99 protein-coding genes, 1 tRNA gene, 3 pseudogenes and 1 other annotated feature (1 of these 104 cut by a window edge) are annotated in these 112,303 nt (G+C 48.1%); of the genes and pseudogenes, 22 read left to right on the top strand and 81 right to left on the bottom strand.

The window, feature by feature from the left end; translation table 11 throughout:
- From QQZ12_RS03610 to hemA, 16 genes are all read right to left on the bottom strand, one after another.
- Nucleotides 1-232 (bottom strand): transposase (locus QQZ12_RS03610; RefSeq protein WP_284723989.1); only part of this gene is annotated, 232 nt, incomplete at its 3' end.
- Nucleotides 233-348: 116 nt separating this feature from the next.
- Complete coding sequence (locus tag QQZ12_RS03605) at nucleotides 349-1,002, bottom strand: SCO family protein (RefSeq protein ID WP_223248058.1); 654 nt, start codon at nucleotides 1,000-1,002, stop codon at nucleotides 349-351.
- A 181-nt stretch (nucleotides 1,003-1,183) separates the two neighbouring features.
- Entirely contained in the window at nucleotides 1,184-2,572 is a 1,389-nt protein-coding gene (gene murC, locus QQZ12_RS03600; protein WP_102993798.1) for a UDP-N-acetylmuramate--L-alanine ligase, read from the bottom strand.
- A 20-nt stretch (nucleotides 2,573-2,592) separates the two neighbouring features.
- A complete protein-coding gene (locus QQZ12_RS03595; RefSeq protein ID WP_284723988.1) occupies nucleotides 2,593-3,930 on the bottom strand; it encodes a bifunctional folylpolyglutamate synthase/dihydrofolate synthase in 1,338 nt (445 codons plus the stop codon).
- A 123-nt stretch (nucleotides 3,931-4,053) separates the two neighbouring features.
- Nucleotides 4,054-6,711, bottom strand: coding sequence for a valine--tRNA ligase (locus QQZ12_RS03590; RefSeq protein WP_102992036.1), 2,658 nt, complete (start codon nucleotides 6,709-6,711; stop codon nucleotides 4,054-4,056).
- A 48-nt stretch (nucleotides 6,712-6,759) separates the two neighbouring features.
- Nucleotides 6,760-6,998: a binding site (T-box leader), on the bottom strand.
- A gap of 125 nt (nucleotides 6,999-7,123) precedes the next feature.
- Nucleotides 7,124-7,282, bottom strand: coding sequence for a hypothetical protein (locus QQZ12_RS03585; RefSeq protein WP_154986126.1), 159 nt, complete (start codon nucleotides 7,280-7,282; stop codon nucleotides 7,124-7,126).
- A gap of 342 nt (nucleotides 7,283-7,624) precedes the next feature.
- Nucleotides 7,625-8,692 (bottom strand): phosphotransferase, encoded by a 1,068-nt coding sequence (locus QQZ12_RS03580; protein ID WP_284723987.1) that lies wholly within the window; start codon nucleotides 8,690-8,692, stop codon nucleotides 7,625-7,627.
- A 24-nt stretch (nucleotides 8,693-8,716) separates the two neighbouring features.
- Nucleotides 8,717-9,808 carry a LysM peptidoglycan-binding domain-containing protein gene (locus tag QQZ12_RS03575; RefSeq protein WP_102992034.1) on the bottom strand — a complete coding sequence of 364 codons (1,092 nt, stop codon included), beginning with the start codon at nucleotides 9,806-9,808 and terminating at the stop codon, nucleotides 8,717-8,719.
- A 241-nt stretch (nucleotides 9,809-10,049) separates the two neighbouring features.
- Nucleotides 10,050-11,342: a glutamate-1-semialdehyde 2,1-aminomutase gene (hemL, locus tag QQZ12_RS03570; protein WP_102992033.1), complete on the bottom strand. Its 1,293-nt coding sequence runs from the start codon at nucleotides 11,340-11,342 to the stop codon at nucleotides 10,050-10,052.
- A 183-nt stretch (nucleotides 11,343-11,525) separates the two neighbouring features.
- Nucleotides 11,526-12,755, bottom strand: a complete 1,230-nt coding sequence (locus QQZ12_RS03565) for a pyridoxal phosphate-dependent aminotransferase (protein WP_106341933.1) — start codon at nucleotides 12,753-12,755, stop codon at nucleotides 11,526-11,528.
- Nucleotides 12,756-13,058: 303 nt separating this feature from the next.
- Nucleotides 13,059-14,033, bottom strand: coding sequence for a porphobilinogen synthase (hemB, locus tag QQZ12_RS03560; RefSeq protein WP_106341934.1), 975 nt, complete (start codon nucleotides 14,031-14,033; stop codon nucleotides 13,059-13,061).
- A 57-nt stretch (nucleotides 14,034-14,090) separates the two neighbouring features.
- Complete coding sequence (gene cobA / locus QQZ12_RS03555) at nucleotides 14,091-15,605, bottom strand: uroporphyrinogen-III C-methyltransferase (RefSeq protein WP_102992030.1); 1,515 nt, start codon at nucleotides 15,603-15,605, stop codon at nucleotides 14,091-14,093.
- Entirely contained in the window at nucleotides 15,602-16,528 is a 927-nt protein-coding gene (gene hemC / locus QQZ12_RS03550; protein ID WP_102992029.1) for a hydroxymethylbilane synthase, read from the bottom strand. Before hemC ends, cobA begins: the two co-directional genes overlap by 4 nt.
- Before the next feature lie 16 nt (nucleotides 16,529-16,544).
- Nucleotides 16,545-17,192 carry a precorrin-2 dehydrogenase/sirohydrochlorin ferrochelatase family protein gene (locus QQZ12_RS03545; RefSeq protein ID WP_102992028.1) on the bottom strand — a complete coding sequence of 216 codons (648 nt, stop codon included), beginning with the start codon at nucleotides 17,190-17,192 and terminating at the stop codon, nucleotides 16,545-16,547.
- Between the two features lie 24 nt (nucleotides 17,193-17,216).
- On the bottom strand, nucleotides 17,217-18,032 hold the full coding sequence (locus tag QQZ12_RS03540) for a cytochrome C assembly family protein (RefSeq protein WP_102992027.1): 816 nt from the start codon (nucleotides 18,030-18,032) through the stop codon (nucleotides 17,217-17,219).
- Between the two features lie 14 nt (nucleotides 18,033-18,046).
- Nucleotides 18,047-19,390 carry a glutamyl-tRNA reductase gene (gene hemA, locus QQZ12_RS03535; RefSeq protein ID WP_102992026.1) on the bottom strand — a complete coding sequence of 448 codons (1,344 nt, stop codon included), beginning with the start codon at nucleotides 19,388-19,390 and terminating at the stop codon, nucleotides 18,047-18,049.
- Nucleotides 19,391-19,653: 263 nt separating this feature from the next.
- Between hemA and QQZ12_RS03530 the strand changes: the two genes are divergently transcribed.
- The 6 genes from QQZ12_RS03530 (at nucleotide 19,654) to map (ending at nucleotide 24,620) form a co-directional block, all read left to right on the top strand.
- Nucleotides 19,654-20,370 carry a glycoside hydrolase family 25 protein gene (locus QQZ12_RS03530; RefSeq protein ID WP_102992025.1) on the top strand — a complete coding sequence of 239 codons (717 nt, stop codon included), beginning with the start codon at nucleotides 19,654-19,656 and terminating at the stop codon, nucleotides 20,368-20,370.
- 252 nt (nucleotides 20,371-20,622) lie between these two features.
- The gene (locus QQZ12_RS03525) at nucleotides 20,623-21,627 is read left to right on the top strand and encodes an ABC transporter substrate-binding protein (protein WP_102992024.1); all 1,005 of its coding nucleotides are present in this window, start codon (nucleotides 20,623-20,625) and stop codon (nucleotides 21,625-21,627) included.
- A gap of 3 nt (nucleotides 21,628-21,630) precedes the next feature.
- Entirely contained in the window at nucleotides 21,631-22,413 is a 783-nt protein-coding gene (locus QQZ12_RS03520; protein WP_102992023.1) for an ABC transporter ATP-binding protein, read from the top strand.
- Nucleotides 22,397-23,221 (top strand): ABC transporter permease, encoded by an 825-nt coding sequence (locus QQZ12_RS03515; protein WP_102992022.1) that lies wholly within the window; start codon nucleotides 22,397-22,399, stop codon nucleotides 23,219-23,221. The genes QQZ12_RS03520 and QQZ12_RS03515 overlap by 17 nt, the downstream gene beginning before the upstream one ends.
- Nucleotides 23,222-23,376: 155 nt before the next feature.
- Nucleotides 23,377-23,847 (top strand): hypothetical protein, encoded by a 471-nt coding sequence (locus QQZ12_RS03510; protein ID WP_102992021.1) that lies wholly within the window; start codon nucleotides 23,377-23,379, stop codon nucleotides 23,845-23,847.
- Nucleotides 23,848-23,864: 17 nt separating this feature from the next.
- Nucleotides 23,865-24,620: a type I methionyl aminopeptidase gene (map, locus tag QQZ12_RS03505; RefSeq protein WP_102992020.1), complete on the top strand. Its 756-nt coding sequence runs from the start codon at nucleotides 23,865-23,867 to the stop codon at nucleotides 24,618-24,620.
- Between the two features lie 16 nt (nucleotides 24,621-24,636).
- Here map and QQZ12_RS03500 read toward each other — a convergent pair whose 3' ends face one another.
- From QQZ12_RS03500 to QQZ12_RS03440, 13 genes are all read right to left on the bottom strand, one after another.
- Complete coding sequence (locus QQZ12_RS03500; protein WP_284723986.1) at nucleotides 24,637-25,569, bottom strand: ABC transporter permease subunit; 933 nt, start codon at nucleotides 25,567-25,569, stop codon at nucleotides 24,637-24,639.
- Nucleotides 25,562-26,362: an ABC transporter permease subunit gene (locus QQZ12_RS03495; protein ID WP_284723985.1), complete on the bottom strand. Its 801-nt coding sequence runs from the start codon at nucleotides 26,360-26,362 to the stop codon at nucleotides 25,562-25,564. Before QQZ12_RS03495 ends, QQZ12_RS03500 begins: the two co-directional genes overlap by 8 nt.
- Before the next feature lie 40 nt (nucleotides 26,363-26,402).
- A complete protein-coding gene (locus tag QQZ12_RS03490; RefSeq protein ID WP_284723984.1) occupies nucleotides 26,403-27,500 on the bottom strand; it encodes a D-alanine--D-alanine ligase in 1,098 nt (365 codons plus the stop codon).
- A gap of 33 nt (nucleotides 27,501-27,533) precedes the next feature.
- Nucleotides 27,534-28,142 carry a ribosome biogenesis GTP-binding protein YihA/YsxC gene (yihA, locus tag QQZ12_RS03485; RefSeq protein WP_102992017.1) on the bottom strand — a complete coding sequence of 203 codons (609 nt, stop codon included), beginning with the start codon at nucleotides 28,140-28,142 and terminating at the stop codon, nucleotides 27,534-27,536.
- Nucleotides 28,123-30,468, bottom strand: a complete 2,346-nt coding sequence (gene lon / locus QQZ12_RS03480) for an endopeptidase La (protein ID WP_102992016.1) — start codon at nucleotides 30,466-30,468, stop codon at nucleotides 28,123-28,125. Before lon ends, yihA begins: the two co-directional genes overlap by 20 nt.
- Nucleotides 30,469-30,619: 151 nt before the next feature.
- On the bottom strand, nucleotides 30,620-32,296 hold the full coding sequence (lonB, locus tag QQZ12_RS03475) for an ATP-dependent protease LonB (RefSeq protein ID WP_284723983.1): 1,677 nt from the start codon (nucleotides 32,294-32,296) through the stop codon (nucleotides 30,620-30,622).
- Between the two features lie 106 nt (nucleotides 32,297-32,402).
- The gene (locus tag QQZ12_RS03470) at nucleotides 32,403-33,539 is read right to left on the bottom strand and encodes a lipid II:glycine glycyltransferase FemX (protein ID WP_022736012.1); all 1,137 of its coding nucleotides are present in this window, start codon (nucleotides 33,537-33,539) and stop codon (nucleotides 32,403-32,405) included.
- A 160-nt stretch (nucleotides 33,540-33,699) separates the two neighbouring features.
- Nucleotides 33,700-34,968, bottom strand: coding sequence for an ATP-dependent protease ATP-binding subunit ClpX (gene clpX / locus QQZ12_RS03465; protein WP_102992014.1), 1,269 nt, complete (start codon nucleotides 34,966-34,968; stop codon nucleotides 33,700-33,702).
- A gap of 16 nt (nucleotides 34,969-34,984) precedes the next feature.
- A complete protein-coding gene (gene clpP, locus QQZ12_RS03460) occupies nucleotides 34,985-35,566 on the bottom strand; it encodes an ATP-dependent Clp endopeptidase proteolytic subunit ClpP (RefSeq protein ID WP_022736010.1) in 582 nt (193 codons plus the stop codon).
- A gap of 83 nt (nucleotides 35,567-35,649) precedes the next feature.
- Nucleotides 35,650-36,942, bottom strand: a complete 1,293-nt coding sequence (gene tig, locus QQZ12_RS03455; RefSeq protein WP_284723982.1) for a trigger factor — start codon at nucleotides 36,940-36,942, stop codon at nucleotides 35,650-35,652.
- Between the two features lie 284 nt (nucleotides 36,943-37,226).
- Nucleotides 37,227-37,766 (bottom strand): hypothetical protein, encoded by a 540-nt coding sequence (locus QQZ12_RS03450; protein ID WP_284723981.1) that lies wholly within the window; start codon nucleotides 37,764-37,766, stop codon nucleotides 37,227-37,229.
- 425 nt (nucleotides 37,767-38,191) lie between these two features.
- A complete protein-coding gene (locus QQZ12_RS03445; protein WP_102992011.1) occupies nucleotides 38,192-38,482 on the bottom strand; it encodes a hypothetical protein in 291 nt (96 codons plus the stop codon).
- A 16-nt stretch (nucleotides 38,483-38,498) separates the two neighbouring features.
- A complete protein-coding gene (locus QQZ12_RS03440; protein ID WP_102992010.1) occupies nucleotides 38,499-38,789 on the bottom strand; it encodes a hypothetical protein in 291 nt (96 codons plus the stop codon).
- Between the two features lie 290 nt (nucleotides 38,790-39,079).
- On the opposite strand from QQZ12_RS03440, the gene QQZ12_RS03435 reads away from it, so the two are divergent.
- The gene (locus QQZ12_RS03435; protein WP_102992009.1) at nucleotides 39,080-40,420 is read left to right on the top strand and encodes a helix-turn-helix domain-containing protein; all 1,341 of its coding nucleotides are present in this window, start codon (nucleotides 39,080-39,082) and stop codon (nucleotides 40,418-40,420) included.
- Nucleotides 40,421-40,601: 181 nt separating this feature from the next.
- Here QQZ12_RS03435 and QQZ12_RS03430 read toward each other — a convergent pair whose 3' ends face one another.
- From QQZ12_RS03430 to QQZ12_RS03390, 9 genes are all read right to left on the bottom strand, one after another.
- The gene (locus QQZ12_RS03430) at nucleotides 40,602-41,066 is read right to left on the bottom strand and encodes a hypothetical protein (protein WP_284723980.1); all 465 of its coding nucleotides are present in this window, start codon (nucleotides 41,064-41,066) and stop codon (nucleotides 40,602-40,604) included.
- A gap of 631 nt (nucleotides 41,067-41,697) precedes the next feature.
- Nucleotides 41,698-41,774, bottom strand: a tRNA-Arg gene (locus QQZ12_RS03425).
- 152 nt (nucleotides 41,775-41,926) lie between these two features.
- Nucleotides 41,927-42,430 (bottom strand): metallophosphoesterase family protein, encoded by a 504-nt coding sequence (locus QQZ12_RS03420; protein WP_102992007.1) that lies wholly within the window; start codon nucleotides 42,428-42,430, stop codon nucleotides 41,927-41,929.
- 5 nt (nucleotides 42,431-42,435) lie between these two features.
- The gene (locus QQZ12_RS03415) at nucleotides 42,436-43,074 is read right to left on the bottom strand and encodes an XTP/dITP diphosphatase (RefSeq protein ID WP_223248057.1); all 639 of its coding nucleotides are present in this window, start codon (nucleotides 43,072-43,074) and stop codon (nucleotides 42,436-42,438) included.
- A gap of 209 nt (nucleotides 43,075-43,283) precedes the next feature.
- Nucleotides 43,284-44,039, bottom strand: coding sequence for a ribonuclease PH (gene rph, locus QQZ12_RS03410; RefSeq protein ID WP_154987305.1), 756 nt, complete (start codon nucleotides 44,037-44,039; stop codon nucleotides 43,284-43,286).
- A gap of 128 nt (nucleotides 44,040-44,167) precedes the next feature.
- Nucleotides 44,168-45,202, bottom strand: coding sequence for a GerMN domain-containing protein (locus QQZ12_RS03405; protein WP_102992004.1), 1,035 nt, complete (start codon nucleotides 45,200-45,202; stop codon nucleotides 44,168-44,170).
- Nucleotides 45,203-45,314: 112 nt separating this feature from the next.
- Nucleotides 45,315-46,157, bottom strand: a complete 843-nt coding sequence (racE, locus tag QQZ12_RS03400) for a glutamate racemase (RefSeq protein WP_102992003.1) — start codon at nucleotides 46,155-46,157, stop codon at nucleotides 45,315-45,317.
- A gap of 170 nt (nucleotides 46,158-46,327) precedes the next feature.
- Nucleotides 46,328-46,777 carry a MarR family winged helix-turn-helix transcriptional regulator gene (locus tag QQZ12_RS03395; RefSeq protein ID WP_102992002.1) on the bottom strand — a complete coding sequence of 150 codons (450 nt, stop codon included), beginning with the start codon at nucleotides 46,775-46,777 and terminating at the stop codon, nucleotides 46,328-46,330.
- Between the two features lie 272 nt (nucleotides 46,778-47,049).
- Nucleotides 47,050-47,445 (bottom strand): gamma-glutamylcyclotransferase family protein, encoded by a 396-nt coding sequence (locus QQZ12_RS03390; protein ID WP_284723979.1) that lies wholly within the window; start codon nucleotides 47,443-47,445, stop codon nucleotides 47,050-47,052.
- A 114-nt stretch (nucleotides 47,446-47,559) separates the two neighbouring features.
- Here QQZ12_RS03390 and speE point away from each other — a divergent pair, with 114 nt between their 5' ends.
- The gene (speE, locus tag QQZ12_RS03385) at nucleotides 47,560-48,408 is read left to right on the top strand and encodes a polyamine aminopropyltransferase (RefSeq protein WP_102992000.1); all 849 of its coding nucleotides are present in this window, start codon (nucleotides 47,560-47,562) and stop codon (nucleotides 48,406-48,408) included.
- A 195-nt stretch (nucleotides 48,409-48,603) separates the two neighbouring features.
- Nucleotides 48,604-49,758, top strand: a complete 1,155-nt coding sequence (locus QQZ12_RS03380) for a C39 family peptidase (protein WP_102991999.1) — start codon at nucleotides 48,604-48,606, stop codon at nucleotides 49,756-49,758.
- A 70-nt stretch (nucleotides 49,759-49,828) separates the two neighbouring features.
- On the opposite strand, the gene fni is transcribed toward QQZ12_RS03380, so the two are convergent.
- From fni to QQZ12_RS03350, 6 genes are all read right to left on the bottom strand, one after another.
- Nucleotides 49,829-50,875 carry a type 2 isopentenyl-diphosphate Delta-isomerase gene (fni, locus tag QQZ12_RS03375; protein WP_284723978.1) on the bottom strand — a complete coding sequence of 349 codons (1,047 nt, stop codon included), beginning with the start codon at nucleotides 50,873-50,875 and terminating at the stop codon, nucleotides 49,829-49,831.
- Nucleotides 50,876-51,041: 166 nt separating this feature from the next.
- Nucleotides 51,042-51,863, bottom strand: coding sequence for a DUF5412 family protein (locus QQZ12_RS03370; RefSeq protein WP_102991998.1), 822 nt, complete (start codon nucleotides 51,861-51,863; stop codon nucleotides 51,042-51,044).
- 176 nt (nucleotides 51,864-52,039) lie between these two features.
- Nucleotides 52,040-52,852: a YitT family protein gene (locus QQZ12_RS03365; RefSeq protein WP_029071762.1), complete on the bottom strand. Its 813-nt coding sequence runs from the start codon at nucleotides 52,850-52,852 to the stop codon at nucleotides 52,040-52,042.
- 286 nt (nucleotides 52,853-53,138) lie between these two features.
- Nucleotides 53,139-54,905: a B12-binding domain-containing radical SAM protein gene (locus QQZ12_RS03360; protein WP_102991997.1), complete on the bottom strand. Its 1,767-nt coding sequence runs from the start codon at nucleotides 54,903-54,905 to the stop codon at nucleotides 53,139-53,141.
- Nucleotides 54,906-55,218: 313 nt separating this feature from the next.
- Complete coding sequence (locus tag QQZ12_RS03355; RefSeq protein ID WP_102991996.1) at nucleotides 55,219-55,791, bottom strand: GNAT family N-acetyltransferase; 573 nt, start codon at nucleotides 55,789-55,791, stop codon at nucleotides 55,219-55,221.
- Between the two features lie 126 nt (nucleotides 55,792-55,917).
- Nucleotides 55,918-56,862 (bottom strand): hypothetical protein, encoded by a 945-nt coding sequence (locus QQZ12_RS03350; protein ID WP_284723977.1) that lies wholly within the window; start codon nucleotides 56,860-56,862, stop codon nucleotides 55,918-55,920.
- A gap of 191 nt (nucleotides 56,863-57,053) precedes the next feature.
- Between QQZ12_RS03350 and yyaC the strand changes: the two genes are divergently transcribed.
- Entirely contained in the window at nucleotides 57,054-57,608 is a 555-nt protein-coding gene (gene yyaC / locus QQZ12_RS03345) for a spore protease YyaC (protein ID WP_284723976.1), read from the top strand.
- A gap of 129 nt (nucleotides 57,609-57,737) precedes the next feature.
- On the top strand, nucleotides 57,738-59,354 hold the full coding sequence (locus QQZ12_RS03340; protein ID WP_102993796.1) for a M20/M25/M40 family metallo-hydrolase: 1,617 nt from the start codon (nucleotides 57,738-57,740) through the stop codon (nucleotides 59,352-59,354).
- 60 nt (nucleotides 59,355-59,414) lie between these two features.
- Here QQZ12_RS03340 and QQZ12_RS03335 read toward each other — a convergent pair whose 3' ends face one another.
- Entirely contained in the window at nucleotides 59,415-59,627 is a 213-nt protein-coding gene (locus QQZ12_RS03335; protein WP_102991994.1) for a hypothetical protein, read from the bottom strand.
- A gap of 263 nt (nucleotides 59,628-59,890) precedes the next feature.
- Nucleotides 59,891-60,808: a homoserine O-acetyltransferase MetA gene (gene metA / locus QQZ12_RS03330; protein WP_284723975.1), complete on the bottom strand. Its 918-nt coding sequence runs from the start codon at nucleotides 60,806-60,808 to the stop codon at nucleotides 59,891-59,893.
- Nucleotides 60,809-61,083: 275 nt separating this feature from the next.
- Here metA and QQZ12_RS03325 point away from each other — a divergent pair, with 275 nt between their 5' ends.
- Both QQZ12_RS03325 and hmpA read left to right on the top strand, forming a co-directional pair.
- Complete coding sequence (locus tag QQZ12_RS03325; protein ID WP_102991992.1) at nucleotides 61,084-61,770, top strand: Crp/Fnr family transcriptional regulator; 687 nt, start codon at nucleotides 61,084-61,086, stop codon at nucleotides 61,768-61,770.
- Between the two features lie 118 nt (nucleotides 61,771-61,888).
- Nucleotides 61,889-63,115, top strand: coding sequence for an NO-inducible flavohemoprotein (gene hmpA, locus QQZ12_RS03320; RefSeq protein ID WP_106341957.1), 1,227 nt, complete (start codon nucleotides 61,889-61,891; stop codon nucleotides 63,113-63,115).
- A gap of 274 nt (nucleotides 63,116-63,389) precedes the next feature.
- Here the strand turns inward: hmpA and QQZ12_RS03315 are convergent, their stop codons facing one another.
- Nucleotides 63,390-63,824: a hypothetical protein gene (locus tag QQZ12_RS03315; protein WP_284723974.1), complete on the bottom strand. Its 435-nt coding sequence runs from the start codon at nucleotides 63,822-63,824 to the stop codon at nucleotides 63,390-63,392.
- 454 nt (nucleotides 63,825-64,278) lie between these two features.
- Between QQZ12_RS03315 and QQZ12_RS03310 the strand changes: the two are divergent.
- A pseudogene (locus tag QQZ12_RS03310) lies at nucleotides 64,279-64,714 on the top strand (hypothetical protein).
- 172 nt (nucleotides 64,715-64,886) lie between these two features.
- Here QQZ12_RS03310 and QQZ12_RS03305 read toward each other — a convergent pair.
- Both QQZ12_RS03305 and QQZ12_RS03300 read right to left on the bottom strand, forming a co-directional pair.
- Nucleotides 64,887-65,717, bottom strand: coding sequence for an aldo/keto reductase (locus QQZ12_RS03305; RefSeq protein ID WP_102993795.1), 831 nt, complete (start codon nucleotides 65,715-65,717; stop codon nucleotides 64,887-64,889).
- A gap of 129 nt (nucleotides 65,718-65,846) precedes the next feature.
- A complete protein-coding gene (locus QQZ12_RS03300) occupies nucleotides 65,847-66,089 on the bottom strand; it encodes a cysteine-rich CWC family protein (protein WP_223248055.1) in 243 nt (80 codons plus the stop codon).
- 532 nt (nucleotides 66,090-66,621) lie between these two features.
- On the opposite strand from QQZ12_RS03300, the gene QQZ12_RS03295 reads away from it, so the two are divergent.
- Entirely contained in the window at nucleotides 66,622-67,041 is a 420-nt protein-coding gene (locus tag QQZ12_RS03295) for a hypothetical protein (protein WP_022735978.1), read from the top strand.
- Nucleotides 67,042-67,092: 51 nt separating this feature from the next.
- Here the strand turns inward: QQZ12_RS03295 and QQZ12_RS03290 are convergent, their stop codons facing one another.
- Entirely contained in the window at nucleotides 67,093-67,341 is a 249-nt protein-coding gene (locus QQZ12_RS03290) for a hypothetical protein (RefSeq protein WP_284723973.1), read from the bottom strand.
- A gap of 323 nt (nucleotides 67,342-67,664) precedes the next feature.
- On the opposite strand from QQZ12_RS03290, the gene QQZ12_RS03285 reads away from it, so the two are divergent.
- A complete protein-coding gene (locus QQZ12_RS03285) occupies nucleotides 67,665-68,726 on the top strand; it encodes an endonuclease/exonuclease/phosphatase family protein (protein WP_284723972.1) in 1,062 nt (353 codons plus the stop codon).
- Between the two features lie 72 nt (nucleotides 68,727-68,798).
- On the opposite strand, the gene QQZ12_RS03280 is transcribed toward QQZ12_RS03285, so the two are convergent.
- From QQZ12_RS03280 to QQZ12_RS03260, 5 genes are all read right to left on the bottom strand, one after another.
- A complete protein-coding gene (locus QQZ12_RS03280) occupies nucleotides 68,799-71,474 on the bottom strand; it encodes a S8 family serine peptidase (protein ID WP_284723971.1) in 2,676 nt (891 codons plus the stop codon).
- Between the two features lie 314 nt (nucleotides 71,475-71,788).
- Nucleotides 71,789-72,640, bottom strand: a complete 852-nt coding sequence (locus QQZ12_RS03275) for a 1,4-dihydroxy-6-naphtoate synthase (protein WP_102991986.1) — start codon at nucleotides 72,638-72,640, stop codon at nucleotides 71,789-71,791.
- Nucleotides 72,637-73,326 carry a futalosine hydrolase gene (locus QQZ12_RS03270; protein WP_284723995.1) on the bottom strand — a complete coding sequence of 230 codons (690 nt, stop codon included), beginning with the start codon at nucleotides 73,324-73,326 and terminating at the stop codon, nucleotides 72,637-72,639. Before QQZ12_RS03270 ends, QQZ12_RS03275 begins: the two co-directional genes overlap by 4 nt.
- 345 nt (nucleotides 73,327-73,671) lie before the next feature.
- Nucleotides 73,672-74,043 carry a hypothetical protein gene (locus tag QQZ12_RS03265; protein ID WP_284723970.1) on the bottom strand — a complete coding sequence of 124 codons (372 nt, stop codon included), beginning with the start codon at nucleotides 74,041-74,043 and terminating at the stop codon, nucleotides 73,672-73,674.
- 43 nt (nucleotides 74,044-74,086) lie between these two features.
- On the bottom strand, nucleotides 74,087-74,533 hold the full coding sequence (locus QQZ12_RS03260; RefSeq protein ID WP_284723969.1) for a protease complex subunit PrcB family protein: 447 nt from the start codon (nucleotides 74,531-74,533) through the stop codon (nucleotides 74,087-74,089).
- Nucleotides 74,534-75,055: 522 nt separating this feature from the next.
- Here QQZ12_RS03260 and QQZ12_RS03255 point away from each other — a divergent pair.
- Together QQZ12_RS03255 and QQZ12_RS03250 are read left to right on the top strand one after the other, a co-directional pair.
- The gene (locus tag QQZ12_RS03255) at nucleotides 75,056-76,099 is read left to right on the top strand and encodes a basic secretory protein-like protein (protein ID WP_102991982.1); all 1,044 of its coding nucleotides are present in this window, start codon (nucleotides 75,056-75,058) and stop codon (nucleotides 76,097-76,099) included.
- A gap of 305 nt (nucleotides 76,100-76,404) precedes the next feature.
- On the top strand, nucleotides 76,405-77,310 hold the full coding sequence (locus QQZ12_RS03250) for a PhzF family phenazine biosynthesis protein (protein ID WP_284723968.1): 906 nt from the start codon (nucleotides 76,405-76,407) through the stop codon (nucleotides 77,308-77,310).
- Nucleotides 77,311-77,330: 20 nt separating this feature from the next.
- Here the strand turns inward: QQZ12_RS03250 and QQZ12_RS03245 are convergent, their stop codons facing one another.
- The gene (locus QQZ12_RS03245) at nucleotides 77,331-77,747 is read right to left on the bottom strand and encodes a GNAT family N-acetyltransferase (protein ID WP_284723967.1); all 417 of its coding nucleotides are present in this window, start codon (nucleotides 77,745-77,747) and stop codon (nucleotides 77,331-77,333) included.
- A gap of 275 nt (nucleotides 77,748-78,022) precedes the next feature.
- Between QQZ12_RS03245 and QQZ12_RS03240 the strand changes: the two genes are divergently transcribed.
- Together QQZ12_RS03240 and QQZ12_RS03235 are read left to right on the top strand one after the other, a co-directional pair.
- A complete protein-coding gene (locus tag QQZ12_RS03240) occupies nucleotides 78,023-78,211 on the top strand; it encodes a glycine zipper domain-containing protein (RefSeq protein ID WP_284723966.1) in 189 nt (62 codons plus the stop codon).
- 214 nt (nucleotides 78,212-78,425) lie between these two features.
- Nucleotides 78,426-79,187, top strand: a complete 762-nt coding sequence (locus QQZ12_RS03235) for a MerR family transcriptional regulator (RefSeq protein WP_284723965.1) — start codon at nucleotides 78,426-78,428, stop codon at nucleotides 79,185-79,187.
- A 90-nt stretch (nucleotides 79,188-79,277) separates the two neighbouring features.
- Here QQZ12_RS03235 and QQZ12_RS03230 read toward each other — a convergent pair whose 3' ends face one another.
- Nucleotides 79,278-79,841 (bottom strand): GDYXXLXY domain-containing protein, encoded by a 564-nt coding sequence (locus tag QQZ12_RS03230; RefSeq protein ID WP_106341972.1) that lies wholly within the window; start codon nucleotides 79,839-79,841, stop codon nucleotides 79,278-79,280.
- Nucleotides 79,838-80,941 carry a DUF2157 domain-containing protein gene (locus QQZ12_RS03225; RefSeq protein WP_284723964.1) on the bottom strand — a complete coding sequence of 368 codons (1,104 nt, stop codon included), beginning with the start codon at nucleotides 80,939-80,941 and terminating at the stop codon, nucleotides 79,838-79,840. Before QQZ12_RS03225 ends, QQZ12_RS03230 begins: the two co-directional genes overlap by 4 nt.
- 236 nt (nucleotides 80,942-81,177) lie before the next feature.
- Here QQZ12_RS03225 and QQZ12_RS03220 point away from each other — a divergent pair, with 236 nt between their 5' ends.
- A complete protein-coding gene (locus QQZ12_RS03220; RefSeq protein WP_181352838.1) occupies nucleotides 81,178-81,885 on the top strand; it encodes an N-acetylmuramoyl-L-alanine amidase family protein in 708 nt (235 codons plus the stop codon).
- A gap of 527 nt (nucleotides 81,886-82,412) precedes the next feature.
- A complete protein-coding gene (locus tag QQZ12_RS03215) occupies nucleotides 82,413-83,885 on the top strand; it encodes a protein adenylyltransferase SelO (RefSeq protein WP_284723963.1) in 1,473 nt (490 codons plus the stop codon).
- A gap of 205 nt (nucleotides 83,886-84,090) precedes the next feature.
- Here QQZ12_RS03215 and QQZ12_RS03210 read toward each other — a convergent pair.
- The 23 genes and pseudogenes from QQZ12_RS03210 to QQZ12_RS03105 form a co-directional block, all read right to left on the bottom strand.
- Nucleotides 84,091-84,180: pseudogene (locus QQZ12_RS03210) on the bottom strand (LuxR C-terminal-related transcriptional regulator); the annotation flags it as partial.
- Between the two features lie 44 nt (nucleotides 84,181-84,224).
- On the bottom strand, nucleotides 84,225-84,707 hold the full coding sequence (locus QQZ12_RS03205) for a hypothetical protein (RefSeq protein WP_284723962.1): 483 nt from the start codon (nucleotides 84,705-84,707) through the stop codon (nucleotides 84,225-84,227).
- Between the two features lie 167 nt (nucleotides 84,708-84,874).
- Nucleotides 84,875-86,401 carry a tripartite tricarboxylate transporter permease gene (locus tag QQZ12_RS03200; protein ID WP_102991972.1) on the bottom strand — a complete coding sequence of 509 codons (1,527 nt, stop codon included), beginning with the start codon at nucleotides 86,399-86,401 and terminating at the stop codon, nucleotides 84,875-84,877.
- A 15-nt stretch (nucleotides 86,402-86,416) separates the two neighbouring features.
- Nucleotides 86,417-86,866, bottom strand: a complete 450-nt coding sequence (locus QQZ12_RS03195) for a tripartite tricarboxylate transporter TctB family protein (protein ID WP_102991971.1) — start codon at nucleotides 86,864-86,866, stop codon at nucleotides 86,417-86,419.
- Nucleotides 86,867-86,920: 54 nt separating this feature from the next.
- Nucleotides 86,921-87,970: a Bug family tripartite tricarboxylate transporter substrate binding protein gene (locus tag QQZ12_RS03190; RefSeq protein ID WP_431606289.1), complete on the bottom strand. Its 1,050-nt coding sequence runs from the start codon at nucleotides 87,968-87,970 to the stop codon at nucleotides 86,921-86,923.
- A gap of 124 nt (nucleotides 87,971-88,094) precedes the next feature.
- Nucleotides 88,095-88,802, bottom strand: a complete 708-nt coding sequence (locus tag QQZ12_RS03185; RefSeq protein WP_102991969.1) for a response regulator — start codon at nucleotides 88,800-88,802, stop codon at nucleotides 88,095-88,097.
- Nucleotides 88,799-90,415, bottom strand: coding sequence for an ATP-binding protein (locus tag QQZ12_RS03180; protein WP_284723961.1), 1,617 nt, complete (start codon nucleotides 90,413-90,415; stop codon nucleotides 88,799-88,801). The genes QQZ12_RS03185 and QQZ12_RS03180 overlap by 4 nt, the downstream gene beginning before the upstream one ends.
- A 137-nt stretch (nucleotides 90,416-90,552) precedes the next feature.
- A complete protein-coding gene (locus tag QQZ12_RS03175) occupies nucleotides 90,553-92,037 on the bottom strand; it encodes a recombinase family protein (RefSeq protein WP_284723960.1) in 1,485 nt (494 codons plus the stop codon).
- 137 nt (nucleotides 92,038-92,174) lie between these two features.
- A complete protein-coding gene (locus QQZ12_RS03170) occupies nucleotides 92,175-92,360 on the bottom strand; it encodes a hypothetical protein (RefSeq protein WP_157053190.1) in 186 nt (61 codons plus the stop codon).
- A 222-nt stretch (nucleotides 92,361-92,582) separates the two neighbouring features.
- Nucleotides 92,583-93,887, bottom strand: coding sequence for an amidohydrolase (locus QQZ12_RS03165; protein ID WP_284723959.1), 1,305 nt, complete (start codon nucleotides 93,885-93,887; stop codon nucleotides 92,583-92,585).
- 277 nt (nucleotides 93,888-94,164) lie between these two features.
- Complete coding sequence (locus QQZ12_RS03160; protein WP_022735949.1) at nucleotides 94,165-94,638, bottom strand: VOC family protein; 474 nt, start codon at nucleotides 94,636-94,638, stop codon at nucleotides 94,165-94,167.
- A gap of 686 nt (nucleotides 94,639-95,324) precedes the next feature.
- Nucleotides 95,325-98,582: a DEAD/DEAH box helicase gene (locus QQZ12_RS03155; protein WP_284723958.1), complete on the bottom strand. Its 3,258-nt coding sequence runs from the start codon at nucleotides 98,580-98,582 to the stop codon at nucleotides 95,325-95,327.
- 25 nt (nucleotides 98,583-98,607) lie between these two features.
- Complete coding sequence (locus QQZ12_RS03150) at nucleotides 98,608-99,723, bottom strand: sigma-70 family RNA polymerase sigma factor (RefSeq protein ID WP_022735946.1); 1,116 nt, start codon at nucleotides 99,721-99,723, stop codon at nucleotides 98,608-98,610.
- 200 nt (nucleotides 99,724-99,923) lie between these two features.
- Nucleotides 99,924-102,014 carry a UvrD-helicase domain-containing protein gene (locus QQZ12_RS03145; RefSeq protein ID WP_189318991.1) on the bottom strand — a complete coding sequence of 697 codons (2,091 nt, stop codon included), beginning with the start codon at nucleotides 102,012-102,014 and terminating at the stop codon, nucleotides 99,924-99,926.
- An 89-nt stretch (nucleotides 102,015-102,103) separates the two neighbouring features.
- Entirely contained in the window at nucleotides 102,104-102,505 is a 402-nt protein-coding gene (locus QQZ12_RS03140; protein WP_284723957.1) for a DUF3862 domain-containing protein, read from the bottom strand.
- A gap of 334 nt (nucleotides 102,506-102,839) precedes the next feature.
- Nucleotides 102,840-105,968, bottom strand: coding sequence for a type I restriction endonuclease subunit R (locus QQZ12_RS03135; protein WP_284723956.1), 3,129 nt, complete (start codon nucleotides 105,966-105,968; stop codon nucleotides 102,840-102,842).
- Nucleotides 105,946-107,217 (bottom strand): restriction endonuclease subunit S, encoded by a 1,272-nt coding sequence (locus QQZ12_RS03130; RefSeq protein WP_259436464.1) that lies wholly within the window; start codon nucleotides 107,215-107,217, stop codon nucleotides 105,946-105,948. Before QQZ12_RS03130 ends, QQZ12_RS03135 begins: the two co-directional genes overlap by 23 nt.
- The gene (locus tag QQZ12_RS03125; protein WP_284723955.1) at nucleotides 107,207-108,745 is read right to left on the bottom strand and encodes a class I SAM-dependent DNA methyltransferase; all 1,539 of its coding nucleotides are present in this window, start codon (nucleotides 108,743-108,745) and stop codon (nucleotides 107,207-107,209) included. The genes QQZ12_RS03130 and QQZ12_RS03125 overlap by 11 nt, the downstream gene beginning before the upstream one ends.
- A gap of 14 nt (nucleotides 108,746-108,759) precedes the next feature.
- Nucleotides 108,760-110,352 carry a restriction endonuclease subunit S gene (locus QQZ12_RS03120; protein ID WP_284723954.1) on the bottom strand — a complete coding sequence of 531 codons (1,593 nt, stop codon included), beginning with the start codon at nucleotides 110,350-110,352 and terminating at the stop codon, nucleotides 108,760-108,762.
- 204 nt (nucleotides 110,353-110,556) lie between these two features.
- Nucleotides 110,557-110,877 (bottom strand): annotated as a pseudogene (locus QQZ12_RS16980) (restriction endonuclease); the annotation flags it as partial.
- A 15-nt stretch (nucleotides 110,878-110,892) separates the two neighbouring features.
- A complete protein-coding gene (locus QQZ12_RS16975; RefSeq protein ID WP_348651538.1) occupies nucleotides 110,893-111,135 on the bottom strand; it encodes a winged helix-turn-helix domain-containing protein in 243 nt (80 codons plus the stop codon).
- Between the two features lie 183 nt (nucleotides 111,136-111,318).
- Complete coding sequence (locus QQZ12_RS03110) at nucleotides 111,319-111,513, bottom strand: helix-turn-helix domain-containing protein (protein ID WP_102991954.1); 195 nt, start codon at nucleotides 111,511-111,513, stop codon at nucleotides 111,319-111,321.
- A gap of 277 nt (nucleotides 111,514-111,790) precedes the next feature.
- On the bottom strand, nucleotides 111,791-112,303 hold the final stretch of the coding sequence (locus tag QQZ12_RS03105; RefSeq protein WP_284723953.1) for a M24 family metallopeptidase. Its footprint extends 684 nt past the window's final position; 513 of the gene's 1,197 nt are visible here — the last part of the coding sequence; its start codon lies beyond the right edge, outside the window; its stop codon occupies nucleotides 111,791-111,793.

Raw genomic sequence — 112,303 nt, 5'->3', positions numbered from 1 at the left:
GGCGTTCGGAACGAATGCCGAACAAATATCCAATGAGTAGCATTTTAAATAACATAATTGGGTCAAGACATGGACGCCCATTATCTTGGCAGTATAATTCTTTACATTTCTCAGCAATGAAGGAGAAGTCGATCGTTTCATTAATTTTCCGTAACAAGTGATCTCGTGGAACTAGTTCTTCTATGTTAACCAGTTCTGGTTGATGTTCTTTACTCGGATTTGTTCTAAACATAGAAAAAACTCCTTATAGATTGTTTTTTATTGATTCGACAAAAAAGGCTGCTGACCCTGCCTTTCAAGGCAGTTTGTCAGCAGCCTCACGACTCCGCAACAACGGAGTCGTTTTTTTCACTTTCCTTTATTCAGAGATGCAACATCTTTAGCAATTTGCGCTGCATCAGGTTGTAGGCCGTTGTAGAATCGGACCACTTTTCCAGTTCCGTCAATCAGATAAAACTGCGTAGGATGGGTAACCAACAGCGGAACGTCAGGGGATGTTCCTTTTTGATGCGCGATTTGCGCCTTGAAAGTGTCTTTGGTCACCTTGGTTATTTCTTCTAATGAATAGCCAGTCAAGAGATGCCAATTGCTAAAGTCAGCACCATGTTTCTCCGCATAGGCCTTCAGCACTTCTGGTTTGTCATACTCGGGGTCCACGCTGAAGGAGACCAGTTCCACCTGTACGCCAGCCTTTTTCAGCTCCTGTTGTACCTTGGCCATGTTGGCCGTCATCGGCGGACACACATTGGGGCAACGGGTAAAAATAAAATCAGCCAACCAGAATTTCCCTTGCAAATCCTTCAGCCCAAATGGCTTGCCCTCTTGGTTGGTGTACGTAAAATCGGGGACACGCCAATTGAGAGCGGATACATCATTATTGTTAGCGGACGCATCTTGGTTTTGGCCCGAGTCAGGAGACTCCGTCTTAGTTGGAGCACAACCAGCTACCAGCAAAAAAGCACACAAGATCAGGGAAAGTCGTCTGAATGTGAATAAATTCACAAAAAGTCATCTCCTATCTGCATCACATCGCGATGGATGCTTCTTAGTTCAACGTTTGGCAAGCAGCGCCGTCAAACGCCGCACAATCTTACTATAGCGCGATTAAACGCAACAGGGCAACCCGCATTTAAGCGGATCGCCCTGAAAGGGAATCAGGCAAAGCGTATGGATAAGTGCAAATTCATCTTTTCACGGTCCGCTTCTCCAACTCAGGCACCAAACCGTGCGAAACGCGCCAGATGTCTCCCGCGCCCATGGTCAATACGAGGTCGCCCGGCCGGACGTGATCTAAAAGATAGGCGATCACATTTTCTTTGGTATCAATGAAGCGGGTGTTGGGGTTGCTATTCTTTGTGATCAATTCGGCCAAGCGCTCGGCAGACACGCCCGGAATCGGTTGTTCACCGGCCGGGGCGTACAAGGTATTGATAATAACCTCGTCGGCCAAGGCAAACGCCCGGCTGAATTCATCCATCAACAGATGCGTGCGAGAGTAACGTTGCGGTTGGAACACCACGATCATCCGCCGCCCCAACGCTTTAGCACCTTTCAAGGTCGCTTCGATTTCAGTCGGATGGTGGGCATAGTCATCGACAACCACAATGTCGTCCACTTCGCCAATTACTTGGAAGCGGCGTTTGGCCCCTTGAAATTGATACAGGGCAGCTGCCGCGCGTTCAAATGGCACGCCCACTTCCAAACAAGCGATGATGGCCGCCAAGGCGTTGGCTACGTTGTGGCGCCCCGGAATCCGCAGGGATACATCTCCCAGCTCCTGGCCATTTTTAACCACCGTAAACGTCATTTCGCGCTCTTGTTCGCGGATGTTGGTCGCCATATAGTCGGCTGGATGATCCAACGCATACGTGATGTAACGGCCGCGCACTTCTGGAGCAATGGCTCGGACATATGCGTCATCCCAGCACAAAATCGCCGCTCCCTCTGGGCGAACCTGGCTGGCAAATACGCGATACGCTTGTTTTAGCTTTTCGAAGTCACCTTCATAATTCTCCAAATGGTCGGGCTCAATATTGGTTACCACCGCCAAGTAGGGGAAGTATTCCAAGAAAGAGCCGTCGCTCTCGTCGGCCTCGGCCACCACATAATCGCTTTGCCCCGCTTTGGCGTTGCCTTTTAAGCTGACGATTTCCCCGCCGATGATGTATGTTGGATCGACATCGCACAATTCCAACGTTTGCGCAATCATGGAAGACGTCGTTGTTTTGCCGTGTGCGCCAGCAACAGCGATCCCTTTCTTGTCGTTTAACAAACGGGCCAGCATTTGCGAGCGGTGCAACACTTCAATCCCCTGCTCTTGGGCTGCGATGCGCTCCACATTGTTTTCCGAAATGCTTGTGGAGAATACGACCATATCCGCTCCGTTGACATTGTCGGCATGATGGCCGATGGTCACCTTAGCGCCGCGTTCAATCAGCTTTTGCACCAATGCGTTTTCCGCGACATCAGACCCGGACACTTCATACCCCAAGTCCAGCAACACACGCGCGATCGCGCTCATCCCATATCCACCAATTCCAACGAAATGCACTCTTTTCTTATCCAACAGAATCACCAGCCTTTTTTAATACCTTATTCGTCTTTTGCTTGTATCAGTAATGAGCGGGCTTCAGATACGAGATAGAGAGAACCAGCGATCACACCCAGATCGCGTTCACCCAACTCAGCCCGTAACAACGCCAGCGCCTTTTGCACAGAGGATGCACTTGACACCGACGCGGACGGATGCAGACGCCGTGCCACTTCGGCCAATTCGCGTCCCGTCATGGAGCGCGGTTGATCAGCCACTTGCGTGGTGATCACATGGTCGGCCACGTCCAACAAGGGTGCCAACATATCCTCCACCCGTTTGTCATTCATCATCGCCAAGATCAACACAAGGCGATCATAAGTATAGTGGTCACGAAGTGCGTTGACCAATGAGTGAACCCCGTCGACGTTGTGTGCACCATCCAATAAGATGCGCGGATATTCACTCACTTGTTCCAACCGGCCCGGCCAATGAACAGAAGCCAAACCGCGTTGAATATGTTCATCTTCAATTACCGTGGCATAGGCTTGGCGCAACACATCCAGCGTCATCAAGGCTGTGCCTGCGTTTTTCAGCTGGTGTTCCCCCATTAGGGACACATTGGCCGAAAGCCGACGATAAACATTGGAAAAAGTAAACGCTTGTCCTGTCTCCGCCGTCTGTTCTGCTGGCTCTATCCGATAATCGCGGCCCACTTGGTAAACCTTGCAGTTTTTCAATTGTGCCGCTTCATGAATCACAGCTTGCACTTCCGCCCGTCCCGCACCGCACACGACAGGTACCCCCGCCTTGATGATGCCCGCTTTTTCCTGCGCGATGTCCGCGAGGGATTCCCCCAACCACGCTTGGTGATCCAAACCAACCTCGGTGATCACCGAAACCAGCGGATAGCAGACATTGGTGGAATCGAGGCGGCCGCCAAGGCCGGTTTCCCACACCACAAACCAAGGAACGGCATCCTTAGCAAAGTATAAAATCGCCACAAGCGTCCAAAATTCAAACGGAGTGAGCGGGCCAGGCCCTTCCGTTCTAATCTCTTCCGCCAATGGACGCAACTGATTGGACCAATGCACGAACGCCTCATCGGAGATCGGGTTCCCATCCACTTGAATCCGTTCGCGCCATGAAAGGATATAGGGGGAAACAAACAAACCAGTCGAATATCCCGCTTCCTTAAGCACCGATGCAATCATCGCCGCAGTCGACCCTTTGCCATTCGTGCCAGCGATATGAATAAATTTGCATCTTCTCTCTGGATGGCCCAGCCGCTCAAGCACCCACTCCATCCGCTCTAAACCGGGCTGGATCGCTTGCGCACAAGTTTGTTCCATCCAGTCGAACACATCACTTGGTACAGCAAATGAAGTCATTCGATCCATGACCTTCTTCCCCTTCGTTAAACAATAAAAAAACTACCTCTGTACATTTTGCATTTAAAAGGACGCTCCGTCAACAATACGGGACGGGAGGAATCTTTGGTCGTTCCTCCCGTCAACCGCCTTTTATGAACCTTTGATCTCCTGAATCCGTGCCAACACTTTCTCGCGTTTTTCCTTGTACTCTTCCCCTTTTTGCCGTTCCGCTTCCACCACATGTTCAGGTGCTTTGGCGACAAATCCCGGATTGGACAATTTCTTTTCAACGCGTTCTACTTCGGCGTTTAACTTTTTCAACTCCGCCTCCAAGCGTTTCACCGTCTGTTCCACATCAACCAGCCCCGCGAGCGGCAAGAACAGCTCAGCACCGGTCACTACCGCAGCCATCGATTTGTCGGGTCGCGCCAATGCAGGATCGATGGTCAATTGGTTCACTCCGCACAAACGCTTGATAGCCGCTTCGTTCCGTTCAAACGCCTGCCGGGTTTCCCCATCAGGACGCACCATCAATGACACTTGATGCTTAGGAGGTACTTCCATTTCAGCACGGATGTTGCGCACCGCACGGATCGTTTCGATTAACACTTGCATTTCATGAACCGCTTCTGGCGCGTCAAACGCTTCATTTACCTGAGGCCAAGCGGAAACGGTGATGCTTTCCCCTTCCACCGGCAGATGCTGCCAAATCTCTTCCGTGATGAAAGGCATCATCGGATGCAACAACCGCAACGCTTGATCCAGCACATGGGTCAGCACCGAGCGGGTCACGCGTTTGGCTTCTTCATCTTCTCCATACAGCGGTAGCTTGGCAAATTCAATGTACCAGTCGCACAGTTCATCCCAAATGAAGTTGTAGATCACACGTCCCACTTCGCCAAATTCGTACCGTTCCAACAGGCGAGTGGCGTCTTTCACTGTCTCGTTGAGTCGGTGCAAAATCCATTTGTCGGCGATGGAGAACGGCCCTTTGAGTTCCAGTTCTTCAGCCGACACCCCTTCCAAGTGCATGAGCGCAAACCGGGACGCATTCCAGATCTTGTTGGCGAAGTTGCGCGCCGCCTCCACCCGTTCAAAACGGAAGCGGAGGTCATTCCCCGGAGTACAACCAGTTGACAGCATATAGCGCATCGCATCTGCGCCATACTGGTCGATCACTTCCATCGGGTCAACGCCGTTCCCCAGAGACTTGGACATCTTTCTGCCTTCCGCATCGCGAACCAAACCGTTCATCAGCACATCTTTAAATGGAATCTGATCAGTGAATTCCAACGCCGTAAAGATCATGCGCGCTACCCAGAAGTAGATGATGTCATAACCTGTCACCAAAACATCCGTGGGGAAATAACGCTTGAGGTCGTCCGTTTGCTCAGGCCAACCCAGCGTGGAGAAAGGCCACAATGCCGAGCTAAACCATGTGTCAAGCACATCCTCGTCTTGGCGCAATGCGTTGCTTTGGCAATGCGGACAAGTGGTCGGTTCCTCTCTAGCCACAGTCATTTCACCACACTCGTCGCAATACCACGCCGGGATGCGATGCCCCCACCACAATTGGCGCGAGATGCACCAATCGCGCACGTTTTCAATCCAATTCAAGTAGATTTTCTCAAAGCGGTCAGGCACAAACTTTACGCCTTTCCCCTGTGTTTGCGCGTTGATGGCCCGTTCGGCGAGAGGCTTCATGGAAACGAACCATTGCGTGGACAGATACGGTTCGACTACGACTCCCGTCCGTTCACTGTGACCCACCGAGTGGACATGCTCCTCGATTTCAATCAACAAACCCGCCGCTTCCAAGTCTTTGACGATCTGTTTGCGGCATTCAAAGCGATCCATGCCTTGGTATTTCCCAGCCAACTCATTCATCCGACCCTCTTCATTCATCACGAGGATTTGCGGCAATTGATGGCGTTGCCCCATCTCAAAGTCGTTCGGGTCATGAGCCGGCGTGATCTTCACTGCTCCGCTACCGAATTCCGGGTCAACATACGCATCGGCGATAATCGGAATCTCCCGCTCCACGAACGGCAAGATAACTGTTTTGCCGATAAGCCCTTGATACCGCTCATCATCGGGGTGAACGGCCACCGCCACGTCACCCAACATCGTTTCGGGACGCGTTGTCGCTACTCGGATGTAGCCTGAACCATCTTTGAGCGGATATTTTAAGTGATACAACGCGCCTTTAACTTCTTTATGGATTACTTCAATATCAGACAAAGCCGTGCGAGCTTTGGGGTCCCAGTTGATGATATATTTGCCGCGATAAATGAGCCCCTTCTCATACAAGCGCACAAACACTTCTCTCACGGCGGCGGATAACCCTTCGTCCAATGTGAACCGCTCACGGCTGTAATCCAAGCTCAACCCCAATTTGCGCCACTGGTCGGCGATGTTCTGGGCGTATTCATCTTTCCATTTCCACACTTCCGCCAAGAATTTTTCCCGACCCAAGTCGTGTCGGCTGATCCCTTGCTCCCGCAACTTCGCCTCGACCCGCGCCTGGGTGGCGATGCCAGCGTGGTCCATTCCTGGCAACCACAGGGCGTCATACCCGCTCATCCGTTTGAAACGAATTAAGATATCCTGTAGTGTTACGTTCAGCGCATGGCCAATGTGTAGCTTGCCGGTGACGTTTGGCGGGGGAATGACAATCGTAAACGGCTGTTTGCTTTGGTCTTTCCCCGCTTCGAAAAACTTCCCTTCAATCCAATAGTTGTACCATTTCGTTTCCGCCTGTTTCGGGTCGTAGGCGGATGGCAAATTGCTTTTCACTGGTTCACCCATCTTACATCCTCCTCACTGTTAGACAAAATAAAAAACCTTCCGTCCCATGCAAAGGACGAAAGGTTGTTTCGCGGTACCACCTTTGTTCACCGAACCCAACTAGTCAGTTCAGTGCACTCTAGGGCCAGGTATCGGTTGGCGCCGGAACATCTTACACAGCAACACCCTTCAGATGTTCAGCTCAAGGGCGACGTTCAACGGTGTAACCTGAAGAAGCCTTCCAGCCGTGGGCTCCTCTCTCTGACAGGCTCTCTATCCCGCCTACTCTTCCCTTTCATAGCTTAATTAATCATTTATTGATTGTTTTATTATATTACAACCTTTGAATGTGAGAGTCAAACAAACGCCCAAACAAAATAAAAACGGCGATGGAGATCGCCAATGAATCATATGAGTCCAGTCCTGCCATATATCAGCGAACACCAAACGTTTGTCTGATGTGATCATACATCGCCTGAGGATCGGCCAAGAAGGTCATCAACAATACTGTCACCAGCATCAGAATACTGAGAAACACCAAAAACAAAACACCGCGATATGCTTTTTTCACCATGGTTTTTACCATACTCAACTTGAAAATCCCCTTCCTGTCAGCATCCGCTTTTGGTCCCTATAACATATTCCTATTCTCCACGTTTCGTTCACTTCTGTCTAGTCTTTCTCCCAAATCTCCAAAAAAACAAGCAACCACGCAACCTGTGGCATATAATTTGGTCATAAGCAACTTTTTTTCATTGGGCAACAAAAGATGAGGGGACGCTTGTCCCTTACCCTTTCTATACCATCTTCTATGTAAGTGAGGAGATCCTTGATGTTGGAAGTGATCTTATGGGTGCTTGCCCTTAGTTTACCATTAAAAGCCCTGCACAAACTTTTACAAAAAATAAAAAACCGGGGATAACCCCGATTCAAACTAGCGATAATTTGCCCTTTTCCTTTTCTTCTTGCGTCCGGGTTGGTGAGAGGCGACCTGGACTTTTTCCCGCTCTTCTTTTTTCTTTTTGGACGGCCACAAACTTTTCACCAGCTCCTGCATTTGTTCATGCTGGCTGATCTCGCGCTCGAAACGCTTGGTGAATTGCGGCTCTACCATGGCGGTACGCGGTTTGTCGAAATACCGCCCTAGTGTTTTCAATATTCGCTCGGGGTATGACAAATACAAGGCCAACAACCGTTTCTCTTTGGGCTCTAACTTCCACACCCGTTCATAAGCCTCAAACAGCTTGAACGGATCTGCCTCATCATGGAGCGAAAAACGCTGGATGGCGAGGGCTACATCACGGGCTGGCGTATCTACTTGCGCGTGGTCAAAATCAATCAGATACACTTGCTCCTCGTCCTGTACCACATTGCTGGGATGAACCCTGCCATGGCAGAGAACGGCGCGCGGCAAGGAGGCGTTCTCACTTTCGCGGTAGCGTTCCAATCCCCGGATGGCAAATTGGAAGCTACGGTCCAGCTGTTCTTTGGCGCTTGCGAAGGCCTGTTCAAATGGGGAGATGAATTCGCGATCCTTCCCGTGTTTCGCATATTGTTCCAACATCTCCATCTTGCGCTTCCAAGACTCGATGTCTTCTTGCCGGATGGACGGCGCCAACTCATCCAATTTTTTGCAACCTGGTTCCGTCGCCTGATGCAAACGGGCTAAAGCCCCCATCGCTTCCTCAGATGACCAGCGCTTTCCATCTGGGACAGACCGCCGCTTCCAAGGAACCATATACCAACAGGTGCCTTCCACTTCGGCCACTGGCTCCCCTTGTTTGGTCTCCATCCAAGGCAACAGATGGTTACACCCCGATTGAATTGCCTCATTCAACAGTTGGTGCAAGAGGTACAATTTTTCACGTGGGGCTCTGGAACACTTCAGCGCATATTCCCCTTCAGGCAAAGCCAGGTAGATCACGCTACCCACTTTTTCCATATACGCATCTTCATAACCGTATTGCCGCAACACTTCCCACACTAAAGCTGATCGGTCCACTGCCACTCCCCCTTTCCGTGGGCATCAACGCTTTTTGCCGTGCCAACCAAACGCAGAAATCTCTGCATGCGGACTTGGGTGTTCAGGCTGCTTGGGCACATTCAAAATCTGCCCTTCAACCAGCACGTCTGTCTGCAATCGGTTTAGCCTGATCAACTCATTAGCCGATACGTTATATCTGTTCGCCACTGTGTCAATCGTGTCATCTTTCTGGACAATAACCATTTTCATCGGCACAAACGCTTCTTCTTTTTCCCGCAACAACCAGCCGATCCAGGAAGCGTTTTCCTGCTTCTCGTCGGGTTGTGCGCCATCCGCTTGTTCCGTATCGGCTTTTTCCGAGTCATCCGAATCCGACATTTCCACCGGCTCAGGCTGTTCCCCTTCCTTGATCGACTCCGCCGTCTGTGCCTGCTTGCTCGCCTGGCGTTCACGCCAGAAGTCTTGGGGATCGACTGTCAACGCCTTTTGCTCTTCGGAATTGGCTTGCATCGACTCGATCGACTCCACCGGTTGAATCAAATGCACATCTTGCTCTTCGTGCTCGGCGTCACCCACCTGCGGATCATCAGGTGTCTCCAATTCAATCTCCACTTTGGCGTCATCAAAATCATGCTGTTGCGCAAGCGAAGCCATCGGTTGGGCCGACTGTCCCGAAAAGACCGGCAGGGATTCTTCCTCTCCGGACCGTGCCACTTCGCTAGGCGTCTCCTCATTTCTTTCAGGCAACAACCCGTCGATCATCAGAATCGCATCGATCTTCAATTCGTAAGGGGACAACACTTGATAATCAAATGCCTCCACCTCCGCCGAGATCTGGTCTTCTTCCGCGCGGTCACGCGGGAGCGTGATCTCAACCGGAATGACATAAGCCAGTTCTTGCTGATCGTCCTCTCCATTCGTATGTACATCTGGCTCACTTTCGTCTTCCCGCTGCTTGAGATAAGACCCATTCAGCCGCAGATACCCCTGGATCTTCAAATGTTGCCCTTCATCCTTGATTTCGATGTCGGGATACAAGTCCAGCTCCAGGAGGGTGTCAATGCCAGGTTGCTGTGATTGGAGGCGAACATTTTCCGATATGTCGAAACGGAGTTGGGTGAAACTGCTTTCCATATACACAATCCCTCCTTGTGAGGTTCGTGCCGTACCGCTTGACTCAACGTTCAAACACGTGGGTCATCGGTTAAGACGTTACTGTATCTATATGCGTTCAAAATGGAGTTATAACCCAACCCAGACAAGACCGGGTCTTTAAGCGGAGAGCTTGTAGGGAAAACTGCCGGAGTGATGCCGCGCAACAAAAAAAGCCTATCTTTTCGCCAACGCGAAAAGATAGGCTTTCATTAGAACAAATTTATTTTTTCAAGCGGGCCAGTGCGCGGCGGTTCGCTTCCAACGTACGGTTCAAATCCTCATCCTGATGAGCCATCGAAATAAACATGCCTTCAAATTGTGAAGGGGGAATCAGAATCCCTTCCTCCATCATCAGGCGGAAATACTCGGCAAAACGCTCCGTATCCGCTTGCTTCGCTTGGGTATAGCTCGTAACCGCCTCTCCAGTGAAAAAGAGACAGACCATCGAACCAACACGGTTGATATGGTGTGGGATGCCCGCTTCTTCCGCATTGCGGCGCAAACCCTCCTCCAAAATCCGTCCTTTGCGTTCTAACTCTTCATAAGCAGCTGGTGTCATTTCTGACAAGGTAGCATAACCGGCGGCCATGGCCAGCGGATTGCCCGACAGCGTTCCCGCTTGGTACACCGGACCAACTGGTGCGACCTGTTCCATAATCTCCTTTTTGCCACCATAAGCCCCCACCGGAAGGCCGCCGCCGATCACTTTGCCCATCGTCGTCAAATCAGGAGTGATGCCGTAGCGCCCTTGGGCCGAGTGATAACCAACCCGGAAACCGGTCATCACTTCGTCAAAAATGAGCAATGCTCCATGCTGTTCCGTCAACTCCCGCAACCCCTCAAGGAACCCAGGCTGAGGAGGAACGACGCCCATGTTTCCAGCCACCGGCTCCAAGATGACGGCGGCAATTTCTTCACCCACTTTTTCAAACACCAGCTTGACGCTATCCAAATCATTGTAAGGTACCGTCAAGGTGTGCTGAGCGATATTCTCGGGCACGCCGGGGCTGTCCGGCAAGCCCAAGGTGGCCACGCCGGAGCCAGCTTTAATGAGCAGGCTGTCGGAATGTCCGTGATAGCTTCCTTCAAATTTGAGGATCTTGTTGCGTCCGGTGTATGCGCGAGCCAAACGCAAGGCACTCATCGTGGCCTCGGTTCCCGAGTTGACCATGCGCACAATCTCAACCGATGGCATGCGTTCAACCACTGTCTCAGCCATCAAGGTCTCCAATTCGGTCGGAGCACCAAAGCTGGTTCCCTTCTCCGCAGTCGTTTTGATAGCTTCCACCACTTTAGGGTGAGCATGCCCCAAAATGAGAGGCCCCCATGAACCGATGTAATCGATGTATTCGTTTCCGTCCACATCCACCACTTTGGAACCGAACCCGCGCTCAACAAACACCGGATTCATCTTCACTGATCTAAATGCGCGAACCGGACTGTTCACTCCGCCTGGAATCACTTGTTGGGCTTGCCGGTAATTCGCGATGGAACGATCATATCCTTTATGCATCCATATCACTACCTTTTATGTAAAACTCTTCACAAACATATTGTACCTCAAATAAAGCAAACCCATCTAATGGAAAAGCGACTTTTTTGAGAAAATGGGAGCTTCGCCCGTAAACCGGCCCGCTCCCATCTATGATGTAAGTCTGATCAAGCTATTGAGGAGTATCGGGTGCAGCCGATAACCTCACTCTACTAGATTGACCGGCATTCCGGCGCTTGCCTCCACCTCGTCCCCGCCGAAGAACGCCCGCAATTGGCGAAACACGTCCTTAGAACGCTGGATTTGTTCCAGCGACACACTGAAGGACACGCGGAAATGACCCGCTCGGCCAAATTGGCTACCCGGCACAACCAAGAGATGGAACCGCTCCATCGCTTCCATGCAAAAAGCCACGTCATCGGGAATGGGCGACTTCGGAAAGATAAAAAATCCCCCTTGCGGCGGGAGAAACGAAAAGCCCGCTTCCCGCAGGATATCAGACATCATCTCGCTACGAAGCCGATAAGGAGAAGCATCCACTTCTAGACTACCCATACCGGCGATAGCCCGTTGCATCAGCATCGGAGCGTGCAAAAATCCCATCACCCGGTTGCAGTAAGCCAGCGCAGCCGCAAGCAAATCCTTGTGCTCAAATGCTTCATTGAGCGCAATATAACCGACCCGTTCCCCGGCGAGTCCCAATTCTTTGCTGAAGGAACCAACAAAAATCACACGGTCGCTGGCGGAAAACGGATTAGCGTATGTGCCACCAAAGGTCAATTGGTCATAAGGGGAGTCATACACCAAAAACAGCTGGCGCCCTGTCTCTGCTTCCCACTCAGCCATCATCCGGCCCAATTGCGACAGGTTCTCCTGTGAAAACACTTTGCCGGTCGGATTGTGGGGTGAATTGACCATGATCGCTTTCGTCTTGTCCGTAAGCGCCTCTTTAACGCAGTCGATGTCGATATCAAAAGACTCCTCCGTCAGCGGAACGATGGTGCAGGCTCCACCGAAGTTGGTCACATACCGCTCGTATTCCAAAAAATACGGAGCCAGTAATACCACTTCATCACCGGGGTTCAATATACTTCTAAACACCAGGTTCAGCGCTCCCGCCGCCCCCGATGTCATTACTACATGTGCCGGTGAGAATCCAGTTTGATAGCGGTTGGCCAAGTAAGCGGCAATGCGCTCCCGGGCTTCATACAACCCTTGATAATCACCATAAGAATGCTTGCCGGCCAGAGGTTCATCCACAACCTGGCGCAAGGACTGATAAAAGGCTTCCGGTGGCTCCAAGGCAGGGCCACCAATGGAAAAGTCAAACACATGCTCCTCACCATGCAACTGTTTCAATCTCTTCCCTTCTTGAAACATGACGCGAATCCAAGAATGCTCATTGAGTGAATTGGCAATGTCATGGGAAATCATCGTTTTCTCCTTTTACCGTCTTTTGCGGATAGGTACGGGCAGGCAACCGCACAACATCGCTTGTCCCACCCTCTTACCACTAGCAGAATGGTCAGACGAATCCGACTTAATATCAAATCATACCGCATAACCATCTGCTTATCCAGAACCTCTTACAAAAAAATGTCTCCCCTTGTGATTCCGCCAGCATTTCCTATAAAACGTGCAATCAAAAAACGAGCCCCCTGTTTTCCAGGAGGCCCGTCATGCGACTGGACTCTTGGCTAAAGTCCAGCCATCCTTTATGCGTTTGCTTGCATTGGCTTATCCTTTTCGCAACCAGCGGGCGATGTCTTTGGCATGGTAGGTGATAATGAGGTCAGCACCAGCACGTTTAAACGAAAGCATGGTTTCCATCACTACTTTTTCCTCATCAATCCATCCATTGAGCGCCGCGGCTTTGATCATGGAGTACTCCCCGCTCACATTGTAGACAACGACGGGCAAATCAAACCGCTCTTTCACCCGATAGATCACATCCATATAAGACATCGCTGGCTTGACCATCAGCATATCGGCCCCTTCAGCGACGTCGGATGCCGCTTCCCGCATGGCTTCACGGGCGTTGGCTGGGTCCATCTGATACGAACGGCGGTCACCAAATTCCGGAGTGGAGTGGGCTGCATCACGGAATGGACCATAGTAGTTGGAAGCGTATTTCACAGCATAAGACAGAATTGGAATATGCGCGTAACCCGCCTCATCCAAGCCTTTCCGAATCGCGTAAACAAACCCATCCATCATATTGGAAGGAGCAATCATGTCAGCGCCCGCTTCCGCTTGCGACACGGCGGTCGCCGCCAACCGGCGCAGGGAGGGATCATTGAGCACTTCCCCATTTTCCACGATACCGCAATGGCCGTGCGAAGTGTATTGGCACAAACAGGTGTCGGCAATCACATAAAAAGAAGGATGCGTTTCTTTGATCTTGCGAATCGCTCGTTGCACAATGCCATGATCGTGGTCTGCTTGGCTACCCACCTCATCTTTCTCGGCGGGCACACCAAAAACCATCAAAGATGAGATGCCCAATGCCTTGAGTTCCTCCAACTCTTCTTCAAGCCGGTCTAGCGACAAGTGGAACACGCCAGGCATTGATGGCACTTCATTTTTAATGTTCTCCCCTTCAACCACAAACATGGGGTAAATCAAATCCTCCACATGCAGATGGTGTTCGCGCACCAAGTTACGGATCACTTCGTTGGCGCGTAAACGACGATGGCGCATGAATGGTTGCATTGCGACTACTCCTCTCTGTTCCTTGAGCCTGAGTAAACTCTCAGCATTTCGGGTGCGTTACAATTGTTTCATTGTCTCCACAAGCCCGTCAATCGTGTATGTTTCAGCGGTCGCATCGACTCGCACTCCAAGTTCCCGCGCAGTTTGTGCGGTGATGGGGCCGATGCACACAACTTTCGTTGACGCCAGCAATTCCTCGGCTTCTTCTGTGACTGATCGCACTGCCTTCAAAAAATTGCGTACGGTGGAAGAACTTGTGAAAGTAATCACATGAATGGCGCCTTCTTGCAACAGTTTAACTACTTCGGATGCCTCCGTTGCATCTGCTACCGTGTCATAAGCATCGACTTCCGTCACATGGCATCCCATGCGCGCCAGTTCGGTCGGCAACACCTTGCGGGCGATATTCGCGCGCGGTAACAAGATTTCCTGCCCCGCTTTCACCAAGGGGCGCAAATGCTCAACCAACGCTTCTGCTTGATACTCCCCTGGCAAAGATTCAACCAGCAACCCTCTATCAAGCAAGGCTTCCGCTGTTTTAGCGCCTACCGCCCCGATGCGCGCCCCGGCCAATGTCCGGATATCGATGCGCAATTCGCGTAAGCGTTTGAAAAAACAGTCCACCCCGTTGACGCTGGTGAAGATAACCCAATCATATTTATCTAGTTGCTTGACGGCTTCATCGAACACATCCTGCCGTTTGGGCGAAGTGATCCGAATCACCGGGAACTCTATGGCTTCTCCGCCTAAGGCTTCGATTTTTTCAACCAGCGCGCTGTTCTGGCTACGCGCCCGGGTCACTAAGATCCGTTTGCCAAACAAGGGCTTTTTCTCAACCCACTGCAAACGTTCGCGCAATTTCACTACTTCACCGACAACAATGACAGCCGGGGAGCGTAATCCGGCCTCCTCTACCTTCTGCACGATGTCTGCAAGGGTGCCGACAATGGTGCGCTGTTCCGCCCGCGTGCCCCAGCGAACCAATGCGATCGGTGTGTCCTCGGAGCGTCCGTGCTCCAGCAAGCTACTCACGATATGCGGCAGGTTACTCACACCCATCAAAAACACCAGTGTCTCCGAAGCCAGTGTCACCTTATCCCATCGAACCGACGACTTAATTTTCTTGGGGCACTCATGTCCCGTCACCACTGTGAAAGACGTATTATAATTGCGATGTGTCACGGGTATACCCGCATAAGCAGGCACAGCAATGGCAGAAGTAATACCGGGGACCACCTCAAAAGGGATGCCCTCTTCCACACAGCATTCCGCCTCTTCGCCACCTCGGCCAAAGATGAAAGGGTCGCCTCCTTTGAGGCGGGTGACCACCTTGCCCTCCTTCGCCTTTTCCACAATCAGTTCATTGATCTTCTCTTGTTTAAGCGTATGGCGATCAGGTAGCTTTCCCACATAAATCAATTCCGCACCAGGGCGTGCGTGCTTTAACAGCTGGGGATTCGCCAGACGGTCATAGATGATCACATCGGCTTTCTTGATGGCTTCCAAGCCTTTCACTGTGATGAGACCTGGGTCTCCGGGGCCCGCACCCACCAAATACACTAAGCCGGTCATCCGACTAACCCCTCTCGCACCTCACTCAACAATTCCCCTGCGCCCTGTTCCTTGAGCTCCGCGGCTAATTCTCGACCTACGGCTTTTTCATCCGAACCCTGTTTGATTCCTTTGATCACTCTGGTTCCGTCCGGATGCGCGACCAACCCAGTCAGACACACCTCATCACCGAGCACTTCCGCATGCGCGGCCAGCGGCAAATGGCAACCTCCTTCAAATGCACGCAAGAAGGCCCGTTCCGCTTGAACCGCCCGCGCCGTCTCTACATGATGAATTTCCAACAGCAATGCCAGCAGTTCATGGTCGTCTTCGCGGCACTGGATCGCCAAAGCCCCTTGACCCACCGCCGGCAACAAGATATCCTTCGACAGGGTTTCCGTCACCTTATCCTGCCAGCCCATACGAGCCAGTCCGGCCTGCGCCAACAAGATCGCATCAAATTGCCCTTCTTCCATCTTAGCAATGCGCGTATCCAGATTGCCACGCACCGGTTTCACCTTCAAATCGGGACGGTAAGCCAATATTTGCGCTTGGCGGCGCAAACTGCTGGTGCCGACCACCGCGCCAGATGGCAATTCAGCCAAAGAAAGACCGTTCCGCGACAACAGGCTGTCACAAGGGTTTTCCCGTTCAGGAATCGCTCCGATCACCAATCCCTCAGGCATTTCTCCCGGAAGGTCTTTCATGCTGTGAACCGCAAAATCAATCCGCCCATCCAACAGCGCCTGTTCAATCTCTTTGACAAACAGTCCTTTGCCGCCCACTTTTGACAAGGTCACATGAAGAATCTTATCCCCTTTGGTCACAATCTTTTCCAATTGGACGGTCAGATCAGGACGTACCTTCTTCAGTTGTTCGACCACCCAGTTGGTCTGGGTTAAAGCGAGCAGGCTCTTTCTCGTTCCTACCGTAATCGTGCGCACGCGTCCAACCTCCATTCTAGGTTTGCGGGGACAAGGCGTGATCCAACCACTGATACATCTTGCTCCGCACTTTCTCCGGATTGGCCCGGCACTCTTCCAACCATTCTTCGCCGGCCAATTCTTTCACCAATTGGTACCGTTCTTTGGGAACCGGTACGCGTTGTTGAATGATCCCGCGCATTTCTTGAAGCAACTCCAAGTGCAATTCATACTCTTCCCCATACATCGACGCCAATTGGTCGCGTATCGTTTGGGCCAGGGAAGGGCTGGCCCCGCCGGTGGAAACGGCAATGCAGAGCTTGCCCCTCGTCACCGTCGCGGGAACGGTGAACGTGCACAGCTCTGGACGGTCGATCACATTCACCCACTGGCCGCGCGCGTCGGCTTCGTGGCGGATCTGAACGTTGACCTCCGTTTGGTCGGTCGCAGCGATAACCAAGCGGCATCCCTCATGATCTTCCCGCCGATAAAGGCGATGCCGCCACTCAATCTCACCGGTGTCCGCCCATTGCGCCAACTGAGGAGTCAGCTTCGGACTCACCACGGTGACCAAAGCTCCCGCATCGAGTAGCCCTCGCGTTTTCCTTTCGGCCACCTTGCCGCCCCCTACCACCAGACAGCGCAATCCGTTGATGTCCACCATCATGGGATAGTATTTTTTCATCTCCTGAACCCCTTATCGCCCGAATCATATCCAGTGATGAAATGAAAAACCGGAGCGTGTGATGATATAATTGCTCAATACGGCAAACAGGGACAACAGCGTCCACCAAGCCAACTTGCGGCCATGCCACTGGCGCCTCGCCCACTTCCACAAGATGAATGCGTACAGCGCCAACACCCAGAGCGAGCTCCACACCTTGGCATCTTCCCAAAACTGGGCGCCGATTGTTTGGTACGCGTAAATCGCCCCCAACGTCATAGCAGTCAACAACAGGCTGGTGCCCAATACTAACAGCCAAGCCGACATCCCTTGTAAACGGTCGAGACTGGGAAGACGCCGCAACAAATCATTCCATTTTTTTTGTTTCAACAAATAATTGTTCACCAAATAAAGACCCGCTCCAATGCTGGCCAAAGAGAAAAACGCGTTGGCCATCATTGCTAGCGTCACGTGCAAAAAAACCAATTCCGACAGTAGCAGCTTCTCCATAACGGGTGATGATGACCTCACAAAAAAAAGATGGATGGCCAGCATGATGAAACTCAAAGAGTTGGCAATAAAGAAAAGAATGGACATCCGATACACAAAATGCATGACCAAGGTAAAGCTGATCAACACCCAACTATAAATGGACAAAGCGTCAATACTGGCAGATATGGGAATCAGCGCCAATCGCTGTACGACCAACACGATGGTCTGTAAGACCCACACCCCTGATAAAAAGAGGATGGACAATTGTTCCAACCGCTTGCTAGGGCGCAACAGATCGGCAAATGAAAACGCCAAGCTGATCGCATAGACGTACACCATGAAATCGATGATCCAACGCTCTTGGAACAAAGGCGCCTCCCCCTTTAAGCGTTTCCGCTGGCAAGCGCTGCCGTGTTAGGAAGCTCGACAGAATCAGACTCTTCTTGCTCCTGCTCCGCATTTAGCTGTTTTTCAAGAGCGAACAATGCGACGAACATCTCTTGCGCCAATTCTTTTTGAGGGGACGTTGCCAACTCTTTGACCCGCACGATGGGGTCACGCATCAATTGATTGACAATGCTTTTGGTGTGCTTGCGGATGACGCGCTTCTCCTTCTCCGTCAATTCCGGAAGTTTGCGTTCGATCCGCAACACTGCCTCTTCTTGGATGGCAAGTGCCTTATCGCGTAAAGCGGTGATGAGCGGAACCACCCCAAGTGTGTCAAGCCACTCGTTGAACTGCCGCAATTCTTCTTCGATCCACAGCCGCACTTTGGCCGCCTCTTGTTCCCTAATCGCCATGTTGGCGTCAACGATTCCGTTCAAGTCATCAATGTCATACAAAAACACTTGGTCGAGCTCATGGATCGCCGGATCGATGTCCCGCGGCACCGCAATATCAATCAGGAACAAAGGGGAGCGGCGCTTCTTGAGCACAGGCTCGACCATCGCCCTAGTCAATACAGGCTCCTTGGCGCCAGTCGAGCTCACAACGATATCCGCCTTTAACAGGGCGGGGATCAGCTCGTCCCATGTCCGGGCCTCGCCTTGAAACTTGCGCGCTAATTCCTCCGCTTTGCTGAGCGTGCGGTTGACCACCAACACCCGGTTGGCGCCGATTGCATGAAAATGCTTGGCGGTGAGCTCACTCATCTTTCCAGCTCCGATCAACAGAATCGTTTTGCCGGAAAAAGAATCAAACATTTTCTTGCCCAATTCAACCGCCGCATAACTGACTGACACGGCGTTCTGTCCAATTTCGGTCTCCGAGTGGACGCGTTTTCCAAACGTGACCGCTTGTTTGAACAACGCATTAAACAGCGTTCCCGTCGTCCCCGTCTGCTGGGCGGTCAGAAACGCTTGCTTCACTTGTCCCAGAATCTGCGTCTCTCCCAACACGAGCGAATCCATTCCGCACACGACGTGGAACAGATGACGCACAGCTTCTTGATTCGCTTTCACATAAAGGTGTTCGGCAAACCCCTCTTTGGGCAACCGGAACCAGCTTTCCAAAAAGGCTTTCGCATAATACTCTCCTGTGTGCAGTTGGTCAGCGACCACATACAGTTCCATGCGGTTGCAAGTGCTGACAATGACACATTCGAGCACACTCTTCATGTCCCGCAAACTCTTTAGCGCTAGCTGAAGCCGGTCTTCCTGAAACGCCAACTGTTCTCTGATCTCCACTGGAGCTGTTTTATGGTTTAAACCAATCACTAGCGTATGCATGCTTTGTCACCCCGAACTTCAGTTTAGCCGCTTTTTGGGCTAAGCTGGCCGAAAAAATCATTCTCAATCAAATTACATTATAGCACAACCTTTTTCAATCCCAAGTTCTGGGCTGTGAACAGATTTTGAAGGGCCGGGCAGCTGGCGGCATGGCAATCGGAGAATTTGTCGGCCATTGTTCATCTTTTTGCTCCCTTGCCAACTTGTTCAACAAGTGCTTCCCTTTACAATATAAGTTGACATCATTGAGAGAGGAAACTGCTATGAGACCTTATCTACGCTACATCCTCATCCTAATCGCTTTTGTCCTCCTGTTGGCCCTCGCCGCCGCACTCGAATACTTTGGGATCATTTGGCACAATGACCTGTTTGCGTGGCCTTATCAAGTGAAAGGCTTAGATGTTTCCCATCACCAAGGTGACATTGATTGGCATATGGTCCGGGCCGAACATGATTTTCGCTTCGTTTTCATCAAAGCCACTGAAGGACAAGACTTCATCGACAAACGCTTTAAGGAGAATTGGCGGGAGGCGAAAAAACAGGGGCTGCTTGTGGGCGCTTACCATTTTTTCTCCATGCAAAGCCTGGGCGCGCGACAGGCGAACAATTTTATCCGCACCGTCCCCAAAGAGCCTGACAGCCTGCCCCCTGTGATCGATGTGGAAATCCACTTAAATCACGACCGACGGAAAGTGCATCGGGAGTTGCTGGTGCTCTCCCAGCGCTTGGAACAACACTATGGCCAAAAACCAATCCTTTATGTGACGTATGATACATACGGGCAATACATCGAGTCTAGCTTCCCGACTCATCCCATCTGGATCCGCGACATCAAAAAATTCCCTACCTTAGACCGGAACTGGCTTTTCTGGCAATACAGCAACCGCGGACGTATCCAAGGCATCGACACATATGTGGACATCAATGCCTACCATGGGGAGCTTGACGAGTTTCTACAACACTTCACCACCGCGAAGTGAAACCTCCTAGACTAGCTTGGACGGGGAAGATGTCGCTAGCAATGCTTCCGGCACCGCCTTCCCCTTCATTTAGGCCATGACAGAGTGCATCGCAACAATGCGCTTGTCACCCTCTGTTGCTAAAGCAACGCTTCCACATCCGCCCCCTTCCTTTTCCAAAATAATTAAACAGCAGAATATTGCCAATTTCTTGTCAAATTTCGCCGGAAATGTCAAAATGAAATTAATCCTATGAAAAAGAGGTGGCGTTTGATGGCAAAGAAAATCAAGCCGTTTCGCATTCGGTTGTTGATATTCTGCATCGCTTGTCTGCTCGCCGCCTGTTCCCCCTCTACCCCGTCGAATCAAATCCGACTGGTCGAGGTAACGCATTCCCTCTTTTATGCCCCACAATACGTCGCTCTGAGCAAGGGCTTTTTTAAGAGGGAAGGGCTTAACATCGTGTTGACCAACGGCAACGGCGGCGACAAAACGATGGCGACCCTCCTCTCTGGTGACGCCGATATCGCTTTGGTCGGTGCCGAAGCCGCCATTTATGTGACCGCCCGCTCCACCAACCAACCCGTTAACGCCTTTGCTCAACTTACACAAACCGATGGGACATTCCTCGTCTCGCGGACACCCATCCCCTCATTCAAATGGAGCATGTTAAAAGGAAAAAACTTGCTCGGCCAGCGGCGCGGGGGGATGCCCCAGATGGTGAGCGAACATGTACAACGCATCAATGGCTTAACTCCCCATCAGGATGTCAACATCATCCAGAACGTGGACTTCAAAAACTTGGGCAATGCGTTTCTCGCGGGAACTGGCGATTTTGCCCAGCTGTTTGAACCCACCGCCTCTAAAATCGAGCAAGCCGGCAAAGGAACCATCGTCGCTTCTTTCGGCAAAGACAGCGGACGCCTGCCATATACCTGTTATCTCGCCAAAGAGAAATGGCTTGCGCAACATCCTGATTTGGCCCGGCGTTTCACCCGCGCCATCTATCAAGCACAACAATGGGTCGCTTCCCACTCCGCTGAAGAAGTGGCCACCGCCATCCAAAGTCATTTTCCCGACACCAACAAAGACATCCTGATCCGCGTCGTAAAACGTTATCAAGAACAGCAGTCCTATGCCACTTCCCCGATCATTGAGGAACCAGAGTACAATCACCTGTTACGCATTATGAAAGAGAGCGGGGAACTGCCCAAATCCATACCTTATAGTGAGCTGGTCAATACAGAAATCGCCAGCTACGTGGTAAAGGGGGGATAAATCATGGCTTCGGACTACGCGGTACAGATTGAAGACCTCACGCACACTTACTTTACCAAGACGGAAGAGGTAACCGCCATCCGCTCGCTCTCCCTGACCGTCCACCCCGGGGAATTCGTGGTCTTGGTCGGCCCTAGCGGATGTGGCAAGAGCACCATCCTCTCTCTGATCGCAGGATTAATCATCCCCGCCAGCGGGCGCATTCAGTTGTTCGGTAACCCGGTGAACGGCCCTTCTCCCCGAATCGCCTATATGCTGCAAAAAGACGGACTGCTGGCATGGCGCACCGTCGCGCAAAACATGATCCTCGGATTGGAACTTCGCCGTCAGGCCACCGCCGCGGCTATCGCCGACACACACCGACTTCTGGATGAAATGGGCTTATCCCATGTAGCCCACCACTACCCCCACCAACTGTCAGGAGGCATGCGGCAACGCGTGGCCCTCGTTCGCACCTTGGCGGTACGCCCCGATCTTCTGCTATTAGATGAACCCTTCTCCGCACTGGATATCCAAAACAAAATCCACTTGGAGCACCTGCTGACAAATGTGTTGAAAGAGCAACAGAAAACGGCCATTTTGGTCACTCACGATCTGGAAGAAGCGATCGCCATCGGGGACCGCGTCCTCGTCATAGGCGGACGACCGGGGCAAATTAGGTACACACTCCCGATTCCGACAGACATCCGCGCGCTTCCCCCTCTTGAAGCGAGAGCCCATCCATCCTTCCGTTCGTTGTTTAGCGAGTTGTGGCGGGAGGTGAATCGCATTGAAAAGCTGGCTTGAACGCGGTGCGGCAAGTCCCCATCACGCCCTTTATCTGCGTCGGCTCCGCATCCGGCAAACATGGGTATGGGGCCTTCGCATCCTGATCTTCATCGCCTTTGTGGCAGTATGGGAAGGGGCGGCCCGCGCCGGCTGGATTGATCCGTTTCTCTTCAGTAGTCCGTCTCTCATCTGGTCGCAGGCGGTACAATTGGCAACGGCAGGCGAACTGTTTCATCACATTGGTTTGACGTCATTGGAGACCGCCGCCGGATTCATCATGGGCACTGTCGGCGGGATTAGCTTGGCCACATGCATTTGGGCGTCCCCGTTTCTGTCACGCGTGCTTGACCCTTACCTCGTCATCTTGAACAGCATGCCCAAAGTAGCCTTGGGTCCTTTGTTCATTGTGACATTGGGTGCCAATGGCGCCTCCATTCTGGCCATGGCTGTCGCCATCACGATCATCATCACTACATTGGTCATCTACACCCGCTTCCAGAGCGTGGATGAAAGCTATCTGCACCTAGCCCGCTCGTTTGGCGCCACCCGCAGCCAAATCTTCCGCAAAATCATCTTCCCCGCCTGCATCCCCGACATGATTGCCGCTTTAAAAGTAAATGTGGGATTAGCCTGGGTGGGAGTAATCGTCGGCGAATTCCTAGTGTCCAAAGCTGGACTTGGTTATTTGATCATTTATGGATTCCAAGTGTTCAACCTCAATCTGGTCATGTTGAGCTTGGTGGTGGTGGCCATCATCGCCACTGTGATGTACCAATTGATCGCTTGGTTGGAAGCACGGTTATTGCGCCACCGTCAGCGCGGTTGACGCAGTAGTCGCCGACAACGAAACCATCGGATAAAACGGGGGGACGTCTGATACCAACGCCACCCCGTTTTTCATTTTTCTGTCCTGACTCGTCGCTGAATTGTGATAAGATGGAAAAGGAAAAATCTACTGATCTTCAAGGAGAGACGCTTTTCATGCAATCAAAGCTGATCGGATTTATCTTGATCCTTGGCGGAGCCTTGTTGTTGGTAACCAAATTTGAACTAGCTCCGCTCCAATCATTTATCACCTGGCCCTTTATCATGTTTTTAATCGGAGCGATCCTGCTATTTGTCGCTTTTCTAAAACGAATCGGCTCCTTGGCCTTATGGGCTGGGTTAATTACCTTTCTCGGATTATCGGTCTGGGGCATAAAATATGTAGAAGGCTGGCCCAACCACTGGAGCATCCTGCTCGTCTTCGTCGGTTTGTCCGTCTTGTTACAGTATCTCCTCACCAAACACAACATGAGCGGGATCGTGGGCGGTATCTTGGTCTTGACGGGTGTGGTCGCTTATCCGGGTGTTACGGAACTGCCGATTGTTTCCCCTGTCACCACCGTTTTGCACAACTATTGGCCGGTTTTTATTGTCGTTTTGGGATTGATCTTCTTGTCCAAAAAATAATGCGAGGAGTCAAGCCAATGAGCAAAGCATCGGAAGGGATTCGTCATATGCGGACAGCCGGCCGGATTTTGGCTGCCTGCCACCGGGAAATTCGCAAACGTATCCGCCCAGGCGTTTCCACTTGGGACATCGACCAATGGGTAGAATCCTATTTAAAGCGGCACGGGGCCACCCCAGAGCAAAAAGGGTACATGGGCTATCCTTACGCCACTTGCGCTTCAATCAACGATGAAGTCTGCCACGGATTTCCCCGCAAAACCCCTCTCTCGGAAGGCGACATCGTAACCATCGACATGGTGGTGAACTATAACGGCTGGTTGGCCGATTCGGCTTGGACTTACCCCGTCGGCGTGATCAGCGAGGCTGCGCAACGGTTGCTAGAAGTCACCAAAGAATCGCTATACCGCGGAATCGCCCAAGCACAAGTGGGAAACCGCGTCGGTGACATCTCCCACGCAATTCAAACTTTTGCCGAATCTAAAGGGTATGGCGTCGTTCGCCCGTTTATCGGCCATGGGATCGGGCAGCGCATCCATGAAGAGCCGGAAGTGCCCCACTACGGGCCGCCCAACCAAGGCCCGTTGCTAAAAGAAGGCATGGTGATCACAATTGAACCGATGCTGACGTTGGGCAACCATCACGTCACCATTGCAGCAGATGGCTGGACAGCTAAAACAGTGGACGGCAGTCTCGCGGCCCAATATGAACACACCATCGCCATCACCAAAGACGGCCCGGAGATCCTAACTGATCAAGGCGAAGCGGGCGCCTGACAGAACAGCGCCCGCTTCACACGTATGGATATTCCTCTCGCTCCCGCTGGTAACCCCGCTCCAGCCCCCGCGACACCAAATATAACGAAAACAGCAACAACAGAAACAATCCAACCGGGATCAGGATAATTTCCGGGTAGGAAATGACAAAGCTTTTGTTCTGCGTCAACAGCCCCGCCCACTCAAATGAACGAGTGATCGCCTGTTCCCGTTCAAACACATTTTCTATGCGGGTCATACCGCCGACAAACACCCCCAACACCCCCAGTTGCCCCAACAAATTTAACACCAGGATGCATTCCTGAAACATAAATAAGGCGCACGCATCTTTCAACCACGGCCACAATTGCTTACGCGCTATCCACCATTTGCTACCACCCATGAGTTTCGAGGCCTCCACAAACGATTGCCCCTTCCATTCAGTCACATATGCTTCAAAAATATGTACCACCTGCGGGATACCGATCAACACCAACACCGCGAGTTGAACCAAGGCGATGATCAGCACCTCCACGCTCCCCATTTGGTTGATGCCAAACAATAGAAAAAAAGCGATGAAAAACGCAGGGAATAGCCGGGTTACCCGCATCAGCGTACCATCCAGACGGCGCTTCCCTGCCTGCGGAGACAATCCTTTTAGTACGCCGATCATCCCGCCAAACAAGATGCGAAGCCCAGCTACCAACAAAACCGTCAGCAATGTGTAACGCAGCCCCAACAGAACCAACGTCAGCATATCGCGACCAAACGCATCCGTTCCCAACCAATGCCTCTCTGAAGGAAGTTCTGGCGGTCCGATGATTTCCCCAGCCCTGACCGGGAGCAAAAACATTTGATGGGGAGAGTAAGGAATCACCCACGGCCCGATCAGAGCCACCAGCGACAATAATAAAAGCAATCCCATTCCTGTATAAAAAGCGACTGGACGGCGTAATTTCCGTTTAATCATGAGCTACCCTCCTAACAATCAGCGAAAATGCCAGTTGCATCAAACCGTAAAGGCACATAAACAAGATGACCAACAGGAACAGCGAATTGACCAACACTGGATAGGTAAGTAGTGACGTTCTCTCAAACTTATGCAGGATAAACCAGCCCGCGCCATTGACGTTCATCCACTGCTCCACAACAATCATACTTCCGATCATAGCGGACACCAATTGGGGCAAGTGCGCCCTTACCTGTGGCAACACATTGCGCAAGACATGCCTGTTGAGAATGGCCGAGCGTGGGATGCCTTTTGCTTTGGCTAACAATACATACTCTTTGCTCAATTCAGCATGGGTGAGATGGGAAACCAACCGCACAACGTAGACAAAAGGCAAGATAAATAACACTAATATCGGCAACAACACCGCCTCTTCTTGCTCGATGGTCATCACATTGGCGAATAGCACCCCTGTTCGCTTATACACCCAGATGACCAACAATTGCAATGTCATTGCCATCATGAGATCGGGAACAACATTGCAAAACCCCACCACTTCCTTCAACCAACCTGTGGAACTGGCAAACCTCACTCCCACCCAGATCCCAAGGAACAAGGCGATCAACCCGGCTCCGCCCACATAAGCGCAAGAATACCAAAATAGCGGCCAAACCGCCTGCAAGAAATTTTCATGCACGAGTTCCAAGTTATGCAACCGGTTATACATGAAACTTTCGCCACTATAAATGCCAGCGAAATAGTCAGCTACCGAGCGAATTGCTTGACTGACCGAATGAATATTGCAACACAACACAAAAAACCCCCTTTCCAAATGGAAAAGGGGCCTCTTTTTGTTATTCAGCGGCAAAGTCGGTGCGAAGCTGGCTTTTTTCTTCATATCGTTCCAGGGCCAGCTGGATCAATTTGTCTACCAGTTCCGCGTAGGTCAAGCCGGAATGCTCCCACAATTTTGCATACATGCTGAATTGGGTGAACCCAGGCATCGTGTTGATTTCGTTCAACAAGATCTCACCCGTGTCTTTGCGGATGAAGAAATCCACCCGCGCCAGTCCGCTACCGTCAATGGCCTTAAACGCACGAATCGCCATTTCACGCAGTTGCTCGGCGGTGTCTTGAGGCAGTTCGGCGGGAATGCGCATGACCGATTTGCCATCGATATATTTTGCTTTGTAATCATAAAACTCATTGGATGAGACAATTTCTCCCGGCACAGAAGCTTCCGGTTCGTCATTGCCTAATACCGCAACTTCCACTTCATGAGCCGGCACAAATTCTTCGACCACGATTTTCCGGTCATACGCCGACGCCAAAGCAAGCGCCTCAATCAGTTCCTCACGGTTTTTCGCTTTGGAAATCCCCACACTGGAACCGAGATTGGCCGGTTTGACAAAACAAGGGTAACCCAATTCCGTTTCAATGCGCGCAAGCACCGCTTCTTGATTGCGCACCAAGTCAGCCTTCAAAAAGGAGACATAGTTGGCTTGTGGCAATCCGGCTTCGGCAAACACCTTTTTGGAAACGGCTTTATCCATACCAACGCTGGAAGCCAGTACACCGGCGCCTACGTAAGGGATGTTGGCAATCTCCAGAAATCCTTGAATCGTTCCGTCTTCTCCGTAAGTGCCATGCAACACCGGAAAAACGACATCGATCTCTTCTCGATGAAACGCAGGCAATGCATGCGTCCCAGTCGTAACAGCAGGCATCATCTGTTGCAAGCGGTTGATCTCCGCCTGTTCCGTCTTCCCCTCCAACATCGGCAATGCAGCTTGCCCCAAGAGGAACGATCCTTCTTGAGTGATGCCGATAGGAATGATATCGTATTTATCGTGATCCATCGCTTTCATCACTGAAGAAGCCGAAGCCAAAGAGACCTCATGCTCTCCCGATTTTCCCCCAAACAGTACGGCCACCCGTAATTTCTTGCTCATCTTCCCCACCCCTTCATCTGTTATGACTCATGTTTATGTGGTTAGCTCTGCATTCTGCTCTTCCATTCGTTGGGTGATTTCCCGCCACACTTCATCGCGCCCTTGTCCCGTTTCGGAAGAAAAGCAGATGAGTGGGTCTCCTTTTTGAAGCTCAAGCCCTTCTCTGATTACTTTCAAATGTTTCTGCCATTGCCCTTTTGAAATCTTATCTGCTTTGGTTGCCACGACAATGGTGGGAATGCCGAAATGCTTCAAGTATTGATACATGTTGTAATCATCATTGCTTGGTGGGTGGCGCAAGTCGACCACCTGAATCACCGCCTTGAGCTCATCGCGCTTACTCAGGTACGTTTCCATCATTTTTCCCCAAGCATTGCGCACGCTTTTAGGCACTTTGGCGAAGCCATAGCCCGGCACATCAGCAAAATATAGGGCATCATTGATCTTATAGAAGTTGATCGTCTGTGTTTTGCCGGGCTTGGAGCTCGTGCGGGCCAAGTTTTTGCGCCGAATCAGGCAATTGATCAACGAAGATTTGCCCACATTGGAACGCCCAGCCAGCGCGAATTCTGGCAGGGCGTCGTCTGGATACTGCGCCGGCTTCACAGCGCTTATCACAAATTCAGTTGTTTTCACGATCATAAGGATCCCTCACTAACGCCAACTTCAACACCTCATCCATTTGGCTGACCGCGGTGAAAACCAAATCTTTACGAACGCTTTTTGGAATTTCCTCCAGGTCTTTTTCATTGTCTTTTGGAATGATCACATGTTGAATGCCAGCTCGATGAGCGCTGAGCGCTTTCTCTTTCAATCCACCAATCGGTAGCACCCGCCCGCGCAAAGTGATCTCCCCAGTCATCGCCACAAAGCGGGATACCGGAATGTTGGTCAAGGCCGACACCAATGCGGTAGCCATGGTAATCCCGGCGGATGGCCCATCTTTGGGAATCGCTCCTTCCGGCACATGAACATGAACATCCATTTTCTCATGGAAATCGGGGTCGATGTTGAGCGCTTCCGCCCGGGAACGAATGAAACTGAACGCCGCTTGCGCCGATTCTTTCATCACGTCCCCTAGTTGTCCGGTCAAGGTCAATTTTCCTTTACCCGGTAAGAGCGAGACTTCAACCGATAACGTGTCGCCGCCAGTCTCCGTCCAAGCGAGACCGGTGGCCATGCCGACTTGATCTGTCTCTTCTGCCCGACCGTACCGGAATTTCTCTGGGCCGAGGTATTCTTCCAAATTCTTGGCCGTGATAACAACTTTGTTCTTCTTACCTGACACAATCTGCTTGGCAGCTTTGCGGCATAATGTGCCAATCGTGCGTTCCAGGTTGCGTACGCCCGCTTCCCTGGTATAATGACGAATCAGCTTCAATGTAGCCGCACCCTGAATCTGCAATTGCTCTTTTGTCAGCCCATGTTCTTTCAGCTGCTTGGGAATCAGGTACGATTTGGAAATTTGCTCCTTTTCCAGCTCAGTGTACCCGGAGATGTAAATCACTTCCATCCGATCCAAAAGCGGGCGTGGAATGTTGTGCACAGCGTTGGCCGTGGTTACGAACATCACTTTGGAAAGGTCAAAAGGAATTTCTATGTAATGATCGCTGAATGTGTTGTTTTGGTTCGGATCTAAGACCTCCAACAACGCTGCTGATGGATCACCACGAAAATCCATTGACATTTTATCAATTTCATCCAGCAAGAAGACTGGGTTCGCGCTACCAGCTTGCTTCATCCCCTGAATGATCCGCCCGGGCATCGCACCCACATAAGTGCGCCGGTGGCCGCGAATTTCCGCTTCATCGCGCACGCCGCCTAGGGAAATTCTGACAAAATGACGATTTAACGCCCGTGCGATGGAACGCGCCAATGACGTTTTCCCCACTCCGGGAGGACCCGCCAAACAGAGGATCGGCCCTTTCAACTGTTTCACCATCTGCTGCACAGCCAAGTATTCCAAGACCCGTTCCTTTACCTTTTCAAGTCCATAATGGTCTTCATCCAAGATGGTTTCCGCTTTGGCCAAGTCCAGATCGTCCACAGTCACCCGCTGCCACGGCAGGTCAAGCAACCACTCGATATACGTGCGCACCACGCCGCCTTCAGCGGATGTGGTCGGGATTTTCTCCAAACGATCGATCTCTTTTTCGATCTTCTCTTTGACGTCCTCCGAAGCTTCTAATTCAGCCAGCTTCTCTCGCAACTCTTCCGCTTCGGCAAGGCGTCCTTCTTTTTCTCCCAACTCTTTTTGAATGGCTTTCATCTGTTCGCGCAGATAATATTCTTTTTGCGTTTTTTCCATTTGTTTTTTCACGCGCGAACTGATTTTCTTCTCAAGCTCCAGCACTTCTTTCTCGTTGTGGATGATGGCGAGCAATTTTTCCAAACGCGCTTTGACATCAATCGTTTCGAGAATGGACTGTTTGTCGGAAATCTTGAGGGGCAGATGAGAAGTGATCACATCGGCAAGGCGTCCCGGTTCTTCAATGTCAGACACAACGGAATAGGTTTCAGGAGATACTTTTTTGGACAGGCGCAAGTATTGTTCAAAATGGTCTAATACGGAGCGCATCAGGGCTTCCGTGTCCATATCTCCCTCATCTATGCCAGCCAACTCTTCATAAGTGACGATATAACATTCTTCTAAATCTACATATTCCTTGATACGGGCTCTTTTTAACCCTTCCACCAGAACCCGAATGGTGCCGTTGGGTAATTTGAGCATCTGTCTCACTTTGGCAACCGTGCCGATCTCATAAATGTCTTCGGCTAAAGGTTCTTCTATTTGAATTTCCTTTTGTGTCGCAAGTAAAATATGATGTTCATCATCAACCATTGCCTTTTCCAAAGCTTGAACAGAGCGTTCCCGTCCCACGTCTAAATGCAAAACCATTGTCGGAAAGACAATCAACCCTCTTAAAGGGAGCAAAGGCAATGTGCGTTCCTCTTCTTTTACAGCCATACATGCACCTCCGTTGCTGACACTCAAGGAACTGAATAACTTTGTACGATTTTATCTTATTCGATTTGTTTTGTCTATGACATAACCAAGTCGGATTCCCACTGCGGGAGGCCGACTTGGCACGTTTGTCCAGGTCAATTCCGCTCTTACATCACACTGGCGCCGAGGTGGGGGCAAACACGGACGGCACAGTCGCGTCCTCGGTCTGCTTTTCCTCCTCTACAAGTGCCAGATCCAACACCGCTTCAATCCGTTCTACGGGAATCACTTCAATCCCTTCCATGTGCTCGAAAATGGATTGCATATTCTCACGCGGTATCAGCACTCTGGTCGCACCTGCTTGTTTGGCCGCATCTACTTTGGCTATGATCCCCCCCACTGGCTTCACATAGCCGTGTATGCTCAATTCACCCGTCATCGCCAAGCGATGATCTACGGGTTTCCCTTTGATTGCCGAATAGATAGCCGTGGCGATCGCCACCCCGGCCGAAGGGCCATCAAGCGGCATGCCGCCTGGGAAGTTGATATGCAAATGATAATCGTCGGGATACAGGTCCGTGCTTTGCCTCAAGACAGTGATCACATTTTCAACGGAACCCCGAGCCATGCTTTTGCGACGGATGGTACGCTCGCGTCCGGCCATCTCTTCTTCTTCGACCACTCCCGTGATCTGGATGCACCCTTTGCCTGATTCTGCGGGTGTAGCTGTCACTTCGACCTCGATCACGGTGCCCAGATGAGGGCCGTACACCGCCAATCCCGTCACCAATCCCACTTGCGGGGCGACAGGCATTTTCTGCTCTGGCCGCGGATTGAGCTGACTACTATGGACAACCCATTCCACATCTCTCGCCTCAACCACTCGGCGATTTTCCGACAAGACAAGCCCGACAGCGGTTTGGACGATGTTTACCGCGTCACGCCCGTTCGTCGCATAACGGGTGATCACTTGAACCGCTTCCGGCTCGTAGTCAAAATTGATGCGTTGCAACGCTTGTTCGGCCACTTGTTCGATCTCATGTGCTAACAAGGGACGGAAAAAGATCTCCATGCACCGGGAGCGAATGGCCGGTGGGATTTCGGCAGGCGTACGAGTGGTGGCGCCGATCAGTCGAAAATCAGCGGGTAGCCCATTTTGAAAAATATCATGGATGTGACTGGGGGTGTTGCTATCTTCAGAGCTATAGTAAGCGCTCTCGAAGAAAACTTTGCGGTCTTCCAACACTTTCAGGAGCTTATTCATCTGCACCGGGTGCAATTCACCGATCTCATCGATGAACAAAACTCCCCCATGCGCTTTTGTCACCGCTCCGGGTTTGGGCTGGGGCACGCCGGCGACTCCCATCGCCCCCGCCCCTTGGTAGATCGGGTCATGCACAGAACCGATCAGCGGGTCTGCGATACCCCGTTCATCAAACCGCGCCGTCGTCGCATCAATCTCCACGAATTTGGCATCGCGGGTGAAGGGCGAAGCGCTATTTTTAATGGCTTCTTTCAAAATAATGCGCGCCGCGGCCGTTTTGCCCACCCCTGGCGGACCATAGATGATCACATGTTGGGGATTGGGGCCGCACATGGCCGCCTTCAACGCGCGTATCCCTTCTTCTTGCCCGATAATTTCGCTCAATTCCGAGGGCCGGGTCTTTTCCGCCAATGGTTCCGTAAGGGAAATCTTGCGCATGGATTGCAATTTCTCCAATTCCCTCTTGGCTTCGCGATCCACGGCGCTACGGTTTGTCTGTTGGCTTTTAAGCAAGTTCCAAAAGTATAACCCGATGACGATGGAGAAGAACACTTGTAAAAACATGAGTAAAGCAGTCCAACTCATTTGACGCCCATTCCTTTCTGCTTCGCGGAACTCACCGTTTCTTTGTTTTGTATTATGACCGCCAACATGAAGGGCTACTCATGTTTTTATTTCCTTCCCCGCCGTCCTAACGCCGTTTCATATACATGTCAAACGCCCAGTGCAACATCGGTATCACCGGGTAATCCCATTCGCCGACCATTTCGCACGCTTCGCCCCCAAAACCCATTTTGAAATGCAACAATTCAAAATTGGGGTGGTGCTCGTCCAACGTGGTGCTGATCCCACGGAAATCAAAGATGCGATCTCCCTGCTGATAGGCGTCTTGGATCATTTTCCAACGCAACAGATACGGAGAAGGCTCTTCCATTGTTTCGCTCAACCGGGCGTTATATAAATCCCAGGTGTGGCCGTCGACGCGCACAGCAAGCGATGTGCTCAACAGCTTGTCCCCCTTGCGGGCCAAATAAAGGCGAACGCGATAAGGGTCTTCCAATATCAACGTTTCAAACATTTTTTCAAAATAAGACACATCACGAACTTGCGATTTTTCGCGTTTTGCCGCTAAAGCCAGTAGCCGGTGAAATTCCGGCAAATCCCGCTCCGTGCCCAATTGGACGCGAATCCCGTCCCGCTCCGCATTCTGGATGCGGTTTTGCCAGTAAGGATGGAACCCTTTATACACTTTTTCCAGTGTTTTGTTTTTCATGTTGAGCCGATACACGAACTGCGGTTGCACCGTTTCAAAACTATCTTCCACCACATGTTTCCGCCATCCCATGTCAGCCAGTTCCTGCTGAACGTATTCTACCGCGTTGAACACCTGATCCGGCCGGATATCCGTCAACCGTCTCCCACGCAAACCATGTGATTTGAATTCTTGGATGGATTGGTTGATCGTATCGCAAGACCATTTCCGGCGCACCAGCGGAGGGTCCATTTTGACGCTGAATACTTGCCGTTGTTTCAAATGATTGAATAAGGGAGCGAACCATTCTTTCATGTTGCGGTCGGAAAACCAGTCGATAATCGGACCGCGGGGTATGTATGCCAAAAATTTATTCATGCCTGGCACTTTGCGGTACAGCACAACCGCGCCGCCAACCATCTTGCCATCTTTGTTTACCCAGCCTAAGAAATCACTATTCCATTGCCACTCCCGCTTGAGATCAGCCCATGAAGGGTATTGCAAAAAATTGCGATAAGGTTGGGTTTTGACAAAATTGATATAGCGTTCACGATCAATTGCAACAATTTTCAACATATCCCTTTCACCTCTTTCTTTATCGAAAAAGCAGCCCTACCCTACAAGCAGTAGAACCGCTCCATTGTCGAATGGAAACTCCTACATTTTAACATATCACGACTAAATGAAAAAAGCATCTGCCTTGGAAAAGCAGATGCCAAATTTCGCGCTTTTATGGCTAAGCGGTTTCTTCTTGTTTGTTGTTGAGAACGTGCCCTTCTTTTGTCATCAATTTGGGGGACACACCATGGATCACCGTTTCTTTGGTAACCACGCACTTGATGACATCATCCCGGGACGGCAACTCAAACATGACATCAAGCATGATCGACTCAATGATCGCTCTCAAGCCGCGCGCACCCGTTTTGCGTTTGATGGCCTCTTGAGCAATCGCCTCCAAGGCCTCCATCTCGAACTCCAACTCAACATTGTCCATTTCGAGCAGTTTTTGGTACTGCTTGACAAGAGCGTTTTTGGGCTCTGTCAAAATGCGCACCAATGCGGTTTCATCCAGCGGTTCCAAGGTGGAGATGACCGGCAGGCGACCGACGAATTCGGGAATCAATCCGAATTTCAACAGGTCTTCCGGCAGAACCATCCGCAAGAACTCGCCTGGCTTCATGGTGACCGTTTGCGTATCCATGCCAAAACCGATCACTTTTTTGCCGATCCGGCGCTTAATGATGGTCTCCAATCCATCGAAAGCGCCACCGCAGATGAACAGGATATTGCTGGTGTCGATTTGGATGAACTCTTGATGCGGGTGTTTACGCCCGCCTTGCGGAGGCACGCTCGCAACAGTTCCTTCCAAAATCTTCAGCAGTGCTTGTTGCACCCCTTCTCCTGAAACATCACGGGTGATAGATGGGTTCTCCGATTTGCGGGCCACTTTGTCGATTTCATCGATATAAATGATGCCGCGCTCGGCCTTTTCAATATCGTAATCGGCAGCCTGTATCAGTTTGAGCAAAATGTTTTCCACATCTTCCCCAACATATCCCGCTTCCGTGAGTGAGGTTGCGTCGGCAATGGCGAAAGGAACATTCAAGATGCGAGCCAGCGTTTGGGCCAGCAAGGTTTTCCCGCTCCCCGTGGGACCCAGCATCATGATGTTGGATTTTTGCAATTCCACCTCATCCGACTTGGCCGTATGTGAGTTGATGCGTTTGTAGTGGTTGTACACCGCGACGGACAGCGATTTTTTCGCATGTTCCTGGCCGATGACGTATTGATCAAGGATTTGGCAAATCTCTTGCGGTTTGGGCAAGTTCGCCAAGTCGATATCCTCTTCGTTCCCCAGTTCTTCTTCAACTATTTCGTTGCACAGCTCAATGCACTCGTCACAGATGTAAACACCCGGACCTGCGACCAATTTGCGCACTTGATCTTGCGATTTGCCGCAGAAGGAACATTTGAGCTGCCCTTTTTCTTCGTTGAATTTGAACATGTCTCTCACCCCTTTCCTAAGTCCGTGCCATCACCTGATCCACGAGGCCGTATTCTTTCGCTTCTTCGGCACTCATAAAGAAGTCACGATCTGTGTCGCGCGCAATCTTATCCAATGGCTGCCCAGTGCGTTCAGCCAGAATTTTGTTAAGTTGGTCTTTGGTGCGCAAAATCCAATCCGCGTGGATCTTTATGTCGGAAGCTTGCCCTCTGGCGCCACCCAGTGGTTGATGGATCATCACTTCACTGTTTGGCAGGGCATAACGTTTCCCTTTGGTTCCAGCCGCTAGCAGGAAAGCACCCATGCTAGCCGCCAGTCCCACACAAATGGTGGATACATCGGGCTGGATATGGTTTATGGTATCGTAGATAGCCAATCCAGCCGTCACGGAGCCGCCGGGAGAATTTATGTACAAATGAATGTCTTTTTCCGGGTCTTCTGCGCTGAGAAACAACAATTGGGCTACAACGAGATTTGCGACGTTATCATCAATCGGACCGCTCAGAAAGATGATCCGGTCTTTCAATAGCCGGGAGTATATGTCGTACGCACGTTCGCCCCTGTTGGACTGCTCCACGACCATTGGCACTAAAGGCATAGGAAACACCTCATTTCGGAGTTTCAAATTTTAAAACAAGGCACGTAGTTTCACGTGCCCCGTTCCCTGACTCCCTATCACCATTATGCCTTATTTTTACTTTGGGATACAAGTAGATCAATCGTTTTCTTAACGCGAAGTTGTTCTTTGACGGACTCCAGCGCGTTTTGCGCCTCCAAGATGCGGCGAACTTCATCCGCCTCGCGGCTCATCTCTTTAGCCATTTCTTGGATTTCCTGTTCGATGTCTGCTTCAGTTACTTCGATGTTCTCCGCTTTAGCAATCGCTTCCAGCACCAAGTTGGCACGTACGCGTTTGCCTGCATCATCTTTGAATTGCGCTTTTAGAGCGTCTTTATCCTGACCCGTGAATTGGGCATACAGATCCAAGTTAAGCCCTTGTTGCATCAGGCGTTGTTCAAATTGGTGCAACATGTTTTCGGCTTCATTTTCGATCATGACTTCCGGAATTTCCACTTCGGCTTTTTCCGAAGCCAGTTCTACCAATTCGTTACGGATATAGTTTTCTTTCTCTTTTGCCGCTCTTTCGTTCAGGTTTTTCTCGATGTCGGCTTTCAGCTCAGCCAATGTGTCAAATTCGCTCACATCCTGCGCGAATTCATCATCCAGCTCCGGCAGGTTGAGGCGCTTGATTTCATGCAATTTCACTTTGAAGGTGGCTGGTTTCCCTTTCAACTCTTCCGCATGGTACTCTTCTGGGAAAGTGACGTTAACGTCTTTCTCTTCGCCGACTTTCATGCCAACCAATTGGTCTTCAAATCCAGGGATGAATGTGCCAGAACCTACTTCCAAGGTGTATTGCTCGGCTTTGCCCCCTTCAAAGGCTTTACCATCAACAAATCCTTCGAAGTCGATGATAACACGGTCGCCATTTTCAACTACGCCGTCTTCAATCGCTTCCAGTTGGCCTTGTTGCTTGCGCATTCTCTCCAATTCGGCATCCACATCTTCCGGTTTGACGGAGAAATCTTTGCCTTCTACTTCCAGCCCTTTGTATTCACCCAGAGTTACTTCTGGCTTCACCGTCACCGTCGCTTTGAAGATCAGAGGCATTCCCTTTTCCAATTGCTCGATGTCGATCTCTGGACGATCCACTGGCTCGATGCCGGTTTCGTTTACCGCGGCTTCATAAGCTTCCGGCAGCAGAATATCCAACGCGTCTTGGTAAAGGGCCTCTACACCGAAACGCTTTTCAAAGATGGGACGTGGAACTTTCCCTTTGCGGAATCCTGGGATGTTTACTTGTTTTACGACTTTTTTAAATGCTTGATCCAATGCTTCTGCCACTTTTTGTGCATCGGCTTCTACTGTAAGTACGCCTTTGTTTGTTTCTGTTTTTTCCCAACTTGCCTTCATTAACTGTACCCTCCTGCAATCTATGAATGATTGACATCAGTCCGATTTCAAAGTAGTCAATAAAGCCACAATAACCCTTTCATTATATCACAGCGCGCCCGCTTTGCAAGAAAACAACGTCAACAGGCGTAACCCCTTGGGCAAAGGGGGAGGAACAAGTTGTTATGTAGCCTTCTTGCCAACTTTCTTTATGTTACTTCAGGAGCGTCGGGATGTAAAGGATGAACCAAGATATACCATGCCACGCCACAACCCAGTCCCGCTGGAAAAACGGTAGCGGGCGGTCAAGATCGCTTCAACGCAAGGTTGACATGGACGATGTCCTCCGTGATCATCTCTTTCAAAAACTCCAAGACATCATCCACAATGTAGACGATCCCGCTCACCTCTTCGCTGCTCCATACCTTTTTCAGCCGTTTTCCATAACTGTTCAGATCCATGTGAAGCGATTCTAGCGCGGCCAATTCCTCTTCTGGGATGATTTCCTTGTATCGTTTCCGCTCGATGTGCTTGGCCACTTCATCTTTCAGCCCGATCAACTCCCGATATGCGTCATCCACATCGGTAATCGCCAGAAAATTGCCGATAATTTCTTTGATGACCGTGCCCAAGTGGAAACTCGGTACCTCAATCCCCGAATTTTGTAGCGTATGCTCTAATTCCACCGCACCCTGCAACGCCTTCATTGCCTTCTGTTTGTTCGCCTCGATGTACTTTAACGACCACTCCAGCTTTTCAATCACCTGCTCGATCCGTCGGGTCCAGTCCGTGATATCCACAGCGCATTTCTCTTGCAAGTGCATTTTATTCAAATGCCGGATCATCCGTCCAGTCCTCCTTCCCGGTCAACATGCGACGTTGGTTGGTTATCCCTATCATATCAGTAATCAGAATGATCTGCATTATCATCTTGACTAGGAGTCAATCCAATCGTCATGCGGACACACGATACAGGAACGTAGAAACGCCTCCGTTTCACCGAAAACGAAGGCGTCTGCTCACATTCGTCCTGCAAGCGTGAAAATGATTCCACGTGCTTCGCTCCGCTTGCTCCCCTTTCATGTGACACTCTGCACAAACCAAGGCTGACCGTCACCGTCTTCATCGATCTATCTGATTCCACTCCATCCTCCAAAGACCGTTTTGGATGCCGTCTTCGCCCACGCGCAATCCATTTCCATCCAAATCATGTTATAATAAGGGCAATTTAACATCGCATAGTTCCAGAGCCGTTTCGTTGGCTCTTTTTTTATTCCCTGCGTTCATAGCGACTCACCGTTATGGTCCCCACCTCAATTTGCTGCACCTCAGCATGGTTAAATGGCGTGCAGCTCAACATCCGTCCCATCTCTTCCACATCATCGATCATCTGGGTACGCCAATAGCGGATCACGCGTTTCTTTTGATCGTGACAGTGGGGACACTGATGAACTTGCCCCATTCTCGGCATGACCGTCTGGCAATGATGCCGCGTGACAAAACGGTCGCAGTCCTGGCAATATATACGGGACAAGTACAATCTCATCGTTTCGCAAAGCATTCCCTCACACCCATTGTTAAGAGAATAGATCATAACAGCGGCCGGTCAACACATACTTGCCATCCTCCAACTCCGCGCACACCAGATCGAGCATTGGAATCGCAATCTCACAACCGGAGCAATCTTGCAAACGGACAACACTCAATTTGCTTGCCGGCTGATGCTGCACATCGCAGGTTACCTCTCTCTCCTCCGCATCTGTCACTTCCACTTCCTCTGGAATCAGTTTTAATTCCATCAGTTGGCTTAACTCATAAAGGAAATGATTTACTTTATGTGCATTCCCTTTCACCGTAATCGATAGCATCCCCCTTCACCTCCCTCGATTTCAGCTCTAACCATTCTTTTTATAAATGAATGGTTTATCTATATAAATTGTAATATAATTTAATATATTCCTACAATACAAATTTAATTTAATATCATCCCTTTAAATCATTTCTTTTTTTTAATGGCACCCGCACGAAAGGTCGCCTTCTTCGCACCACCCTCGCATTGATTTAAGCCAATTCCGTTAAATGGATACTCTCTCGCTCGCTCTCGGCCTCCTTTCACAGCGGCGCGCCGACCTATTACCAACAAAGCGAGGGAAAACGCATGGTATATGGACTTGACCCGCATGTTGTTCGTTACGTCATGCGCAAAGTAAGAAAAGAAAGCGGCTATCGTCAAGAGGACATCGCCGACGCCACCATGTCGTACGGCACCATTTCCAACATCGAGCGCGGCGTGGGGAATGTGGATGTGAAAACCGTAACCAAATACCTCACCAAACTGGGACTTAATGAAGCGACACTGAAAAATTTGGTCAAAAAAGAGCTGGAACGTATGGAAGAACTCTCATTTCAGCTCCAGTTGATCGAAGCCATGCTGGACAACAACAAACTGGTAGAACATGCCGAGCAATTGCTCAAAAGCATTGCTATCGAACGCTACCACCCCCTCGCCCCTTTTTACACATACTTGGAAGGGCGGTGTTTCCACGCGAAAAAGGCATACACCAAAGCCGAGAAGTATTACAAACTGGCAATCCGCTTAAACAACCAATACAAATTGTGCTCCAGAGACAACATCGTCTCCATCTGTTACAACGAACTAAGCATCTGCCATTATGTTCAAAACAACATGAGCAAAGCCCTCCATTACGTAGAAAAGGGGCTGGACGCCTATTCGGAGCGCAACGGCGGGCGGGATGTGAAACACCCCATGCTATGTAACAAAGCGCTCTATCTCCTGAACATGACCCGTTTCGAGGCAGCCAAACAAATCGTCGATGAGTTGTGGGCCAAGCGATTTCACATCAGAAGCAGTTTATATACTTTGCTCAACATATACAAATATCGGGCCATCCTGTTGCGCAGAATGGAAAAATACAGTGAAGCCATCGAGATCTGCAAAGAAGGTATCAACATCGGCATCTGCAATAAAATCCAAAACCGCTATCTTGATATCATGAACATTTTGGGCAGTGTTTATCTGCTTCAAAAACAATGCGACAAAGCTGAAAACTGCTTCCAAATGGTGCTCAATTATGATTACGAGCGCAATCACCCCCGTAGCCATATAGACGCCTTGATCTATCTATCCATCATTTATTCCCATGAAAAAAATTGGCCCAAAGCGGAACAGCACATCGACCGCGCGCTTCAGATCGCCCGGCGTGCCACCCGAAACCAATTGTCCAAAGCATTGATTGTCGCCGGCAACATCTACGCGGCGCAACACAAATTTGCGGAAGCGATTCCCTGCTACCAGGAGGCTGAGCAAGCCGCGCTTCAGGCAAACCTGCCAAAGCGTCAGTACACCGCATTATTGCAGATGGCCAAGTGCTTTGATAGTATGAAGGCAGAAACCGAATGGAAAGTTACGATCAAAAAACTTCTCAATCTTCAGCAAAAATTGAATTTACAAAGTGAGGAGGAAATTTATGAGGTATGACATTTCCACCTTAGTGCGCCTGCCAAGAGAAGACAACGATGACGAGCCGGATCGCCAATAAAACAAATTTCTGTGACCGTGAAGCCATTTTCCCACTCGGTTGACCGGAAAATGGCTTATGTTTATTTACAGACAAAAAAAACCGCCACTTTAGGCAGCTTATCAATTGTTTGATATTGATTTACGCTGGCACAACACCGACATGATGCATTATGTATTCGTGAAAGTCCCTGATTTGACGTATGTCGCCGATTGGAACCTGTATCCGTTCATCGCCTATACGAATGAACATGCCGTCAAGCTTCGCTTCTTCATACGGGTACTTTTCCAACAACCAAAGTACATTTTCTTGAAAATCGGTTACATCAGACACAAAACAACACCCACAGTAAATGATGCCTATTTTCCTGTTCTGCATTTGTTCAAAACCTTTTAGATTTCCTCTGATTTTTTCTTTCCACATCTGGACATAAAAGTTAATTGCTTTAGGAGGAAAACCTAGAATCGTACCTAACACGCGATCTATTTCTTCTTTTGTAAATGAAATGCTGTTGATTTTTTCTTGGAATTGTTCAAGGATTACTTCATCTTGAAAAAATAGATAGAACCGGTTTCCGTTCAGTACATCGTACTGTTTCATCGACATAAGGATAATTGACCAACAGTAAATCTAATTTTTTTGTCGTAAACTCAGTACCTGGGATTTCTAAAAATGCTGGCTTGTACCCTTTAAGAAATGCTTTTACTGTTCTCAATATTCCGCTTCCTTTCCCTTGTATACTGCAATTATCTATTCCTCAATTAACCTTCCTATTCCTGTGAGAAAAAAGAACCCCCGCTATAGCGGGGTAACTAAGCATCATCTTCATCATCTTCTCCGTCATATTCTTCATAGATACAGGTATCACAGTAAATGTAGCCTTTCTTTTTGTTCAATTCGCCTATACCGCAACGTGGGCACGTTTTAGCCATACCGTTTACCCCCTCTCTATTGAGGTTAGGTAAATCTGGTAGCGCGGATATTGTTTTTAAATTTCTGCATATTATCATTATAAGCGATTTCGGATGCCTTATATCAGATTTTCGCCTGATTTCGTACACAGTTGAATTATTCATATTCTCTTGTGAAATGAGCCCGTCCATATGCTTACGATCATCACTACCTATTCATGACCTCATTCCATCTGACTTTCGCCATCTTTTCTCGACATAAAAAATACACTTACCTTCGCAACGTGCATCACACGGCTAAGGTAAGTGTATTTGGTAAAATGATTTGGCGTCCCAGGGAAGATTCGAACTCCCGACCGACGGCTTAGAAGGCCGCTGCTCTATCCAGCTGAGCTACTGGGACATATTAAACATCAATGATATCGCATCAGCGACAAAATTATATTAACTCATCTAGGAGCTCTTCGTCAAGACTTTTTTCTGCTAAATTTTTTTCCATTCCAATTTATGCGCAAAGCCAGGCCATGGTTCATACAAAGCCCGGCTCTGCTTCGTTTATGCCCAAGATTCCTCATAGCCGCGTGCGGTAATCAACGTCCCGTTCGTTTTAAAATAGGTCACTGCCAGCTTTTTGTCGGTTTTCTCCAACACGGCGTAGGTGGCATGCGGAAACCCTCGAGGGTAAGAAATGCTTCCCGGATTGATCAGCAACACATCTCCCACTTTTTCGCAAAATGGAAAATGGGAATGACCAAAACAGCCAATCTGCGCTCCCACTTCTTCCGTCCGGTAGCGCATGGGCAATGGCGTCGTTTTCACTTGATATTTATGGCCGTGGGTGATGAAAAAACGCACCCCTTCGCCTTCCCAGATTTGTTCTTGGGGAACCTGCGCCCAATCGCAATTCCCACGCACCACTGTGAGCGGCACTTTGGGCAACTCCGCTTCATCCGTGCAGAAATCCCCGCAGTGAATCACATGATCGGCTTTGACCCGCTTGACGATTTCGCTTAACAGCTTCGCTTCGCCGTGAGAATCGCTTAAGATTAGCACTCTCATCGAGCTCACTCCTCTTTCCCTCCGTCAAAATCATATTGAGCCTTCAATAGCTGGATCAATTTCCCCGTCGCTTCGGCGCGGTGGCTGATCTGGTATTTGCGTTCCTTAGGCAGCTCAGCCATCGTCTTCCCTTCTTCCGGAACATAAAACAGCGGATCATAGCCAAACCCCTCCTGCCCGCGAGGTTGACGGGTGATGACGCCGTGACACTCCCCGCGTACCACTTGGCTCTCCTCTCCCGGAACAGCCAGCGCCATGGCGCAAACATACTTGCCCTGCCGTTGCTCATCAGGTACCTCGCTCATCTCCGCCAGCAATTTCTCGTTGTTGGCTTCATCTGTCGCACCTTCACCAGCATATCGGGCAGAGTAAATACCAGGCGCACCATGCAAAGCGGGGACAACCAACCCAGAATCATCGGAAATGACAGGCGCCTGCAGGGCAGCGGCAATGGTTTCCGCTTTTTTGAGGGCGTTTCCCTCAAAAGTGTCCCGATCTTCCACGATTTCCGGTAATTGCGGAAACTCATCTAATCCTTTTACCCTGAGATGGAGTTGCTCTTGAAAAAGGTCGGCAAATTGTTTCAACTTGCCTTTGTTTTTGGTTGCTATGATGATATAGGGAAACGGCCAACGCTTTTTCACTCGGCGCCACCCTTTCTTCATTATTTTTTATCAAGAAAAAGCCCATGCCCCGTGTTCATGGACTCATCCTTGCCGAATTCATGGCCGGAAGCGGCATTTCGCCGCACCACCATGGTGGAACCAATCGCAATGTGTCTAACTTTCCTTCTCTTACCTATGCCAATTGGCCCCACCGCGGTTTGCAAACCTCTTGAGAAACAATCAAACCGCTAGGATTTGCTTGTTTTCTGAGCCCCGATCAACTGCGCGTCTTCTCCCAACAGCTCGCTTTGCAACGCAATCAATTCATCTGTCCCTTTTTTCGCCAATGCCAAAAGTTGATTCAACTCCTCGGGCGAAAATGGGGCTTCCTCTCCCGTTCCTTGCACTTCCACATATTTGCCCTCACCAGTCATAACAATGTTCATGTCGACAATCGCGCTGGAATCTTCTTCATAACAAAGATCAAGGCATGGCTGCCCATCGATGATTCCCACACTGGTGGCCGCCAAGAAATCCTTGATCGGTAACACAGGGAGTGTGCCGTTTTTAACAAGGGGAACCAATGCATCAACCATGGCCATGAACGCGCCTGTGATCGAGGCTGTTCTGGTTCCGCCATCCGCTTGAATGACATCGCAATCGATCCACAGCGTCCGTTCACCCAACGCGTTCAAATCGACTACGGAGCGCAATGCCCGGCCGATCAAGCGTTGGATTTCCATGGTGCGGCCACCCAGTTTTCCTTTACTGGCCTCACGGATCGTCCGGGTTTGGGTCGCGCGGGGCAACATAGAATATTCAGCGGTGATCCAACCCTTGCCGGAGTTGCGCAAAAACGGGGGCACGCGATCTTCAACTGTAGCAGTGCACAGTACGCGCGTATCCCCAACAGATATGTAGACAGAGCCTTCCGCGTGTTTGATGTAGTGACGCTCCATCTCTACTTTTCTTAGCTCATCAAGTGCACGTCCATCTACTCTCAATGATGTCCCCTCCTGTGTGAAGTCCCTTAAGTATAGCATACCCGGTGTTCAATTTCCGAATGTGAAAACAAAAAAGGAATGACGTTGTGATCATTCCTGTGTAAATCCCTCTGGTTCCTATGTTTTTTCTACAACGATTGCGGATTGATTTTTTCCGGCCGCATGACTGGCTTGGTCAAATCCCCTGCGATCCCGGAGACGCTCACATTTTGCTTGCCATTGACAGTCAACTTCACTTGCTTTAATCCTGTGTTCTCCGTCAGGGACAGAACCAACGAACCGACGGCGTCTTTGGAGGCGCGATGATCCGCGCTGTATTGCAACAACTGTTCACCCACATCAGCGACAACCATGTTCTTGTTGACACTCACCTTATTCACTTGCAATGTTTGATCAATGGCGCTGGAGAGGGAGGATTGTTGTCTTGGACCCTTGATCAATTCGGAAAGGGTTGCCTGGGCCACATTTTCCGTCCGTTTAACCATCCGCGTGACGGGGACATAATACACCTGATTGTCTGGTGTTTGCCCCAAGAAATAAAGTGTCACAGGCATGCTGTTCGAGATGTCGATCCCTTCAGCCCTTTCCAGGTTGATGCCGCGGTTACGGGTCAGATGGAGAGCGGGCGTTTTCTTCTTCGGCATTTCAGCCAGCGGTTTTCCCTCCACCCAGATGTTGACTTCTTTCACTTTTGGGAAACCGGTCAACGTCCAAGTGACCGCACTCAATACCTTTTCTTCCAGGTCGGCGGGATAATTGAGAAATTCTTTCGAAAAATCGACTGTCGCCGTGCCATCTTCAATGTTTAAGGCCTTGATCTTGGTGTTTTTCGGCAATATCGGCTCAAACCCCGCAGGTAGCATTTGTTCACCAGCTTCGCCCTTCACCATCAGGCGTATCGCCGCTTTAGCCACTTCCTTGCCAGCCGGCACCTCCACTGTATAGGGCACGACATAGCCAGCATCCGTCAAGAAATAAAGCTCGGTCCCCCGCCCTTTTTTCACCTCAGCCCGCTTGACGACGACCGGTTCAGCATCCAGCTTGGCGTTGGTCGGCGGAGGATCGATCGCTTGGGAGGCGGGTTTGCCCCCCCAAGTACAGCCGGTGAGCATCAACGGCAGAATCAGCCATGCGAACGACCTTTTTATCAGTGAATTTGGCATTTCATATCCCTCCAGGACAAGTCATGGTAGTAACATGTATACGGCCTTGGAGGGATTTTAGCACTCTCTTTTCGTAAATATTTGTGCGGGTAGCAGGCGTCGAGCTGAAAAATCACCAGGTTTGCGTTTTCAGGCCAGCCGCATCTGACTCACTCAACGCGATCTGCTCCACCTCAATCGGGTAGCCAAACCAATCTTCGGCGATCTGGGCAAACGGTTCAGCTTCTCCGGTGGTGAAGAAACGATGGCGCGGCGCTTTCATCATGGTCAACAACCCCTGATGTTGCAAAATGGTGCTGAGTTCAACCGCAGTTTCTTCTGCCGAGCTGATGATATTAACATCCGATCCCATCGCCTTCTGCACTGCGTCAGCCAACAACGGATAATGGGTGCAACCCAAAATTAACGTGTCCAACTCTGTTTTTTTCAGCGGTTGCAAGGTGTCATGCACAATCCGGTCAGCCAGCTCCGTATGCCGATATCCACTCTCCACCAGCGGGACAAAAGCCGGACAGGCCAAGCTGTGCACTGTCAAGTGGGGATGGATGCGGCGGAGGGCTTGCTCATACGCCCCGCTTTCAATCGTTCCTTGCGTTCCGATCACTCCCACCACATGGTTTTGGGTCGCTTTGATCGCAGCACGCGCCCCTGGGTCAATCACTCCCAGCACGGGGACGGACACTCGTTCCCTCACCGCTTGCAGGGCTGCGGCCGTTGCCGTGTTACAAGCGATGAGGATCGCTTTTAGCGGCTGGCTCATCAAAAACTCGACGATTTCCAAGGTATAACGTCGTACTTCTTCTGTACTGCGCGGTCCATATGGGCAACGCGCGGTATCCCCTACATAATAGATTGTCTCGCGAGGCAGTTGTCTCATCACCTCTCTGGCGACCGTCAAGCCCCCAACTCCCGAATCCAGAATGCCAATGGCACGCTCTGTAGCTGAAACTGTCATGTTCACATTCATCCCCAATCGTCGCTATACTGTTCATTGTTGCAATAAACAGTATATCGGTTATGTCAAAAGCCTTTTTCAATGAACGCCCCACCTTCGCCGAATGTGCGTGGGAAAACGGGCATCGCATCCAAAAAAAATCTCCCTCTTTGGCACAAGAGGGAATGGATTCAAGACTTTTTCATCTCTTCATGCAATACAGACAGATGCTTTTTCATATGCAGCGCCTCTTCGTCGGACAGATGGGACAAAATCTCGGAAAGATACTGGCGTCGCGTTTTCATCACTTCATCGATAATTTCTCTACCTTTTTCCAACAGATGGATCCGCACGACGCGCCGATCCCGTTCATCCCTCACGCGCTCGACCACCCCGTTTTTCTCCATGCGATCAATCAAATCGGTCATTGTGCTGCAAGCCAAAAACATCTTCTGGCTCAATTCGCCGATGGTCATGTCGCCGTCTTCATACAGCCACAACAACGCGTTAAATTGCGGCGGGGTAATCGGAAAATGATTTAAAATGTCTCTGCCTTTTCGCTTCACAATTACGCTGATCTCGCGCAAGAGCCGCTCAATCTCATTTACCGTTTCTGGTGACAAGGGTTGATGTTTATTCATAAAGCACTCCTTTAAAGCCCCACGTCAAGGGTGTTGACATAAATTTAAGTTGTGAGTGGAGGCAGGTTTTGAATCTGCCCCTCGGTCCATCGGCTCTTTCGCTTTCATCGCTGACATCCACTCATCCATTGGCGGCCGTTCAACAATGACACTAAGTAATAGGTTCCATTGACAAAAAGTATATTAAAAAAATGGGCGCGTGACAAATGCGAACGGTTTTTCGCACCGGGATGCCGGTCAATGCGCAAAAGAGAAGCGATCCTCCCAGTAGCCTAACGTCGGCTTCTCACATAGTCGATCCAATCCCCTTCTGGGATCACCGTCCCCCTCTCTTTCAGCCCAGTATCATCAACATAGACGTAAGTGTATGCGGTGTATTGCCTATCCGGCGACCTCACTGTCACAGTGATCCGCTCATACAGATTATCGGGATGGCCGGTTCCGTGATAATCCTCCAACTGATCAATCCATCTCAACTCTTGATTGGTGACTTGGTACACCTCTCCCCATACGCGCTTGCTACCTGCGACTAATCCCGGATATCCGTAGCCGGTGTCATACAGCGCGCCGCTTATCCAAGCTTTCTCCGCGATCAAGCGCGCCTTGCGCAAAAGAGAAGCATTTCGCATCCCGCGCCGCAAAGTGCCGTACACAAACAGCAATGTCACTCTCTCTTCACTCCTTTTGACAGTGCTTTCCCAATCTCCCCTGCAAAAAAGGCATCACATCTGCTAAAATGTCTTTTTGTAACCTTGCATCAGACCAAAGGAGGTTGTATCCACATGAATGATATGCCAAAATTCTTGCAGCGCATCAATCAAGATCTGTGGCTCGTGGAAGATGAGCGGGAAAACATGAAGATCAGTTACCGCATCAAAGACGTGATCTTCTCTGCCCAATCAGAATTCCAACATGTCATGATTTTGGATTCCTATGATTTTGGCCGTATGCTGGTGTTGGATGGGGTCGTGCAAACCACTTCTTTGGACGGACACATCTATAACGAAATGATCACACACATTCCATTGTCGATCCATCCCAATCCCGAGCGCGTCCTCATCATCGGCGGCGGCGACTGCGGTGCAGCCCGGGAAGCAGCCAAGTACGACGGGGTCAAACACATCGATATGGTGGAAATCGATGAAATGGTGGTCAAAGTATGCAAAGAGCATCTTCCCGCCGTCTCCGGTAATTTGGCTGATCCGCGGGTTCATTTCATTTATGCCGACGGCATGGAGCATGTGAAAGAAATGAAAAACCATTACGATGTGATCATCGTAGACTCTTCCGATCCCATCGGGCCAGCCAAACAATTGTTTGAATATGATTTTTATCGGAACATCCATGATGCATTGAAAGAAGACGGATTGATGGTCTGCCAAAGCCAATCTCCACTCTTCCACCGCGAAATCATGGAACAAACCGTGAAACACATCAAACAATTGTTTCCCATCCACAAAATTTACACGGCAACTGTGCCAACCTATCCCGGCGGATTTTGGAGTTTCACGCTTGGTTCAAAAAAACATCAGGCATTGCCGGAAGAACCGTTCAACAAAAAGACCAAGTATGTAAACGACGCGATCTTGCGCACTTGTTTCGAATTGCCGGAGTTCTTACGCACAAAGTAACCGTCGATCCCTGGAGGAACTCGTCCTACTCACCGCGCCTCCAGGGATCAAACCTTCTTTCCGGCAAAACCCTTCCCAAGAAAAAGAGATAATCAAAAATAAACGATATTTTCATAATAGATTCAATTAACAATTAATTTATTATACAATAATATCGCATCACCACACATCTCGCTGAAGGAAGGGGTTTTTTTCATGCGCACGTGGATCGTTTGTGTTGTTGCGACGATGGTGCTCAGTTTACTTTTTGTCCCCCATTCAGCCAACGCCCGCGCCGCTTCGAGCAACAAAAAGTATGTGGAGACGACCCGCTTCATCTTCGGCTCTTTCAGCGGCACCCGCACCAAAGGCGGTCAATTGCAATTGGACGCAAACCGGCTTCGGCAGGGAACCGATTCAACCGGGCGATACAATCAAGGCACTTATTACTACGGTCAATGGCTTTCCCCAATCTCCCATCACCGTTTCAATGAAGCCATTGTCTCTTGGCAAGCCAACACCCCGGTCAACACTTGGATTGAGGCCGAACTTCGCGCCAAGGTGAACGGTCACTGGACAAAGTGGTATTCCATGGGCGTCTGGCTTGAACACGATCAGCCTTTCAAGCGCCATTCCGTTTCGGGACAAGGGGATGAACACGGCCGCGTCGCCACGGACACACTAATTTTAAAAAGCTCGGCCACAGCTTATCAGACGCGGATCAAACTGTTTACAACAGACCCTGCAAAGACGCCAAGCTTACGCGCTTATGGGGTGGCCCTCTCCAATGGGCAAGACGAACCCGGCACCTTCCCCAGCCGCGGGGTGAACAAAGCCCTGGATGTGCCGACACGCTCACAGATGGTCTTCCCAGATGGCGGCGAAGTGTGGTGCTCCCCCACTTCCACATCCATGGTCATGGCCTATTGGGCAAGGGTGACCGGTCATGCGGAATGGGACCAGCCAGTTCCCCATGTCGTCAGCAAGGTGTGGGATTATGTATATGACGGAGCGGGCAACTGGCCGTACAATACGGCATATGCCGCATCCCAGGGCTTAGATGCCAAAGTGGTCCGCTTCAGAAGCTTAAGCGAGGTGGAACCTTGGATTAGAGCGGGTGTCCCCGTGATTGCCAGCATCGCTTTTGGGCCAGGTGAGTTACCAGGCGCCCCAATCTCCCATTCCAATGGCCATCTCTTGGTCATCCGTGGCTTCGACCGTGATGGCAATGTGCTCGTCAACGATCCTGCCGGCCCCGCAGATGACCAAGTGCGCTTCACCTATGGACGAAAGGAATTCGAAAGCGCTTTCCTAAAGCATTCCAATGGAACCGCCTATCTCATCCACCCCCACGGATGGAAAACACCATAACCTCATGCCGCTCGTCTCGGAGCGGCATCCTATTAGCACCGCAAAACCGCCCTCTCGTCCCACCACGGATTCAACCATTGGCTTTCTCCAATTTTTCCGTGTGTTTCAATTCCGTGACAGCGCGGATGCCTGAGGCGAACATGCAAATGCGCATTTCCAATTCAATCTGCTCCAATCGTTGCATGAGCGCATCCAAATCCATATCTGCGGCCGATTTCAACAAGGTTCGGCCAAATCCGGCCAAATCGGCCCCCAACGCAATGGCTTTGGCCGCGTCCACGCCATGATGAAGCCCTCCGCTAGCAATGACCGGAACGTCGGGGACGTGGCGGCGCACATCGATGACACACTGCGATGTGGGAATCCCCCATTCGCGAAAAGCATCCGCCGCGGCAAAGCGGACCGGGTTATGCGAACGATATTTTTCTACTTGGCTCCATGACGTGCCACCTGCACCGGCCACATCGATAAACGCAATTCCCCGCTCAACTAACGCTTTGGCTAATGGGCCGTGAATACCCCACCCCACTTCTTTCACGCCCACCGGGAACTCCAACGCCCGGCACAAGTGTTCTATCTTTTGCAACAGCCCGCTGAATTGGGTGTCCCCTTCCGGCTGAAACACTTCTTGCAGGGGGTTTAGATGTAACACCAAGCCATCCGCCCCAATAAGGTCAACCAAGCGCCGGCAATCGTCCACTTGCAATCCTTTGTTCAATTGCACAGCTCCGATGTTTGCCAAAATCGGAATGTCCGGGGCGAAGTTACGCACTTGAAACGTCTCCAACGCTTCCGCGCACTCCAAAGCGACCCGCATCGATCCCAACCCCAACACCCATCCCCGCGCTTGAGCCGCCTGCGCCAACCGGCGGTTGATTTCACCCGTCTCCTTTGTGCCTCCAGTCATGGAGCTAATGAGCAAGGGCGCTTTCACCTGTTTGCCCAAAAAAGATGTCGCCAAAGAAACCGCGTCGAAATCGAGCTCCGGCAAGGCTTGGTGCCGAAAACGGTACTGTTCAAAGCCGGTGGTGATCGTTTTGCCCGTCACATCACGCTTTAGCACAATATCGATATGTTCCGCTTTGCGGCGTTTCGTTTCATCGGGCCGCTCAAGCATCGCCTTCATCCTTTCGTCACGCTGTCCGTTATCAATAATATCTCCCACCCGGCTGTTTTTGTATCCTGGTAGCAGATCATCGCATGAATACGCATGCAAAAAAAAAAAGCGGCAACGCGCCGAATATCGATTTTAGAGGCATCGGATAGATTGCCACAAACGCAACCTAACGCCGATCCGGTACCACATCTGCCTCTTCTTCTCTTCCCCTCACCTGATCGGTGAAAATATCTACTCTTCTCCCTTCGATTCGAACCGTACGGTTATTCAGCCAGGTTCCATCCGGCCAGCATTCATTTTCTTTAATATATATCTCTTTTGATGGGCGAAAGGGATTCTTATTGCTCGATACTTTCACCCTGGCCAAACACTTGGTCGTGAGGCTGGAAGCATGATTGACGGCGATGGTCAAGCGATACCTGCCGTCCGGGGAATCCACTTCCTTGATCACATCATCATGGGCGATGAGTGTCAACACAAAAAAAGGCTGGGTGAACAGGAACACAGCCCCCATTCCGACCGCCCCCAAGACGGTGATCGCTTTCGTCACCCGCCGATCCCAGTCCTCCGTCCGTTCTTGAACCCAATGGGAGAATGGAATCCTGAAGTGATAATCGGCATACCAATATGCCATGAAACCGGCCAAAAATAACATTTTCAGCAAGAAATCCCCTTGGTACAAAACCACCAAATAAAAAAGGGACACCACCAGATGCGTCGCCAAGGACAAGATGGCTCGGTTGGGACTAAGCTTTAACAGAATCAAGTAGTCGATCCAAAACGTGAGTGGAAATATCACGCCATAGGTAAAGAAAAAATAGGACAGGATGATGACGCTCCAATGAATGGAGTGTCCCGGATATGCGATAATCATCAGACTCAAAACCAGCCACAGGAAAAAGCAAAAGAATCCTTTTCTGATCATATGAAGACCAAAGGATGAAAACCCTTTTGCTTGCCGACTGCTTTGTGCGTAAACTGCCTCCACGGGTCGCCCTCCTTTGACAAAATTGTCCGATCAATCTTCACCATTCACCATTTTTCGCCCCGCAGTTGGCATATTCCTTTTTTTTGCAAGCCGTAAAAAATCTCTGCCGCGTCGGCTGACGGCAAAGAAAAAACCCCTTGATGCCCTAGGAACGGGACTGAAGGGGTTGCCTCACGCTATCCGTCTCTGCGAAAATATCCCATCACTTCAACTGTCTCCATGACATTGACAAATGCTTTGGGATCGATTTCTTTGATCAAGCGCTTCACACCAGCCAGTTCGTAGCGGGAAATGATCATGAATAACACTTTACGCCGTTCACGCGTATAGGCACCTTCACCATCCATGATCGTAATGCCTCGAACCAATTTAGAAATAAGGTGCTCTCTTACCTTTTCACCGTTATCGGTGATGATCATCAATGTTAATTTAAGGTGTTTGGTATGAATCGCATCAATGACTTTGCCGGAAACGAAAATAGACAGCATCGTGTACAATGCGCTATCCCAATCAAACACAAAGCCAGCCACAAAGATGACAATCGCATTTAACGCAAACATGAGCATTCCCGCCGGAAGCTCTTTTTTTCGCGTCAACATAAAGATGATAATGTCGAATCCACCGGTCGAACCGGAAGATTTAAAAATCAAACCCGTGCCGATCCCGGCCAGCACGCCGCCGAAAACCGAAGACAAAATAGGGTCTGACGAAATCGCCTTGATGGGAATCAACAATAAGGCAATCGATGTGACAGTAACCGAAAAAATCGTGTAAAACATAAACCGCTTGCCCAACTTGCAAAATCCGAGCACCATCAGCGGAAGATTGAGGGCGTAGTTGATAATCCCCGTATTGATTGGCGTAATTAGCGCCAACATCATCGCGATGCCCGCAACGCCGCTACTCAGAATCTTGTGTGGCAGCAAAAACATATTCCAAGCGAAAGCGATCAACACGGACGACAGAAAGATGTTCACGAAATTAATCACACGCAGTTTAACCATATCCACCACTTTTTCCAATCCTTTTGTTATCAAATCCATCCATGAGTATACCACCGGCACAGCACCATCGACATGTCACATCGTACACATTTCCACGGTCATTTCTCTGACACCTTGTATGAATACAGCCACACCTGCGCCGCGCTATACTATCAGGTTTCCTACATGCGTTGCCGGATAAACATGAACACCGCGCTCAACAACAAAGCCCCTCTTTTCCGTTTAGAGGGGCTTTGTTGTTGATGTTAATTGTATAAAAACTGCTAGAGAGCTAAGCCAATCGTACCGCGCCTTCATCCAATTTCATCGTGTAGCAACGCACCGGCTCCCCGCCCTTTGGCCGATATACCGCAAACAAGGCGGTTCGTTGCTCCAACACGCGGCCAGTGGCGAGATAAGCATCCAAATCAAACGGCAATATCTCCACCACGGCATGCTTATGCAAGTCCCGTTCGTTCAAGCGGTTTGAAGCAAACTCGTCCGACAAGCGCCCCGGCTGTTCAGCTGCCTGGCGCAACAAGTCGGCATGCGTGGCCTTGTCCATGTTAAAATCCCACCAAACCTTGCGAGGACGTTGTTTGTGGTTCAGGTAATAATCATATTTCATCAAGCCGAGGATTACATCCATCCGCTTGGTTCCGCGCTGTTGCAAAAAATCCCGCAAACGCGTAAACAAATCCTCCAACTGATGGCCGATCTTCCGCCATCCGCGCGCTTCCCAATAATCACCGAATTCCTGGAAAAAATCAAACGGCGATGGGAATTCGTGCCGGATCAAATAGCTGATGGTGTGATCCATGCGGTGGGCATTCCAATATTTCTCCAAAACATCCTCCACCCGCTTGATTCGGACGATGTCCGAAAACGGCAGGTGATCGTTGCCCAAAATTTCATAAGGGGCCCGCTCCATGAAGACGTAATTGTATTTTTCCGCATCATGGCGCATACCCGTCCCCCGTAACATCTTCAAGAAACCGAGCTGCAACTCCTCTGGCTCCAAGGCAAACACATCGTTAAAGGTCTTTTTGAACGTGGTGTAATCCTCCAACGGCAACCCCGCGATCAAATCCAAGTGTTGAGCAATCTTACCGCTTTCTTTCACTTTGGTTACCGTCCGGGCGAGTTTGGTGAAATTTTGGCGCCGCTTCACCAGCAAATTGGTAGGATCGTTGGTTGACTGGACACCGATTTCAAACCTGAAGATGCCCGGCGGCGCATGCTCTGCCAAAAAGTCGAGCACTTCCGGGCGCATGATGTCCGCTGTGATCTCAAATTGAAACACGCAACCTTGGTGGTTGTCGATCAGAAACTGGAAAATTTCCATCGCATAGTCCCGTTTGATATTAAACGTACGATCCACAAATTTAATCAGTTTGGCACCATGGTTGATCAAGTAGAGCAAGTCTTGTTTGGTACGCTCTATATCGAAATAACGGACACCCACTTCAATGCTGGACAGGCAAAACTGGCAACTAAATGGACACCCCCGGCTCGTCTCAAAATAGACGACACGGTTGGGCAAGTGGGCCACATCCTCCGGGAAACGGTGCGGAGATGGCAAGTGATTCAAGTCCAATTTGGGGCGCGGGGGGTTGATCCGTACCTCGTCCCCATCGCGGTAGGCCAAACCCAATACAAAATGGAACTTCTGCTCACCGCGCAATTCGGTCAAAAGTTGGTGAAATGTAGCTTCCCCCTCCCCGACAACAATGAAGTCGACTTGGGGCAGACGCTTCATCCAATAATCAGTGTCATAGGAGACCTCTGGCCCTCCTAGTACAATCTTCACATCCGGCTTCACTTTCTTCAGCATGTCGATCACGGTGATCGTCTCTTCTATATTCCAGATGTAACAAGAGAACCCCACCACATCAGGTTGTCGTCCATACAGGTCGGACACAATGTTCATCACTGGGTCCTTGATGGTGTATTCGACAATCTCGATCTCAAAATCCCGCTCACTGTATGCCTTCAGATAACGCAAGGCCAATGAGGTGTGGATATATTTTGCATTCAATGTAGCTAGCGCGATTTTCATTCGATTCAACCTCATCACTTTGTTCTCAAATCCATTGTCTCCGCGTCGGGAAACAATCCTGCCCCTATTCTACACTGTTCCCAGTTAAAAAGGGAATCTCCACCCATATTTCATCATCCGCCCCTGCCACGGAATATGCTGTAGCATGCACATAGCTAACGCAGAAATGGAGGGTACGGATTGAAATCATCCTCTGTCTTGATCCGGTCCTACTCGTACTCGCCCCGATTCTCGATAAGAAAGGCCCTTGGGGAAGGCTGATTCCATAAGAAAACCCCTGCCGGTCACGGCAAGGGCTTCTTTTATGCCCGAATCACACATCACTTATCTTCTCCCTTTCCGCTTGCTCCCAATCCTCCCGGGTCAGGGCATAGATAAGATGATCCTCCCACACCTGATTGATATATAGATATCGTTTGGACAACCCTTCATAGCGGAAACCCGTTTTTTCAAGAACCCGACTGGATCGTCGATTGCGTGGCATCACCGCCGCTTGCACCCGGTGCAAATCCGCTTCATTGAAGGCAAAACGAAGTGCCAGCCCCACTGCTTCGACCATCAATCCTTTTCCTTGTTGCTCCTCGGCGATGAAATAGCCTAAAGTGCAGTTTTGCCAGGCCCCGCGCACGACATTGCTCAAATTGACCCTGCCTATCAATGAACCCGTCTCATTTAGAAAAATGCCGAACCCATACCCTTGATCCTGATCCCACTTCGCCAAATCGCGCTCAATCACTTCCAGTTGCCCGGCCATCGTAAAATGACTATCAGGAAACCTTGGTTCAAACGGCTCCAAATACTGCCGATTGGCCACCCGCAACTGCAACAGCGCTTCTATATCTTCCCGTTCCAAACGGCGAATCGTGATTCGTTCTGTTGACAGCATGACTCATCTCCGCCCTTTTTTTGCGTATATTCCCAATCATCGGGTTTACAGTATAAATGGGAAATGGTGAGAAAGTCAAAAAACCCGGGTCCTTGATCAACCCGGGCGTGGTGCGTAAATCTAGCTTTATCGGTATGCGTTTTTCACATAATCGGTACTAAATTGGCCCAATCCATTGAAGTAACTATCGGTCAGTCGGGCGGGATCGGTAGCCATGGCCCCACGAGCGACGGAATCATCTTTGTCATCCCATCCCCATGCGGCGTTGGCCGCGTTATCCTTGCCATTGTCTCCAGCAAACGTCCCCCAGCTGGCAAAGGTTTGACTGTCTGAACGGTGATCCCACAATCCCCCGGCTTCAAAAGTGTTCACCAACCGATATTTAACATAGCGGTCATTCCCATGCTCCGGCACCTCTGCCACTGAACGATCTGGGTAGTAGATCACACCATCTCCACCTGGGAATTCTCCACCGTTCCACGCTTTCAGTCCATGCCCCTTCGCTTCTTGGAAAGTAGCCGGGTGCAACGCTCCGTCATAAGTCACCATCCGCAATTGGCCGTCAATATTCTCTTCCCCATCGGTAAGCGGACTGCCTGCTGGAGTGAAAGAATAGAAGTTGGTGTGGAAGACGGTGACCATGCCTTCCAATTTGCCATAGACGCTTCCATCCTTCCGTACAATCGCCATGGCTCCCTCCATATCATTCTCATGTGTGTCCAGCCCGAAATCAGGATAATCCACCCAATCACGCGGATGAAAAAAGCTGTAGACGATATACCAGTGAGTGCCAGTCTCCACGACAGAATAGTATACAGTCGCCCGCAGGCGGCTCAGATCGTCGTCTTGGTTTTCCCAATTGTTTTTGGCGTTCCAATCTCCGTCATAGTCGACCGCTGTCAAGTAATCGGCGTCCGCGTCAGTATCATCCGTATCCTGATAGTGAACGGGAGCCCAGCGATAAGCCAAGTCCAAATCGTCGGCCGCTTTTGCTGGTTGGGGCCATACGGCCGATGTACACACTACCACCGCCGCACAACAAATCCATGTTTTCCATCGGCTAAAATCCATGCGTTCTCCTCCTTTAAATCAATTGTCACACTTTTCGATCTTACTAATAAATTCTTATATCAACAAGAGAATATCCTATAAACCAACAAAAAATTGATCCATTTTTAAAGGAACATGATAAACTATTACCGATATTTAGGAGCCTGATCCAACTGACTGCGCGATGGATCAAGTTTTTGTTGGAGGTTTTCATGGAGAAAGAAAAGTGGCAAATCCCTTTCGATCACCCAGATGCGGTATCCCTCCTCACCCAACGCTTGGATGAGTTGCTGGCGCCGCATTCCCATCGGCCGCTTCTATGCCTGTGCATCGGAACAGACCGCAGTAGTGGCGACACCTTGGGTCCCTTGGTCGGCACGTTGCTAACTGAAGCGCCTTCACCCAAAATCCAAATCTGCGGCACCTTGGCCCAACCAGTCCATGCTTTCAGCTTGAATCAAACGGTCGCCGAAATCAAACAACTCGCCAACGCGCCACTCATTATCGCCATCGACGCCAGCCTAGGCAAACAGAAAGAAGTCGGCATGGTTGAAGTTGGGGAAGGTGCACTTATTCCGGGAAAAGGCGTCGGCAAAAAACTGCCACCGGTTGGGGACATCTATATCAAGGGCATCGTCAACGCTACCGGAGCTATGCCCTCTCACATTCTACAAACCACCCGATTCCATGTGACGTATGAGATGGCAACCAAAATTAGCCGCGCGCTGTTAACCGTGGCCGCGGCCCATAGCACGCCACCCGGCTGAGGTGGCGTATGGCTCAACATTTGTCCTCGAGAATGTTTCCTGATACATTGAAATTATCAGCTAGATCTTTATGCTTGGCCATGTGCAAACATTCTTTTTAACTATCGTCGAAAACGGAGCGGATGAATGATGAGAAAATGGCAAACCACGGCGCAATTGGTTGATCTTTTATGCGAGCTAGTCCATATTCCAAGCATCACCGGCAGTGCGGGAGAGATTATGCTTCCCGGATTGGTGACACAACAACTACGATCCCTTGCTTATTTCCAAGCCCACCCCGATCATATCGAAACCCATCCGACCGGCGATGGGCGCGAATTTGTGACGGCGCTGGTCAAACATCCAAGCAATGTGAGCAAAACGGTTATCTTGATCAGCCATTTCGATGTTGTGGATGTAATCGATTACGGGATATGGGAACAACACGCGTTTGATCCAAAGACGCTCACTTCCCTGTTTCGCGACAATCGGGAGACCCTGCCCGACACGGTCCGGGCCGACCTCGAAACCGGTCATTGGCTTTTCGGCAGGGGCATCATGGATATGAAATGCGGCTTGGCCCTGCACATGGCCATGATTGAACAAGCTTGTTATCAAGCCTTTGACGGCAACGTGTTGTTGTTGACCGTGCCTGATGAGGAGATCAATTCGGTAGGGATGCGGGCGGCAGTTCCCAAACTTTTGGAATTGGCTGAACGGCATGGACTCGTTTACCGAGCTGTCCTAAACTCCGAACCTATGTTCACCCGCTATCCCGGCGATGAAACAAACTATATTTACACCGGTTCCATCGGCAAAGTATTGCCTGGATTCCTGTGTTATGGCAAAGAAACCCATGTCGGTGAACCCTTTGCCGGGTTAAACGCCAACTTCATGGCCTCCAAACTCACCAACGCCCTGGAGTTAAACACCGACTTTTGCGAAAGGATTGGAGAGGAAGTGACGCCTCCCCCGACCAACCAGATGCAAACGGATTTGAAAAAAGATTACTCCGTTCAAATCCCGCACCGAGCAGTCACTTTGTTCAATCTATTCTTATATGATACAGGCATCGATGAACGCGTTACACAGTTGCTCTCACTCGCCCGGGAAGTGGCGGCCGACATCAAAGAAACTGTACTCATGCAGGCGCAGCGGTTTGGCACGTTCACGCCGGCGGAAACGGATATCAACGTGCTTACTTATGAACAACTTTATGCCTATGCGGCGCGCACGCACGGCCAGAACCGCTTGGAACAAACCCTGCAAGAAGCGGTACGCCGGAGCGATCCGGGAGACCAACGGCAAACCACGATAAACATGGTTGATGAACTGGCTATCTTGTGCAAAGAAATGGCTCCCATGATCGTGTTGTTTTTCTCTCCCCCGTATTATCCGGCGGTAAACAGGAGCGATCATCCCTTGATCAAACGGGTTGTTGCTCATATGATCGACACAGCCCAAAAAACGCATGGAGTGGCGCTGAAACACCAGCATTATTTCGGGGGAATTTCTGACCTGAGTTATGTGGGGTTGCAAAGACCCTTGTCCACTTTACTCCCGCTGGTGAACAACATGCCCCTATGGGAGCGCGGCTATGATATTCCGCTGGCCGCGTTGCAACAACTCGATGTGCCGGTGTTAAACTTTGGCCCTGTCGGCAGGGACGCCCATCAATGGACAGAGCGGCTCAATGTCGATTTTGCATTTGATCCAATGATGAAATGGTTGCCTGAATGCATTCAACAGCTTCTAGCCGATGATTGACCACTTGGCCCACATCACCCTGAAAAAACAAGCGGTCAGCCCATGGCTGACCGCTTGTTTTCAATATTCCCCTTTATCCACGATTTCGCCCAATTGACGGGACATCAAATACTCCGTCGCCGCTTGCACATCCCTTGTCAAAAACGGAGGTTTGCCTGGCTCGTATATAATCCATCCCAGCAGTTCCACATCGGCCACATAGCGGTCAATTGTAAACGGACCATACCGAACGGGCTCACCGATCTCAATCCATTCCAGGCTCCATTCTCTCATCGGCGCCAACTCCGTTCACCATTTTACAATATTTGACGGAACACCTTCCTATTTTGTTTCATTTATCGCAAAAAATCCTTGTTTTTTATCTGTTGTTAGTAGAGTGTGTCTGGCCAATCAAGTTGGAGGGGAAGAAGCGGCGGAAAAACCTTTTCTCGATGAGCGCCTCGCCACGCGTGAAGCGAATGAGAAAATGGTTTTGGAGCCGCTGGCCTATTCGGCCTATTTCATCAGACACACCCTAGTGACGGTTTGGCGCAATCTCATTTAATTCGATTCAAATCATATGGCGTTTCTTGGTATACGTAATAATTGAGCCAATTTGAGAACAACAAGTTCCCGTGGGCGCGCCAACGTTGCAGTGGTTGCTGATTGGGGTCATCCTGTGGGAAATAATGTTTAGGAAGCGGCACATCGATCCCTTTGGCCTGGTCTCGTTCATACTCTTCTTTCAATGTGTATAGTTCATATTCCGAGTGGCCCGTCACAAAAATCTGGCGCCCATCTTTGCTGATCACGATATAAACGCCCGCTTCAGGGGATTCTGCCAATATCTCCAGCTCCCCGACCTTCTCGATCTCCTCTCTGCGCACCTCGGACAAACGGGAATGCGGCGCGTAGAAACAATCGTCAAACCCGCGCAACAGCTTAGTGTTTTGCTTACAGATCACATGCTCAAACACACCAAAACACTTTTCTTGCAATCGGTGTTTGGGGATACCGTAATGATGGTACAAGGCGGCATGCGCCCCCCAACAGATGTGCAAAGTGGATGTTACGTGATGCAGTTTCCAATCCATGATCTGCCGCAACTCGTCCCAATAGTTGACCTCTTCGTATTCTAAATGGCCGACAGGAGCGCCCGTGATGATCATGCCATCGTATTTTTGGTGTCGAATTTCATCAAACGTCTTATAAAACATGGCCAAATGTTCCGGCGGCGTATGCCGGGTGGTGTGCGTCTTGGGATGAATCAGGTCAATCTCCACTTGCAGGGGCGAATTCCCCAAAAGGCGTAGGATCTGGGTTTCGGTTGTGATCTTGATGGGCATCATGTTCAAAATGACGATTTTCAGCGGGCGTATATCCTGGCGAAAGGCATCCCGCTCCCCCATGACAAAGATGTTTTCCTGATTGAGAATATCGATTGCCGGCAATTTATCCGGAATTTTGATCGGCACCAGACTCTCCCCCCGTTTCTCCTCGAGCGCATTTTGCTCGCGGGAAATGTTTCGTTATTAAACTTGTAAACCAACATACCACCTAACGCAAGAGGAATAAATAGATTGCGAATATTGAGAAACGACCTGCAATTTGCCGAAGTGAATAACCAAAACATAACTCCTCATCTCCGCCGCGGAAAGTCAATCAGGCTCCCCCCTTCTCTTCTTCTGGCCACCTTCACGGTGTATAATCGAGCATACGAGCGTCATTCCACTTCAGGAGGAACTCAACCATGAATCATCCCATCGAATTATTGCAAGCAATCCCCTTGTTTCAAGGCCTCACGGAAGCTGAGTTGGAAAAACTGTGGGAAATCGTAGGCATCCGCCACTGCCACAAGAAAGAAATCATCTTCAGAGAAGGTGCTGCTAAAACGGCGATTTACATCATTCAAAGCGGCATGGTGAAAACGTACAAAACGGACGACCAAGGGCAAGAACAAATTGTTTGTTTGCTCAGGCAAGGGGACATGTTTCCCCACACCGGTTTCTTCAACCAACTCCCTTACCCAGCGACGGCTGAAACCATTGATCAAACTGTGTTGATATCCATCCCGGTGGAACCGTTTGAACAAGTCATGCTGTCTAATCCCACCATGGCAGTCAAGGTCATGCGAGTGATGGGTAACAAAATCTTAGATTTACAAAAGCAATTGCACGAGTATGTCGGCCATGATGTACAACAGCGCGCGGTCACCTTTTTGTTGGATCTGGCGGACAAATACGGTGAAAATCGGGATGGCACCATTTTAATCAACATTCCGCTCACCCACCAGGACTTCGCCAGCGCCATCGGCACCACCCGTGAAACGGTCAGCCGGCTTTTGAGTCAACTTCGCAAACAAGGGTTGCTCCGTATGGGTCGGAATCAGTTTGTCATCCCGGATCTGGATGCCTTGCGCCATTGGGTAGGTTCTTGAACAACCTGGATGTGCTGTTCACCGCTTGTTCATATAATTTGTGATATCTATCACATACTTCCTCGGCAAATCCATTTACCATGAAAAGAGAACACACATCAGAAGAGAGGGATTTTCCATGTTACAAAAGGAAACGATTCGACTGATTCAAGAATCTGTCCCCTTATTACGTGAATACGGGCACAAAATCACCGCCAATTTTTACAAACGTATGTTCAACGAACATCCCGAATTGCTGAATATCTTCAACCACGCCAATCAACGTAAAGGCCATCAACAGCAAGCCTTGGCCAATGCCGTCTATGCTGCGGCCGCGAACATCACACAATTGGAACAAATCCTGCCGACAGTGAAACACATCGCCCATAAACATCGGAGCATCGGGGTGCTACCGGAGCATTATCCCATCGTCGGCCAAAATTTGCTGTTAGCCATGCGCGACGTGTTACAAGACAAACTGACGGAACCGATGCTGAACGCTTGGCAAGAAACGTATGGAGTCATCGCTGACCTCTTTATCCAAATGGAAGAAGAATTGTATCAGCAAGCCGAACAGCAACCAGGTGGCTGGCGTGGATTCCGGGATTTGGTCGTAACCAAAAAAGTGCGCGAAAGTGAGCACATCACGTCCTTTTATTTGGAGCCAAAAGACGGCCAACCGCTGGCCACCTTCCTACCGGGTCAATATATTAGTGTCAAAGTAGAGATTCCGGGCGATCCCTACACACACATCCGGCAATACAGCCTTTCTGACGACCCCAACGCATCACATTACCGCATCACGGTGAAACAGGAAGAGAATGGCAAAGTGTCGACTTATCTCCATCAAGAAGTCGAAGAAGGAAGTGTGCTGTCTGTCAGCGCCCCAGCCGGCGTGTTCACACTGGAGCAAACCGACTCCCCTGTCATCTTGCTCAGCGCCGGCGTAGGCTTGACACCGCTGTTGAGCATGCTCAAAGCCTTAGCCCAATCTCCCTCTTCACAGCGAGTCATCCATATTCACGCCACGCACAACAGCCAGACACATGCGCTGCGGGAAGAGGTACTCCGCATCGCCAACAGCCATGCCCATATCGAAAACTATTTCTGCTATTCTCAACCTACGGACACGGATCGGTTGAACCGGCTATATGACAAAGAAGGGCTCATTGACGCCGAGTGGCTGAAAACGGTATTGCCGTCCACTGGTCATTTCTATTTGTGCGGGCCGTCGGCGTTCATGCGCGATTGCTACCAAGCACTTCTGTCACTGGGCATTGCTCCGGCCGCGATCCATCATGAAATTTTCGGCCCAGCCGGAGCATGGACCCCACCTGCTGCTGCACCGATGGGAGCAACGCAATAAATGCCGTCTGGAGCTGACTTGCCAACATGCCCCTGTTTTCTCCTTGCTATGCCACAAACACTTGCATCGTCCTTGGCTATGCCCGAACGCATGGCCAAGGACGTTTTGTGTTACTATCAACAGCAAATCTCGCTGATACCCGACTCCTTTTCAAATCCATCAATATCTACTATACAGCCTAAGACGTTTGCTTGCTGAGAATTGGCGTGCGAGTTGGAACCGATTCTCTCCATTGTTTACAATAATTCTACGCGAGAAGCACTCCTTGCCCGCATTACTTTCCTCTTCCCTTGCTTTTCTTGGTGTTTGATCGCGGTTTGAGCGTGACATCGTCATCGTCCTCATCATCCAATATAACGCGATTCGTCTCCTCCTGCGTTTGATTCTCCTCTGACGCAACCGCTGAATCTTCCTCTTGTTTGCGCAGCGTCTCTATTTGCTCTTCTTTTTGATCCAGCTCTTTCTCCAACTGCTCCAGCCGCGCTTTCATTTTTATCGCTTTGTCTTGTTCATAACGCAATTGGGTATAACTTGGCCCAATGATCCCCGACAAAATGACCACGAGGATGAAAATGGCCGCATTCCACTTCCTCCGACCTAGGTCAATTCGCCACTTCCCTAAAGGGATAACCGGTTTTCGATGCCAGCGGCTCGGGTAAACCATGCCAATCAAGGTGTACAACCCCACACACCCAAGAATAAATTCCATTAGCGGCCTCCCACGAGATCATCCAAAATGCAGACAAAGCAACCCGGAATGTTTTTACCTAGGATGGAACACTGCTTCGTCCAAACAGCCCGGCCCTGCTTGGTCTGAATTTTCATTTACCCGAAAATGAAAAAATCAACCCTTCATCCATTCATAATAAACCATTTATTTAAGGCTATTTTTCATGTCTATTGGTTCACGAAAGCTTTGTTTCGTAAACCATTCATTTTTAAAGCGCATGTCATGCTGTATTCTGCACACAAAATCCCCTTTTCGCACCATCCAAACTGATGCTACTTGCATAGGAACACACCTTCGCAAAAATTTAGCCTCTGTTCAGCTTTGATTCATCTGCCATTCAACTTGAAGAGATAAGATTGAATGGAATCATCAAGCAACAGGAGGCACCACTGTGAAGAAACGTTTATGGCGGGCATTGCGCAAATCGTTCCCAATGACGCTCCGTTGGTTTATGGCGATGATCTTTCTCTTATATGGAGGAGTTAAACTAGTTTTTGGACAATTCGGCCACATCCCCTTAAATGAAATCACCCAAGTAGCTGCTCAAAAAGGAGGGATTCGCCATCACTTGGGCTTTTTTTGGTTATTCCCGCCCCTATGAGCTTTTTATCGGTCTCGGGGAAGTGATCCCTGCATTGCTCCTGCTCATCCCTCGTACTGCCACGCTCGGGGCAGTGATGTACTTCCCGGTAGCCCTTAACGTCATGCTCGTAAACTATTTTTACCATATCGGTGTGCATGACCTCAGCACGGTGTTAGTCATCATGAACCTCGTGCTCTTGTGGCTGGACCGACGGAAACTGTTGATGATTTTTTGGAAGAACATCCCTACGGGTCAAGCATCAGAGAAAGGAAGTGAAGTGGCATGACTCCGTTTATCACGAACGGACTGATCATTCTGTTTGTGGTGATCACCCTTTTTTACTTGGTCAAAGATTATGTGGAAGAAAAGAAGAAAACCAAATCCTGAACGCACGGGCCTACTCACCAAAATCAAAGAATCCCCAGCTGATTCAACCAGCTGGGGATTCATGCTTCACATTAAAATTTGAAATGGTCGGGATGTTGCCCAAAGCGGTGATTTTGATTTAATCCATCCAGTCGCGCCATATCCTCAGGCAAAATCTCAAAGTCAAAAATGTCTGCATTTTCCTCAATCCGACTTGGTGTGACAGACTTGGGGATGGTCACCATCCCATGCTGCAAATCCCACCGCAATACCAATTGCGCCGGCGTCTTCCCATATTTTTTCGCCAGCTCCACAATCACTGGCTGATTCACAACATTGCCGCGCATCAACGGACTCCACGCTTCCAACTGAACCTTCTCCCGCCCACAAAAGGCGCGCAACTCCTCCTGTGTCAACAAAGGATGGAATTCCACCTGATTGACTGCTGGCGGCACTTCACAGGTAGCAAGCAACTCCTCCAAATGATGCGTTTGAAAATTGCTTACCCCAATTGCTCGTACCCAGCCATCCCGGTACAACTTCTCCAAGGCCCGCCATGTATCTCGGAACATGCCCGGCACTGGCCAATGAATGAGATACAGATCGAGGTAATCCAAACCCAACTTTTTGCGGCTACGGTCAAAGGCAGCCAGCGTGGCTTCATACCCTTGATCCGTGTTCCACACTTTGGTAGTGACAAACAGTTTATCCCTTGCGATACCTGATTGTTTGAGCGCATGGCCCACGCCGGTTTCATTATGGTAGAAAGCCGCCGTATCCACACTGCGATAGCCTACTTGAAGAGCCGTTTCCACCGCCTGCTCCACTTCTTTGCCTTCTTGTGCCTTATACACCCCCAAACCCAACCAAGGCATTTCCACCCCGTTGTTTAACAAAACACGATCCGTAATGTGACGCACCATCCTTCTACTTCCTTTCCATTCTTCTGATTCATCCCGGGTTCGCCCACCAGGGATGGCAAGCAAGTACATTATACCCACCCTTCCCTGCCCATGAAAGGCAGACCCACAAAGTACGATTGCGCGTTCCGCTCATCCCGGCAAGTTTCCACGCTTATATCGGTCTAGGCAACCTTTGCAGATGCATGCCTTGTTTTTGTACGCTGATGGCACCTGTTCGAGCAGACCCGCAGGAAACGCTTCTATTCTACACCAACAGTCACTGATACGCTGCTCCGCCAGATTGCCGCACTGGTTGTGTTTGCCGCATAGCGGACAAGTTGCCGGATTCACTTCACTACCCATTTCTCCACATCCTTTCTTATCTTCTCCCATCGCCCGGTACCACCGACAAACACTCGGTCGTTCCTCTCCCTTACCAGCAGCCATTCTGTCACTGTCTTCAACCTGTCACACAATATTTTGCAACTATTTCAGAATAAGACACGTCACAATTGAGCAACAACCTCATCACATTCAAAGAAAAACTGGAGGAAAGAAACATGCATTCAGGTAAGCGCCGATCTCAAGCACTCTTGTTCGGCCTGGCTTTCACCCTTTTGGTCGGATGCTGCCGAGTGAAAAAGAAAAAAACCGGCCGACCCCACCTCCCGCTTCAGAATCATCCTCGTAGCGGGCGGCATGGACACGCATGGTTTCGGTCAGCAATGCAAAAGAGCGGGGCACGTAATATAGCCCGGCTTTTTGCGTCTTGCAGGTATGCTAATCTAGCGATTCACTCGCCGAAACGCCATCTTCCATCCTTTTTCCTTTCTCGCCGATTTTATATACAATGGGTAGGTTGAAGGGGAATCAAAGAAAAAGTGGTAATTAGTACAAGACAAGCTGTGAAAGGATGGAGATGGCAGTGGCGACTAGATCAAATGAAGAATTGCAGTTATTGAGCATTCCTTTTCGGAGCAGACTGAATCAATTTATGAGCAGTCTGACCAAAAAGCGGATTGTGTTGAATTGGCACAAGGACAAAGAACGTATACAGCGCAAACTGTATAAGGATGATGTGGATTGTGACACCCAGTTCCTGTTGTGCTTGGCCGATTATTATCATGAGATCAAACCCATCTTGCTGCAATCTTATCGGGAGGAATATCCCGAAGAACCGCCCACGCCAGCCAAATTGAAAGAATGGATGGAAGACTGCGCCATCGCTTCCAGCGTGCTTGGCCACAAAAAAGCCCGCAATGTATGGTTGGAAATCATCCGTGTATTTGAATGGTTGATGGAAGCCAACCTGATCCCGATGAATGAAAAAAACGTATTGATATAAAAAGGCTGAGGATCCCCCTCAGCCCACATTTTACAAAAACCGGTCACCCCATCAGCGTTTCCGTTTTCCCCGATTGGCCAACTGGATGGCTTCAAGAATTTTGCGCTGATATTCATCTTCTTCGGATTGGCGCGCTTCTTGAAGCCGTTTTGCTTCTGCTTGCAACCGCATTCTCTTTCTGTCTAAAATTTCAAGATACTTTTGATCAAAATCATCCCCGCTGTACCCCGCAAACAGGGACATTTTACTCGCATCACTTTGCTTTCTCCTCTGCTGCTGATGCCCACTAAACAATCTCATGTCAAGCCCCCCATCATTTTTTCTGTTTGGGGTGTGTAAAATGATCATGATTACCTTTATACATTTCTTATATGACGGAATGATCGATCGATTCATTCCCCTCCCTTCTTACTATGCGATAAACGGCCAACGCAATTCAATAGGCTCACGCAAATGACATGGATCATTCACCGTTTTGCCCTAGTAGCGCCAAAAAACGTTTTTTCATCAGACAAATAATTCAATTGCTTGATACAATTTAGTATTCTTAAACATAGAGATCATATCTACAAAAAGAATAGAGATATGTAATCCGCATAGAGCGACAACTGGGAGGATTCGCAATGGTAAAAAAGGCGTTATGGGGATTGGCTTTGTTCTGCTCCCTGGTCTTGCTGTGTTTTGGCGCTTTTTTGTTGTATGTGACGCTAACCGATTATGAACCTGAACCGGCCCTGCCCCTCACCGTCATCAATAACGCGAGCCAGAAATTGACCACTGGTGTCCCGTTCACGGTAACCACGTTTAACATCGGCTACGCCGGCTTGGACAAAGACCAAGACTTCTTCATGGATGGAGGAACCCGCTCCCGCGCCGCCAGTAAAGAGCAAACGGCAAAAAACTTGAGCAAGATTCTTTCCTTTTTGAAAAGGGAAGCTTCTTCGTTCTATCTATTGCAAGAGGTGGATGTGGACTCATCCCGAAGCTATCATATCAACCAACAGGCCGCCATGCGGCAACATCTTCCAGACTATGGATTGGTGTTTGCACAAAATTATTTGGTATCATGGGTGCCAGTGCCCGTCTTCGACCCCATGGGTTCTGTCAATGGGGGACTGGTCACCTTATCCAAGTACCAGTTGAAGCAAAGCACCCGATTCTCCCTGTATGGCAAGGAAGATTGGCCACAACAACCATTCGACTTGGACCGGTGTATCATGGAAAATCGGATCCCCTTAGAAAATGGCAAAGAATTGATCCTAGTTAACCTGCATTTGTCTGCCTTCGACAAAGGCGGAAAAGTAAGAAAACAACAACTAGCCTTTTTGAAAGAATTTATGCAGCGCCATGTGCAAGCGGGAAACTATCTGATTCTGGGTGGAGACTGGAACCATCTGATCCCTGGCACAGCCCCCAAACGGTTTAAAGCAAAAGAATCTTGGCCTGAGTGGATGCAAACGATCCCGTCCGACTTTCTGCCAAAAGGGTTTACTTGGGTGGCAGATGGCAGTGTTCCCACATCCAGAACGTTGGCACTCCCTTTTAAGCAGGGAATCAACTTTCAGTCCAACATCGACGGTTTCTTGATCTCATCCAATGTGGAAGTGAAGCGTGTGTACGGCCATTCGCTTCAATTTGAATACAGTGACCACAATCCGGTTACCGCCGAATTTGTATTAAAATAACTAAGCAAAGCATGGAAAAAAGCCGCCGGCCCGCCTAATTGGCGGATGTCAGCGGCTTTTTTCCTGCCCGTGTCACTGTGGCAATTCAATTTCCACCTTTTTGGTGGTCACATGACCCACAGAATCTTTCACTCGAACGATGATCAAATTTTTGCCGGGTTTCAATTGGCCCTTTGTAAACGCATGATGGAACTCAAATAATCCGTCTTCAACATAGTTCACATCTTCGATGATCTGCCAATCTTTCTCTCCAGCGAGACGCCAGCTTACCTCTTCCAGCCAAGCTTCTTTCACTTTGCCCGACAGTTGATCGGCGTCGGCTGTTAATTCGGTGATGACTGGGGCTTTGGTGTCGATGAGGACGAAGAAGTTGGCTTCCGCTTTTTTCCCCAAGTATTCGCATTCGACGATAATCGCGTAATCTCCATCAGGCAACTTCTTCCCTTTGCTGTCTTTCCCATCCCACATCCAATCCGTGTAGCCAGCGGCCGGATTGTTGGTTTGATAAAGCAGATACTTTTTCCCGCCTTCCGAGCTTTCGGCGGTGATTTTCAACGATGATGGCGCCACAGCCAAATAGTACGTCAAGAGCGTAAATTTGTGTTCATCTTTGCCGTTTGGTGAGATGATGTATGCAGATTGTCCCAAACTGGTGATGACTTCATAGCCCTTCGGTTCATTCAAAGCGATGAAGGGAACCTTCAATTCCTGTTTTCCATCTTTCAAAAATACGGCTCCCGTGTAAATCCCGCGGGGCAAGGAAGTGTTGAAGCTCATCGTCACCGGTACCTGCCCCTGTGATTTAGCACCAACTACTAGGGTGGACGGAACAGTCACGCGAATCCCTTTTTTGCCATTGTCTAGCTCTACCCGTACGGCATAGCGTTTAGCTTTACCAGACAGGTTTTCTACCCGTAAGGTTCGATCGATCTTCTTCACCCCAGTTTTGGGCTGTAACAAACCAAAGCTGAGGCGGTTTGAAACGACCAGGGATTGTGTAGTGATCGCCTTGGGCAAATCGATACGCCCAGCTCCCTGCGAAATGGGGGAATACTCTTTCTTCTCCGTATCCTTCAACTCGACCGCCGTATTGGACAAGGCCGATTTTACTTGTTCCGGATTCCAGTCGGGATGCTTCTGCAAAAGCAATGCGGCAGCTCCAGCCACGTGCGGGGTAGCCATGCTTGTTCCGCTCATTTTTCCATATCCCGTTTTCTCCAAGGAACGGGGCAAGGTGCTTACAATGTCGACACCGGGTGCTGTCACATCCGGCTTAACGTCCCAGATGCCGTTGGCCGGTCCGCGCGAACTGAAGTCGACCATTTTTTCCCGTTTGACTGAGCTGAGCTTGATCTCTGTTTTGCCAGCAGCTAGCTGATTCTTGATGTGGGTGCCAAAACCGCCAGAAATCGTCACGATTGGCACAAAGCGCTTCGTGTCCGGCTCGCCATTTTCATCTGTTTCCATCGGGATGGCAAACCAGTCACCTTTGAGGTGATTATAGATGATTACAGCCGCCGCTCCAGCTCGTTTGGCGTTTTCGGCAACCGACTGTACATCATCACCGCTCCGTTGAACCAATGCGATCTTGCCTTTGGCATCGATTTTTTTGAAGTCAGACTTTTTACCTTTTCCTGCATCTACTAGCTGATACGTTCCCTTCAATGGAAACTGGGGCGATGAAGTGATTAAATTGGTCTCCATTTTCTTGTTGTCCCCGACTACCTGCACAACCGGGGAAGGAATGATCTTCGTTGAAGCCCCGACGGAGATAATATTGGGGGATGCGGCAGGTGCTCCGACACTCCAGGTAGCGGGACCCGCATTGCCGTTGGCAACAACGACCACAATCCCTTTTTTGATGGCCCGTTCAAGGGATTGAGATACCGCTTCATCCGGCACATTGACATCCATCCCCAAAGAGAGGTTCATCACATCGGCTCGGTCTTTGACCGCTTGCTCGATCCCACTGATAACCCAGTCCGTGGTTCCACCGCCATGCGCCCCCAATACCCGGTAAGCCAACAGGGATGCTTCGGGAGCCACCCCTTTGATTTTCCCGTTGGCCGCGATGGTGCCGGCGACATGGGTGCCATGCCCCACTTCATCCTGCGGAATCTTGTCATTTTCTACAAAGTCATATCCGCCAATCATATTCTTTTTCAGATCGGGGTGATTCATATCCACGCCCGAATCGATGACAGCAACTTTGATGCCTTTGCCGGTGACCGCCTGTTTTCGGCCATCGTGCATCTTCCAAACATCTGGTGCTCCGATCAGCGGGGCACTTTTAGACATCAAGGCTTTGTAAGTACGTATGGGGTGGATGCGTTTCACACCGGGCAAAGCGGCCACTTTTTGCAAGTCATCCCCTTTGAGGGTGACAGCCATGCCCGAGAAGACCGTATCATAGGTACGTTTCACCCTCAGGCCAGGAGAGCGTTCTTTCATTTCTGCAATCAACTGCTTTTGTTTTTGGCCCAAGTATTTGCGATACTCCCCTTCGCTTTTTGCCGGCACCTTCTTGGTTTTAGACAAAGAACTGTACACCACGGTTGGCGCTTCGCTCATCTCAATGATGACAGAAGCCTGTTTCCCTTTGCTGGCAACCACACCCGGCGCCAATTTATTTTTTTGCGCTGCTGCCGCAACATGAGGAGTAGGCGATGCGACGACAGCCAGACTCCCCCATCCCCCCGTTCCCAGCACAAGAGTGGCACACAATACATAAGGGATAAGCTTTTTCACGGTGAATCCCCTCCGTATAATCAAACATTTTAATAAATGAAAATGTTCATCCTACAGACAACTAGTTCACCTTTTCTCTTTAATCACCACCTTTATAAAAATTTTTAAATTTAAATTAAGTATAAATCTATACCTGGGAAAAGTTGTTTCGAAATCGTTACATAAATGCTACGAAAGTTTGTTGTTAACAAATTTGTTGCTTTTTCCCTTCTTGGCGCCCCAGACAATCTCGTTGGTCATGTAAACACCCCCGCCATGCATCGTTGACGGGGGTGGAAAACGCGTCCTGTAAGCCTAGGGAGGTACCGCTTCTATCAGGCTCTTTGCGGAAATGAAAGCGCTGCCGGATCTATTTTGGGCACCAGCCCTTCTTGTGCGGCCCGGCCAAGCAAAGCATTGATTGCCGCATATCCGGTCTCGCCCAAATTGGCCGTGTATTCATTTACATATAGATTGATGTGCGCTTGGGCCACTTCCGGATCCAACTCTTGCGCGTGGCGCAACACGTACTCCCGTGAAGCGTCGGGGTGCGCCCAGCCGTATTCGACCGACGCCCGGAGCCAGCCTGCGATGGCCTCAACGTCGAGAGAGCGCCGGGCGATAATCGCCCCCAGTGGAATCGGCAAGCCGGTGTCTTCCTCCCACCATTGCCCCAAGTCGACCACCTGTTTCAAACCATATGTCGGGTAAGTGAAACGGGCTTCATGTATCACCAAGCCAGCATCGACTGCGCCGTCACGCACTGCCGGCATAATTTCATGAAACGGCATTACCACAATCTCACCCACGCCTCCGGGCACCTGTTGAGCCGCCCACAGCCGAAACAGCAGATAAGCGGTAGAACGCTCACTGGGAACAGCCACCCTACGCCCTGACAACATCGCCGGCTGACAGGCATCTCCTTCACCGGCCGTCAACACCAGTGGCCCGCAACCCCTTCCTAGGGCCCCCCCGCACGGCAACAAGGCGTATTCTGACATCACCCACGGCAAGGCCGCACACGATATCTTCAACACATCCGGTCCGCCCGGCTCGGCGGCTAACCCGTTGGTGATGTCAATATCAGCATACGTGACGTCTAATTGCGGCGCGCCCGGCACGAATCCATGCACCCAGGCGTGAAATACAAAAGTGTCATTGGGACAAGGAGAAAAAGCGATCTTCATGTCAACACCTCCCGTAGTACTGAGCTGGCGGCAGTCAACGCCTCCAACGCCTCACTGATTCGCCAAGCATCCCGGTCGCGCGGGCCGACAGGATTGGAGATGGCGCGCAGTTCAAGAATTGGCACACCGCAACGGCTCGCTGCGGCGGCCACACCAAATCCTTCCATCCCCTCAGCGGTGGCTCCTGGCACCCGCGCAACTAGCTCGGCGGCAGTCTCTGCCGTGCCCGTCACCGTTGACACAGTAAGTACCGCACCAGTGGTGACCGGCAATCCTGCCTTGTGCAAAGCCTCAACGACTCGTCTCATCCAGTCTCCGTCAGCCCGAAACAGGGTTGAACCAAAGCCAAGCTCGTCCAAGCTGAGGAAACCTTCTGGTGACTGCGCTCCCAAATCGGCGGCGACGATCTCATCCGCCACTACAAGCGAGCCTAGTTCGGCTCTGCCTTTGAACCCCCCAGCGATGCCAGCCGCGATCACTAGGTCGTACTTGTCGGTAGCCAATGCCGTCGCTGTGCCGATAGCGGCTGCAACGGGACCGACGCCAGCAGCCAATACACGAAAATTTGCGGTGTCGCCGATCCCACGCAACACTGCCTCTTTTTCAGCTGAAACAGCGGTGACCACGAGCACGCGCATGCCTGCTCCCTGCTTCTCGGCATGAAACACTGTAGGCGATTCTTGCATCTGATCAAGATTCATTTGCACTATCTCCTTTATTTAGCTTTCCTAATTATAAAGGGGATACGCCATGACATCAAATCATGCGAAACGCGTTCCTGCATTTGCCGTACCAGTCCTGCCATCAACCATTCACACCCGATATTGGGCAATAAAAAAGCCCCGCCTTAGGGCGTGTCTGTTGAATAGGCCAGCGGCTCCAAAACCATTTTCTCATTCGCTTCACGCTTGGCGAGGCGCTCCTCGAGAAAAGGTTTTTCCGCCGCTTCTTCCCACCAACTTGATTTGCCAGACACACCCTAGTCAAGGCGAGGGTCTTTTAGGCGTACAGTCACAGGGGCAACAGCCAATTCATTTTGCGTAATTTATGCATTGGATGTTTTGCAGTTCAGAAGCATGGATATAGCGGAAACCCATAAATGTGTTAAAGAAGTACCAAACATTTGATCCGTTTACCAAATCACCCTTTACTATCCCGTTAAAACCATGGATGGTTCCTCTCGGCCACGTAAGTTCCACCTCCGCATCCACACGCGGCGCAACACGAACTGACGCTCCTCCATCAACTACTGACGCTTGCAGCCGTCCATTCTCACAGGCGGCATCACCCGACTGGCCGACTGCTGCTTGCATCGGCGCCACATGCTCCTGCGCTCCGACCATGGACACTTGCCCCCATATGCTCACTAAAACCAATGCTACAGATACCAACCACTTATTCATGCTCTTTCCTCCAACCAAATAAATAAGGTGAATGTGATTCTATTCAATTAATCCACACGGAAACATGCTTAATCTTGTGGAAAGGATCAGGCATTGACAGGACTTGGACGGGGCTGGTCAATTGCGGAGAGACCACGGCATGAGGTTGCGGCTTAACTTCATTAGCCCAAATGAGCAACCGAGTGTCATTGATCCGGACAACACTATCAACCTCGATCGTATAGCCGGTTGTCGGCCGAATTCCCAAGGACAAGATCACGTAAGCGATTCCATCTTTATGAACCAATGCATGTCCATCAGTAACCCGCCACTGAAGTTCTTGTACTTTGTTTTTCACTTCATTTGGCAAATAATTAATATTTTCTACAATTTTAAACGAGGTTTCGAGTGATTCTTCCGCAGACGCGTAAGAATTGGACGGAATCCCTCCCCACAACGCGGTGACCATCAAGAAAGCGAGCAAACAAACTCTCATTCTTTTTCCATCCATATTTAAAACCCCTTTCTAAAATTTATTCCTCCTCTATAATAACATACTTAGCTGAATATTTGCATATAGAATATAATAAAAATAAATATGATATACAATATAAAAAGCAGGCAACACCCCTGTCACCCACTAAAACCTCACTTTTCCTTTGCATTTCCCCAATCTGATTAAAACCCACTTCCACACGAAGAAGTTTAATACTAAAAATCTATATATATTTTTCACACAAACCCCATCTCTACACTGCTATTTATTCTCCCCTTACACCAGTCGCTTTACACTGGCTTTAACGACTTACCGCAAACGCACTCCCGGTAAATCCACCATCATCCAGCTACTCGCCGAACGCTTTCCCAAGGGTGATCATGTGTGTAAAGACACCTTTCGACGTATGATTAACAAATATTTCACTCTAGTGTGCCGTTTATTGAAAGGCGGTCCTGTATAATCCAACTAGGGCATGCCTCACACGGAAAACTGCCAGTGCATGCGTCCTCCAATTCATCACGAAAGGAACATAACATGAAACGTTTGCGACACTGGAAAGTGATTCTGGCCTCCTCCTTGCTTGCAACCAGCCTTCCATGGGGCTTCGGCCAAGCTGCTGCTGCTGAGAAAGTCGTCACCAGCCACGATTATAAACTGACCATCACCTATGACGACAAAACGCTCGAACCAGCCATCGCCAAATACACGCTCGCTTTCAAACGCTCTTATTGGCTGATGGCTAAAGCCTACAGTCCACAAACTGCCCCCAAAGAGGTATTTATCCGATTTGTGAAAAATAACAAATACCCCATCGCCTACACCGTGGGCAACACGATTTACATCAACCCAGACTGGGCGAAGAAAAACCAGCTTGACGAAGGCATGCTCGTGCATGAGCTGTTTCATGTCGTCGATGCCTATCCCAATCAGACGACTGCCCCGAGCTGGGTGAAAGAAGGGTTGGCCGATTACGCCCGCTCGCGTTACTCTGTCTTGGATTCATGGATATATCCTGCTGTCGCCTCCTCCCATAAATACACCAACAGTTACGGGGTCACAGCCCGCTTTTTCGCTTGGATCAACCATATCAAAAAGCCTGGAACCATGTTGAAAATTCATCAAAAGATCCAACAAAACCAATATTCCGAGCAGCTGTTTAAAGAATATACTGGAAAAACGGTTGACCAACTCTGGGCTGAATACAAAAAAAACCCGGGCTCGGTGGAAGCGCTCAATTGGGTTTTCAAAAATAACAAAGCCCGTTACAACGGTGAACAAGGTGCCGGAAAATGGGTAACATATTTCGATTTCAATTACGTTCCTGGCTCCCAAAATTATTTGCGCGTGCGCAATGTGAGCAAAACGCAAGGCACCGTCACCTTTCAAGTGTTCAACAAAAAAACGGGCAAGGCAGTCCGCACATACTCCGTCGCGCTCAAAGCAAATGAAGTCAAGCGTTACGATCCTCTGTCCAAGGCACTGAAAGAGCCACCGAAAGGTAATTACACCTTGCGCGTCAAGATTCCCAAAGGCATGAAGATCGATTTTGAACTTAATTACGGCAATCAAACTTATTGACAAAGAGGCTACCACACACCGTGGTAGCCTTTTGTTGCAACAATAAATCGCTTATCTATTTTTTATATGCTTGCGTCAGTTCATAACAAATCGCATGATTTTAATAGAGGTGTTTTGAAAAACCTACTGCATTGCTCCCCAAGTGCTGGGGAAACAAATGCCAACCTTCAGTGTATGCTCATGTGAGAAACACCTCGTTTTACGCCATCCAGCTACAAGGTGGCGCATCATAATGAAGCCAGAACCAAGAACAATCGGTCTCGGCCTTGTTTTTCTCAAATAAATCCAGAAAGGGTGCGACGCAGATGGCAACTGTGGTGCAAACCAATGTATTCGGCATGACTGCGGATAGTGGTAATCCCTGTCCCTTGGTATTGGGCGGGGAGTCCTTGACAAGTGAGCAAATGCAACAGATCGCCGCTCGTTTTGGTGTTGAAACAGCCTTTATCTTGTCTCCTGACCGTCCCACTTCTCTTTTCAAACTGAGATACTTTGTTCCCAACCAAGAGATGTCGATGTGCGTTCATGCCACTGTAGGAGCTGTCAGCTATTGGTGCATGTCGCAACAGAGGAACCAAATACAAGGAACGATAGAAACTTCGCTGGGCGAGGTGAAAGTGCGGGCGCAAGAAAAGTACGGCCGTTTGCAGGTCACCGTGAACCAATTCCCCCCTGTGTTCAGCGAGAAAAATCCTGGGATCGCAGAAGTGGCGCAAGCCTTAAAGATCAGCGAGGAAGCATTCGATCTGAGTGTGGGGCCGATCCAATCAGTCTCCACCGCCCGCCCCAAGCTAATGATTCCCCTTCGCAACGGCAACACACTGCAACGATTGGAACCTGATTTCGCATTACTCTGGGAACTGTGTGACCGATTTGGGACAACCGGCTTTTATCCATTCACATTGCGTCCCCAATCCACCCCATGTGATGTTGAAGCCCGACAATTTCCCAACCAAGTCGGATACAACGAAGATCCGGCGACAGGAGTGGCTGCTTGTGCACTCGGTGCATACCTTGCTTTTTATTCCCCTTCCCGCCATCAGCAGAATGGGCGGTATGCGTACACTGTCGGACAGGGATTTGCCATGGGAAGGCCCAGTTTGCTCGAAACGGCAGGCATTGTCAGTAGGAACCGCATTACCCAAACATACGTGGGTGGAACGGCAACCATTTCGCAAATGAAAGAAGTGGCCTTGCAATCGCTCCTTTGACAAGCGGCAAACGTCGTTCTTCAGCTGTTAACAGGCCTTTTGTCCAATATCTCCCGCCGTTGGAACCCAAACTGCTCATACAAGCCGTGCGCATCGCGCGTAGCCAGTATCATATACGTGTGACGCACGGCGGGGTGCTCCCCCAACACTTGCATCATCCATTTTGCCAGCCCCTGGCCCCTGTGGCGCGGATCGATAATCACATCACAAATCCATGAGAAGGTCGCGTAATCTGTCACCACTCGCATAAATCCGACTTGCCCTTCCTCTCCGTAAAGGCCGAAACATAATGAGTGTTCAATGCTCTTTGCCACCGTTTCCCGCGAACGTTTTGCAGCCCAATAACTTGTCTGCAACAACTGATGAATAGTATCCAACTCCAACAACTCTTTGTTATCACTGATACGATATGGTAAACTTGGGTGCTTCCACTCCATCTTTCATTCCTCCAAAAACCATTTTTTTCAGTATAATCGAACAGGATGTATAGAAGAATAGTTTATATTTTACCTATTTTCACAGACACAAAAATGTTAGAAATAAAGAAAATTGGATACAAAACGAGGAACTATCCTCATACATACGATAACTGCATATTACGTGATTACATCCGTCACAAAAAGGGTATTGGGAAGTGTTAGGAGAGAGGAACAACGTGCTCCTCCTCCCCACTCCTTCTCATCATGAGCCAACAGATAAGGAGGCGAACATTATGAATCATCGTCAATCATTTTATGCCTTAGGCGTGGGCACCGGCGTCTCTGTGGGCGTGGCCATTGGCTTAGCCCTTGACAATTTGGCACTTGGTATTGGAATCGGCCTTTCCATTGGATGCTTGTCCGGCTCGTTCCTAGAAAGAAACTCTTCTAAATCGACTGAAAAGAATCAAATGAACTCATAATAAGCAATTATTTAACAAAAATAATAACGGTACAAAAGGAAAAGAAGGGGAGAAGCTCTTCTTTTCTTTTTTTGATTGATTCGCCACCTGCACCATGCGTAACCTGGCATAACTCACGTATTTTTTCACAAACAAGGGCACACTTCTCAAAAAAAAATGATTGACATTGACGTATACGTAAAGGTGTACAGTGAAGGTGTCAGGAGGTGAGCACATGGAATACACGGTGCAGAAGCTAAGTCAGTTGGCGGGGGTAAGCGCACGAACATTGCGGTACTATGATGAGATCGGGATTCTGAAGCCGGCCAGAATCAACTCCTCGGGATATCGCATCTATGGGTCGGCGGAAGTCGACCGCTTGCAACAGATTTTGTTTTACAAAGAATTGGGTGTCAACTTGGACACGATTAAAAAAATCGTTACTTCCCCCGATTACGATGGAACAACAGCGCTTCAAGAACACCATGAGCGGCTCCTCGACAAACGCAAGCAGCTAGACGTGCTGATTGCCAATGTGGAAAAAACCATCGCTGCGGCGGAAGGGAGAACCATCATGAGCGACAAAGAAAAATTTGAAGGTTTCAAGCAAAAGTTAATTGAGGAGAATGAAGCAAAATACGGGGAAGAAATCCGTTCCAAATATGGTGACGATGTCGTAAACCGGTCGAATGAAATATTAAAAAACATGACCCCCGAAGCATTTGAGAGGGCGAATCGGTTGGCGGATGAGATCTTAGCCACGCTGGCCGAAGCTTTCGCCAATGGCGACCCGGCAAGTGACCTCGCACAAAAAACAGCAGAATTGCACAAGCAATGGTTGCTGCATTATTGGGCTGAATACACCCCGGAAGCCCATGCAGGCCTGGCTCAGATGTATGTGGAAGATGAACGGTTCAAAGCATACTATGAAAAACAGCCAGGCATGGCCGAATTTTTGCGAGACGCCATTCACATCTACACCGGCGCCGCGAAATAAACAAACCGTGCAGATGCAAGAAACCGGCAGGCTTAGCCCGCCGGTTTCTTTTGTGTGCATGCGATATGTTGGCGTACCTCGGCGCCGTATTCATTGAGCTGGCTTAAGCTCAAGCATGACGCCATATCCTCCCTTCACCTTCACATCAGCCCAGACCTTGCCTTGCCGGGCCAGCTTTTCCCACTCCAGACCGCTGTCTTCCTCAACATAATAGCGATCCAATTGGTAATCGATAGCGTACTTGGTTCGCCGTTGGCCGTTTTCCCATTGCCAAATCGGCATCAACTCGCCCTTGAGATACAGGGAAGTGCGAGGTCGTTGCTCAGACACATGGGCGACAACCGCTGTCCGCCCGTTCTTCCGCAGGGAAACATACACAGGATAACGGTCGACTCCTGGATTCTTCTCCATTTTCTGCACCAGCGCTTTGTCAACCACGGAGCCGTCCACCTCTTCAATCGCAAATCGGAGTTGTACATAATCACCGTAAAATAGATCCCTGGGGTCAACCGGAACGGTCTGCAATGTGATACGTTCCCCCGCGTACAATGCCAGCAACGGCTGAACCGTCATTGATAACAAAATCCCCACCGGAACAAGGAGCGCAATCCAAAACCAACGAGTTGGATAAATGCGGCCTGCGTTCTTCTTCATGCTCGCTCCCCCTTTTTCTTCCGGCTTCTTTCAATCCAAAATCCACAACCGATCAGCAATCCGCCCGCCAGCAAGAAATAGAGCGATTTGGGCAAGAAGTCATAGGACAGATCAAGATAAAAACGGAAGATGAGTACACAAGTAATGATAACAGCTGGTAGGCTTCCTTTTTTAAGCCAATACAAAATCAGAGCCAGATAAGCAGCGGCCACAAGCACGCCCAACCCCGCAAAACCGAAGGTCCGCTCCCATACTTGCCAATATTCCGGAAAGGTGAGAAAAACGGCAGCCAAGCCATGAACCATCCCTCCCTGCCACTTTAGTACAGCCGCATACCTCTGGCTAGGGAGCAAAGCCATCGTGACACCAAGCACTAACAAAACCGCTGACATGACGCCCCCAGACAAATGGAAATAACCCATCGTCGCCCAAATCAAATAAATCGCCAACCCATTGGCAAAGAATAACACGAGCTTCGATTTTCCCAACACCCGTTCATTCAGCCAATAGCTCAACGGAACCATCGCCAATGTCAAAAACGGATAATCAACCCCCTCATCCCAAGCTGCTGACGTATAAACACCCATTAAAGTAATAGCAAACAGAGCCACCCATTTGTCTTTCAAGTAAAAGATCAGCGGGATCGCCCCGATGGCCCACGCCAGAAAAGCCTGAGAATAATGTGATGAGAAATGAAACATTTGTCCAATCAAAAAGATGCCTGCTCCAAAAATCGCCAAACCAATATAATACAAACTTTTTGCTGTTTTGGGATAGGACCGCTCCAGGCGCCAACCCGCTACATAAGCCCCTACCAAACCACACAAAATGAGCAGGAACTTCACGATTCTGGGAAGCTCACTCCAGTTGCCGGCAATGAAACTTAACACCCCGACCCCCACCAGCAATGCGCCGATAACCAAAAGAACTCGGATGAAATTGAGCCCGCCCCGCACTTCATAATCCGACAGGATCGCGCGCACCTGCTCCGCCTGGATCCGTCCTTCTCGTTCATGCCATAACAACTCTTGTTTCAGCCATGCAAACCGGGAAGGAGAAATCATCCTGTGTCCTTTTTGATTCACATCATTCTTTTCCATTCATCAAACTACTCCTTTCTCCGTAATAATCCCATGCATACGCCAATTTCCCTTCACCCTCAATCTCAAACCTCTTCCGTCGGGAAAACTTATTGGCCGCCGCTCTTTTTTAAAAAACAATAGGAAATCGTCATTGATTTATCTAATATATACTTATTAGCCACACTATATCACCCATTGGATGTTGCCGTCATCTCGGGACTTTTCAGCTTAACCCATTTTTTAGAAAGGGGAGGGTGACCCTGAGCAAATATATCATCATTGATCCCGGCCATGGAGGGAAAGACACTGGTGCAGTAGGATTCGGACTGCAAGAAAAAGAGGTTGTGCTTAACATTGCCAAGCGAATGAATGACCACTTTGGCCAATATGATGATGCAGTGGTTTCTCTGACAAGATGGGACGACCGCTTTCTTGAGCTGAATGAGCGAGCCGCCTTCGCAAATAAACGAAATTGTGACTTGTTCATATCCATCCATAACAACTCCGCCAGTGGTTCAGCAAGCGGATTTGAATCATTTATCCACCCCAATGCGGCTTCAGTGACGGCGCGTTATCAAGGAATGGTGCATGATCGCGTGATGGAATATTTGACGCAACACAATATTAACGATCGGGGTAAAAAACGCGCCAACTTTGCAGTACTCCGAGAAACCAACATGCCGGCGATCTTGCTTGAAAATTTGTTCATCTCCAACAAAAAAGAAAACCAGTTGTTGCGTGACGCGCAATTTTTGGACGGGTTGGCTCAATCCATTGTCGAAGGAATCGCAAAAGCGCTGGGATTGAGCAAAAAAGATACAACTCCGAAGCCGATGTATCGCGTCACCGTAAACGGCGCCTTTGTTGTAGATACCGCTTACCCGGCTATCATCAAAGAGAAAGTCGAAAAAGCGGTGCTTGACCAAGCCGATGAAATCATCATTAAAAAGCGAGATATCTGATTTTTATCATCGCCTTTTCCCTTTGATTCGTTATTTCAGGCCCTTGTCGCATTAAATCGACAAGGGCCTGATCTGATCGTTAAACGGTAAAGGTTTCCCGGGAAATATTGACGCCTGATCACCCGTTCATTCGCCGTAGCCTATCCCATCCTGTGGCAGGTGGGCAAACAACACCACTGACAAATTCGATTTCCACGCCAAACGCAAGCTCTTTCCAATCAACGATTTTCGGCCACACTATACCCTCTCCTCTCTATTTGATCGGATCAAACAGAGAGAAGGTGGAGCCCGAGATTAACGGGGAATTTTTTTCTGTGCATGATGCCTCTCCTTTTTACGAATTGGTCATTGACCATTCATCATCAAACTCCTTCTCTTAAATCGCTTTTTTTTCCTCCCCAATTCCCTTTTTCACGATCCCTATCAGATGAAAAAAGGTATAATCATTTGCCAACAGTAGACAATAAAAAGGGTTGATTGAACGATATAATAGGTGTGAAGACAATAAGATAAGAAAAGGAGACACTATGACACCGAAAAACGGATCGATGGTAGCAGGATGGAACTTTGACAACAGTTACGCCCGCCTGCCACAATCTTTTTTCACCTTACACGAACCAACGCCTGTGCGCTCTCCGAAACTGGTCATTCTCAACGAACGGTTGGCAACTTCCCTAGGATTGAACATCGAAGCGCTCCAAAGCGAAGACGGCGTGGCGGTACTAGCTGGCAATCGGATACCCAAAGGTGCTTTGCCCCTCGCTCAGGCATACGCAGGCCATCAATTCGGACATTTCACTATGTTGGGGGACGGACGAGCTCTGCTACTGGGCGAACAAATCACGCCTGTGGGTGAACGGGTCGACATTCAGCTCAAGGGGGCTGGCAAAACGCCCTACTCCCGCGGCGGGGATGGCCGGGCAGCACTCGGGCCGATGTTGCGCGAATATATCATCAGCGAAGCGATGCATGGGCTTGGCATCCCCACCACTCGAAGCTTGGCAGTAGTGACAACAGGGGAATCCGTGTTCCGCGAAACAGAACTTCCTGGCGCCATTCTGACCCGTGTAGCCAGTAGCCATCTTCGCGTCGGCACTTTTGAATATGTGTCAAATTTTTGCACACCTGAGGAGCTTCGAAGCTTGGCCGATTATGCGTTGCAACGCCATTTCCCAGATATCGGCGAGGTTGAAAACCGCTACCTGTCCCTGCTTCGGGAAGTGATCAAGCGCCAAGCCGCGCTGATTGCCAAGTGGCAATTGGTCGGCTTTGTTCATGGAGTGATGAACACGGACAACATGACCATCAGCGGAGAAGCCATCGATTATGGACCATGCGCTTTCATGGACACATACGACCCGGCAACAGTATTTAGTTCGATCGATCTTCAAGGTCGCTATGCTTATGGTAATCAACCGCACATGGCTGCATGGAATCTAGCACGGTTCGCAGAAGCGCTTTTGCCCATATTGCATGATAATCCAGCAGAAGCGGTCGAACTGGCCCAAGAGGCCGTATCAGACTTCGCCAAGCAGTATCACTATTACTGGCTTCATGGCATGCGCGCCAAGCTGGGGCTTTTTAATGAAGAAACAGAAGACCTCACCTTGATCAAAGGTCTCCTTAACCTCATGCAAAAACACCGTGCAGACTATACCAACACCTTCCGCGCATTAACTTTTGATGAAACAGAAGACACCGCCCTGTTTCGATCTCAGGAATTCGCCCAATGGCGCGAGCAGTGGCATAACAGGCTGACACGACAATCAGAACCTAAGTCCGCTTCTCACCAATTTATGCGAAACAACAACCCTGCGTTAATTCCTCGGAACCACCGAGTGGAAGAGGCACTTGAGGCCGCTGTAAATGGGGACAAGAGCGTGATGAAGAAGCTTCTTAAAGCTCTTTCAAACCCCTTCGCCCACTCACCTGAACAGGCTGATTATTGTACATTGCCTCCGAAATCATCCCAACCTTACCGAACTTACTGCGGTACATGATATCTAAATAACACAGGTGTGCTATTGACAGGCTCCTCCGGCTTAACTAGACATAGCCGGAGTTTTCCCTCTCTTTACCCTTGCGAAAGCGGCAGATATGAAATGGAATCAATACCAATAATATGATATGTATCGATACTCAGCTGAAGCTAGCAACCAGAGGCAGACAAAAACACCCCCACTTCACCGCAGGGGTATCCATCGATTATATCTTTAGTTCGCCCAGGCGCACCAACTCGACGACCGCTTGGGAACGACCTTTGACATTAAGCTTCTGCATCACGTTGCTAATGTGTGCCATTTGCAAAAAAGGGGACGAGAGCTGAAATTAATTTTGTTTTAAAACATATCAAACTCCCGCCAATTTAATTTGGGATGAAGCTCACCATCATGATCGAAAAAATGTTTGACCGCTTTTATCATATGGTCCCAGCAAACACATACATTTTCCGGCATAACGGTAAGCTGTGAAATCGTAATTTGGCACTCCTTTTCCTCTGTTTTTGTATCATCCACTAATTCAAAATGCATATCATATGGGTACAACTCCTTAATCCCCATTTCTTCTTCCTCCTGGAAGAGTTGATCCGTTACTTCATACCAATAATTTACGTAGTATATTTTCTTACCCTCTGAAAAGTTTCCACCATGAATAATGATTTCGCCTTTGGCCTTTCTACGAAGCAGGATCATGGATAAACGTTGCCCATCCATCTCGCTGAGACTGTTTTGAATCAAGTCCCAATTAGGATTTTCAATATACGGATCGCGATTGATTTTTAATAACCATTGATTCGTTTTTCTGCTTTTGCATTTCATCATCTTCTTTAGTAACACTCCAATATTTCGGAAAGATCATGTTTAAACAATTCTCTCTTTCATTTTACCTTTATCAGATCATGCACACGCAACCTCTAAAGCAACAAAAGCACTCCCTAGTCATACACACTAGGAAGTGCTTCTTTCTTTTCTCATATGAATCGTACCCATCAACCCTCTTCATTTATCACCACGTTTTTACCCCGTAGCTTCATGATAAATGGAATGATTAGCCAGAGGGCAGCGATGATAAGAAAAGTCAGGGAGAGCGGATGGGTGACAAACACGCTCCAATCCCCATTGGAAGCGGTTAGCGCACGGCGCAAATTGTTTTCAATCATCGGCCCAAGCACCAAACCCAGCACCAACGGAGCAAGCGGATAATCATGTTTCGCTAAAAAGTATCCGATCACCCCAAACCCTATCAATAAATAGAGATCAAACGTATTCACCTGTACCGCATACACACCAAAGAACGAAATCGCAATAATGATCGGAATCAAGTATTTCGCCGGAGTTTCAATAATCTTGGCAAACATCTTCACCAACGGCATGTTGAGAACCAGCAACATCACGTTTCCGATAAACATACTGGCGATGAGTCCCCAAGCCACCTGCGGATGCTCATCAAATAATAGCGGGCCGGGTTGCACGTTGTACATAATCAAGGCTCCCATTAGAATCGCCGTTGTGCCCGAACCTGGTATTCCGAGGGTTAACAAGGGAATCATCGCTCCGCCTGAAGCGGCGTTGTTAGCCGACTCCGGCGCTGCCACTCCTTCAATCGCCCCTTTTCCAAATTTGTCGGGGTTTTTGCTCAGTTTTTTCTCTAAAATATAGGAGAAAAAGGAGGCCAACGTGGCACCAGCTCCTGGAAGCACACCAATGAAAAATCCCAACAGCGAACCTCTTGCAATGGGGCCTGCGCTATCTTTCAAATCTGTTGCCGTGGGAGTCACTCGTCCGATTTTCACAATATGACCATCATTGCTTTCTTTCTCCAAAATCGTTTTGAACACTTCACCCAAAGCAAACAGCCCCACGGCCACCGTCAAAAATTCCAATCCCTGATACAGGATCGGCATATCATAAGTAAACCGGGCCACTCCCGAAACATTGTCGATGCCGATGGTAGCGAGCAGGAGCCCGGCCACGGTCATGATCAGTCCCTTTGTCATCGACTTGCCAGCGAGTCCGCTTACCGCACACAACCCCAAAAGCATCAAAGAGAAATACTCAGCCGGGCCGAATCGGATGGCGACTTCAGATAGAGGGACAGCCAGAAAGACAAGTGCGATCAGCGAGACGATCCCCGCGACAAAAGAGCCAATCGCCGCAATGGACAATGCTGAGCCAGCACGTCCTTGCTTCGCCAGTTGGTACCCGTCAAGCGCAGTGACAACGGAAGAAGATTCCCCAGGCGTGTTTAACAAAATGGACGTGGTTGACCCACCATACATCGCTCCATAATAAACACCCGCCAACAAAATGATTGCGCTGGCCGCCGCCTCTTCAGGGGTTGCTCCCGCGGTGAGCGTGGAGGTGATAGGGATCAACAACGCCACCCCGCTCATCGGCCCGATTCCGGGCAACACTCCCACTGCCGTTCCTATCAACACTCCGACCAAAGCATAGATCAGATTCACCGGTTGCAAAGCGACTAAAAATCCGTTGTACAAAAATTCCCACGTATTCATCAAGTCACCACCCCTCTATAACAACGGGAAAGCTGGAAGGGTTCCCTGCAGGACATGTACATATGCATAATAAACCCCGCCTGAAAACAGAGCGGAAATCACGGTCGACTTCAGCCATTTGCCCCGCTCCATAGTTTGAAAACCAATAAGCAAAAACAAAAAGGTAGACAGTACATAACCGATCCATTCCAGAATTAACGCATAGCCAATCGCTACAATGAGCAAAGTGCCAAACCTCTTCCAATCTAGTTTTGCCTTTTTATCATTGTCTGGCGGATATTTGAACGTTTCGTAGAAAAGCCGGATACTTAATAAGACCATAATGATACCAAGACATGTCGGGAATAGATCGGGACCCACTCCACTCCCATACGCAGCGGTAGAAAACGCTCTGCTTTCTACAATAAAAAAGATACCAATCAACAAAAACACGACACTTGCATATCGATCAAACACACGACTCATCTTGAACCCCCCTTAATAAAGGAAGGGCGCGCCTCCTTCCTGTGCTTAAATCCGTTATTTGCTCATACCCAATGCTTTTAAGAGTTCAAGAACTTGTTGATCTTGCTCCTTGAGAAAAGCAGTAAATTGGTCTGAATTTTTGTACTCGCTCTGCCAGCCTTTCGCTTCCAACTCTTTTTGCCATGCTTCATGTTCAGACAACGCTTTTAACTTCCCATCCCAAAACTTCTTGGCTTCCGGTGTCATCTCTTTCGGGCCAAACACTCCGCGCCAAATGGTGAATTCGGCATGATTGATGCCTAGTTCTTTGAGGGTTGGAACATCTTTCAATTCCCCGCCCAGCCGCTCGGGAGCGGTGACAGCGAGCACCCGCACTTTGCCGGCCTTTTTATATTCACCCACTGCGGATGCATCCGTTGCGATAATGTCCACATTGCCACCTAACAGTGCCGCAATGGCTTCCCCGCCGCCATCATAAGAGACATACTTAAGTTTTTTCGCATCGATCCCCGACTGGTATGCGGGCAAAATCGCGATCAGGTGATCCATGGAGCCAGGAGCAGAACCTCCGGCCAAGGTATATTTCGTTGGATTGGCTTTTAGTTCAGCCAGCATGGAGGGCAGATCTTTCACCGGCGAATCAGCTTTAACCACATAGACGCCATAATCTTTGGTCAACTGGGCGAGCGGAGTCACATCTGTATAACCAAATGGGCTGTTCCCTTCTTTTTTTAGATGGTTGATTAACAAAGGCGGAGAATTGACAAACAGTTTGTAGTCATTCTTTGTCTCTTGGGTGGCATACTCCGCCAAGAAAACCGCGCCTCCACCACCCGGTTTATTTTCTACGATCACGGATTGATTCACCAATTTACTTTCTTGCAACACCTTGCTGATGGAGCGTGCCGTCTGATCCCAGCCGCCTCCTGCTCCTGATGGAGCGACCATCGTAACAGCTCTGCTTGGATAGTCGCCAGAACCAGACCCGCTTCCCGCGAAGTTGGGCTTTTGTGAACAGGCGGCAAGGCCAAGGGCCAACACTCCCGCAAATAAGGCGGTGGAGATTTTTTTCATCGGAACCCCTCCCCATGTGAACGCTTTCATTGTTGTGCAAAATGGATTGCGTGATATTTCTACTGTACATGGTGCAGGGTCAAAAGCCTAGTTAAGGAAAATAAAGAGAATAAAAAAGATAAGGAACATTTTGTTCATATTGTTCACCGATTGTTCAAATTTGTTCAGCATAATACTTCCGTTCCGGCCTGCCAATCGTTCCATAAGTGTGATCAGCGCGAATACGTTTGATTGACACTAAATACTCCAGGTATCGCCGCGCCGTGGTGCGACTGGCGCCCAAATGCTTGCCAACCTGTTCCGCCGTCAAGCCCTGCTCCGAATGTGCTTGCACCACTTGCACCACCTTCTCCAAGGTTACCGGATCGATCCCCTTGGGAAGCGCTTTGGACAAGTGTTTTTCCGGTATGGGTTCCTGCACATGGCCCAATAGTTGATCCACTTGTTTTTGATCCAATCTTTGATGGGAGGATAAGGTTTGCAAATGCAACCGGTATTTCTCCATGCTCTGCTTAAAGCGGTCGAAGAGCACAGGCTTTACCAAATAATCAAATACACCGCCACGCAATGCGTCTTGAATGACCTCAATTTCCTCTGCTGCGGTAATCATGATGATATCGATATCTTTGCAGTGTTGCCGAATATACCAGACGAGCTCGATTCCTTTCATATCAGGGAGATAAACGTCCAGCAAAACCAGCTGGGGCCGCATTTCCTCCAACCATACTTTGGCTTCTTGACCATTTGCCGCGATCCCCACCACTTGAAAACCTTCAATTTTCTCCATAAAACGCCGGTTCACTTTAGCCACTCGCGCATCATCTTCTACGATTAAAACTTCAATGGGTTTCAACTTGCTCATATCCTTTCCCTTTCCTGTTTGGGAAGAGCGACTGCAAAGACGGCTCCACCCCAGTCTCCTTGTTCAATCGTAATAGCTCCACCCAGCTCGTCCGCCAATTGTTTCACTTTGGCCAACCCAAAACCCCGCCGCATCCCATCAGCAGAAGGCTTGGTCGAAAATCCCCGGTCAAAAATGCGGGCAAGATGTTCCTCGCGAATACCCGCTCCCGAATCTTCTACTTCTATCCAGATCGAATCTCCAATATCCGTGATGAAAAGCTTTACTTTGCGTTCTCCCTCTGCCAAACTCTGCACCGCTTCAAACGCATTGGTGATCAGGTTGCCCAAGATGGAAACAAGAGACGAAGGGCTGATAGATGGAGGAATTCTGCCCATACTGCTTTCGCGTTCAATGATGAGATCGATCTTTAGCTCGCGTGCCCGGTTGTAGAAACCGATCAGAATCGCACCCAACCAAGGATCCGCTATCTTCTCCAGCACCCATAACACATGATCTTGGTGAACTTCGCTCTCATGATGAATAAGCTCAATCGCTTCTTGATAAGACTTGAGTTGAATCAACCCGGAAATGGTGTAGAGGGTGTTTTGGTATTCATGTGTTTGTGCTCTTAACGCTTCGACATATCGCTTCACTTGTGATAGATTCTCGTTTAACTCATCCAGCTCCGATTTCAAGCGAAAACTGGCTACAACCCCTACCACCTGTCCATTGTTGCGAATGGGCAAGCGGTTCACTACGATTTCCCTACCATTGATGACCATTTCCCGATCTAGTTCTGCTTCTCCCGTATGTAACACTTCCAAAAGTCTGGTATTGGGAAGGATTGTCTGGATAGGAGAACCAATGGCCGGTTTGGAATCGACGAAACCCAACATGCCGAGCGCCGCCTGATTGAATAGAGTTAAATTTCCGTCTCCATCGATCATGATAATCCCTTCTCTGACTGATTCAATCACTGTATCTCGTTGTTGAAACAACTCAGAAATCTTTTCGGGCTCCAAGCCAAAGATTGATCTTTTCAACTGCTTTGCCAAGTACATAGCACCAATCACCGCAATCGCAAATACCAGAATGATCACCGTAGCAATCCTCACGAAATAAGTGTGAGACATCTGATCAATATCGCTCAACAAAATACCCACCGACACGATTCCAATCACTCTGCCACGGTCATCTCGGATCGGGGCTTTTCCCCTCAAGGATGGCCCCAAACTCCCGATGGCCTTCGATACATATGACTCCCCGCGCGATAAAGCCCGCTCATTATCCCCGCCGATCATGTATTGGCCGATCCGCTCCTGAACCGGATGAGAGTAGCGAATTCCTTTTTTATTGCCCACAACGATAAACTCCGCTTCGGTTTGTTTGCGAATCTTTTCAACCAATGGCTGAATGCTCTGCGATGGTACTTCATCGTCAAAAGCACGTCGGATTTCAGGCATTTCCGCCACCGTCAGCGCAATCCCAAGCGCCCGTTTGCCCACTTGTTCTTGGATATAATCAACCATTAAAACATAATAAGTGCCACCAAGCAAACTAATAACCAAAATCAACAACAGGCTGATCCACCAAACCATTCTTGCTTCCAAAGACCACTTCCGTTTGCCCATCGTCGCCTCCACTTATACAATGACAATTAAAACTTCTGCATTTTATGTTAAAGTCATTAGTTTAATTTCAAAATATATTTTTCCATATCTATTTCACTAGGAAAATAGTCTAATCCACCTAGGATAAATAAATCCTGCTACTTCCCACCAGGCTCTGCAAACGCGTACACCACATCGATTTTGCCATGAGGATGAATGATGACTTCATGTAACAGCGTTTTAAACAGCTGATGCAAATCCCTTTGTTCACTGTCCATCGCTTCAAACGCTTGTTGCACATTGCAAATCTGTTTATGAGGGTACTCCTTTTGACTAAGTTCGGAAATCTCGGCCTCGAGCTGATGAATGTGTTCATCCAGTTCCATTCTTTTCTCTTCAAATTCTTCTTTGGAGATCAGTTTCTCTAATAATACATTCAAAAGATTTTTCTTTTTCATCTCCAATTGCTTCAATTGTTTCTGCAACTGTTTGATCTGGCGTTGCTTTCTCTGCTCCATGTCGTTGACAAAGTTAAATGTGATCGATTTCCCTTTTTCTTTCAGCCGCTCAATCAGAAACTGTCGCACATCTTCATAAAAAATGGGGTAATGATTGACACAACCATGTTTCTCGCCGCTACGCCGGTAGGCGGAACACTTCAAATAATTATATTGCTTCTTCGAGCCGTCTGCCAGTTTCCGTTTGGATTGAATAATCACCATGTTGCACCCGCACTCGCTGCATTTGCAGACACCGCGCAAATCATTCCAAGGGGTGATGGCGTGTTTTTGATCCTTGATGTGATCCGAATTGGCTTTTTCCCACATGGTTCTTGAGACGATTGGCACATGGTGGTCTTTAAACACGATCCACTTTTGCCTCGGATTGCGGATTTGCTTTTTCTTGCCCTCCGCTTTCACCTTGCTAAACTGATTCAGAATAAAGTCACCACAATAGATGGGATTTTGAATCAGCCGTTGCACTGAGGTCACTTGCCATTTGTTTTTTTCTTTGGTAGGAATGTTGAACCGGTTCAATTCATGTGTAATTCTTCGGAATCCCCATCCATTATTTACATACCAACTATAGATCTGACGCACCACGTTGGCTTCTTTCTCGTTGATCTGGAGAAATCCGTCTACACGGTCATAACCATATGGGATTTTACCGATATGCTCGCCACGTCTCACCTTGGCGGCTAACGCGGCGGAAACGCTGGACGACAGTGTGCGGCTGTACTGCGCGGAAAATAAAGACCAGAGCTCAAACGCCATGTCATTTTTGCCTGCTTGCAAGGAGTCATAGCCCTCTTCGACGGAGATAATCCGGACATTATGAGCGATAAATACTTCCCTGATTTCCAAAGAATCCTTTAAATCACGAGCCAAACGGCTGATGGATTTAAAAATAACCATATCGATTTCCTTGCGTTTGGCCTTTGCCAAGATGCGCTGAATGGCGTGCCGTTCAATAAACACGGTTCCACTAATTCCGTGGTCTTTATATACGCACTGTTCGTCCCACACAAACCCGTTTCGTTCCAGCCAGTTGCGGCATATGTCGATTTGGTTCTCAACAGAAGAGATCTGTTCATCTTTTTCTGTGGAAACCCGTACATACACTGCATATGTATTTCGGTTCATGATCTCCTCCCATCTTATACACGCTTCTTTCAATGTAAGAAAGCGCCCCATTCCAGCGGGAACTGTCAGGCGCTTATTCAGACCCGTTTTGATCTCCATCGACCAACGGCATCCTCCACCACCAATTCAACTCATGTCTATTGCGTGATCTTTGAGCTTTTTTTGCCGCCATATTTCACGGAGCTTTTGTGCAAACAGTTCAACCGCTCCCCCTCATCGCCCGCCTTCTCGACAAAATAAGGAGTGAACGCTTCTTGAAATGCTACCTCCGGATTCTTATTGCCGAACGTCTCTTTTCCTAGCACCAAGGTTACTTTCTTCACGATCATCACCTCTCTCTTCACTTTATGCATGAACAACGGTTGTACGAGCCTAGAACTTCAACTTGAATCCAAAAGACTTTATATGTTTGTCTTGCTCTCAAAAGCGTGTGATCGTGGAAAAGCAACGCACTACCGTTAATGGCCCTTTCCGAGGAGGGAACGAAAAACGGTGTGAAAACAAAAAACGGGGACCCGTTGGTCCCCAATCAAGAAAACATGTTTTTAAACCCCTTCCACAATCCGCTTCGCTCGTCTTTGCGCCTCATATAGCACTTTCTCTTCATCAATCGTCAGCAATTGGCGATGCTTCATCAAGATTTTCCCATTTACAATCGTTGTATCTACGTCTTGGCCAAATGCGGAATACACCAGCAGGGAAACCAGATCATGATGCGGTACCAAATGAGGCTGATTGACGTTAACCAAAATGATATCCGCTTTTTTCCCCTTCTCGATTCTCCCTACTTGGTCATCAATCCCCAAGATTTTAGCACCATTCACTGTCGCCATTTGCAAAATCGCATGCGCATCGATGATGGCTGGATCTAAGTGTTCCAACTTCTGCAGACCAGATGCCATTTTCATTTCCTTAAACAAATCGAGTGAAGTAGCACTGCCCGCCCCATCTGTTCCCAAGCCAACCAAAATTCCTTTTTCAATGAATTTGGAAACCGGAGCAATGCCACAACCTAACTTCATATTGCTATAAGGATTGTGCGCAATCCCGCCCTTCATGTTTTTCAGCAATGCAATATCCTGTTCATCTAAATGAACAGCATGCGCTAACAAAGCATGATGCTCACCATCAAACAACCCCAGATCAGCCAAGTACTCGGTGGGGCTTTTTCCATATCTCTTGTTGATTTTCTCCACTTCTTCATGCGTCTCGGCCAAATGAATGTGAATCGGTACTCCTAATTCTTTGGCGATCTCCATGACCTCTTTCAAGTTCTCTGGAGGACAGGTATATGGTGCATGAGGCCCCATCATGGTTGTGATGCGACCATCCCCTTTCCCCGACCATGACTGAACTAAATCTACGCTCTCCTTTAAGCGCTGCCCCCCATCATCCTCCAAAAACACGAGCCCCCGTGTCAACGATGCACGGATTCCCGAATCGTAGACAGCTTGTGCGATTTGATCTATATGGATGTACATGTCCGCATACGCCGTAGTTCCTGATTTAATCATCTCTGTGATTCCCAACAGAGATCCCCAATAGATATCTTCTTGCGTCATGTTCTCTTCCGCAGGGAGCATTTTCTTATCAAGCCATTCCATCAAGCGCAAATCATCGCTGAATGACCGCAACAAGCTCATTGGAGAATGGTTGTGGGTATTGATCAATCCTGGCAAAGCCACCAATTGGGACGCCTGAATGATCTCATCAAAACCAGACAAATCCTCTGGCAAATCGTTGGTGATGTCAGATATCGTTCCATTCTCGATCATGATGTGAGCCCGATATGTAACGAATTTCTCTTCCTTAAAATCTAAAATCAATGGATCTTTGATTAGAATCTTCATAACCATCCTCCTTTAGTTTTTAGAATCATAATTTATATAATTGTATTGCATTTTACACCGTAAAGTACATTCCACCTATTGTCTAACAATCTTCTATTGAGACCGATCCAACAGTGAGGGGAGCAATATTGCAAATAAGGCCCATTATTATTTCTAATGCTACTTCTTTTTGCTATCTAAAAATAAAAAGAGAGGGTACCATAAGGTCACTCCCCCCTCTTCTTAGCCATCCCTAAGATTGATTAGATATCCGTCTTTCTTTGTAACTTAATCAGGCCTACACCTTTTTTTCTGTTTCCATTTTATTGTACCAATCGGCCAACTCCATCATTTCAAATTCCTCTTCCACATCAAGTCTAAGAGGTGAGATCAATTCCAACAAATTTCCGTCAGGGTCATGAAAATAAATGGCTGCGTGTGCTTGTGGATTATTTGGGAGTACAAGTGGTTGTCGTTCCGGAGAAAAACGAAAAGCTTCTTTGACCTCGATTCCCTTTTCTTGTAGCCATTTTTTAGCTTGGGTGATATCTTCCAGGCTGACATGAAAGGCAATATGTCGGATAGAGGGATGATAGGGCAGAGTTACTTGATCCGTTTCCCATAAACCAAGCCAACTCTTGCCTTTTTCAATCCAAACAAATGCAAGCTTTTCACCTTTATATGCTAGTTCCAAGCCAAGTTTTTGATAAAACGCAATGGATCTTTCGATATCACTGACAGGCAAATGCGCTTCATATAACCCTTTTATCATTAAAATACCTCCTGATTGTATGCTCAGAAGAATAGCAAAAGGATATCCAGGAAAAAAGATGACCAGATTAAAAATGGTCACCTTGCATATGATTGATGATTATCAACGCAAATTGGATCAGTTGGATGTGCTGGAATCACCTGTAGGTAAATGGGCAATCGAATAGGCAACCTCTGCCCCCGCATAAAGCTGATGATCTTGATTAATATAGAGATCATGATCAATTGGTTGTTGTTTTTTCTTTAATTTAGGCATAATTAATAAGGCAATTGCGATCATTAAAACAATGCCTAATACAATGAAGCCTAGAACCATATCCTTATCTATCCACCTTCTTTCATTTGATCAAAAATGATCAATCTTTATAATATTTACCCGTTTTTTCTTCGTTAGGCACTTTTTTTAAACGTAATAAAAAGTACCACCTATTTCATTAACTCCTTTCTTCCCTTTATAACAGGTTCCCATTCCCACGTTTTGGGCAATAACCCTTCTTAGGCACGTTCTGGCACAACAGGAATAATGAATAAGGCAACACATACGTTACTGATGCGCACCTTTTGCAAACTTTGGAACAGGATTTTATTGTGAACGGTGTTTCAGATAATGGGTTATAAAATCCAAATTACCCCAATCAATTTCTTTGAAGTCACTAATCTTAACTTCTTCTATATTTCTCACCAATTTCAACTGATAGTTTTTAACCTCATACTTACTTCTTCTGGTATTTTTCCCAAGAAATAGTCTTCAATCAATTCCCAGAACTCCTTCGTTGATACTTCATTTTTAAACAAATATGTTAACATTTCCACAGATGTTTTATGTCGTTCATATACATTAGTCAGAACTCGATTTTCATATTGTGTAGGATTGTTTACTTCACGGTACAACTGAAAAAATGAGTTGATACGAATGTAAATTTCCGGATTATCGCCTCCGGTTACTGAATAAATTAGTAATCCCATTGCCTCAACCAATCCCAGCAAGATAAATGTTTTTTCGATTTCCTTTCTGTTTTCTTTTGATAAGTACATTTCAAAACGATTGTTCTCAACCTCAGATGTATTTCGATTTGATAGGATTAGTTTCATCTGAGAATTTACCCAATCTAAAAAGTCACTGTAGCTGCTGTTAAGCAGTGTGTACTTTTTGCGCCCCTCGTCAAAACGGATGAAGCTGTTATAAAAGTTTGCATGTTTTTTTGTCAGTCGGTCGAAATTCTCCGCGCTATACAGACAAACCATCGCAAGGTTTTCACAATAATATTTGTCTTTTTTAGTCTGCCTTTTTAGCTCTTTAGCAAACTCTTCGATGGAAAAGTATTGATTGTTTCGGGCGTACTTACCAAAAATGTTGGAAACTTTACCCACCAGATTCTGTAACTCCAATTTAAATTGAGTGATGTTACTTGTTTTTATCAGAAAATCAATCAGTAAGACAGATTGTATGGAATCAAGAAAAAACAATTTTAAACTTTCATCTTTTGAATGAAACAAGTATTTAAACTGTGGGTAAGACAGAGATGTGTAATGATCTTGCCATAAGTTTTTTAAATTACACTTGTAAACGCTTTTTTCTTTTCCTTGTTTTTTGCGAACTAAGGTGAAGTAACGACCAAATTGTTTCATTAATTTGTCTTCAATCTCTTTGTCGACCAAAAAATATTCATTAGCAAAAATGCTCCTCGGTCTGGCAACGATAGGCGAATAGTTCATCTTCAATTTAAAATCTTTTTCAATGATTAATAGTGCCGTTTTTAGCTTGTTATCAATATCCTCAACCTGGTCAGTGACATTCTTTTTTTCAAAGATATAGCGAAACTCATCTGATCTGACAAGCAAATTACGAATAGGGGAGCTTTCTTTGCTTTTTTCCGCTAGTTTTAATATTTTCTCCATCACCTGAATCAGTTGGTGTTTTTTTAGAGTTGAAATTCCATGCAATCGATTCACATGAACAAAATCTTTCGGAAGGAAATCGAAATAAGCATACCCCTTGTTCAGAGAACGTGCTGCACGACCAATTTCTTGGATATAGTCACATACATTTCCGGTTGGTGCGAAGTGATACACATTTTGAATATCAGGAATATCTATACCCATTCCAAACGCCTTGGTTGCGAGCATAATATTCGTTTCGTTATTTTTATATTTCAGGTAATTAATATTTTTGTCTTCCTTCTCCATGCTACCATAATAACATGAAAGGTTACTGATTAATTTAGTTGATCCGTATACTCTTGCAAATTGTATAAAGTCAAGTATTAAGCGTACAGTAGGAAAATAAACCAGCGTTTTTTGCCCTCTCTGCAGGAAAGTTTCCAACCGAACCAAAAGGATCTTAAATTTGTCGCTTAAGTACTCTTTATATTTTTGCTGGTCGAGATCTTTTTGCCTAATTTTGACCTCAATATCATCTCTCTTAATATAACCAAAATAACTGATTGGATTGATTAAGTTCAGACTATCTCGGGTTTCCGCATACATATCTTCAACACCGCCATAGATTGCTGTGGCAGTAAACGTAGCAATCGGAAATTGCATTTCTTTCCTAAGTTTTTGTAAATAACCGCCCAAATACCAATAATCTGAACGGAAAGCTTTTCCCCAGGTAGTCACGATGTGAGCTTCATCAATTACAAACAGCCCGACTTTCCTCTCGCCGATCAGTTGTGAAATGTCGGATCGACTTAATAAAGTCTCGGGAGAAATGTAAAGGATGGAGATGTTTCCTTGCTTAATTTTCTCCATGATATCAAGTTTTTCTACTGGAGTAAGTTCGGAGTTGATCGTTGCCGAGATATCCACATTTTTATTTTGCAACCCCTGAACTTGGTCTGTCATAAGTCCGATGAGCGGAGAAATGACGATTGTCATTAAATTATATTTATGCGCCAAATATATGGCCGGGATTTGAAACATGATTGATTTGCCAGCACCAGTAGGAGATGTGACAAAAATATCATTGTAATCTTCTTTGTTGAGCGATTTCTCCGCTTGCTTTATGATATCATCTATAATTTGACTCTGTGATACCAATATTGTCTCTTTTTTATTGGAAGGATTATTGATGTTTTTGTACATTTTGAGTAGCCTAAATGAATCATATCCCCAATACCTTTTTAAAATTTTTAAATACTCTTCCTCGTAAACTCTCTTGGGTTCAAGTTTCTTCGTGGATAAAACCAGTTGGACTTGTTCCTTATACAGGTATTGAAGAAGGGTTAACCGATTATAATAGTTATTTGGAAAAGAATTCAATTCACCGGAGTAAGTAATATGAACTACTTTTCCAGTTATTTTTCCCTGTGTGACATCATGAATGAATTGTAATATCTGATCCTCTTCTTCAGAAAGCTCTAAATAGGCTTCTTCATAAACACTTTGAACATCCTCTGGTAGCTGATCTAAGTCATCAAAAACATAAAAATCCAGATCATTCATTTCGGTAGCGTAAGTCACATAATATTGGTTGTCGACTTTTTTGATATCTCCAAAATAAGTTTGCAATATTTCCAGTTCAGTGGATAAGTTATCCGGCCATTCATCATGATGATAATAACGCTGATAAATCTCATCAATATTATCAATCGGGTATAAAATTGGAAAGGTTTGGTGATATAAGTTATTCTTTAACATGATAATCTCAAAATATAGAGAAAGTATATCTCTTCCCAAGGTAATAAACTCTTCAAATGTTACCCAAAAAACCGACTTTTGACCCGGCGAAATTCTACTAAATACTTCAGGATAAAGATGTGCTCTAGAATCAGCCAGTTGTTGAATGCTAACTTCAGTGGAATAAGACAATAATTTTTCAATCGACAGATCGTTATAAAATGATTGATCAAATCCTTTAAATACAAATAAAATATTTTTTTGAGTGCCTTTATTTTTTGCATTAGACAAATGAAATTGAATCATTGATTCGTTGTGGTCCAACAAAGGAATCATCTCCAGTTCTTGTATTTTAAGATGCTAACTCTTTATGATGTTTCAGGATTAGTTTTTTCAACCTTTCCAGGGCTTTCTTTTCGATCTGCCTGATTCGTTCGCGAGTGACACCCATGATTTGCCCAATTTCCTCCAAAGTTCTGGTTTGACCATCCTCAAAACCGAATCGAAGTTTTATGATATTTCTTTGTTTGGAGGATAATTGTTCCAACAGCTTGTTAATCTCGTCCCTTTCAAGTTTACTTTCGACCATAAATACCGGGTCAGTATACTCATTATCCTGATATCCTAAAATTCTCATCCGTTCGTTATCTATAAATTCAATGAGTTCGGTATCTTCTCCCTCTCCTGACGCAAAGGAATTTAAAGAGACAAGATTCAAAAATCGGTGTTCAATTCTTTTAGACTCTTCATACTTCTCTCTCGAGATTCCCAATTGTTCACAAATCTCTTCAACATCCATTTTTGGATTATGAAAAAGGTATTTTTGTTCTACTCTTTTTATTTTTAAAACAGTCTCAAATGCATGAACCGGAATCCTTACCGTCAATCCTGTATCCATGATTGCACGTGTAATTTGCTGACGAATCCACCAAGTCGCATAGGTGGAAAACTGGTAACCTCGTGTAGGATCAAATCTGTGAATCGCTTTGATTAAACCAATAATCCCTTCTGAAACTAAATCGTCATAGCTTAACTTATGACTAACATAGTTTTGATATCTCAAAGCAATTTTTTGTACAAGCCGTCTATTATTTAAGATCAGATTTTTGAACACCCGGTCTTCATGATATTTTTGGTAGTTGCTAATCAGGTCAGTGTTGTTATTGTAATCTTTTGATTCATTATCTATAAAACTTTCAGTCCTACTTTTTAACTCAAGGCTTAAGATTTCGTCAATATCCAAATCTTCTTCAGGATCAAGTTTGCTAGATCTTTCATTTTTGACAGGGACAATATGCTCTTCTACGATCTGACAACCTTTTGATCTAAGATAACCCCGAATAAACTCCTCATCAACATCTTGCTTAACAATGCCAGCTATAATTTTTTTCGCTTCTTCCATGTTTATGAATTTTCTTGATGAAAAAGCTGAATGGAGTTGTTTTATCATCATATAATCCAAACGCATATACCCGACCCGCTTTCATAAAAAATCAATCATAAATCAATTTACTTCACATCGGATATATAACCATGTTTACAAAATTCGTATTGTTTGCCTTCTTACCATTCTATCAATCTGGGCATTCCTTTTTTGTCATATCCTAAGTACGTGTAAAACATTATTGGACGGTTGCCTGGCTCGTGCAACGAGCCAGGTATAAGATCTTAAACTCTCAAAAAGGGCGACAGTTTCCCATATGAAGTAATAAACAATTTTTCTCGCGCTCTTGTACTCGCAACATACAAGAGAGACCTTTCTTGTCTGATTTTCTCTTCTCTTTCTTCAACATCTTCAATTTTGGTAAAAGCATCGAGGGGAACGACTTTTTCATTGACCCCAGCCAGGAAGACCACGCGAAATTCAAGCCCCTTACTTCGATGCATCGTGCCGCAATGAACTCCTTTATTTTTTAAATGAGATTCTGTGGTAAGAAGCGAGACGGCCATTCCATTCTCCTCCAAAAACTTTTGATACCTCTCAACCATTTTTTTCGTTCTCGCAAAAAGGCCGATCTCATGAGGCAAAATTCCTTCTCTCAATAATTCCTTCATCTGTTTCAGAATAAACTGCCTCTCAAGATTTACGTTTGCAAAGTTCATGCATACGGGTTCCGTTCCTGACATAAGCGAGATATCATCTGCAAAATTTTGCCCTCCATCTAAGTCATCAAATGGAATATCTCCGATAACTTGTATCGCCTGTTTTCGAATTTGTTCGGTGGTGCGGTAGTTAATCCGTAAACGTCTGGATCTTTGCCCACGAACATCAATTCCGCAACGTGAAAGAACCGCAAAACGGGAGTAAATCCGTTGGTGGGGATCACCCACAATAAACAGGTCATTTCTGTTTTTTGGGACCAAGGCCCTCAACAATTTAAACGACTCTTCAGTAAAGTCCTGAGCTTCATCAACAATAGCAGCACGGTAACTCAATCGACCGGGGTTCGTTTCCAACCATTTTCGGGCCAAGCGAATGATATCCGGATATTCATACCAGCCTCTTGCCTCCATCTCACTGCGGACATACTCAACCACTTTCCATATTTCTTCCCGTTTCCTTTTGCTGATTTTTGTTTTCCCTCCTTTGCGCATAAGAGTTAAATATTCTTCCTTTTCTTCGATTCCATAGGGTTGGATAAACCGGTCATATTCTCTCTTGATGAGCAGCAGTTGATTTGTGTCTATGTTTAAAGAGCTTCCAGCTTGCCGCCAGATGATCTCCCGGTCTTGATCACTCTCAATCATTTTATTGATTTGTACACCGCAATAAGTTTCAACAATTTCTTTGGCCAACCGGTCGATGTTAATGATATCCATTCTTTGTAACTCCTCAGGTGTACACATGGTGTTTAAGTGGTCTTGTACGATTGCTACCATATTAACGTTAAAGGTTGTAAAGAGAAGTTTCTCATCCGGAAGCAAAAAATCTCTCACCAGCTTCCTTGCCCGGTGCAAAGCAACCACCGTTTTGCCTGTTCCGGCTCCTCCGAGCACTTTTACCGAGCCGCTAAAATCTTTCTCGACCAATTCTTTTTGAGTGGAATGCAAAAACAACCGCCATCGGTCAAAAGGATATTTTAAAATCTCCTGCAGCTGTGTGTCGGAAGAAATCACAGCCACTTGGCTTGACGTATTTAACATAGCCTGGAGAAATGGTTGATCCGATTTTTCTTGATCTTTCCTTTGTTCTGCCTTGATCTCGGTGACAATCTGAAGCACGTCCTGGTACGGCTCACCCTGAGCGATCCATAAAAGGGGTTCAAACGTATCTTCCGGAATTTCATCGGCATACTTGTACAGCTCATCGGCTGTTTGAATACTGTATATCACATGAATAAGCTCTTCCGGCACACCTATGGCAATCAGTTGCTTTTCGGTATAATCACAAAATATTCCTTTTACCGTATTTGAACCGTTCCTTCCCGGGCTTGTCCACATCTGCAAAAGACCCGTCACCTTGTTAACTTCAAATCGCTTCTTTTCCGCCCATGCATATGCCTGATCGTGATTGCCAATCCACAAAAACAAATTCACATCTTCTTTTTCCGGCTTGACAAGAATCGCCCGGTATTTTTGATTTACACGGACAGAATGGACTTTGGGGTCAATGGCTCCTTTTACCCGTTCAAAATTTAAGCCATGAGCTTCCGGGTGTTCGGTCAGCTGATGAATCATATCCCAGGCCGATTTTTGAACTTGTGGTGGTACTTGGGCGATAGCGTCGGTAAAGGATTTATGAATGGAAACAATGGACATAGAAAATTCTCCTTTCAGAATCATAAATAATGGTCACGATATCTGTAGTAGGCAGAAGCTTTCTTACTTCCGCCTACCTCTTTCTTCCGTTACTTCAAACCAAACTGCGCCTTTGTATTCAGCTTGTTGTTTTGAAACATCGCATTCATATTCGAACCGTCGTCATTTTGCCAAGAGTACATAATGGTTTTGATACCGCCAAGTTCAGAAGAACTCATTTCTGTTCCCTCAAAACCGATAATTTTTACAACCTCTTCATATGTCATCCCGTTTTTAATCTTTTTGAATTCTTCCATCGTCACTTCATCATTTTCTTTTACCGCTGGTTCAGGTGTGGACATTGCTGGAGTGTCCACCTTTTCTGAAATTGATTTTTTATCTGTCTGAAGATTGTCTTTATCTGTGTCTACACTTGACATGAGTGCCGCACATGCTCCCAACATCAAAAACAGTCCCACAAAAGCTCCGCATCCAATCATCCATTTTTTCATCTTTTGTTCCTCCCAAAGAAATGAAATATCGGACTTGACTTGAAGGGAGCGCAAAGAGTTCGTTACAATGAGAGAAAGGCTAGTTTAAGAAAGCATAGGTTGAAGGGGTTGCACAAACGAATCTCTTTGCGCGTAAAACCTATGGAGTGATCTCGTCTATGCAGTCTTCCATTTGGCGGTGGAAACTGCATCTATGACTCTACTGATCCTGTTGGCGCAGGTTCAGCAGATTAGATTTCTATGTGCAGTTGGAACTGGCACTTCCAACCGCAACCATTCCTTTCAGCCTGCTTTCGGGCATCCCCCCTTTCACTTTTTCATACTTTTACAAGAATTAATCCAGTTCTTCGTCTAATTCTTCTGCCTCATTCTGACAGCTTAATTCTGCCTGTTTCATCACAATTTCAACTGCACTTTTCTCTTTGTCTGGCGGATAACCGTATTTTCTCAACAATTTTTTGACTGTTACCCTCATTTTGGCTCGGACGCTTTCCCGCAGATTCCAGTCCACCGTTAGATTTCTTTTAATCGAATCGGTCAGATCGCGCGCGATCTGCTTTAACACTTCATCTCCCAGGACTTCTTTTGCCGATTCATTATTGGCCAAAGCATCATAAAAGGCCACTTCATCATCGGATAACCCCGTTTCCTCACCCCGTTTGTGAGCTTTATTCATCTCTTTCGCCAGCTCAATCAATTCCATGATGACCTGAGTCGATTCAATCGTCCGATTTTGATACTTGATAATCGATTCTTCCAGCATCTCAGAGAACTTTTTCGATTGAACCAGATTCCGTTTAGCGATGGTTTTTACTTTTCCGTTTAACAAGCGTTTGAGCAGCTCTACGGCAAGGTTTTTCTGTTTTAATCCTTTCACCTCGGCCAAAAACTCATCGGACAAGATGGCGATGTTGGGTTTATTGAGGCCAACGGCGCCCAAAATGTCCACCACGCCTTCAGAGATAATGGACTTGGATACCAATTGGTTGATCTCGGCATCCAACTGGGAAGCCGTTTTTTTCTTGCCCGAAGCTGGAATCATCTTGATAATCCCGGCTTTCACCGATTTAAAGAACCCGATTTCCAAGTTCAATTTTTCCGCTTCGGGAGTGGTTGAGCACAAAGCATAAGCTTTTGCCAGCTCGGTAACCAGTTGCAGAAATTGTTTTTTCTTTTCTTCACCGAGCCCTAATACATAATCAACGGTGGCAACGATGGTTTGCATCCGCTCGGATGGGCTTTCGCTTTTAAACTTGCTGTAATCATGACCGTGAAGCAAATCCTGGATCAGGTCATACTTCTCATGCATGAGGTCAACTGCCAGTTCCGTATCCACACCCGCCGTTTTGCGGTCATTTTCGGTATACTGTTGCAGAGCCTTTTTCAAAGAGTCGGCGATCCCGATATAGTCGACCACCAATCCACCTGGTTTATCTTTAAACACACGGTTAACACGGGCGATGGCTTGCATCAGGTTATGACCTTTCATGGGTTTATCAATGTACATCGTGTGCATGCAGGGAACGTCAAAACCGGTGAGCCACATATCGCAGACAATGACAATGTTGAGCTCATCATGGATATCTTTCATCCGGTTGGCGAGAAGTTCGCGCTGCTGTTTGGTGGTGTGATGAGAATGCATTTTTGCCTCATCGCTCGAATTTCCGGTCATCACCACCTTGATGACACCTTTATCCAGGTCGTCACTGTGCCACTTCGGTCTTAATGCAACGATCTCGTTATAGAGGTCAACGGCAATCTTTCTGGACATGGTGACAATCATCGCTTTACCAAACATGGCTTTCTGCCTGGTTTCGAAGTGTTCCACGATGTCTTTGGCGATTTGCTTGAGCCGCTTTTCCGCCCCGACTAATGCTTCCAAACGGGCCCATTTAGATTTGAGCTTCTCTTTCTCATCCAGTTCCTGATGCTCGGTGATTTCTTCATACTCCTCATCGATCTTCGGCTTTTCGTCCTCCGGCAAGGAGAGTTTGGCAATCCGGCTTTCGTAGTAAATCTTGACGGTGGTTCCGTCTTCCACCGCGCGGGTCATATCATAAATGTCAATGTAGTCTCCAAACACTGCCGGCGTGTTTCTATCCGCCAACTCAACAGGCGTACCGGTAAATCCGATATACGAAGCGTTCGGCAAGGCGTCCCGCATATATTTGGCGAAGCCGAACTTGATTTTCGCCTCGTCTTTCCCTTCCACCACTTCCGCGTTGAACCCATACTGGCTTCGATGTGCCTCATCGGCGATCACCACTACATTGCGGCGATCCGTCAATACCGGCATCTGATCTCCATTTTCCTCAGGGGCAAACTTGTGGATTGTGGTAAAGATAATACCCCCGGACTCCACATTGAGCAGCTCGCGCAGTTCTTTGCGGGAATGGGCCTGTTTCGGCGTTTGGCGCAACAACTGCTTAGACTTGCTGAAGGTGGAGAAAAGCTGATCATCGAGGTCGTTACGGTCAGTGATCACTACAATGGTCGGGTTATCCAGCTCAGAGACCAATTTTCCGGCATAAAAGACCATGGACAAACTTTTCCCGGACCCCTGAGTATGCCAGATCACCCCAATTTTGCGGTCCCCTTGCTCATCAGTTGCGCGAATCGTGCTCTCAATTGCTTTCACCGTCGCATGGTATTGATGATATCCGGCTAAAATCTTGTAGACATTTTCTCCGTCCGTTTGGAAAAAAATGAAATGCCTTAAGATATCCAGAAAACGTTTTCTTTCAAACATTCCCTTGATTAAAACTTCCAGTTGCGGAATGGCACCCGGAGCGACATCCTCTCCGTCGATCGTCCGCCACATCATGTACCGGTCTTCGTCAGCCGTCAGGGAACCTGCCCGGGCGTTCACCCCGTCACTAATCACAGAGAAAGCATTGTAAGCAAACAGGGATGGAATCTTCTTTTTATAAGTCTGAATCTGATTGTATGCCTTGGTAATGTCAGTTTCTTCATTGGAAGCACTTTTTAATTCAATCACCACGAGCGGCATTCCGTTAACAAAAACCACCAGATCCGGGCGCTTCTCTACTCCGTTTTCGACGACGGTAAACTGGTTAACCACCAGCCAGTCGTTATTGTGGGGATCTTTAAAGTCGATGGGCCATACTTTTTCCGTTTTGAAGCTGCCATCATCGCGCTGGACCTGGACATCAATTCCGTCGGTGATCATTTGATGAAATGCTTGATTGTTAATTAGAAGATTGGGACTTTGCGGAATCGAAACCTTGCGAACGGCTTCGTCGATCGCAGCCGGCGGAAGATGAGAGTTGATGCGGGACAGGGCATCCCGCAATCTCTCTTCCAAAATGACATCGCTGTACTCGTTCCGTTCCGGATAATCGCCTTCAGGGGAAATTTCGGGGCCGTAGCTCACATCGTAGGCTAACTCTTGAAACCATTCCAAGGAAGCTTGTTCCAACTCATACTCGTTGAAGCTGCTCATCTTGATGTCTCCCTTCGTTTTCTAGAGGTACGCGAATCTCACCGGACATGAGTTTGGGTAGGAGGGTGTCGCGGAGGTTGGATAACAAATCATTTTCCACTACATTTTCACGAATTTTGTCAAAGATAGGCTGGATTAAACTATCAAATAAGCTTAATACTCTTCTTTCAGGGACTATAATTTCCATATTCTTTAAAATAGAGGTGTTTAAATTTTTTTGAACCGAACCATCTGCAATGGAAAATAACTTTCTATAATTGTTAAGCAGATAATGATAAAGGTAATTTCTTGATATCTCTTGATAATTGTTAAACGCTAACCAACCGTCATGAATACAACCAGAAATGTTTAATATTTTAGGTATACCTACTGACGCACTATTTGAAAGAATTAAGGTTCCTTTTTCTACATATCTACTTTTTGCAATGGCAAGTTTAGTACAAAATTCTTTGGTAGAATTGATGTAAATACTACTTGATGCTGTAGCATCAGAAATTTTAATCCAATGGATAGTGCCGTTTGAAAAATACTTAGGATCTGTTATTGGTCTGGGTGAAGCCCCTCTAACAACATTGCATTGTTCGCCAACCAATGCTACTTTCCATCCTCTAGGAATCTCACCGTTTTGTGTATTTTCAAATTCCCCACCACTTGATTTATAAGGATCACCTTTTTCATTTGGAAATTCAAAGTCGACAAACCAGGATTTAAAGATCGCTTGTGCCATTTCTTCAAGGTTTTTGTTGATTTGGTTATTGAGTTCGATTTTGTCATCCAAAGCTGAGAGAATGTCAGCAATAGCTTTTTGTTCTCGCAGAGGTCTATCAGCTATTTCCAGTTGTTCTAATACAGAGATATATAAATTTTTCTGAACACTACCTACCGCTAAATTTTGTATATAATTCTGTTGATTCAATAGCCAATAAAAAACATATCTCAGATTCATTTTTTCTTGATTTACTTCTATATTTATGATCGCTCTATTACCGCACATGTAATCTTTAAGTATTCCAATCCTACCAATAGTACCAGACTTGCTTATAGCAATTGTGTCTGGTTTAAACAGGATAGAACTTTTACCTGCACTTTTAAATCCTTCCTCTGTTAAAGTCCTTGAAGTATTGTATACATAGGAGTTATTTAAGTCAGTCGCTCTTAACCATTTAATAGGTCCATCAAAATAACTTGCAATTTTTTGTGAAGGATTAACATAACCCTCCTTAAAAGTGCAAAAGTCCTTAAACTTCATACCCAATCCCCCGCAAATTCTTTCTAATCTCCTCTTCCAACTCCCGCGACTTGGCAAACTGCTCCGCCAACTCACTGGTCAATCGCGCCATTTTATCGGCAAACGCTTCCCCGTCATCTTCCGTCTCTTCGATCCCCACATACCGTCCCGGAGTAAGGATATACTCATGCTCCCTTACCTCTTCCAAAGTGGCTGATTTACAAAAGCCTTTGATATCCTCATACTCTCCCGCTTCTTCTTGCCCACGCCAAGCATGGAAGGTCCGGGCGATCTTTTGAATATCTTTATCGCTTAATTCCCTGCGGACACGGTCCACCATATAGCCCAGTTTGCGGGCATCGATAAAGAGGATTTCCCCTTTGCGGTTGCGGTGGTTTTTGGCCGCTTTGTTTTTGGTCATCACCCAGACGCAGACGGGAATTTGGGTAGAGTAAAAGAGCTGCCCCGGAAGAGTGACAATGGCTTCTACCAGATCATTCTCAATCAAATTTTTGCGGATGGCGACTTCTCTGCTTTGATTGGTAGACATGGAACCGTTCGCTAGGATAAAGGCAGCCGTTCCGCTGGGAGCCAGTTTGGAGACAATATGCTGAATCCAAGCGTAGTTGGCGTTTCCAGCCGGCGGAACTCCGTATTTCCAGCGGTGGTCCTCGGTTAAGCGCTCGCCGCCCCAGTCGCTGATGTTAAACGGTGGATTGGCCAGAATGTAGTCCGCTTTCAGGTTTTTATGCAGGTCATCATGGAAGGTATCTGCATGGTACTCACCCAGGTTATTGTCGATCCCGCGAATGGCCAGGTTCATTTTGCAGAGGCGCCAGGTGGTCGGGTTGGATTCTTGACCGTAGACAGCCACATCCCCAATTCTGCCTTGATGGGCTTTGATAAACTCCTGGCTTTGGACAAACATGCCGCCCGAACCGCAACAGGGGTCGTAAATCCGCCCTTTAAAAGGTTGAATCAATTCAACCAACAACTTAACAACGGTACGCGGGGTGTAGAATTGCCCGCCGTTTTTCCCTTCGGCACTGGCAAAGTTATTGAGGAAGTATTCGTATACTCGTCCCAGCACATCGTGGGCCTGACTGTCTTTGTCCCCTACTTTGAACGAGAATAAGTCGATAATCTCCCCCAATTTGGTTTTATCTAATTCCGGGCGGGCGTAATCTTTGGGAAGCACACCTTTTAACGAGTTGTTGTCCCGTTCGATAGCCACCATCGCGTTATCGATGATTTGCCCAATCTCCGGCTTCTTAGCATTGGCTTTGATGTAAGACCAGCGAGCCTCTTGAGGGACCCAGAAAATATTGTTAGCAAGGTATTCATCTGGATCTTCAGGGTCTGCCCATTCATCGTTGGATAGGCGTTCGTATTCTTCCTCAAACGCATCCGATATGTACTTTAGGAAAAGCAAGCCCAACACCACATGCTTATATTCAGCCGCGTCCATGTTGTTTCTCAGTTTGTCCGCCATGCTCCACAGACGTTGTTCAAATCCCAATTCAGCGCTATTGTTGTTGGATACTGCCATCAGTTAAGGCCTCCTCAGTCCAATAATTGATCGTAAATCTGCTGTCTTTTTTTCTCCCATCGTTCTTTGGCTTTGCGGACAGTTTCGAAATAGAGTTGATGCTCTTTCCGATACTCTTCGACAATCTTCCGCTGTTCTTCTATATCCGGAAGTGGAATCTCCATCTCGCCCAGATCGGCCGGGTTAATATTCATCACAGTGCTTCCGCGCTGGAATGTTTTTACCAATTGGGTGCCAACCGGACTTTCCAAAAAAACTTTCACATATTCGCTCATCACTTCTTTCGAAAAACGGACTACAATAATATTCGCAGAAGCGATCACTTTTTTGGGTAATTCCCGAACCACTGCCACTTTATTAACCGTTCCCCGACAGGTGATCACCAAATCTCCCGGTTCCAATGCATAACGCCTTACTTTCCTGTACTCTTCATCGATTGTATCCATCCCTTCCCAGATAATCTCCCCGTCTTCGATATTGGAGATATTGAGAACCGATATTTCTCCGGGTTGGATATGGCTTTTCATAATCGACTTTCCACGAAAAAGTTCGGCGATCTCTTTTAACTTGACCACTTCCCGGTTGGGCCCGGCCAGTCCACCAAGGAGATCTTCCTGGTCATCGGCCAGTAAAAGCTCGATTCGCCAGTCTTCCCGTTCCTCAAGCTCTTCCTGAAAAATCTCCTTTTGAACACGGGGAAGAAATTGGCCTTTTTTCAGCTCAAGGCTTCCCAGTTGGATGGAATCCACCGCTTGATGGGAGATCGTGAGCAAGTACGTTTTCATCCCCGTATACGGCCGCAGGGTTCCTTCAGGCAATGTAAAAATTGACTTTATATTGAAATGTTGGAGAATCCAGGATCTCAATTTCGCAAAGGAACCACCTGAAAACGTAAATCTTGCGGGGACAACCATTTGCAACTCCCCGAATTCATTCAGCCAGTCAAGCAAGTTTTCAGCGGCAATCCCTTCCGATTCCCGTGTCATAAACCGTTCCGTGTTTACTTCCGGTTTAAAGCCAAAGGCGGGTATGGCGATAATCAGGTCAAATTCTTGATCCAATGGTAAGAGGCTGTAGATGGAAACCTGAAGCACTTCCACATGGTTGCAGTGTGCAAAAAGAAACTTTAACACTTCTGCCAACCACTTTTTTTCAGCGGTCAGGACAAAGTTTTTATCCAGATTAGTTTCGATCAGCTCTATCAAACCATTCAGATGTTTATGTGCTTCCGCAATCAATACCGTCTCAATATGCCCGTCCATCAAAGATCGCGAAAAATAATTCACAAGATAGGCGGGGCTGACCATCACTCCAGACCGGTCTTTTTGGAATATTTGCTTGAGAGCCTGAATGAAGTCGATCTCTTTGCCGGCCTGAAAAAGTTCATAAAACCAGCTCGGGTCTCCCGGAAAATAACCGAGTCGATTTTCGGTTGTTTCTTTCATCAATTCATACAGAGACGCTTCATCTACACTCTCCAAGTGGTTGTATTTTTGTTCATATGCTTTTTGGGTCAGGTGGATGCGCAATAACTCAACGGTGATTTGATCACGGTCGATGATATTTCTCTGTCTGAGCAGTTCTTTGAAGTGAAAAAGTGTTGCCATGTTTTGTGCCTCCTTTTTCCACCGTTCCCTCCTCCTGTGAATAGTATATACCCATTCACATGATATTCGCAACAACAAATTTAGTATTTGATTACTAAAATTCGATTTGATCTTATTACATTATTTTTCACGTCAATATCAAATAAAAAAGGTGTGTCATTTCCACACACCTTTGAGTCGGCCCACCTGTTTTTTTCTTAAAAATCATTGTTCAAAAAAGTCGCTGTCAATTCGTTTAACAATATAGCGCTCCTCTTCAGATACCCCTATATTATAATCGATCATCCGTTCAGCCAGATCACCCCCAATTAAAACAATATTTTTCGGAACCTTTTCAGCAAAACTGATCGCGCTGGCAGTAAATCTGGAGGTAGTGATAAAGACCCCTTTTTCAGCGTTTTTAGCCGTCAAAGCGCCGGCAAACTGTTGAATTTCGGGACTGCTAACCGGCTTGTCCCATCTTTTGGCTTGAATGTAGATCTGGCTCAATCCAAGTTTATCTTCTTTAATAATACCATCAATTCCCCCATCACCTGTGCCTCAAACTCTTTGACCCGCATCTGCCAGAGATCCTCCATATCCCATCGCTACCAACAACTTAACAACAAGATCCTCAAAAAAATCAGCCCAACCAACTCTGCTATCAAAAACGAGTTTTCTTCCGCTGGGCAGCAGTTGTTTTCTCTCTTTGGCGGTTATCTTAAACTCCGTTGCCATCGCTTCTCTAAGGTCTTTCGTCGTATGCTCTTTTCCACTGGATAGATATTCCAGAACAGGTAACATCAATGTTTGATAATCCGGGATTACATTTTCACCTTCTTCATTATGTTGGCCAGAGCATGTTGCGGCAATTTGTCCTAACTGTCATAGACGTGTTCATTTAGGTAAGGAAGGTAAAGAATATAATGATATGCTGATAGAAAAAATCAAACTGAAGGAAAATGGAACGAGATAGTCTAACCGGTTCTACCCCAACCACTCCATATGCTTTTCCCCTTTTTTGCAAATACACCACATCACGTTGCTGATGTGGTTGCGGACAGTTTTCTCACTAATGAAGAGTTGTTGGGCGATTTCTTTGGTGGTCCTGTCTTGGACTAACAGCTCGAATACTTCCCTCTCCCGATTAGTCAATAAGGGTTTGCCTTTTTGGTTACTCAAATGTTGACACCCTTCCTTGCTCAAGCACTGGAATACAAGGGTCAGGGACCAGTCAAGTTATACTATGAGCAGGGAGGCTGCGTGGTGAGCGGTGGCGGAGAATTTAGGCAGGTTTGCTTGGTATTTCTTTCCTCTGCTCCACTTTTCTCCTCATCTTATGTCGCCGGTGCGGCGTTGGTTCCTGGCCTCTCTTGTCTTTGTTTGGCGTCACCGCGTAAGGGAGTACCAACAAGCAAGCCCAGCCATCCAGCGGGCTGGGCTGTGCTTGCGTTAAGAGCTACTCAGGAATCCGGACGATGTCTTCCGGAGTGGTGGTGATGGCTTTTAATCCCTGCTTAGTCACAACATAGGTGTTTTCAATACCGATGACGCCCCGGCCCGGGAAGGTGAATTTGGGCTCAATGGCGATGACCATGTTTTTCTCCAAGGGTTGCGCAAATCCACGTGCCAAGACCGGCAATTCGTCAAACTCCAATCCGACGCCGTGGCCGAGGAATTTGGCTTGGTCGTTTCCAAAGCCCATGAAGTGTTGTTGCAGGCCGGCGGCTTCGGCCATCTCCAAAGCCTTGAGGTATAAGTCCTGCCAGGGGACGCCCGGTTTTCCCATGCGCTCCGCTTCTCTGATGATGGACACAGCCACTTCATAGGCACGGGTCAACTCCTCGTCCAATTCGCCGATGACGGCCATGCGCGTCTGGTCAATGATGTATCCTTCTACCACCGTGCTGATGTCGAAGAGGATGGGCTCCCCCACTGAGAATGTTTTACGGCTAGCTCCTTGTGGGCTAGC

The organism is Laceyella tengchongensis, assembly GCF_900182735.1.
GTDB lineage: Bacteria > Bacillota > Bacilli > Thermoactinomycetales > Thermoactinomycetaceae > Laceyella > Laceyella tengchongensis.
The sequence above is the reverse complement of the archived record's forward strand: the minus strand, read 5'-3'. Positions and strand labels throughout refer to the sequence as shown.

Excerpts from the sequence above, each read along its gene's own strand:
- QQZ12_RS03595 (WP_284723988.1), bottom strand. The coding sequence starts at position 3,930 with ATGGATCGAATGACTTCATTTGCTGTACCAAGTGATGTGTTCGACTGG.
- QQZ12_RS03590 (WP_102992036.1), bottom strand. The coding sequence starts at position 6,711 with ATGGGTGAACCAGTGAAAAGCAATTTGCCATCCGCCTACGACCCGAAA.
- QQZ12_RS03575 (WP_102992034.1), bottom strand. The coding sequence starts at position 9,808 with ATGGAAAGCAGTTTCACCCAACTCCGTTTCGACATATCGGAAAATGTT.
- hemL (WP_102992033.1), bottom strand. The coding sequence starts at position 11,342 with ATGCATAAAGGATATGATCGTTCCATCGCGAATTACCGGCAAGCCCAA.
- QQZ12_RS03565 (WP_106341933.1), bottom strand. The coding sequence starts at position 12,755 with ATGATTTCCCATGACATTGCCAATTCACTCAATGAGCATTCTTGGATT.
- hemB (WP_106341934.1), bottom strand. The coding sequence starts at position 14,033 with ATGCAACCATTCATGCGCCATCGTCGTTTACGCGCCAACGAAGTGATC.
- cobA (WP_102992030.1), bottom strand. The coding sequence starts at position 15,605 with ATGACCGGCTTAGTGTATTTGGTGGGTGCGGGCCCCGGAGACCCAGGT.
- QQZ12_RS03545 (WP_102992028.1), bottom strand. The coding sequence starts at position 17,192 with ATGAAAAAATACTATCCCATGATGGTGGACATCAACGGATTGCGCTGT.
- hemA (WP_102992026.1), bottom strand. The coding sequence starts at position 19,390 with ATGCATACGCTAGTGATTGGTTTAAACCATAAAACAGCTCCAGTGGAG.
- QQZ12_RS03530 (WP_102992025.1), top strand. The coding sequence starts at position 19,654 with ATGAGACCTTATCTACGCTACATCCTCATCCTAATCGCTTTTGTCCTC.
- QQZ12_RS03525 (WP_102992024.1), top strand. The coding sequence starts at position 20,623 with ATGGCAAAGAAAATCAAGCCGTTTCGCATTCGGTTGTTGATATTCTGC.
- QQZ12_RS03520 (WP_102992023.1), top strand. The coding sequence starts at position 21,631 with ATGGCTTCGGACTACGCGGTACAGATTGAAGACCTCACGCACACTTAC.
- QQZ12_RS03510 (WP_102992021.1), top strand. The coding sequence starts at position 23,377 with ATGCAATCAAAGCTGATCGGATTTATCTTGATCCTTGGCGGAGCCTTG.
- map (WP_102992020.1), top strand. The coding sequence starts at position 23,865 with ATGAGCAAAGCATCGGAAGGGATTCGTCATATGCGGACAGCCGGCCGG.
- QQZ12_RS03500 (WP_284723986.1), bottom strand. The coding sequence starts at position 25,569 with ATGATTAAACGGAAATTACGCCGTCCAGTCGCTTTTTATACAGGAATG.
- QQZ12_RS03490 (WP_284723984.1), bottom strand. The coding sequence starts at position 27,500 with ATGAGCAAGAAATTACGGGTGGCCGTACTGTTTGGGGGAAAATCGGGA.
- yihA (WP_102992017.1), bottom strand. The coding sequence starts at position 28,142 with ATGATCGTGAAAACAACTGAATTTGTGATAAGCGCTGTGAAGCCGGCG.
- lon (WP_102992016.1), bottom strand. The coding sequence starts at position 30,468 with ATGGCTGTAAAAGAAGAGGAACGCACATTGCCTTTGCTCCCTTTAAGA.
- lonB (WP_284723983.1), bottom strand. The coding sequence starts at position 32,296 with ATGAGTTGGACTGCTTTACTCATGTTTTTACAAGTGTTCTTCTCCATC.
- QQZ12_RS03470 (WP_022736012.1), bottom strand. The coding sequence starts at position 33,539 with ATGTTGAAAATTGTTGCAATTGATCGTGAACGCTATATCAATTTTGTC.
- clpX (WP_102992014.1), bottom strand. The coding sequence starts at position 34,968 with ATGTTCAAATTCAACGAAGAAAAAGGGCAGCTCAAATGTTCCTTCTGC.
- clpP (WP_022736010.1), bottom strand. The coding sequence starts at position 35,566 with ATGCCTTTAGTGCCAATGGTCGTGGAGCAGTCCAACAGGGGCGAACGT.
- tig (WP_284723982.1), bottom strand. The coding sequence starts at position 36,942 with ATGAAGGCAAGTTGGGAAAAAACAGAAACAAACAAAGGCGTACTTACA.
- QQZ12_RS03450 (WP_284723981.1), bottom strand. The coding sequence starts at position 37,766 with ATGATCCGGCATTTGAATAAAATGCACTTGCAAGAGAAATGCGCTGTG.
- QQZ12_RS03445 (WP_102992011.1), bottom strand. The coding sequence starts at position 38,482 with ATGCTTTGCGAAACGATGAGATTGTACTTGTCCCGTATATATTGCCAG.
- QQZ12_RS03440 (WP_102992010.1), bottom strand. The coding sequence starts at position 38,789 with ATGCTATCGATTACGGTGAAAGGGAATGCACATAAAGTAAATCATTTC.
- QQZ12_RS03435 (WP_102992009.1), top strand. The coding sequence starts at position 39,080 with ATGGTATATGGACTTGACCCGCATGTTGTTCGTTACGTCATGCGCAAA.
- QQZ12_RS03430 (WP_284723980.1), bottom strand. The coding sequence starts at position 41,066 with ATGTCGATGAAACAGTACGATGTACTGAACGGAAACCGGTTCTATCTA.
- QQZ12_RS03420 (WP_102992007.1), bottom strand. The coding sequence starts at position 42,430 with ATGAGAGTGCTAATCTTAAGCGATTCTCACGGCGAAGCGAAGCTGTTA.
- QQZ12_RS03405 (WP_102992004.1), bottom strand. The coding sequence starts at position 45,202 with ATGCCAAATTCACTGATAAAAAGGTCGTTCGCATGGCTGATTCTGCCG.
- racE (WP_102992003.1), bottom strand. The coding sequence starts at position 46,157 with ATGACAGTTTCAGCTACAGAGCGTGCCATTGGCATTCTGGATTCGGGA.
- QQZ12_RS03395 (WP_102992002.1), bottom strand. The coding sequence starts at position 46,777 with ATGAATAAACATCAACCCTTGTCACCAGAAACGGTAAATGAGATTGAG.
- speE (WP_102992000.1), top strand. The coding sequence starts at position 47,560 with ATGAATGATATGCCAAAATTCTTGCAGCGCATCAATCAAGATCTGTGG.
- QQZ12_RS03380 (WP_102991999.1), top strand. The coding sequence starts at position 48,604 with ATGCGCACGTGGATCGTTTGTGTTGTTGCGACGATGGTGCTCAGTTTA.
- fni (WP_284723978.1), bottom strand. The coding sequence starts at position 50,875 with ATGCTTGAGCGGCCCGATGAAACGAAACGCCGCAAAGCGGAACATATC.
- QQZ12_RS03360 (WP_102991997.1), bottom strand. The coding sequence starts at position 54,905 with ATGAAAATCGCGCTAGCTACATTGAATGCAAAATATATCCACACCTCA.
- QQZ12_RS03355 (WP_102991996.1), bottom strand. The coding sequence starts at position 55,791 with ATGCTGTCAACAGAACGAATCACGATTCGCCGTTTGGAACGGGAAGAT.
- QQZ12_RS03350 (WP_284723977.1), bottom strand. The coding sequence starts at position 56,862 with ATGGATTTTAGCCGATGGAAAACATGGATTTGTTGTGCGGCGGTGGTA.
- yyaC (WP_284723976.1), top strand. The coding sequence starts at position 57,054 with ATGGAGAAAGAAAAGTGGCAAATCCCTTTCGATCACCCAGATGCGGTA.
- QQZ12_RS03340 (WP_102993796.1), top strand. The coding sequence starts at position 57,738 with ATGAGAAAATGGCAAACCACGGCGCAATTGGTTGATCTTTTATGCGAG.
- QQZ12_RS03335 (WP_102991994.1), bottom strand. The coding sequence starts at position 59,627 with ATGAGAGAATGGAGCCTGGAATGGATTGAGATCGGTGAGCCCGTTCGG.
- QQZ12_RS03325 (WP_102991992.1), top strand. The coding sequence starts at position 61,084 with ATGAATCATCCCATCGAATTATTGCAAGCAATCCCCTTGTTTCAAGGC.
- hmpA (WP_106341957.1), top strand. The coding sequence starts at position 61,889 with ATGTTACAAAAGGAAACGATTCGACTGATTCAAGAATCTGTCCCCTTA.
- QQZ12_RS03315 (WP_284723974.1), bottom strand. The coding sequence starts at position 63,824 with ATGGAATTTATTCTTGGGTGTGTGGGGTTGTACACCTTGATTGGCATG.
- QQZ12_RS03305 (WP_102993795.1), bottom strand. The coding sequence starts at position 65,717 with ATGGTGCGTCACATTACGGATCGTGTTTTGTTAAACAACGGGGTGGAA.
- QQZ12_RS03300 (WP_223248055.1), bottom strand. The coding sequence starts at position 66,089 with ATGGGAGAAGATAAGAAAGGATGTGGAGAAATGGGTAGTGAAGTGAAT.
- QQZ12_RS03290 (WP_284723973.1), bottom strand. The coding sequence starts at position 67,341 with ATGAGATTGTTTAGTGGGCATCAGCAGCAGAGGAGAAAGCAAAGTGAT.
- QQZ12_RS03285 (WP_284723972.1), top strand. The coding sequence starts at position 67,665 with ATGGTAAAAAAGGCGTTATGGGGATTGGCTTTGTTCTGCTCCCTGGTC.
- QQZ12_RS03275 (WP_102991986.1), bottom strand. The coding sequence starts at position 72,640 with ATGAAGATCGCTTTTTCTCCTTGTCCCAATGACACTTTTGTATTTCAC.
- QQZ12_RS03270 (WP_284723995.1), bottom strand. The coding sequence starts at position 73,326 with ATGCAAGAATCGCCTACAGTGTTTCATGCCGAGAAGCAGGGAGCAGGC.
- QQZ12_RS03265 (WP_284723970.1), bottom strand. The coding sequence starts at position 74,043 with ATGAATAAGTGGTTGGTATCTGTAGCATTGGTTTTAGTGAGCATATGG.
- QQZ12_RS03260 (WP_284723969.1), bottom strand. The coding sequence starts at position 74,533 with ATGGATGGAAAAAGAATGAGAGTTTGTTTGCTCGCTTTCTTGATGGTC.
- QQZ12_RS03255 (WP_102991982.1), top strand. The coding sequence starts at position 75,056 with ATGAAACGTTTGCGACACTGGAAAGTGATTCTGGCCTCCTCCTTGCTT.
- QQZ12_RS03250 (WP_284723968.1), top strand. The coding sequence starts at position 76,405 with ATGGCAACTGTGGTGCAAACCAATGTATTCGGCATGACTGCGGATAGT.
- QQZ12_RS03245 (WP_284723967.1), bottom strand. The coding sequence starts at position 77,747 with ATGGAGTGGAAGCACCCAAGTTTACCATATCGTATCAGTGATAACAAA.
- QQZ12_RS03240 (WP_284723966.1), top strand. The coding sequence starts at position 78,023 with ATGAATCATCGTCAATCATTTTATGCCTTAGGCGTGGGCACCGGCGTC.
- QQZ12_RS03235 (WP_284723965.1), top strand. The coding sequence starts at position 78,426 with ATGGAATACACGGTGCAGAAGCTAAGTCAGTTGGCGGGGGTAAGCGCA.
- QQZ12_RS03230 (WP_106341972.1), bottom strand. The coding sequence starts at position 79,841 with ATGAAGAAGAACGCAGGCCGCATTTATCCAACTCGTTGGTTTTGGATT.
- QQZ12_RS03225 (WP_284723964.1), bottom strand. The coding sequence starts at position 80,941 with ATGGAAAAGAATGATGTGAATCAAAAAGGACACAGGATGATTTCTCCT.
- QQZ12_RS03215 (WP_284723963.1), top strand. The coding sequence starts at position 82,413 with ATGACACCGAAAAACGGATCGATGGTAGCAGGATGGAACTTTGACAAC.
- QQZ12_RS03205 (WP_284723962.1), bottom strand. The coding sequence starts at position 84,707 with ATGATGAAATGCAAAAGCAGAAAAACGAATCAATGGTTATTAAAAATC.
- QQZ12_RS03200 (WP_102991972.1), bottom strand. The coding sequence starts at position 86,401 with ATGAATACGTGGGAATTTTTGTACAACGGATTTTTAGTCGCTTTGCAA.
- QQZ12_RS03195 (WP_102991971.1), bottom strand. The coding sequence starts at position 86,866 with ATGAGTCGTGTGTTTGATCGATATGCAAGTGTCGTGTTTTTGTTGATT.
- QQZ12_RS03190 (WP_431606289.1), bottom strand. The coding sequence starts at position 87,970 with ATGAAAGCGTTCACATGGGGAGGGGTTCCGATGAAAAAAATCTCCACC.
- QQZ12_RS03185 (WP_102991969.1), bottom strand. The coding sequence starts at position 88,802 with ATGAGCAAGTTGAAACCCATTGAAGTTTTAATCGTAGAAGATGATGCG.
- QQZ12_RS03180 (WP_284723961.1), bottom strand. The coding sequence starts at position 90,415 with ATGGGCAAACGGAAGTGGTCTTTGGAAGCAAGAATGGTTTGGTGGATC.
- QQZ12_RS03175 (WP_284723960.1), bottom strand. The coding sequence starts at position 92,037 with ATGAACCGAAATACATATGCAGTGTATGTACGGGTTTCCACAGAAAAA.
- QQZ12_RS03165 (WP_284723959.1), bottom strand. The coding sequence starts at position 93,887 with ATGAAGATTCTAATCAAAGATCCATTGATTTTAGATTTTAAGGAAGAG.
- QQZ12_RS03160 (WP_022735949.1), bottom strand. The coding sequence starts at position 94,638 with ATGATAAAAGGGTTATATGAAGCGCATTTGCCTGTCAGTGATATCGAA.
- QQZ12_RS03150 (WP_022735946.1), bottom strand. The coding sequence starts at position 99,723 with ATGCGTTTGGATTATATGATGATAAAACAACTCCATTCAGCTTTTTCA.
- QQZ12_RS03145 (WP_189318991.1), bottom strand. The coding sequence starts at position 102,014 with ATGTCCATTGTTTCCATTCATAAATCCTTTACCGACGCTATCGCCCAA.
- QQZ12_RS03140 (WP_284723957.1), bottom strand. The coding sequence starts at position 102,505 with ATGAAAAAATGGATGATTGGATGCGGAGCTTTTGTGGGACTGTTTTTG.
- QQZ12_RS03135 (WP_284723956.1), bottom strand. The coding sequence starts at position 105,968 with ATGAGCAGCTTCAACGAGTATGAGTTGGAACAAGCTTCCTTGGAATGG.
- QQZ12_RS03130 (WP_259436464.1), bottom strand. The coding sequence starts at position 107,217 with ATGAAGTTTAAGGACTTTTGCACTTTTAAGGAGGGTTATGTTAATCCT.
- QQZ12_RS03125 (WP_284723955.1), bottom strand. The coding sequence starts at position 108,745 with ATGGCAGTATCCAACAACAATAGCGCTGAATTGGGATTTGAACAACGT.
- QQZ12_RS03120 (WP_284723954.1), bottom strand. The coding sequence starts at position 110,352 with ATGGCAACACTTTTTCACTTCAAAGAACTGCTCAGACAGAGAAATATC.
- QQZ12_RS16975 (WP_348651538.1), bottom strand. The coding sequence starts at position 111,135 with ATGTTACCTGTTCTGGAATATCTATCCAGTGGAAAAGAGCATACGACG.